This is a genomic window from Clostridium aciditolerans (genome assembly GCF_016316925.1).
Lineage (GTDB): Bacteria > Bacillota > Clostridia > Clostridiales > Clostridiaceae > Clostridium_AM > Clostridium_AM aciditolerans.
The window spans coordinates 173,015-288,357 of record NZ_JAEEGB010000005.1; the positions used below are offsets into that span (position 1 = coordinate 173,015).

At 31.1% G+C, this 115,343-nt stretch carries 94 protein-coding genes, 2 pseudogenes and 1 riboswitch (2 of these 97 running past the window's edge); of the genes and pseudogenes, 29 read left to right on the top strand and 67 right to left on the bottom strand.

Features of this window, described 5'->3' with window-relative positions:
• From carB to I6U51_RS04570, 7 genes are all read right to left on the bottom strand, one after another.
• A protein-coding gene (gene carB, locus I6U51_RS04540; protein WP_211141408.1) for a carbamoyl-phosphate synthase large subunit crosses the window boundary here: on the bottom strand, positions 1-2,670 show its 5' portion. Its footprint begins 537 nt before the window's first position; 2,670 of the gene's 3,207 nt are visible here — the first part of the coding sequence; its start codon is at positions 2,668-2,670; its stop codon lies beyond the left edge, outside the window.
• Positions 2,671-2,953: 283 nt separating this feature from the next.
• Positions 2,954-4,003 carry a carbamoyl phosphate synthase small subunit gene (locus I6U51_RS04545; protein WP_211141409.1) on the bottom strand — a complete coding sequence of 350 codons (1,050 nt, stop codon included), beginning with the start codon at positions 4,001-4,003 and terminating at the stop codon, positions 2,954-2,956.
• 374 nt (positions 4,004-4,377) lie between these two features.
• Positions 4,378-4,545, bottom strand: coding sequence for an aspartyl-phosphate phosphatase Spo0E family protein (locus tag I6U51_RS04550; RefSeq protein ID WP_211141410.1), 168 nt, complete (start codon positions 4,543-4,545; stop codon positions 4,378-4,380).
• A 121-nt stretch (positions 4,546-4,666) separates the two neighbouring features.
• Complete coding sequence (locus tag I6U51_RS04555; protein WP_211141411.1) at positions 4,667-5,161, bottom strand: superoxide dismutase family protein; 495 nt, start codon at positions 5,159-5,161, stop codon at positions 4,667-4,669.
• A gap of 172 nt (positions 5,162-5,333) precedes the next feature.
• Positions 5,334-7,115 (bottom strand): stage V sporulation protein D, encoded by a 1,782-nt coding sequence (locus I6U51_RS04560; RefSeq protein ID WP_211141412.1) that lies wholly within the window; start codon positions 7,113-7,115, stop codon positions 5,334-5,336.
• A gap of 435 nt (positions 7,116-7,550) precedes the next feature.
• Positions 7,551-8,933, bottom strand: a complete 1,383-nt coding sequence (locus I6U51_RS04565; protein WP_211141413.1) for a tryptophanase — start codon at positions 8,931-8,933, stop codon at positions 7,551-7,553.
• A 202-nt stretch (positions 8,934-9,135) separates the two neighbouring features.
• Positions 9,136-10,038: a LysR family transcriptional regulator gene (locus tag I6U51_RS04570; protein WP_211141414.1), complete on the bottom strand. Its 903-nt coding sequence runs from the start codon at positions 10,036-10,038 to the stop codon at positions 9,136-9,138.
• A 314-nt stretch (positions 10,039-10,352) separates the two neighbouring features.
• On the opposite strand from I6U51_RS04570, the gene I6U51_RS04575 reads away from it, so the two are divergent.
• Positions 10,353-10,571 (top strand): hypothetical protein, encoded by a 219-nt coding sequence (locus tag I6U51_RS04575; RefSeq protein ID WP_211141415.1) that lies wholly within the window; start codon positions 10,353-10,355, stop codon positions 10,569-10,571.
• A 166-nt stretch (positions 10,572-10,737) separates the two neighbouring features.
• Here the strand turns inward: I6U51_RS04575 and I6U51_RS04580 are convergent, their stop codons facing one another.
• Together I6U51_RS04580 and I6U51_RS25300 are read right to left on the bottom strand one after the other, a co-directional pair.
• Positions 10,738-11,115, bottom strand: coding sequence for a PH domain-containing protein (locus I6U51_RS04580; protein ID WP_178910204.1), 378 nt, complete (start codon positions 11,113-11,115; stop codon positions 10,738-10,740).
• Positions 11,116-11,322: 207 nt separating this feature from the next.
• Positions 11,323-12,072 (bottom strand): annotated as a pseudogene (locus I6U51_RS25300) (B3/B4 domain-containing protein).
• Positions 12,073-12,451: 379 nt separating this feature from the next.
• On the opposite strand from I6U51_RS25300, the gene I6U51_RS04590 reads away from it, so the two are divergent.
• Together I6U51_RS04590 and I6U51_RS04595 are read left to right on the top strand one after the other, a co-directional pair.
• Positions 12,452-12,865, top strand: coding sequence for a MerR family transcriptional regulator (locus tag I6U51_RS04590; protein WP_211141416.1), 414 nt, complete (start codon positions 12,452-12,454; stop codon positions 12,863-12,865).
• A gap of 38 nt (positions 12,866-12,903) precedes the next feature.
• Entirely contained in the window at positions 12,904-14,355 is a 1,452-nt protein-coding gene (locus I6U51_RS04595) for an MFS transporter (protein ID WP_211141417.1), read from the top strand.
• 144 nt (positions 14,356-14,499) lie between these two features.
• Here I6U51_RS04595 and I6U51_RS04600 read toward each other — a convergent pair whose 3' ends face one another.
• The 8 genes from I6U51_RS04600 to I6U51_RS04635 form a co-directional block, all read right to left on the bottom strand.
• Positions 14,500-15,726 carry a PTS transporter subunit IIC gene (locus I6U51_RS04600; protein ID WP_211141418.1) on the bottom strand — a complete coding sequence of 409 codons (1,227 nt, stop codon included), beginning with the start codon at positions 15,724-15,726 and terminating at the stop codon, positions 14,500-14,502.
• A 2-nt stretch (positions 15,727-15,728) separates the two neighbouring features.
• Positions 15,729-16,007, bottom strand: coding sequence for a PTS sugar transporter subunit IIB (locus I6U51_RS04605; protein ID WP_246517073.1), 279 nt, complete (start codon positions 16,005-16,007; stop codon positions 15,729-15,731).
• Positions 16,007-18,115, bottom strand: a complete 2,109-nt coding sequence (locus tag I6U51_RS04610) for a PRD domain-containing protein (RefSeq protein WP_211141419.1) — start codon at positions 18,113-18,115, stop codon at positions 16,007-16,009. Before I6U51_RS04610 ends, I6U51_RS04605 begins: the two co-directional genes overlap by 1 nt.
• Before the next feature lie 322 nt (positions 18,116-18,437).
• A complete protein-coding gene (locus tag I6U51_RS04615; protein WP_211141420.1) occupies positions 18,438-19,517 on the bottom strand; it encodes an ABC transporter ATP-binding protein in 1,080 nt (359 codons plus the stop codon).
• 10 nt (positions 19,518-19,527) lie between these two features.
• Positions 19,528-21,210 (bottom strand): ABC transporter permease, encoded by a 1,683-nt coding sequence (locus tag I6U51_RS04620; RefSeq protein ID WP_211141421.1) that lies wholly within the window; start codon positions 21,208-21,210, stop codon positions 19,528-19,530.
• Positions 21,211-21,373: 163 nt separating this feature from the next.
• Positions 21,374-22,411, bottom strand: a complete 1,038-nt coding sequence (locus tag I6U51_RS04625) for an ABC transporter substrate-binding protein (RefSeq protein ID WP_211141422.1) — start codon at positions 22,409-22,411, stop codon at positions 21,374-21,376.
• A gap of 219 nt (positions 22,412-22,630) precedes the next feature.
• A complete protein-coding gene (locus tag I6U51_RS04630) occupies positions 22,631-23,335 on the bottom strand; it encodes an MgtC/SapB family protein (RefSeq protein WP_178907991.1) in 705 nt (234 codons plus the stop codon).
• A 172-nt stretch (positions 23,336-23,507) separates the two neighbouring features.
• Positions 23,508-24,962, bottom strand: a complete 1,455-nt coding sequence (locus I6U51_RS04635) for an MDR family MFS transporter (protein ID WP_211141423.1) — start codon at positions 24,960-24,962, stop codon at positions 23,508-23,510.
• Between the two features lie 251 nt (positions 24,963-25,213).
• Between I6U51_RS04635 and I6U51_RS04640 the strand changes: the two genes are divergently transcribed.
• The 4 genes from I6U51_RS04640 (at position 25,214) to I6U51_RS04655 (ending at position 31,145) form a co-directional block, all read left to right on the top strand.
• The gene (locus tag I6U51_RS04640) at positions 25,214-27,244 is read left to right on the top strand and encodes a methyl-accepting chemotaxis protein (RefSeq protein WP_211141424.1); all 2,031 of its coding nucleotides are present in this window, start codon (positions 25,214-25,216) and stop codon (positions 27,242-27,244) included.
• Positions 27,245-27,443: 199 nt separating this feature from the next.
• Positions 27,444-28,166 carry a VCBS repeat-containing protein gene (locus I6U51_RS04645; protein WP_211141425.1) on the top strand — a complete coding sequence of 241 codons (723 nt, stop codon included), beginning with the start codon at positions 27,444-27,446 and terminating at the stop codon, positions 28,164-28,166.
• 253 nt (positions 28,167-28,419) lie between these two features.
• Positions 28,420-30,501, top strand: a complete 2,082-nt coding sequence (locus tag I6U51_RS04650; RefSeq protein WP_211141426.1) for a methyl-accepting chemotaxis protein — start codon at positions 28,420-28,422, stop codon at positions 30,499-30,501.
• A gap of 122 nt (positions 30,502-30,623) precedes the next feature.
• Entirely contained in the window at positions 30,624-31,145 is a 522-nt protein-coding gene (locus I6U51_RS04655; protein WP_211141427.1) for a GNAT family N-acetyltransferase, read from the top strand.
• 285 nt (positions 31,146-31,430) lie between these two features.
• On the opposite strand, the gene I6U51_RS04660 is transcribed toward I6U51_RS04655, so the two are convergent.
• Positions 31,431-31,955: a serpin family protein gene (locus tag I6U51_RS04660; RefSeq protein WP_211141428.1), complete on the bottom strand. Its 525-nt coding sequence runs from the start codon at positions 31,953-31,955 to the stop codon at positions 31,431-31,433.
• 307 nt (positions 31,956-32,262) lie between these two features.
• Between I6U51_RS04660 and I6U51_RS04665 the strand changes: the two genes are divergently transcribed.
• Positions 32,263-32,718, top strand: coding sequence for a DMT family transporter (locus tag I6U51_RS04665; protein WP_211141429.1), 456 nt, complete (start codon positions 32,263-32,265; stop codon positions 32,716-32,718).
• Between the two features lie 61 nt (positions 32,719-32,779).
• On the opposite strand, the gene I6U51_RS04670 is transcribed toward I6U51_RS04665, so the two are convergent.
• Positions 32,780-33,646, bottom strand: coding sequence for a LysR family transcriptional regulator (locus I6U51_RS04670; protein WP_211141430.1), 867 nt, complete (start codon positions 33,644-33,646; stop codon positions 32,780-32,782).
• Positions 33,647-33,803: 157 nt separating this feature from the next.
• Between I6U51_RS04670 and I6U51_RS04675 the strand changes: the two genes are divergently transcribed.
• Entirely contained in the window at positions 33,804-34,562 is a 759-nt protein-coding gene (locus tag I6U51_RS04675) for a sulfite exporter TauE/SafE family protein (RefSeq protein ID WP_211141431.1), read from the top strand.
• 41 nt (positions 34,563-34,603) lie between these two features.
• Here I6U51_RS04675 and I6U51_RS04680 read toward each other — a convergent pair whose 3' ends face one another.
• Positions 34,604-35,377: a hypothetical protein gene (locus I6U51_RS04680; protein WP_211141432.1), complete on the bottom strand. Its 774-nt coding sequence runs from the start codon at positions 35,375-35,377 to the stop codon at positions 34,604-34,606.
• Between the two features lie 419 nt (positions 35,378-35,796).
• Between I6U51_RS04680 and I6U51_RS04685 the strand changes: the two genes are divergently transcribed.
• On the top strand, positions 35,797-37,224 hold the full coding sequence (locus I6U51_RS04685; RefSeq protein ID WP_246517074.1) for a hypothetical protein: 1,428 nt from the start codon (positions 35,797-35,799) through the stop codon (positions 37,222-37,224).
• A 202-nt stretch (positions 37,225-37,426) separates the two neighbouring features.
• On the opposite strand, the gene I6U51_RS04690 is transcribed toward I6U51_RS04685, so the two are convergent.
• From I6U51_RS04690 to I6U51_RS04700, 3 genes are all read right to left on the bottom strand, one after another.
• Complete coding sequence (locus tag I6U51_RS04690) at positions 37,427-38,593, bottom strand: MFS transporter (RefSeq protein ID WP_211141433.1); 1,167 nt, start codon at positions 38,591-38,593, stop codon at positions 37,427-37,429.
• A 209-nt stretch (positions 38,594-38,802) separates the two neighbouring features.
• Positions 38,803-40,248: an amino acid permease gene (locus tag I6U51_RS04695; RefSeq protein WP_211141434.1), complete on the bottom strand. Its 1,446-nt coding sequence runs from the start codon at positions 40,246-40,248 to the stop codon at positions 38,803-38,805.
• 142 nt (positions 40,249-40,390) lie between these two features.
• A riboswitch (Lysine riboswitch) is annotated at positions 40,391-40,567 on the bottom strand.
• A gap of 163 nt (positions 40,568-40,730) precedes the next feature.
• A complete protein-coding gene (locus I6U51_RS04700) occupies positions 40,731-41,267 on the bottom strand; it encodes a TetR/AcrR family transcriptional regulator (protein ID WP_211141435.1) in 537 nt (178 codons plus the stop codon).
• A gap of 254 nt (positions 41,268-41,521) precedes the next feature.
• On the opposite strand from I6U51_RS04700, the gene I6U51_RS04705 reads away from it, so the two are divergent.
• Entirely contained in the window at positions 41,522-42,274 is a 753-nt protein-coding gene (locus tag I6U51_RS04705; protein ID WP_211141720.1) for a TSUP family transporter, read from the top strand.
• A 112-nt stretch (positions 42,275-42,386) separates the two neighbouring features.
• Positions 42,387-42,734 (top strand): CGGC domain-containing protein, encoded by a 348-nt coding sequence (locus I6U51_RS04710; protein WP_211141436.1) that lies wholly within the window; start codon positions 42,387-42,389, stop codon positions 42,732-42,734.
• A gap of 29 nt (positions 42,735-42,763) precedes the next feature.
• On the opposite strand, the gene I6U51_RS04715 is transcribed toward I6U51_RS04710, so the two are convergent.
• The 3 genes from I6U51_RS04715 to I6U51_RS04725 form a co-directional block, all read right to left on the bottom strand.
• Positions 42,764-44,836 carry a methyl-accepting chemotaxis protein gene (locus tag I6U51_RS04715; protein ID WP_211141437.1) on the bottom strand — a complete coding sequence of 691 codons (2,073 nt, stop codon included), beginning with the start codon at positions 44,834-44,836 and terminating at the stop codon, positions 42,764-42,766.
• A gap of 177 nt (positions 44,837-45,013) precedes the next feature.
• Complete coding sequence (locus tag I6U51_RS04720; protein ID WP_211141438.1) at positions 45,014-45,553, bottom strand: histidine phosphatase family protein; 540 nt, start codon at positions 45,551-45,553, stop codon at positions 45,014-45,016.
• A 423-nt stretch (positions 45,554-45,976) separates the two neighbouring features.
• Positions 45,977-46,645: an NAD(P)/FAD-dependent oxidoreductase gene (locus I6U51_RS04725; RefSeq protein ID WP_211141439.1), complete on the bottom strand. Its 669-nt coding sequence runs from the start codon at positions 46,643-46,645 to the stop codon at positions 45,977-45,979.
• Positions 46,646-46,917: 272 nt separating this feature from the next.
• Here I6U51_RS04725 and I6U51_RS04730 point away from each other — a divergent pair, with 272 nt between their 5' ends.
• Positions 46,918-48,192 carry a dicarboxylate/amino acid:cation symporter gene (locus I6U51_RS04730; protein WP_211141440.1) on the top strand — a complete coding sequence of 425 codons (1,275 nt, stop codon included), beginning with the start codon at positions 46,918-46,920 and terminating at the stop codon, positions 48,190-48,192.
• A 109-nt stretch (positions 48,193-48,301) separates the two neighbouring features.
• Here I6U51_RS04730 and I6U51_RS04735 read toward each other — a convergent pair whose 3' ends face one another.
• The 7 genes from I6U51_RS04735 to I6U51_RS25305 all read right to left on the bottom strand — a co-directional run bounded on the left by I6U51_RS04735 (position 48,302) and on the right by I6U51_RS25305 (position 56,966).
• Positions 48,302-49,606 (bottom strand): hypothetical protein, encoded by a 1,305-nt coding sequence (locus I6U51_RS04735; protein WP_211141441.1) that lies wholly within the window; start codon positions 49,604-49,606, stop codon positions 48,302-48,304.
• Positions 49,607-49,739: 133 nt separating this feature from the next.
• Complete coding sequence (locus tag I6U51_RS04740) at positions 49,740-51,173, bottom strand: HAMP domain-containing sensor histidine kinase (RefSeq protein ID WP_211141442.1); 1,434 nt, start codon at positions 51,171-51,173, stop codon at positions 49,740-49,742.
• Positions 51,174-51,177: 4 nt separating this feature from the next.
• Positions 51,178-51,864 (bottom strand): winged helix-turn-helix domain-containing protein, encoded by a 687-nt coding sequence (locus tag I6U51_RS04745; RefSeq protein ID WP_211141443.1) that lies wholly within the window; start codon positions 51,862-51,864, stop codon positions 51,178-51,180.
• Between the two features lie 95 nt (positions 51,865-51,959).
• The gene (locus tag I6U51_RS04750) at positions 51,960-53,390 is read right to left on the bottom strand and encodes a spore germination protein (RefSeq protein ID WP_211141444.1); all 1,431 of its coding nucleotides are present in this window, start codon (positions 53,388-53,390) and stop codon (positions 51,960-51,962) included.
• Positions 53,391-53,402: 12 nt separating this feature from the next.
• Positions 53,403-54,545 carry a Ger(x)C family spore germination protein gene (locus tag I6U51_RS04755; protein WP_211141445.1) on the bottom strand — a complete coding sequence of 381 codons (1,143 nt, stop codon included), beginning with the start codon at positions 54,543-54,545 and terminating at the stop codon, positions 53,403-53,405.
• Positions 54,529-55,620: a GerAB/ArcD/ProY family transporter gene (locus I6U51_RS04760; protein ID WP_211141446.1), complete on the bottom strand. Its 1,092-nt coding sequence runs from the start codon at positions 55,618-55,620 to the stop codon at positions 54,529-54,531. The genes I6U51_RS04755 and I6U51_RS04760 overlap by 17 nt, the downstream gene beginning before the upstream one ends.
• Positions 55,621-55,736: 116 nt before the next feature.
• Positions 55,737-56,966, bottom strand: a complete 1,230-nt coding sequence (locus tag I6U51_RS25305) for a S41 family peptidase (RefSeq protein ID WP_211141447.1) — start codon at positions 56,964-56,966, stop codon at positions 55,737-55,739.
• Positions 56,967-57,190: 224 nt separating this feature from the next.
• Between I6U51_RS25305 and I6U51_RS04770 the strand changes: the two genes are divergently transcribed.
• From I6U51_RS04770 to I6U51_RS04785, 4 genes are all read left to right on the top strand, one after another.
• The gene (locus I6U51_RS04770) at positions 57,191-57,394 is read left to right on the top strand and encodes a cold-shock protein (RefSeq protein WP_178908451.1); all 204 of its coding nucleotides are present in this window, start codon (positions 57,191-57,193) and stop codon (positions 57,392-57,394) included.
• A 133-nt stretch (positions 57,395-57,527) separates the two neighbouring features.
• A complete protein-coding gene (locus tag I6U51_RS04775) occupies positions 57,528-58,022 on the top strand; it encodes a hypothetical protein (protein WP_211141448.1) in 495 nt (164 codons plus the stop codon).
• 652 nt (positions 58,023-58,674) lie between these two features.
• Positions 58,675-59,163 (top strand): ferritin family protein, encoded by a 489-nt coding sequence (locus I6U51_RS04780; RefSeq protein WP_211141449.1) that lies wholly within the window; start codon positions 58,675-58,677, stop codon positions 59,161-59,163.
• Between the two features lie 253 nt (positions 59,164-59,416).
• Complete coding sequence (locus I6U51_RS04785) at positions 59,417-60,610, top strand: DEAD/DEAH box helicase (RefSeq protein ID WP_211141450.1); 1,194 nt, start codon at positions 59,417-59,419, stop codon at positions 60,608-60,610.
• Positions 60,611-60,626: 16 nt separating this feature from the next.
• Here I6U51_RS04785 and I6U51_RS04790 read toward each other — a convergent pair whose 3' ends face one another.
• Positions 60,627-61,583, bottom strand: a complete 957-nt coding sequence (locus tag I6U51_RS04790) for a diguanylate cyclase (RefSeq protein ID WP_211141451.1) — start codon at positions 61,581-61,583, stop codon at positions 60,627-60,629.
• The gene (locus I6U51_RS04795) at positions 61,583-64,687 is read right to left on the bottom strand and encodes a PAS domain S-box protein (protein ID WP_211141452.1); all 3,105 of its coding nucleotides are present in this window, start codon (positions 64,685-64,687) and stop codon (positions 61,583-61,585) included. The genes I6U51_RS04790 and I6U51_RS04795 overlap by 1 nt, the downstream gene beginning before the upstream one ends.
• 271 nt (positions 64,688-64,958) lie before the next feature.
• On the opposite strand from I6U51_RS04795, the gene I6U51_RS04800 reads away from it, so the two are divergent.
• A complete protein-coding gene (locus I6U51_RS04800; protein ID WP_211141453.1) occupies positions 64,959-65,198 on the top strand; it encodes a hypothetical protein in 240 nt (79 codons plus the stop codon).
• A gap of 74 nt (positions 65,199-65,272) precedes the next feature.
• Here the strand turns inward: I6U51_RS04800 and I6U51_RS04805 are convergent, their stop codons facing one another.
• From I6U51_RS04805 to I6U51_RS04845, 9 genes are all read right to left on the bottom strand, one after another.
• Entirely contained in the window at positions 65,273-67,300 is a 2,028-nt protein-coding gene (locus I6U51_RS04805) for a DUF6449 domain-containing protein (RefSeq protein ID WP_211141454.1), read from the bottom strand.
• A complete protein-coding gene (locus tag I6U51_RS04810; protein ID WP_211141455.1) occupies positions 67,275-68,174 on the bottom strand; it encodes an ABC transporter ATP-binding protein in 900 nt (299 codons plus the stop codon). The genes I6U51_RS04805 and I6U51_RS04810 overlap by 26 nt, the downstream gene beginning before the upstream one ends.
• Positions 68,167-68,556: a GntR family transcriptional regulator gene (locus tag I6U51_RS04815; RefSeq protein WP_211141456.1), complete on the bottom strand. Its 390-nt coding sequence runs from the start codon at positions 68,554-68,556 to the stop codon at positions 68,167-68,169. The genes I6U51_RS04810 and I6U51_RS04815 overlap by 8 nt, the downstream gene beginning before the upstream one ends.
• Positions 68,557-68,707: 151 nt before the next feature.
• On the bottom strand, positions 68,708-69,727 hold the full coding sequence (locus I6U51_RS04820; RefSeq protein ID WP_211141457.1) for a Gfo/Idh/MocA family protein: 1,020 nt from the start codon (positions 69,725-69,727) through the stop codon (positions 68,708-68,710).
• A 151-nt stretch (positions 69,728-69,878) separates the two neighbouring features.
• Positions 69,879-70,454 (bottom strand): phosphatase PAP2 family protein, encoded by a 576-nt coding sequence (locus I6U51_RS04825; RefSeq protein WP_211141458.1) that lies wholly within the window; start codon positions 70,452-70,454, stop codon positions 69,879-69,881.
• 119 nt (positions 70,455-70,573) lie between these two features.
• Positions 70,574-71,953 carry a sensor histidine kinase gene (locus I6U51_RS04830; RefSeq protein ID WP_211141459.1) on the bottom strand — a complete coding sequence of 460 codons (1,380 nt, stop codon included), beginning with the start codon at positions 71,951-71,953 and terminating at the stop codon, positions 70,574-70,576.
• Positions 71,943-72,635: a response regulator transcription factor gene (locus I6U51_RS04835; RefSeq protein ID WP_211141460.1), complete on the bottom strand. Its 693-nt coding sequence runs from the start codon at positions 72,633-72,635 to the stop codon at positions 71,943-71,945. The genes I6U51_RS04830 and I6U51_RS04835 overlap by 11 nt, the downstream gene beginning before the upstream one ends.
• 92 nt (positions 72,636-72,727) lie before the next feature.
• Positions 72,728-73,840: a rod shape-determining protein RodA gene (rodA, locus tag I6U51_RS04840; protein ID WP_211141461.1), complete on the bottom strand. Its 1,113-nt coding sequence runs from the start codon at positions 73,838-73,840 to the stop codon at positions 72,728-72,730.
• A 202-nt stretch (positions 73,841-74,042) separates the two neighbouring features.
• A complete protein-coding gene (locus tag I6U51_RS04845; protein WP_211141462.1) occupies positions 74,043-74,816 on the bottom strand; it encodes a DUF2278 family protein in 774 nt (257 codons plus the stop codon).
• Between the two features lie 274 nt (positions 74,817-75,090).
• On the opposite strand from I6U51_RS04845, the gene I6U51_RS04850 reads away from it, so the two are divergent.
• Together I6U51_RS04850 and I6U51_RS04855 are read left to right on the top strand one after the other, a co-directional pair.
• The gene (locus tag I6U51_RS04850; RefSeq protein ID WP_211141463.1) at positions 75,091-76,407 is read left to right on the top strand and encodes an ABC transporter substrate-binding protein; all 1,317 of its coding nucleotides are present in this window, start codon (positions 75,091-75,093) and stop codon (positions 76,405-76,407) included.
• A 27-nt stretch (positions 76,408-76,434) separates the two neighbouring features.
• Positions 76,435-77,412, top strand: coding sequence for an alpha/beta hydrolase (locus tag I6U51_RS04855; protein ID WP_343069507.1), 978 nt, complete (start codon positions 76,435-76,437; stop codon positions 77,410-77,412).
• A 262-nt stretch (positions 77,413-77,674) separates the two neighbouring features.
• Here I6U51_RS04855 and I6U51_RS04860 read toward each other — a convergent pair whose 3' ends face one another.
• Positions 77,675-78,739, bottom strand: coding sequence for an HD-GYP domain-containing protein (locus I6U51_RS04860; protein WP_211141465.1), 1,065 nt, complete (start codon positions 78,737-78,739; stop codon positions 77,675-77,677).
• Between the two features lie 231 nt (positions 78,740-78,970).
• On the opposite strand from I6U51_RS04860, the gene I6U51_RS04865 reads away from it, so the two are divergent.
• Entirely contained in the window at positions 78,971-79,606 is a 636-nt protein-coding gene (locus tag I6U51_RS04865; protein WP_211141466.1) for a hypothetical protein, read from the top strand.
• Positions 79,607-79,703: 97 nt separating this feature from the next.
• Here I6U51_RS04865 and I6U51_RS04870 read toward each other — a convergent pair whose 3' ends face one another.
• The 5 genes from I6U51_RS04870 to I6U51_RS04890 form a co-directional block, all read right to left on the bottom strand.
• Entirely contained in the window at positions 79,704-80,915 is a 1,212-nt protein-coding gene (locus I6U51_RS04870; RefSeq protein ID WP_211141467.1) for an ABC transporter permease, read from the bottom strand.
• Positions 80,912-81,613, bottom strand: a complete 702-nt coding sequence (locus tag I6U51_RS04875) for an ABC transporter ATP-binding protein (RefSeq protein WP_211141468.1) — start codon at positions 81,611-81,613, stop codon at positions 80,912-80,914. Before I6U51_RS04875 ends, I6U51_RS04870 begins: the two co-directional genes overlap by 4 nt.
• Positions 81,614-81,625: 12 nt before the next feature.
• Positions 81,626-82,774 (bottom strand): efflux RND transporter periplasmic adaptor subunit, encoded by a 1,149-nt coding sequence (locus tag I6U51_RS04880; RefSeq protein ID WP_211141469.1) that lies wholly within the window; start codon positions 82,772-82,774, stop codon positions 81,626-81,628.
• A gap of 301 nt (positions 82,775-83,075) precedes the next feature.
• Positions 83,076-84,779, bottom strand: coding sequence for a methyl-accepting chemotaxis protein (locus tag I6U51_RS04885; protein ID WP_211141470.1), 1,704 nt, complete (start codon positions 84,777-84,779; stop codon positions 83,076-83,078).
• A 689-nt stretch (positions 84,780-85,468) separates the two neighbouring features.
• Positions 85,469-87,715, bottom strand: a complete 2,247-nt coding sequence (locus I6U51_RS04890) for an MASE3 domain-containing protein (protein WP_211141471.1) — start codon at positions 87,713-87,715, stop codon at positions 85,469-85,471.
• Between the two features lie 202 nt (positions 87,716-87,917).
• Here I6U51_RS04890 and I6U51_RS04895 point away from each other — a divergent pair, with 202 nt between their 5' ends.
• The gene (locus I6U51_RS04895; RefSeq protein WP_211141472.1) at positions 87,918-88,523 is read left to right on the top strand and encodes a DUF975 family protein; all 606 of its coding nucleotides are present in this window, start codon (positions 87,918-87,920) and stop codon (positions 88,521-88,523) included.
• A gap of 277 nt (positions 88,524-88,800) precedes the next feature.
• Here I6U51_RS04895 and I6U51_RS04900 read toward each other — a convergent pair whose 3' ends face one another.
• The 8 genes from I6U51_RS04900 to I6U51_RS04935 all read right to left on the bottom strand — a co-directional run bounded on the left by I6U51_RS04900 (position 88,801) and on the right by I6U51_RS04935 (position 96,305).
• On the bottom strand, positions 88,801-89,043 hold the full coding sequence (locus I6U51_RS04900) for a hypothetical protein (RefSeq protein ID WP_211141473.1): 243 nt from the start codon (positions 89,041-89,043) through the stop codon (positions 88,801-88,803).
• Between the two features lie 166 nt (positions 89,044-89,209).
• Positions 89,210-89,896, bottom strand: coding sequence for a hypothetical protein (locus I6U51_RS04905; protein ID WP_211141474.1), 687 nt, complete (start codon positions 89,894-89,896; stop codon positions 89,210-89,212).
• Positions 89,897-90,238: 342 nt separating this feature from the next.
• A complete protein-coding gene (locus I6U51_RS04910) occupies positions 90,239-90,985 on the bottom strand; it encodes a glycosyltransferase (RefSeq protein ID WP_211141475.1) in 747 nt (248 codons plus the stop codon).
• Positions 90,978-92,315 carry a TIGR03111 family XrtG-associated glycosyltransferase gene (locus tag I6U51_RS04915; protein ID WP_211141476.1) on the bottom strand — a complete coding sequence of 446 codons (1,338 nt, stop codon included), beginning with the start codon at positions 92,313-92,315 and terminating at the stop codon, positions 90,978-90,980. The genes I6U51_RS04910 and I6U51_RS04915 overlap by 8 nt, the downstream gene beginning before the upstream one ends.
• On the bottom strand, positions 92,312-92,896 hold the full coding sequence (gene xrtG / locus I6U51_RS04920) for an exosortase family protein XrtG (RefSeq protein WP_211141477.1): 585 nt from the start codon (positions 92,894-92,896) through the stop codon (positions 92,312-92,314). Before xrtG ends, I6U51_RS04915 begins: the two co-directional genes overlap by 4 nt.
• A 90-nt stretch (positions 92,897-92,986) precedes the next feature.
• Entirely contained in the window at positions 92,987-95,509 is a 2,523-nt protein-coding gene (locus I6U51_RS04925) for a 6-pyruvoyl-tetrahydropterin synthase-related protein (RefSeq protein ID WP_343069512.1), read from the bottom strand.
• Between the two features lie 37 nt (positions 95,510-95,546).
• The gene (locus tag I6U51_RS04930) at positions 95,547-95,903 is read right to left on the bottom strand and encodes a 6-carboxytetrahydropterin synthase (protein ID WP_211141479.1); all 357 of its coding nucleotides are present in this window, start codon (positions 95,901-95,903) and stop codon (positions 95,547-95,549) included.
• A 3-nt stretch (positions 95,904-95,906) separates the two neighbouring features.
• A complete protein-coding gene (locus I6U51_RS04935) occupies positions 95,907-96,305 on the bottom strand; it encodes a GtrA family protein (RefSeq protein ID WP_211141481.1) in 399 nt (132 codons plus the stop codon).
• A 257-nt stretch (positions 96,306-96,562) separates the two neighbouring features.
• Between I6U51_RS04935 and I6U51_RS04940 the strand changes: the two genes are divergently transcribed.
• From I6U51_RS04940 to I6U51_RS04950, 3 genes are all read left to right on the top strand, one after another.
• Complete coding sequence (locus tag I6U51_RS04940; RefSeq protein WP_211141483.1) at positions 96,563-97,675, top strand: DUF3658 domain-containing protein; 1,113 nt, start codon at positions 96,563-96,565, stop codon at positions 97,673-97,675.
• 396 nt (positions 97,676-98,071) lie between these two features.
• Positions 98,072-100,636, top strand: a complete 2,565-nt coding sequence (locus I6U51_RS04945; protein WP_211141485.1) for an immune inhibitor A domain-containing protein — start codon at positions 98,072-98,074, stop codon at positions 100,634-100,636.
• Between the two features lie 35 nt (positions 100,637-100,671).
• Positions 100,672-103,209, top strand: a complete 2,538-nt coding sequence (locus I6U51_RS04950; protein ID WP_211141487.1) for an immune inhibitor A domain-containing protein — start codon at positions 100,672-100,674, stop codon at positions 103,207-103,209.
• Positions 103,210-103,297: 88 nt separating this feature from the next.
• Here I6U51_RS04950 and I6U51_RS04955 read toward each other — a convergent pair whose 3' ends face one another.
• Together I6U51_RS04955 and I6U51_RS04960 are read right to left on the bottom strand one after the other, a co-directional pair.
• On the bottom strand, positions 103,298-103,726 hold the full coding sequence (locus I6U51_RS04955) for a MarR family winged helix-turn-helix transcriptional regulator (protein ID WP_211141488.1): 429 nt from the start codon (positions 103,724-103,726) through the stop codon (positions 103,298-103,300).
• 14 nt (positions 103,727-103,740) lie between these two features.
• Complete coding sequence (locus I6U51_RS04960; protein ID WP_211141490.1) at positions 103,741-104,286, bottom strand: glutathione peroxidase; 546 nt, start codon at positions 104,284-104,286, stop codon at positions 103,741-103,743.
• 261 nt (positions 104,287-104,547) lie between these two features.
• Here I6U51_RS04960 and I6U51_RS04965 point away from each other — a divergent pair, with 261 nt between their 5' ends.
• A complete protein-coding gene (locus I6U51_RS04965) occupies positions 104,548-105,150 on the top strand; it encodes a putative glycolipid-binding domain-containing protein (RefSeq protein WP_211141491.1) in 603 nt (200 codons plus the stop codon).
• Positions 105,151-105,194: 44 nt separating this feature from the next.
• On the opposite strand, the gene I6U51_RS04970 is transcribed toward I6U51_RS04965, so the two are convergent.
• A complete protein-coding gene (locus I6U51_RS04970; protein WP_211141493.1) occupies positions 105,195-106,064 on the bottom strand; it encodes a methionyl aminopeptidase in 870 nt (289 codons plus the stop codon).
• Positions 106,065-106,408: 344 nt separating this feature from the next.
• On the bottom strand, positions 106,409-107,548 hold the full coding sequence (locus I6U51_RS04975; protein WP_211141495.1) for an aldo/keto reductase: 1,140 nt from the start codon (positions 107,546-107,548) through the stop codon (positions 106,409-106,411).
• 470 nt (positions 107,549-108,018) lie between these two features.
• On the opposite strand from I6U51_RS04975, the gene I6U51_RS04980 reads away from it, so the two are divergent.
• Positions 108,019-108,474: a CBS domain-containing protein gene (locus I6U51_RS04980; protein WP_211141497.1), complete on the top strand. Its 456-nt coding sequence runs from the start codon at positions 108,019-108,021 to the stop codon at positions 108,472-108,474.
• A 209-nt stretch (positions 108,475-108,683) separates the two neighbouring features.
• Here the strand turns inward: I6U51_RS04980 and I6U51_RS04985 are convergent, their stop codons facing one another.
• From I6U51_RS04985 to I6U51_RS04995, 3 genes are read right to left on the bottom strand one after another with little or no spacing between them, the layout of a single operon-like run.
• A complete protein-coding gene (locus I6U51_RS04985) occupies positions 108,684-109,157 on the bottom strand; it encodes a (2Fe-2S)-binding protein (protein ID WP_211141499.1) in 474 nt (157 codons plus the stop codon).
• Positions 109,154-109,993 carry an FAD binding domain-containing protein gene (locus tag I6U51_RS04990; protein WP_211141501.1) on the bottom strand — a complete coding sequence of 280 codons (840 nt, stop codon included), beginning with the start codon at positions 109,991-109,993 and terminating at the stop codon, positions 109,154-109,156. Before I6U51_RS04990 ends, I6U51_RS04985 begins: the two co-directional genes overlap by 4 nt.
• A complete protein-coding gene (locus I6U51_RS04995; protein ID WP_211141503.1) occupies positions 109,993-112,323 on the bottom strand; it encodes a xanthine dehydrogenase family protein molybdopterin-binding subunit in 2,331 nt (776 codons plus the stop codon). Before I6U51_RS04995 ends, I6U51_RS04990 begins: the two co-directional genes overlap by 1 nt.
• A gap of 51 nt (positions 112,324-112,374) precedes the next feature.
• Between I6U51_RS04995 and I6U51_RS05000 the strand changes: the two are divergent.
• Positions 112,375-112,560 (top strand): annotated as a pseudogene (locus I6U51_RS05000) (manganese catalase family protein); the annotation flags it as partial.
• 367 nt (positions 112,561-112,927) lie between these two features.
• Here the strand turns inward: I6U51_RS05000 and I6U51_RS05005 are convergent.
• Positions 112,928-113,125 (bottom strand): hypothetical protein, encoded by a 198-nt coding sequence (locus I6U51_RS05005; RefSeq protein WP_211141507.1) that lies wholly within the window; start codon positions 113,123-113,125, stop codon positions 112,928-112,930.
• Between the two features lie 194 nt (positions 113,126-113,319).
• On the opposite strand from I6U51_RS05005, the gene I6U51_RS05010 reads away from it, so the two are divergent.
• Positions 113,320-114,276, top strand: coding sequence for a hypothetical protein (locus tag I6U51_RS05010; RefSeq protein WP_211141509.1), 957 nt, complete (start codon positions 113,320-113,322; stop codon positions 114,274-114,276).
• Between the two features lie 427 nt (positions 114,277-114,703).
• Here the strand turns inward: I6U51_RS05010 and I6U51_RS05015 are convergent, their stop codons facing one another.
• On the bottom strand, positions 114,704-115,343 hold the 3' portion of the coding sequence (locus tag I6U51_RS05015; protein ID WP_211141511.1) for a DNA adenine methylase. The gene runs 116 nt beyond the window's last position; only the last 640 of its 756 coding nucleotides appear in the window; its start codon lies off the right edge, out of view — the gene reads right to left on this strand; it ends in the stop codon at positions 114,704-114,706.

Here is a 115,343-nt window from a genome sequence, read left to right on the forward strand (position 1 = left end):
TACAGGTACCTTTACAGATACTAATTCTGGTTCTTTGTATATATCTACACCATAACCTAAGTCTCTTAATTTCTCTCCAAGCATAACTCTAGTTGCTATATCTACTATAGGCACCTTACTTACCTTGCTTATATATGGTACAGTTCTTGATGCTCTTGGGTTAACTTCTATAACGTAAAGCTCCCCTTTAAACTCTATGAACTGAATATTTATCATTCCCTTTATTCCTATTCCTAAAGCAAGCTTTTTAGTAAACTCTAGTATTTTTTCTTTTATATTAGAACATATATTTTGACTTGGATACATGGTTATACTGTCCCCTGAGTGTACTCCTGCTCTTTCAAGATGTTCCATTATTCCTGGTATCAATATATCTTCTCCATCGGATATAGCATCTACTTCTATTTCTCTACCCATAAGATACTTGTCTATTAGTATTGGATTCTTCTTATCCTTTTGGAAGGCATTTGATAGATAGTATATAAGCTCCTTTTCATCGTAGGTTATTTCCATACCCTGGCCCCCAATTACGTAAGAAGGTCTTACAAGTACTGGGAATCCTAACTTTCTAGCCTCTTCTAAGCCATCTTCTACACTCCAGATTCCCTTTCCTTTAGGTCTTGATATTCCTAGTTTCTCAAGCAGAGCATCAAACTTTTCTCTATCTTCTGCCATATCTATCTGATCTGCAGTAGTTCCGAGCGTAGGTATATTCTTTTCCTTTAGGAACTCGGCAAGCTTAATAGCTGTTTGTCCCCCGAACTGAAGAATTACACCATTAGGTTTTTCTTTTTCTATTATGTTTAATACATCTTCTTCTGTAAGAGGCTCAAAATATAATTTATCTGATATATTAAAGTCGGTACTTACTGTTTCAGGATTATTATTTACTATTATTGTTTCTATTCCTAATTTTCTAAGAGCTATTACACAGTGTACTGAAGCATAGTCAAACTCTATACCTTGACCTATTCTAATTGGACCTGATCCTATAACTATAACTTTCTTCTTATCTGAAACCTCTACTTCATCGTAAGTTTCATAAGTTGAGTAGTAATATGGCGAAAGTGCTTCAAACTCTCCTCCACAGGTATCAACCATTTTGTATACTGGAGTTATTCCCCATATGTTTCTAAGTCTATATACATCTTCTGGGCAAACTCTTAGCATATCTGCTATTCCTTTATCGGAAAAGCCTTTTCTCTTTAATTTATATAGCCATTCTTTATCTAAATCACCTATTTTGCTAAGTCTTAATCTCTGCTCTTCTTCCACAATCCACTTAAACTTCTCAATAAAGAATTTGTCTATTCCTGTTATTTCTGCAACCTTATCTATTCTATAATCACGTCTTAGCATTTCAGCTAGGGCAAATATTCTTTCATCATCTGGAGTGATTACTCTTTCTTTTAATTCTGCCATACTTAATTCTCTAAACTTTTTATGCTCCAGTGAGTATTTTCCTATTTCTAAGGATCTTATTCCCTTTAGGAAAGCAGCCTCAAAATTGCTTCCTATGGACATTATCTCTCCTGTTGCCATCATTTTAGTTCCCAAAGCTCTGTCTGCTCCATGGAATTTATCAAAAGGCCATTTTGGAATTTTAACTACTACATAATCTAATGATGGTTCAAAACATGCATAGGTCTTTTGCGTAACTGCATTTTTAATTTCATCTAATCCATAACCTAGTGCAATTTTTGCAGCTAATTTAGCTATTGGATATCCTGTAGCCTTTGATGCTAGTGCAGAAGAACGGCTTACTCTTGGATTTATTTCTATTACTGCATACTCGAAGGAATGTGGATTTAGTGCAAACTGTACATTACATCCTCCTTCTATTCCTACAGCATTTATTATATCTATCGATGCACTTCTAAGCATCTGATATTCTTTATCTGATAAGGTTTGGCTTGGTGCTACAACTATACTGTCTCCTGTATGAATACCTACTGGATCTATATTCTCCATATTACATACAGTAATGCAGTTTCCAAAGCTATCTCTCATTACTTCATACTCAATTTCCTTCCATCCCTTGACACTCTTTTCAAGAAGTACTTGACCTATAGTACTTAATTGAAGTCCTAGTGCTAAAGTCTGCTCTAATTCTTCTTCGTCGTTAGCTATTCCACCGCCAGTTCCCCCTAGGGTATAAGCTGGTCTAACTATAACTGGATAGCCTATTTTATTTGCAAAGGCTTTTCCACTTTCCATGTCAGTAATTATTTCGCTTTGTATAACAGGTTGGTTTATTCTATTCATCATATTTCTGAAAAGCTCTCTATCTTCTCCTTCTTTTATGGATTCAATAGATGTGCCTATAACTCTTACATTGTATTTTTCTAGTATACCTTTATCATAAAGCTCTACAGCTAAGTTTAAGCCTGTCTGTCCTCCCATTCCTGCAAGAAGGCTGTCTGGTCTTTCTTTTGCCATAACTTTCTCTACAAATTCTACTGTTAAAGGTTCTAGATAAATCTTATCTGCTACTTCTTTATCCGTCATTATTGTAGCTGGATTGCTGTTTATAAGTACAACCTCTACTCCCTCTTCCTTTAAAGCTTGGCAAGCTTGCGTTCCTGAGTAATCAAACTCCGCTGCTTGACCTATAACTATTGGACCTGATCCTATAACTAAAACTTTCTTTATATCTCTATTTAATGGCATATTGGCTACCTCCTGAATTTTAAATTTATAGCAACTTATAAAAATAATACGACGTATTATTTTTTAGAGGACAGTTGACAGTGGACAATTGACAGTGAAGGTAAGTTTTCTTCCTTGCGTCAGAAAACTATTATATTTCTAAGTTTAAGCTCGTTTCGCTAATGCGAAACATTGCATTATATATATTAAAGATTTTTCGAAGCACAGCGGAGAAAAATCCTCATTCACTGTCCTCTGTCCACTGTCAATTGTCAACTTGTAAAAATTTTGTGACACAAAATTTTTATTCTGCGTATTCCATAAATCTATCAAATATATAGTCGCTGTCCTTTGGGCCTGGGCATGCTTCTGGATGGAACTGCACTGAGAAAATAGGTAAACTATTGTGCTTCATTCCTTCTATAGTTTCATCATTCATACTTACATGGGTTACCTTCATATTATCTGGCAGTATATTTACGTAATATCCATGGTTTTGAGAAGTTATATGAACTCTGTTTGCTTCCAAATCTTTAACAGGGTGATTACATCCTCTATGTCCAAACTTAAGCTTTGTTGTTTTTCCTCCAAGGCTTAAAGCCAAAAGTTGATGTCCTAAGCATATTCCAACAATCGGTTTTTTACCTACTAACTTCTTTATATTTTCTATAACATCCGTTAAATCCTCTGGGTCTCCTGGACCATTAGATAAGAATATCAAATCTGGGTTTACACTTAAAACATCTTCAGCCTTTGTATCTGCTGAGAAAACTGTTACTTTACATTTTCTATTTAGGAAGGATCTAACTATATTCTGCTTTATGCCAAAGTCCATAATAGCAACGTGTTTTCCACTTCCCTCTACTACATACTTTTCTTTAACAGTTACATTTTGCACCGCTTCTCTATTAGAGAAGGCTTCTATTTTATTCTTAACTTCTTCATGAGAAACATCTTCTAAAGTTATTATTCCTTTCATAGTTCCATTGTTTCTCAGTATTTTAGTTAAAGCTCTTGTATCTATTCCTTCTAATCCTATAACCTTATTTTGTTTTAGGTAATCTTCTAATTCTAATTCAGATCTAAAATTACTTGACGCATTGCATTTTTCTCTGACAATGAATCCTTTAACCTTAGGAGATTTTGATTCCATATCTTCTAAATTTATACCATAGTTTCCTATAAGCGGATAAGTCATTGTGACAATCTGACCATAGTAGGATGGGTCTGTAAGAATCTCTTGATACCCTGTCATTCCAGTATTGAATACAACCTCTCCAACACTGTCCTTTAGGTAGCCAAATGCATTTCCTTGAAATGTTATTCCATTTTCTAATATAAGTTTTGCTTTCATAAATAGACCTCCTCAATTTGCTATAGTAAAAATACACTTTTTGTTGAAGGCCTTTCTTTATTCAAAAGAAAAGGGTAATAAGAAGATTAAATTTTAAAAATTAATCTTCCCATTACCCGTTATAGTTATAGTATTCACCTTTTTTTTCACACAACAAAAAAATATCATCATAATTATACCTCTTCCTGGCCTCACAGGACCAAATTAAAGTGTATTTTTTACTTTATTTTCACAGCTAATTTTAATTCATATTTTCAAAACTGTCAAGAGCTGATATTGCACCTTGATTTTAAATATTATTTATTATGGTAGCTTAATTAGACTTACACTTTCTATATTTACTTATTACTTCTCCTATTTTCATTATCCTCACTTTATCTTTTAATATTTAAAAGTTTATTGTACTCATTTAAATACTTGTCCAATTCTTGACTAAGTGAAATTAACTCTCCATCCGTTAAAAATTCTTTTTCCTGAATCATTTGACATATTAAGCCTCTCAATTCTTCTATCTTTGATAATAATTCTTCCATAATTAACATAATGTCCTCACTTTCTAGCAAATATATTAAATGTACGATTATTGTGCTAATTTTAGGGGGGTACTAAAAATAAAAATATAAAAAAGCCGGAAATCTAATTCCAGCTTTTTTATATTTTTAGTTAGAAATACATACGAGGCATTGGTTGGGGAACATTTTGATAGACTCTAATTACTCCGCATGCAATGCGTTTACCAGATGCACCTGCTGGCTGTGTACGATAATCATCTGGACTCTCATGTATTATTACTGTTTTACCTATTATGTCTCTAACTCTAAACTTGTCTGTAAAAAATGTCATTCTAGCATATCCATTATTAGAGAAAAGTACTGGAAAATCTCCAGCATGGTTCCCATGAGGTTGTTTTGTAGGATTCCAGTGTTCTCCAGCAGAAGCAAATGGATTCTTAGGGTCTCCTATATTGCAGCTTCCACCTTCATGTATATGGAATCCATGAGGACCAACCTGTGGCGTTCTAGCTGTACCTGGTCTATATTTAGGAAGTCCTTTTACTTCTACCTGTACTTCCACACCGCCAGGAACATCTCTAAAATATACAACACCATTAAGGCTTGGAGCCAGATTCCCTCCTCGTATTTGAGCTACAGCATTCATGTTTTACCTCCAGTTTTTAATCCATTATCATTATATGCAGTAGCCGCTAATATGGTTCCACCGAACCTTGTTTCTTTATATACGCCTATTTCGTTAATCCATGGAGTAGATTTTGGTGTGCTAATATAGGCAGGCTGATAGTATATCTACCAGCCTGTTGTTGTATGCCTTACTATTTTCCTAAAACATTTTCCTCGCCTTTAATCGCCATATAGTTAAATATCTGCTTAAATAATTCTCTTGCTACAGGAGCAGAAACATCTCCGGCATAGTAATTTGAACTATCTGGTTCATCAACACTTACTAAAATTGTTATTTTAGGATCACTTACTGGAGCCATGCCTGCAAAAGATGACATGTATACTCCTGGAGCATATCTACCAGTGGCAGGATCTGCTACTTGGGCAGTACCTGTTTTTCCTCCAATGTTTAATCCTTCTACAAAAGCGTTTTTACCTACACCTTCAGTAACAACCTTTTCTAAATCTCCTCTCAAATTAGCAGCTAAATTTGTATCAAAAACCTTCTTTTTATTATAATCGCTAAACTCTTTATCAATAGTCATCTTATTACTATCATCAAGATGAGCAATGCTCTTCATAACGTGAGGTTTTACCCATGTGCCTCCATTTGCAATTGCGTTGAAAGCTGCCATATATTGGACCTGAGTAACTCCTAAGCCTTGTCCAAAAGCTATTGATGCTAAATCTACTGCGTTTACTTGGCTTGCTTTTCTCAAAATTCCTGGTGATTCTCCTGGCAAGTCAATACCGGTCTTCTGTCCAAATCCCATTTTTTGTGCAAAAGCTAGAAGCTTGTCCTTACCCAATTTGTTTCCCAACTGAGCAAAGCCTACATTGCAAGAGTTCTTTATTATATCTACAAAACTTTCATTACCATGACCATCTAGATTCCAGCAGTGAATTACTGTAGTTCCTATTTTTATGCTTCCACCGCAGGCATATCCATCATTTATGCCTATATTATTTTCTAAAGCATCAGCAGCAGTTATAACCTTAAAAATAGACCCCGGTTCAAAAGTATCCTGAACGGAAGGGTTTTTCCAGATGTTGCTTTCCCCTTTAGAACCTTCCGAATCCTTTTGTGGCTTACTAGGATCATAACTTGGTTTACTTGTCATTGCTAGTATTTCACCATTTTTAGGATTCATAACCATAATATTTACAGCTTTTGCTTTATTATCAACTACAGCTTTTTCTGCTGCCTTCTCTACATAGTCTTGAATTGTTTCGTCTATGGTTAAAATAACATCTTTGCCATCTACAGGCTTTACATACTGTTGATCTTCATAAGGAAGCTGATTGTTTTTTACATCTTTTTCATAAGTTAGAGTTCCCGGAGTTCCGGAAAGTTCTTTATTGTAACTTAGCTCAACTCCTGAGATACCTTTACCTTCATAATTAATACGACCTAACACATTAGTTAAAAAATTGTTATTTGCATAATATCTTTTTGTATCTGGTGAAATAACAATACCTCTAATATTTAGTGCCTTAATTTTATCTACCTCCGCCTTTTCAACTTGCCTTTTTAATATGGCAGAACTAGCTGGCAAACCACTTGGTAATGTAGTATTAAATATTTTAATTATATCTTCCTTTTTCATGTTGACTATTGGAACAAGCTTATCTGCCAGTTCATCAAAGGTCATGTTTTTATTTTTCAAAGTATCTTTCAATGTTATTAAATCTAAATCTATCTGATAAACATTAACGCTTATAGCTAACTCATTATTGCTTCTATCTAATATTCTTCCTCTTTTGGCATTAATTTGTATTTCACTTTTTTGTTGTTCATAGGCTTTACTTTTATACTTGTCCGCTGTTACTGCCATTACATAAAAAAGTCGTCCTACTAATGAAAAAAATATAAAGAATAAAAATATGAAAATGATCATAAATCTATGTTTTAAATTATTTTTTTTATTTTTCATCTTAAGCTCCTTTGTGCTTTAATATATGTGCTATTATTAATATCGTTTAATTGGTAGCTTCACTTTATTTTAACAAATTCTCTGACTCACTACAACGAAAAAAAATAGAGACATACAACTTAATATATGTCTCCACAAGACTAGGAATGTTTTAATCTATTCTATATTCTTTTACATATTTTATTATACAGACTCTTTGTGACAACTATGTTACAATATTAAAATAATTTATAGGAATTTTATCTACTCTATGCCATGCATTCCTTCTTTTTCTTTAAGTAATACCAATTACAAAAATGTAAAGAATTATTCTAATACAATTCTTTTAGATATACATCGAGGCACAGCTCCAAACAATAAAATAAATAGGTAGCCCCAAAAGAGACTACCTATTTTAAATGCACAATCGGTATTTATGCCTTCATAAGTTTATCTTTATTCAATTGACTCTAAATATGCTTGGAAGTGACGAAGAATCGGTGGCTCCCATGTAATCTTATAGCCTTTAACGGATGCTGCTCTTTCTTTAATTGCAATCAAAGCATCTGCCATAATATCAATATGCGCTTGAGTATATACACGACGTGGAATTGCAAGTCTTGTAAATTCAAAGTCAGCTTTTAATTGCTTCTTCGTATCAGGATCATTACCCAACATGTAAGAACCTATATCACATGTACGTATTCCCGCTTCTCTGTACAACTCAATTGCCAATGCTTGGCCTGGGAATTCGTAATATGGAATATGTGGGAACATTGCCTTTGCATCTATGAATACACCATGACCACCTACAGGTGCTTGATATGCAATACCTGCATCATCTAAACGCCCTGCAAGGTATTCCATTTGGCCAATTCTATATCTTAAATAATTCTCATCTAACCCTTCATACAAACCAATTGCTAAAGCTTCAAGGTCACGTCCGGATAAACCACCATAGGAAATAAATCCTTCAAAAGAAATGGTTCTACCTTTAATTTTTTGGAATAATTCCGTATCTTCTTTGACACCAAGTAAGCCACCCATATTAACAATTGTATCTTTTTTAGCACTCATTGTAAAAGTATCTGCATAACTAAACATTGTCTTAATGATTTCTTTGATAGACATATTCTTGCATTCTTCCTCACGCTGTTTAACAAAGAAAGCATTTTCTGCGTATCTAGCAGCATCAATATTAAAGAGAATACCATATTTTTTACAAATAGCTGCTGTCTCTCTTACATTTGCTAAAGAAACAGGTTGTCCCCCTGCAGAATTATTAGTAATTGTCATAACAACAACGCCAATATTTTCAGGACCATATTGAAGAATAAGTTTTTCTAACTTCTCTGTATCCATATTTCCTTTAAAAGGTACTCTTAAAGATGGGTCTGAAGCTTCCTCTACAGTACAATCAATAGCTCTAGCTCCTGATAGTTCTACATGCGCTCTTGTTGTATCAAAGTGCATATTAGAAATTGAGTATTTTCCCTCGCCTAATAAAATTGGAAAAAGTACTTTTTCAGCAGCACGACCTTGATGTACAGGTTGAATATATTCATATCCAAAAATATCTTTACCTGCGTCAACCAGTTTATAGTAACTGCTTGAACCTGCATAAGCTTCGTCGCCTCTCATTACTCCTGCCCATTGTTCCTGGCTCATAGCATTGGTTCCGCTATCTGTTAAAAGGTCAATATAACATTCTTCTCCTGCTAAATAAAACATATTATACTTTGCTCTTTTAAGTGCTTCTTCCCTTTCTTCTCTTGAAAGAACTTTTATAGTTTCTACCATTTTGATTCTAAATGGTTCTGGAATATATTTTACGCCCATTTACTATTACCTCCTTTAATTTTCCACAATAATATGTCTTCTCAACATTTTATGTTTTTTTGTTTAAACTCTTCTTACTGATAAGGTAATAGTAACACTTTTCTGTCAATTTGAATAAGATATTCTATTTATATTTCAGTTATTACTATTATTTATAACAACTGTATAGAAAACTAACTTTCAACCTGGCCCTCTATATTTACTAAAATAGTTGCTCCAATATTTCAATAAAATCCAACACTTTCACTGGAAGATTTTCTTTTTTTCGCTTAATCCACCCCATGCTTATCTGTATATTACAATTCGCAATTGGTATAGCTCTCACACCAATTTCTTTTTCAAGTTCTTTATCCCATGCAGTTTCTATACAAACCATATCTGTCATGTTCAAAAGTCTTAATCGTGTAAAATAGTCATTGACAAACATTGTTTTTTCAAATTGGGTGAAATGTATTCCATCAACTTCGAATAAATAAGATAAGTTAGAGAAATAATCATCTGGAGAACGCATAATAGTGCAGTCAACAAGCTGAGACATTTCTATGGTTTCCTGATTATACAAAGGACTACTTTTCCCAACATGTGCATACCATGTATTCTTTGCAAGCTCATGGTATTCAAGATTCTTCGACTCCAATAGATGCCGAACCTCTTTTTTTTGAACATCATTAATCTCTATTATGCCAATATCTGATTGAAGGTTTGCCACACTTTCAATGATATTTTGTACTCTTTCTTCCTTTAACGTCACCTCAATATATTGTTCCTTATTTCTATTATGAAATTCTCCCAAAACCTTATATAATATGGGACATGGGTAGGCAGCCACACTTATACTATTAGGTATTTCTTTAAGCGCAATACTCTGAATCATATCCACCTGTTTATGAATTGTTTTTACATATTTATACAACTTATATCCGTCTTCTGTCAATTTCACTCCTTTATTAGTTCGTTCAAATATCTTAATTTTTAATTCACTCTCTAGATTTCGGATAGCCTTACTCAGATTAGGTTGGCTAATGTAAAGCTCTTCAGCAGCCTTATTCATACTATTTTTCTCAGCAATTTTTTCAAAGAATATTAACTGTTGTAATTGAATCATAAACGCCCTCCTTACTGCACCCTTACTATATTTATTGCAATTATAACACATTATATATATCCTTAAAGCAAATCCTTTAATATAATATGAGTAATTCTTAGATTTACAAAGAGCGATAGACTAGTTCTTAATAAACAAGCTTATTTAAACCAAAATAAGCAATAGCTAAATAAAACAAGTATTTATTTTTAACCAATTATATAGTATTATATACTACATAAACAAGTATTAACTATGTATTTTTAAATTATATTAGATTAATACTTATAACTAATAATTCATAGATATAATTATATAAGTTGGAGGTATAAATTATGTTACACCTATTATTTTTAATTTCAATGTTGATATTTGGAGTTGTTGTATTTGCCCTTAGCGTTGCAGCTCTTCCTATAATAGCAGTTGTTATTGCAGTTGGTTTAGTTTTCTCTGTTATTTCTATTATTTTCAAATTTGTATTTGGTGGACCACTATTTGTTATTATGATTATTTGTGCAATAGTTTATTTTTCAAACCGCAAAAGAAGATTTTAGTTTGATACAGAGACTGTCCTTTTAAAGAGGCAGTTCTTTCTTTAAAGTTTGTAAACAGAAAGCTTGAAGATGTGCTAGGTGCTGACGTTGAGAAAAGTAAAATAAAGAAAATGGTTATAAAGTTGTAAGACCGAAAGTTAACTTTCGGTCTTACAACTTTTTGCTTTTATTTCAACACGTATTCAGCTAATACACTTTGAAGTTCGTATATATTTAAACTCTTGTTAAATTGCTTTTGTACTGGAAGTTGAGTTCCTGATATCCATATTTTTAGCTCTGCGTCTAAGTCAAAGTTTCCTGCTGTTTCAATGCTAAAGTGAGTAATACTTTTATATGGAATTGAGTGGTATTCCACTTTCTTTCCTGTTACTCCTTGTCTATCTACTAATATAAGTCTTTTATTTGTAAAAATAAACATGTCACGAATTAGCTTGTATGCCTTTTCAATACTCTCTGTAGAAGATAATATGTTGGAAAATTCTTTTTGCACCTCTTGAATATTAACCTCTGAAGCATTTCCCATAAGTCCATCAAACAATCCCATTTATTCTTCCTCCAAATCATTTAAATTATCCGGTGACTAGTTATCATAATAGAGCCATAAATCTCGTATCTACCTTATACAGCCCTTAAGTGATGCTAACTCTTCGGATTTATACAAGAAAATATCAGATAGACTAAAATTCTATCTGATATAGTTACATACTTACCTAAATATTAAATTCTACATAAAGTAAAAAAATCCTTTAAATTATAATTCTAATTCCATATTGTCTTTATCAATAAATCCTACCTTTACTTCAGCACCTAGAAGTTGTTTTAGTAATTGCGCAAGCTCGTCTCTAGCTCCAATTACTTTATCATAGTTTCTATCTTTAAAACCATCTATAGGAAAAAATATATTTTTACTTTCTTTCGTTATTTTTCCTTCTTCACTCTGTCTCCAAATCCATCTTCTTGTTTTTACCTTATCACCAACAGAGTAAATAAGCTCTCCATCTTCTAATACCTCTGCTTCTGTCTCTCCAAAAGGAACAAACAAGTCTCCTTTATTAGAAAATCTAACTTAAATATCCTTTGAAGCACTATCCATATCATGTGCCCCTAGTGGAACAAGGTACTTTAAAGATATGGCATTCCCTAAATCTACTATAGGATTTATACTTGGAAGGCCTTTTTTCTTTGATATCCTTGTAGTCATCGCTTCAATAGAACTCATATTTTGATTAGGATTAATTCCTATTTTTTTAAAGGCTTCTCTGTATGGCAGAATCTCCTCTGACTCTTTTACTTTCTTATCCTGAAATTTTTGCTCTACAGAACTTATACTTTCTTTGAGAAGTTCATTTATCCATATATTATTATCGTTATTATTTATACCTTTTGCTACTACAACTCCAAAACAAACATCTCCAAGTTCATCAAATACTTTTTCTGAAACTATGAATTTCATATTTTTCACCCCTCGTTTTATATATAAACTTACCACCTTAGCTATCATCACTATATTACTTTACTATTGTGGTTATAATTTGTTTTAAGATACATTATAACCTATTTATGAAACTTTTTACAATAGCAAATTCAATTAGAGACTAACTACTTTAAAGGAAACATGCTATTAGCATTTGCATGGGAACCACTTATTTTGTAAAGGGTGCTGATAAAATTTTTAAAACAGCCTTATCCTCATATTCTTCTAAGTTCATTTGAATATTTTATAGATTGTATTGAAGTTTTTTGATAGAGGTGATATAGTTCATAAAATTTAAGATTTGATACAAATGATGAAAAATGAAATCGATTTTACTATAACTTTCTAACATTGACATTAACGTTAATGTTAATTAATATTGAAATATAACTATGGAGGTGAAGTAATGGACGTAAAGTATTATCAAATTGATGAAGTGGCAAAAATAACTGAACTTACAAAAAGAACTATAAGATATTATGAGGATATGGAGTTATATACTACTATAAGAACTGATTCAGGTTATAGATTATACACTGAAGAAGATATCAATACCATAAAGGAAATAAAAGACCTACGAGTTAAACTAGGATTAACTTTAATTGAAGTTAAAAAGATAATAGGATTAAAAAAAGCTTTAAATTCCATTTTTCAAGGTGAAGATAATGACATTGATGATATAAAAGCTTCTATATCAAAAGTAACCGAACTAGTTAATCTTGTAAGAGAAAGAGAAGAAATATTAAAAAGAGTTGAAAAAAAATGCGAAGATCATTTAGTAAAATTAAATTCAATGCTAAGCAATATTCAAGAAAAATAACTAGCAATTATATTTAGCAAAATACAGGAGGAACAAGAATGAAAAATGATAATTATAAATGGATTGCATTGGCCTGCACTACTTTAGGTGCTTTGCTGTCCGTTATGAGTGGTAGCACCCTAGTTATAGCACTACCGGTTATGATGAAAGATTTAAATCCAGGTATGGGAGTAGTTACATGGATTCTTATGGGTTATCTATTAGTACTTACTATACTTGTACCATCAATAGGCAGAGTTGCAGATATGGTGGGAAGAAAGAAATTGTATGTTAGTGGCTTTGCTATTTTTACTATAACTTCTTTTTTATGTTCTTTATCACATACAGGAATGCAATTATTAATTTATAGATTAATTCAAGGTATTGGTGGTTCATTAATGGTGGCAAACAGTACTGCCATAGTTACAGATGCATTTCCAAAAAAAGAATTAGGAAAAGCTCTTGGTATAAACAGTATGGCTATCAGTGTAGCTAATGTCATCGGACCTATTTTAGGTGGTTTCTTAGTTAACTTTGGTTGGAGAAGCATATTCTATATAAATATTCCATTTGGAATTTTTGGAACCATATGGGCAGCAACTCAACTAAAAGAATTAACTTCATTACCTGAAAAACAAAAATTTGATTGGATGGGTACCTTTGTCTTTACTATTGGTATAATGTCAATGTTAATTTCTCTAACATTAGGTAGCTTATTAGGATGGTTAAATATTATAGTAATAGGTCTATTAATAGCTTCCATAGTCCTTATGGTGATATTCGTTAAAATTGAAAGAAAAGCAGAATACCCAATGATCGATTTAAGACTTTTAAATACCAGAATATTAGCTTTTGCAAATGCAAGTAATTTCTTTAATGGTGTAGCAAGAGGTGCTGTTACCTTCTTACTTGTATTTTATCTTCAGGGAATTAAAGCTATGGATCCAATTATTGCGGGAATGTACTTAACACCACTGGCTATTTCTATGGTAATTATTTCTCCAATAAGTGGAGCACTTTCAGATAAATATGGTTCAAGAACTTTAAGCTCCATAGGATTGATTATTTCTGCTATAGGACTTTTAGGATTTATGACTATAACTACAACTACCTCCATTACAATGCTTGTAATATACATGCTAATTATGGGATTTGGTTCAGGACTTTTCTTTTCACCTAATACTAATGCAATTATGGGATCTGTACCAGCGGATAAAAGAGGTGTTGCTGCAGGCCTTAGAACTATGTTAAATACCGGCGGAAGTGTAATAAGTATAGCACTTTCTATGGCTATAATATCTTCCAGTGTTACTCCCGAAGCAATGCAAGCTTTATTTGTAGGAACCCAAGTTGGTTCTCAAGGAATTGCAATAGGTAAATTTATTGGTGCTCTTAGATTAGCCTTTAGTATCTCCTTTGGTTTTAGTGTACTAGCTGCTATTTTATCTTATTTAAGAGGACCAGAGCCAAAGTGGGATACAGAATCAGAACCAGAATTAAAATTAGCATAGTAATTAAAAAAACTTAAGGCCGCTGCTATTTAAATTAGCGCGGCCTTCTTAAATTTGCTATAGATAGTCCCACACCTACTCCTTGTCCTTTTCTTACTTTATCAGCCAAAATCTATCAAACATATACAATAAAAATTTTAATATCTAAAAAATAGATCTTATAAAATTAAATGTAATTGCTATAATTCCAAAGTCCGAATCCGCATAGCATGTTCTCATAAGTCCCATATGAGGCTTTAATATTGGCAATAAAAAAATAGGTATTATGGTAATAATTATTCCATGAATAAGAGATGATAATATGGCTCCTTTTCTACCTGAAACAGAATATCCAAAAATCCCTGCTGTACCACCTGAAAATAAATGAGCAGTTATTGCAGGTACAACTATAGCTGTTTTAAGTTTCATTTGTATTAAAAATGTAATAATCCCTCCTACTAGGCTGCATATGAAACCGAGCATAACCGCATCTGGCTTGTACGTAAAAAATACAGCAGCATCCATGGCTGGCTTTGCATCAGGTATTAGTTTTTCAGCAATACCTTTAAAGGCGTATAGAATTTCGTCCGTCATCATTCTTACACCAAGAACTATTAAGTAAAAGGATACTGTAAAACTTATGCTGTATTTAAAGGCTATGTAAAGTTTGTTTGTTTCTCCAGTAAAGTCATTTAAAAAACCAGAATCTACATTTAATATTGCAAGAAGGTATATTATAAACATGCTTCCAGCCATAAGTACATTGCTATCTCTCATAAAGGATATTTTCTTTTTATCCTCATCCTTTTGATCTGTTCTTTTAAAAATCCCAGCAGCTAGTCCTCCAATAACACAAGCAAAGCTCCCAAAATGGGCAAGTCCAATATCTTCTCTCTTAGATATTTTCTTAATAAAAGGGGCAGTAATAAAGGGAACAATACTCATAAAAAATCCTAAATAAATTCCTGAAAACAAAATGCTGGTTTTAGTAGTATTTTCATTTATAAGCATGGCCATCATACCAGCCATATAGAATATGTAGTATCCATTTAGAAAAATATATTTTATTCTAGTGAATTTTGAGATTAAAATATTAACACACATGGCTATAAGCATTATAAAAAATATATTCCTTCCACCGGAATTACCTATTATGCTTACCATAGTTTCATTATTAGGAATGATATCAAATACATGTACTGATCTTCTTATAATAAGGCTGAGAACGCTTAATGTCTTAACAGCGGTATCTGAACCTAAAACTATTATACTGTATCCCATGCTTACTTTTACCACAGATACAGCTATGGTTTTAATATTTTTCCTTTGAACTAAAAGCCCCAGAATAACAATAAATACCAAAAGTACATCACTTTTTATAAAAAGACTCATATTTAGAAACCTCTACTCTTCAAAAAACTGTCTAGCTTATTTTTGAATTCTTCTTCATCTAAAATATCTTCAAGCTCTATTTTGTCTATATCTCTTTTATCTACATTAAAATTTATATCTTCTGAGCAAATATATAGATCTGGATTATAAAATTCAGCGGTAGTAATATCACATCTCATCACATTATATTTTATATTCTTATCTTTAAAATATTTTATTACATTAGATTCTATTATAAAGCTGCTTCCAAGTCCAAGACTGCATACTACAAGTATGTCCATTATACGTTACCCTCCCTTGCTTTTAGGCATCTGTTAAAAATCAACTTCATAGCCTGACTGGCATTTTCACATTGAAGCAAGGCTTTTAAATTTTCTTTGTTAATAATTACGGATGTTATTTCTTCTAATGCCTTTAAATGATTTTTATTATCCTTAGATGCAAAAGCTATAATAAGTCTAACAGGATCATGTTTTTTGTGCCCGAAAATTAATGGCTCCTTTAATATAATAATAGAAAATCCTGTACCAATTGCCCCATCTTCTGGCCTTGCATGAGGAAGGGCTATACCATTAGATATAACTATATAAGGTCCATTTTTGCCTTTTTTATCTATGCACTTTACAAGACTATCTACATATCTTTCATTTACAATACCTTTATCTAAAAGTAATTTTCCAGCACAGCTTAATGCTTCTTGCGGTGATTCAAAGTTACCATTTGTTACAATAAGACTTTCTTCAAGCAAATCATATATATGAGGCACTTTTTCCCTTGTGTTTCCTGATAAATATTCACCTAGTTCTTCCATAAGCTTATCCTTATTTTTCACTATAGTATTTCTCTCTACTATCTCTATTATTTTTTCTAGATCCTCTTCTTTTCTTGTAACCTTAGGATTAAATATCTTTGAAAGCTTAAGTTTATCTTCATCATTTAATAAAGGATTTACAACAATAATAGGGACATTTGCTTCTTTCATAGCTATAGTGCTTATAACATAGTCTATATCAAAGGTATTTCGAGAAATAAATTCATTATAGGAAAGTATATCTGTAATCTCTATATCCTCATAACTATTTTTAAGTTTACTGGCCAAAAGCTTTGATGTGCCAATTCCTGTAGAACATACTACTATAATTCTTTTTTTTGCAGCAAAGCTTTTATTCATTTTTTCCACAGCAGCTCCAAAATGCAGGCATATGTATGATATTTCATCTTCTGTAAGCTCTATATTAAATTCTTCTTCCACACATCTACACACATTAACTGTAGAATTAAATATGGATGAATAATGTTTTTTTATATCTTCTTTAAGGCTGTTTTTGATAAATATATTGTATTTCATTCTATTTACAGTAGGCATAAGATGAACAAACAATCCATTAATAATCTCCTCATGATTATTAAACTTAATTAATGTTTCCTTTTCGAACTGCTCTACCATCCTACGAGTACAATTTATAAGCTTGTTTCTTTCATTTGCACTATCAAAAATATCATTTTCAAGGAATTTCATAGGATTTGCACCTAAAAAGTGCATTGTAAGCCAAACAACTTCTGTTTTTGATACTGATAAATTGAAATTCTTAGAAAGCTCCTTGCAATATTTTTTAGCCTCTTCATATTCAAAGGTTTCAGATAGATAATCTATTTTTTCGCATTCCATATCCACTAAGAATCCCTGCTGAATTCTTTTTATCATTATGCAAGTATTTATAACTATATTGTAAAAGGCTACGTCTGAAAATGTTATTTTTCTTCCCAATAAAAAATCCTTTAAAAGCTCCCATATGTGCTTTATATTTATACCATAAAAATAATTTTTTATAATTAAATCATCTATATTTTTAGGAATTAACAATCCCTGTATTTTCGAATAATCATAATTTTCTAGTATAATATCATATATAATTCTTCTCTTTGATATTTCATTACCAACTAGGTAAATACCTTTATTTCTCTTTTTTACAAGCTCAATATTTCTCTCTTTAAGATATTCTTCAGCTTCTCCTAGATATTTAGATATAGTAACCTTACTACTACCTATAAAATCTGAAAGCTCCTGTAGTGTTTTAGAATAATGGCTTTTTAAAAGATATAAGATAAGCCTATTTTTATTGCTAAAACCTAAGTAATTTTTATAAATAGACTCTTTTCGGGCAATCATATCTAGTTGATTTTCCGTTAAATAGATTTTGATGCCTAAACTATACTTCCGTTGAATCTTCGGCATATTGTGCTTTTTGAGAACATACTCAATGTTATCTACTGCATATCTTACCATTCTCTCACTAAAACCTATCTTTTTTGAAATATCCTTAACTGTTAAAAAATCATCTACATGTACCAAATATTTTAGTATTTCATATTCTACATCCTTTATCACACTATCACCTACTATTCTAATTATACAATATTTTTCAAAACTAAACACTAATTTAGCCTGCATATATGTCGAAGTTGAACAAAGTATGTAATATTTAGTAATAGTTTATATCAAGTGATTCTTAGGTTCAGATGGAGTTTGCTTATAAGGATGACTTTCTCCATCTGAACCTTAGAAGAACTTATCCAGGCGCGTAGCGGTGCTTATCCCCCACTTTGATAGAAGATGGGGGTGTTAGCAATGGTAGCGATCGGATAAATAAAAAAACAGATTGCTGCTATATTAAGAATTATAGCAGCAATCTGTTCGTCGAAATATATAGTTATTTTTTATTTGGGATTATATGAAGGCTATTTGGATCTATATCCAAATAAGCATTTTCATCTTCGTTGTAAACTTTTTTATTTGATGGATTGTAATCTAAAACTGTTACCTTTGTACTACCATGTTTAACTACATAATCCTGATATGCTCCCATAAATACAGATGAAAGAACTTGCACCTTTACATTTCCTGTATCTGAAAGCTTGATTGCTTCAGGTCGTATTACAACTTTAACTTTGTCCTTTGCCTTTACCTTTGCCTCTGTCTTTACGTTAAATATAGCATCAAATAATTCTATAACAACTCCATTTGAGTTAACTTCTTTGACTTCAGCATCAAATATGTTTGCAACTCCTATAAAATCTGCAACAAACTCTGATGCAGGTTTTTTATAAATTTCCTGTGGAGTTCCTATCTGTTCTATAATACCTTTATTCATTATAATAACTCTGTCTGACATGCTCATAGCCTCAGCCTGATCATGAGTTACATATACGCTAGTAATTCCTATCTTCTTCTGTATTTTTCTTATCTCTGTTCTCATATATACTCTAAGCTTTGCATCTAAGTTTGAAAGAGGTTCATCAAACAGAAGCACCGCTGGCTGCATAACAAGTGCTCTAGCTAGAGCAACCCTTTGCTGCTGACCACCTGAAAGTTGATTTGGTGCTCTTTTTGCTAATCCTTCAAGTCCTACTAGACTCAAAATATTTTCTACATTTCTTTTAATATCTGCTTCTGGAAGCTTCTTTATTTTAAGCCCATAAGCCACATTATCAAAGATATTTAGATGTGGAAACAGCGCATAAGTTTGGAAAACCATAGCTGTATCTCTTTTGTCTGGTGTCAAGCTGTTTACCCTTTCCTCACCTATGTATATATCTCCACTTGTAGGTACTTCAAAGCCTGCTATCATTCTCAAGGTAGTAGTTTTACCACAGCCTGAAGGTCCTAACAGTGTTACAAATTCACCTGGTTCTATATCTATGGATATATTATCTACAGCTGTGAAAGTTTTTTTATCGTCACCTCTATATATTTTAACTATATTTTTTAATTTAACATATTTTGAACTCATGCTAACCCTCCTATGCTTCTCTTGTTGAAGTAGTTATTCCAATTTTGCTAAGTAAGAACTTCATTACTCCTACAACTACAAGTACTATAACTATAAGTATTGTAGAATATCCTGCTGCAACCCCTAACCTTCCTACATCAACCTGAGACATAATTGTTACAGTTAAAAGGTTATACTGAGCAGACACAAGGAATATAACTGCACTTACAGCAGTCATGCTTCTTACAAAACTGTATACAAGACCACTAAAGAATGCTGATTTTATAAGAGGTATTGTAACTGAAGTAAAGACTTTGAATGAATTAGCTCCTAGGTCTTGTGCTGCTTCTTCAATAGCAGGATCAATTTGCTGAAGTGATGCAACACCGGATCTTATTCCTACTGGCATACTTCTAAATACAAAAGCCAAAATTATTATAATGGAAGTTCCAGTTAAAATAAGAGGCTCTTTATTATATGCAAGTATATACCCCATACCTATAGCTGTACCTGGTACTGCCATAGAAAGCATAGATATAAATTCTACTGCTCTTCTTCCTAAAAATTTCTTTCTTACTATTAAGAAGGCTATTACCATACCTAAAACCCCTGTTATAGGCATTGAAATTAACGAAAGAATAGTTGTGTCTATTATTGGTTTTAATCCTAATCCCATAATGTAATTGTAATGTTTCAAAGTCGGAGTATAGTCTATACCCCAAAGGTTAACAAAGGAACCATAAGGTATTAATATATATAATATCATTATAAATACGCAGATAAGTAGACAAGCTATCTGTACAGGAATGATTATAGATTTTTCTGTTATATAGTCTCTCTGTCTTGAAGGCTTTCCTGTCACAGTTACATAAGATTTATTTCCTACCCAATATTTTTGAAGTACAAACATTACAATAGATATGGTAAGAAGTATAGTAGCTAATGCTGTACCGCCCTTTAGATCGTAATTACCCATAGCTTGAAGGTAGGTTTTAGCTGCTAGTGTAGTAAAATTGCCACCTATAACCATAGCATTTCCAAAGTCTGCTACACTCTGTATAAATACAAGTAAAAATGCATTTGCTATTCCTGGCTTTACTAATGGAAGTACTACTGTTCTAAATATATAACCTCTTGTTGCTCCTAGATTCCTTGCTGCTTCTTCATAGGAAGGATCTATTTGATGCAGTAATCCTGCCAGTACAAGATATGCTACTGGGAAAAAGGTTAATATTTGAACTATAGCAAGTCCCCAAAATCCATATACGTTAGCATCTTTGATATGTAATAAATTATAAGTTACAAATCCCCTTTGTCCAAAAAGCATTATAAAAGACATTGCTAGTGCAAAAGGAGGGGATACTATCGGTAAAATAGTAAGTATATTAAATAATTTCTTAAATTTTATGTTTATATATGCATCAGCATAAGCAAATAAAAAGCCTATAACTGTTGATATCAAACTTACAAAAATTCCAAGTATCAATGTATTTCCAAGTACTTTTCTTGTCTCTGTTTGAGATAACACTTCTTTATAATATTTAAGCGTAATTGAACCGTCCTGAGTTAAGAAACTTTCCTTAAACACGTCATATAATGGCCATACTATAAAAATTAAAAGTGATAAAATAACTAAAATTATGGTTGATAAAAGTATTGGATCTCTAAATATCTTTTTTGCATCGTCTAGTTCTGTTCTAAAGCTATTTTTCATACTATCACCTCTTTATTTAGATGAACTTTTGGTATGGGGGTTGTCTACAATCCGGGGCTTTGCCCGTTAAATGCCATTTAGGCATTTGTCTACGACCCTGGGCTTCGCCCGTTAAATGCCATTTAGGCATTTAACCCATACCAATTTTATAACTGCCTCTTTATTACTTTATTGCATTGTTCCATTTTTCTATTAATTCATTCTTGTGGCTTCCTGCCCATTCAAGCTTATAATCTATAAGTTTTGCATCTTTTAATTCTTCAACTTGTTTTGGTGCAGTTGCTTGTGGATTTGTTAGGAACTGATATGAGCCTACAGTTTGTCCAAGCTCTTGTGCCTTCTTAGTTAAACACCAATCAACGAATTTTTTAGCAGCTTCTTGATTTGGACCACCTTTTATAATACCTACAGCCCCAATTTCATATCCTGTTCCCTCTTTTGGTGCAGATATTACTATATCTTTCATTCCTTCTTCTCTATATTTTATAGCGTCATGAAGGAAAGTGATTCCAATCATTGCTTCTCCTTGACCAACCATTCTTCCAGGAGCTGTTCCTGATTTTTGGTATGATTTAACTTGTCCATTTAATTTTTTCATGTAATCCATAGCTTTTTCTTCGCCCATTATTTGAACCATTGTTGCAAGGAAAGTATATGCTGTTCCTGATGAACCTGGATTTGCAAGTACAATTTGTCCTTTAAATTCAGGTTTTAACAACTCCTCCCAACTTGTTGGCATTTGTACTCCTTTTTCTTTAAGCAACTTTTGATTTCCTACAAGTCCTAAATAACCTTTATAAATTCCTGTCCAATATCCATCTTTATCCTTAAACTGATCTGGTATGTCTTTTGCATTTGGTGATACATACTTTTCAAGAAGTCCCTCTTTTTGTGCTTGTACAAAACCATCTGCCGGTCCTCCAAACCATACAGAAGCCTTTGGATTTTCTTTTTCTGCCTTTATTCTACCCATTATTTCACCAGAACTCATTCTAACTGCTTCCACTTTAATTCCAGTTTCACTTTGGAATTGTTTTGCTGCTGCTACCATATGGTCTTCCATAAGTCCACAGTAAACTGTTACCTTTTCATCTTTTGCTTTATTTGTAGCTTGTGTATTTTTAGATCCACAGCCTGCAAATAAAGTTACAGTTAAAGTTGTAGCTATAATCATAGAAAATGCTTTTTTAAACTTTAGCATAATTTATTCCTCCTCTTAAGCTTTGGCTTTATTGTAACATAGCTTTATGCGACAAAAATTTTAACTTTTGTAAAAGTAAATTTGCAAAATTTATGTTTATTGATATCCTTTTCTAAATCATCATCATATTACACACAATGGAATTTTGTTAAATTAAAAAGCATAGAAGGAAAAACCTCTATGCTTTTACAAACCATATATTTATAAGTATATACAATCTTATATAATCGATACCCCTAAAACCTCATTAAATGATGCTAAATCCTTAATTAACTCTTCTCTTCTCACATATCTTGGAACTAAAATAGTGTATAAACTTTTCATATATGCGAATTCGCCCTCAAGCTCCTCTTCAAGTAAAAACTCAATATTTTTAATCTTTACATTTTTATCTTCAAAGTAGCTATCAACTTTTTGAACCATTTCTTTTTTATCTAAATATTCAATTTGAATTTTTATTACGCTGGCCTTCTCTAAAAATCTAGATTCAAACTTCTTTAATGTTACAAGACATATAGCTACGGCAATAGCTGCTAAAATACTTAGATAGTAATATCCAAGGCCTATGGCAAGCCCAATACAAGCAACCACCCATAAACTTGCAGCTGTAGTAAGTCCTTTTATCGAACCTTTCTCATGAATTATTGTTCCTGCACCCAAGAAGCCTACCCCACTTACAACCTGCGCACCTATTCTTCCTATATCCGCTTTTAATGCACTAGCTAGCTGTGGCTGAGCTAATATTAGTTGTACAGTTTTTTGCACATCATATAATTGTATCATAGATATTACGCAGGCACCTATACACACAAGTATGTGAGTTCTAAAGCCTGCTGGCCTATTTTTAAACTCTCTTTCATATCCTATTAAACCACCAATTAGTATAGCAAGCAGTAACCTTATTACAACTTCGTATATTTCCATTATCCCTGTCCCCTTTAATAGTATTTTCATATATTTTTCCACAGTTCTTCTAAATAATCAATATTATATTGATATTTTATGATTATTTTTGTAAAAGAACATAACAAAAATACTTTTAGAAAGGCTTTTATCTTAAGATTAAAAAATGCCCTATAAAAATATTAATAGGTTATTAAGCTCTTTTCTCCTTAAGGGCATTGGGAAGTATAAAGGATAATGTTAAGCATACTACAGTAAGTATAATTAATAATATAAATACTGAGTATAATCCAGAATGTAAGGATGCCTTTATCTGGTCAATGGAAACTCCATAGTTTACGCTGGCAGCAGAATATAGATTGTTTGGTTCTACTCCTTGAACACCTAGCTTACTAAAATATTTTACTATACTTAAATTAAACATGCTTCCAAAAATACTTACTCCAATGGTCTGACCTAAAGTACGAACTAGCGAATTAGATGCTGTTGCAGCTCCTCTTTTGCTATAATCCACAGAGGACTGTACTACTATTGTTAATGTTGTAAAACTTCCACCAAAACCGAATCCCATTATAGTAATATATATTATAACTAACAGCAATGGCGAACTAACTGTTAGTGTCGGTAAAAGCGCACAACTTATGACTAAAATAGTTGAGGATAATGCAATAACTACCCTTTCTCCATATTTAGGTATAGCTTTTCCCAAAATAACTGCAGAAATAAGCCATGCAACGGACATAGGGGCCATAGAAACTCCTGAAATTGTTGCTCCAAATCCTAAAACATTCTGCATATATATAGGCATGTAAACATCTGCACCTATTAAAACAGCTGATGCTAAAAAGCTGATTATGTTAACTATTATATTAGTTTTAGTAAAAATATCAAAAGGTATAATTGGTTCTTCTGCTTTTTTTTCTATAAAATAAAATGCTATTAAAAATATCATAGTAATTACTAAGCAGACTACCATCGTAAGCGAATAAAAGCTTTGACTTTCTCCGCCTACTAACACACCATATAAAAGAGCTATTATTGATGCGGATAAGGCCGCTGTCCCCGCATAGTCAATCTTATGTTTTTTCCTTTCAAAGTTTTCCTTAAGATTCTTCTGAATTAATATTATAGACATTATTCCAAAAGGTATGTTTATAAAGAATATCCAATGCCATGAAAGATAGTCTATAAGGAACCCTCCTAAAAAGGGACCTGCTAAGCTGGCTATTCCCCATACTGTACTTAACCACCCTTGAACTTTTGCTCTCTCTGAAAGAGAAAATACATCTCCTACTATTGTATAAGTTACTGTAAATATTGATCCAGCTCCCAATCCTTGAACTGCTCGAAAAGCTATGAGTTGATACATAGTTTGAGATATACCACAAAGTGAACTCCCAATTAGAAAAATTATTATTCCTACAGTTAATACATTTTTTCTCCCATATAAATCTGATAGCTTGCCATATATAGGCGTTGAAATAGCTGATGTAAGTAAATATAATGAAAAAACCCAACTTATAAGTTCAAATCCATTTAATTCTTTAACTATAGTAGGTACTGCAGTAGTTACAACTGTTCCCTCAACAGCTCCAAGGAACATGGCAACCATTACCGCAATAACTATACTTCTTTTTTTAGAATCCATTCTAAATATCACTTCCTTATATAATAAAAATTAACACCTCAAAAAACATAGCAAATTTTATTTTATCATTAATATATCAACTTGCCAAGAATTTAAAAATAACCTTTTCTTTAGACAAATATTTTGACAAAATACATTATTTCTACACATTATCCATTAATTATATAAAGTAAGTGTATTAATACAACGATATTATTATTTGAGGGCTTTTGTAATTGAAACTAAACAATATATGTTAAGGAGGAATACTTATGGGGAAGAATACAAATTATAGGGGAATAGGAATTAAATTTTTAATGCCAATACTTATAATTACTTTTCTAGCTACAAGCAGCATTGGTATATTGTCCTATATAGGTGAAAAAAATGCGCTGACTAGAATTATGGAAAATATGACTGCACTTAAAGTAGAGGAAACAAAGGGATTGATTGCAGAAAGAGAAGATAACGTCAAATCCTTAAAACAAGCTCTCGATAAATATCTAATTTCAGTTACAAAAAGCATCGCCGAGATTTTAAAGACAATTCCTGAAGATAAATTAAATGATGAGTCTAAAAGATTGGCTCAGTCTTTAGGAATTACAGAAATACACATCACTGACGGTGATGGAGTGTTAAGATGGGGATCTGTTCCAGACTTTTATGGTTTTGACTTTAGAACCTCTGATCAAACTAAACCTTTTCTTCCAGGTCTCACTGATAAAAGCTTTGCACTAGCTCAAGACCCTCAGCCAAGAGGAAGTAATAAGGAACTCTTTCAGTATATTACCGTATCAAGGCTAGATAAACCTGGTCTTGTGCAAATAGGAGTAATTCCAAAAGAGTTACAGGATTTATTAGACCGAGTTAATGTAAAAAATATTTCTAAATCAACCAAGGTTGGTAAAGGTGGATATGTAGCTATACTTGATAAAGATGGTAAATTTGTTAGCTATCCCGATGATAAGCTTATTGGAAAAAGCTTAAAGGATTTCGATTGGGGGCAAAAGGTAGCATCCTCAAACAAGGGAAGTTTCAAGTATAAAATGAATGGTATTGAAAATTTAATGGCCTTTGAAAAGACAGATAAATATATTATTATGGCTACAATACCTACATCAGAATACTATGGTCAGTTATCAACTTTAAGAAATAATATTATTTTGTCCATAGTACTTAATTTAATTTTAGCTTCATTTATTATTTTTGTAGTAAGTAACAAATATATTATTAAAAGAATTAAAAATATATTAAAGGTAGTAGAAGATGTTGGCAATGGAAATCTTAATGTTTCCATTAAAGATTCTGACAATGATGAACTTGGACAATTAGCATCTGGATTTAATAATACTATAAATCATCTAAAAGGATTAGTTTTAAGTATAAATACTACTGCCTCAAATGTAACACAAACTTCTGATGCAGTAGCACAAGCAACGGAACAAACCTCAGCTGCGGGACAAGAGATTGCAAAAAGTGTTTCTGAAATAGCCGGAGGTACAACTAATCAAGCACAGGAAGCTCAAACAAGTGCTGATCAATTATTTGAGGTATCTAAGAATATTGAGGATATCGTAGCAAATACAAGTATAATTTCTGAAAAGATAGGTGAAATAGACCATCAAAATAAAAATAGCCTTGAATCAATAAATATCTTAAAAAATAAATTTGCTGAAAATAAAGAAGCTACAGAAAGTGTAAGTGATAAAATAACCTTACTTGCTGATAGATCAAACAAAATAGGAGCAATCACAGAATCCATTTCTGCAATAAGCAGCCAGACTAATCTACTAGCATTAAATGCATCTATTGAAGCTGCAAGAGCTGGCGAAGCCGGACGAGGTTTTGCAGTTGTAGCAGAAGAGGTCAGAAAGCTAGCTGAACAGTCTGCAGATGCAGCTTTTAATATTGATTCTCTTATTAATGAAATCAAAAATGATGTATCAGATGCTGTAAGATCCATAAATATAGCAGGAAAATCCGTAGGCGAATCAAATGAAAAGCTTGATAACACCGTCGAAGCTTTTTATCTACTTAAAGATTCAAATGATTCATTAGTTGCCCTTGTAGAAAATTTAAATAGCATTTGTAAGATTTTAAGTGAAAATACAGAGAAAGTGGTTGTATCTGTTAACAATATTGCATCTGTTTCTCAAGAAACCGCTGCTACAACAGAAGAGATATCTGCTGCTACAGAAGAACAAGCAGTGTCATTCGAAGAAATTAATGGAAGTGTCAGCAAATTGAAAGTATTATCCTCTGAATTACTTAATATGATAATGCAATTTAAGGTTAACGAGTAAATTATAATTAATAAAGCAAAGCTTACTTGAGATGGGGTTTTAGATCCCATCTCAAATTTGCTTAAAGGAACCCTTTCACAGAGTGCGATGGAAGTATTAGAGCGGGTACGCCATCGGATAAATTAGATAAAAATCTCTGTAACAGCTTTTACATCAAATTCATAATATATATGTAAAGCTTATATACAGAGGAGTTATTATGTACAATTACTATTTTAGGGCTAACATAGGCTCAAATATTGTTGCTTATGTCAGAGGGGACGTAAATGGTGATAGAATTCCTGATAATATATACTTAGTTGGAGTAAAAAGCCCGTCTAGTCCCTTTATTCAAAACATTACCCTTTTAGTACTGGATGGAAGAACAGGCAGAGTCGTTAGTGTACCACTAAATGAAAACGCTGGGTATAACCCTAGGCTGTTTCTAGGGGATTTTACTGGGGATGGTATAAATGATATATTAATTAGTATTGATTCAGGTGGAAGTGGAGCAATAATGTATCATTATATTTATTCCTTTACTAATAATACCCCTCAACTAATATTTAATTTTAATTCATACAACGCGGAATATAACTATGATGTTATTTATAAGGATAACTACAAGGTTGAAGTTACTAGTAAGGCAAATAATATAAAGTACATTATAGATATATCCCTTAAAGGAGAGGATTATTTAAAGGAAATATACGATGAAAATGGCAAGCTGAAAAGGCCAATTAGTGGATTTGTAAATCCCCTAAGCGGATTGTACCCTGTAGATTTTGATTCAAATGGAGTATATGAATTGTTGGCATACCAAAAAATAGCTGGTAGATATAATGCAGATTCTCTAGGCTATATTTTAAATACTTTAAAATGGAAGGGAAATAGATTTGTTTTGGACAATCAAAATGTAGCTATTTGGGGATCACAGGGATAGATATGCTTTATTATTAAAAAATTTAAATGGACATCCTAAAAATTGTATTTTAGGTTGCCCATTTTTTTGCAATTATTATTTCATTTATATATTTTTAATAATCTACACTTAACCTAAATGTGGTATAAGTTCTATAATTTTGATTCATTTTACATTAATTTTCATATTTTTTAAATAAAAACTACATTTTGAAATATTTATATTGTTATGTTAAAATGTAAACATATTATTAACATTTATAGGGGGACAAATGATGAAATCTATAAAACGTCAATTAATTTCTGTTGCAGTCTTGCTAGTAATAATTCCAGTAGCAATTACTAATTTTATCTGTTCTTATTATTTTTCCAATAGCATTGAATCCACCATAGTAGATAATAATAAACGTCTTTCATCTACAATAGCTGACGAAGTTAAAGGTTTTATTGATAAGGCGTACACCCTTACAGAGGCAATGGCTGAAAATAAGACTATTATTGACTTTAATCCAGAAGATCAAAAAGAGATGCTTACCAAGTCTGTATCTAAAAATCCTTATTTTGATCTGCTGTACATAGTAAAGAATGATGGAAATCAGACCGCTCGCTCTTCTGGCGAACTAGCCAATAGAGCTAATAGATGGTGGTTTACACAAGTTATGAATGAAAAAAAGTCATTCGTTAGCAAATCTTATTACTCTGTAACTGGTAATAGTGCCGTAACTTCAATATTTCATCCTATTTTTGACAAAAACTCCAATATGACAGGAATATTCGGCGCTGACCTTAAATTAAACGAATTGCAAAAACTTGTAGACAAGTACTCTGATGGTAAAAACAGGTACTCATTTATTCTAGACAGCGATGGAGTAGTTATTGCTCATCCTGATAAAAACCAAGTTTCAGAGCTTTACAATTATAAAACCTTTAAGAAAACGGTTTTAGTTAAAGATTCTTCAGGTAATGTAGTTAAAGATACTAATGGAAATCAGCAAACTCAGCTTCAAGATATAAAACTTCACCAAACTCTTAAGAACATTACCGAGAAGGCATTAAAGGGGGAGTCTGGCACTGTTGAGTATACAGATAATGATAAAAAAGAAATATCAAGTTCTTATACTACAATAAAGCTCCCAGGACAGTCTCAAAACTGGGCGGTAATAACAGTACAAGATAAAGCATCTGCTATGGCAGTAATAAAAACTACTCAAATAAAAAACACAGTTATAGCATTATTTCTACTCTTGTTAGTAATTATATTAATATATTTTCTTGCGAAAAAATTTACACAACCAATATCTGATTTAGTTATACTGATGCAAAAAGCATCTGAGGGAGATTTAACAGTTCAATCTCAATATAAAAGCCAAAATGAACTTGGAAGTCTAAGTAATAACTTCAATTTAATGATGTCTCAAATAAAAGAACTTATTACTAATATAAATGAAGCATCTGTACTTGTGACTAATTCATCTAAAACTCTGTCTATTACTACTGAATCTACCTCTAAATCTATAGAACAGATAGCCATTAATATTTCAGATGTTACAGTAGCGGCTGATGGACAGGCATCCAATGCTGAAACCGGACTTAATACAACTAAAGAGTTATCAGATAAAATTACTACTATGACAGATTACATGAATGACGGTAAAACATCTGCAGATAACATATGTAAGGTTAGCACTAAAGGCATCGAGGCTATTCACACATTAGAAAGTGCCGCAAAGGAAAGTAATCAATCTATAAATAATGTAGCATTAGTTATAAATTCACTAAGTGATAAGGCAAATGTAGTTGGAAATATAGCTGATACTATAACCTCGATTTCCGAACAGACTAATCTTCTTGCTCTAAATGCTGCTATAGAAGCTGCAAGAGCAGGCGAGGCAGGCAAAGGTTTTTCCGTAGTTGCTGAGGAAGTTAGAAAGCTATCTGAAGACACCGCCGCTTCAAGTAATAATGTTAAGGAAATTATATTTAATGTTCAAAAAGACATTATTACAGCTAAGGATACTATAAATCAAGCAGAAGTTGTAATTTATAAACAAAGTGATGCTGTAAAACATGCTAGAGAAACCTTTGGTGAAATATCCTCTAGTATACAAGACGTAGTAAATAAAATAAATATAACTGCCTCTAGTCTTAATGGCGTTATTGTTACTAGAGATCAGCTTATTAACGTTATGAATGCTGCATCAAAAGTGTCCGAAACTTTAGCTAAGTCTTCAGAGCAAGTTTCAGCTATAACAGAAGAACAAAGCGCTGCTGTAGAGGAAATATCTAGTCTGGCTGATGAGTTAAATAGTATGTCATCAAAACTTCATGATTCTATAAGGACATTTAAAATAAATTAATAAAAATCCCGGACTTATTTAAAGTTCGGGATTTTTGTTTATTTTATATTGAATTTTTATTATATATTTTGTATAATTATTCATATCAAAAATAAATTAGATTTAGTACTGGGGGTAGATTGATGGAAAAAATGGTCTTTGTGGTTAGAAAAGCTGAAAAAGCAGATATACCAAAAATACATGAAATAACCGAAATAGTTTTTAAAATCTACGCTGAAAATGCAGGTGTTAAAGGTACACTTAGTGCATTGAAGGAAACCTATGAAGATATAGAGAAAGATATAGAAACAAAGGAAGTTTTTGTAGCCCTCTTAAATGAGGAAGTAGTTGGAAGTGTTAGAATTGAAGTGAAGCCTGATAAAACTGCCTACTTGAGCAGGTTTGGAGTTAAATTGGATTATCAAAATAATGGTGTAGGTAAAATATTAATAAATGCAGTAGATAATGCAATGATAGATTTAGGTGTAACTAATATATATCTTCATACTGCTTCTAGGATGCTATCACTTGTTAGATTTTATTATGGCAGAGGTTTTTATATTGAGTCAACCACTAAAGATCAAGGCTATATTAGAGCTTTATTGTGTAAAGATTACAAAGCAGAGCAATCAAATATTCCTTGTGAAAATCGTGAGGTTATATAAAAATTATGCAACGCAATTTTTTTGAGAGGACAGAGGACAGTGAAGGAGTATTTTTCTCCGCTTCACTACGAAAAATCTTTAATTTATATAGAAACTCCTGCCCTTTTGTTTCGCAGGAGTACTCTCTGCTTAAGCGATGTTTTGCATTAGCAAAACAAGCCTAAAAAAATATAATAATTTTCTGACGTAATGAAGAAAACTCACCATCACTGTCCTCTGTCAACTGTCCTCTAAAGAATGTGTCGCATAATTTTTATTTTTTGACGTAAGGAAAAAACTCACTTATCAAGGATTCACTTTCATATTTGTCAAGCCATCTAAGGCTTTATTGATCTTGTCTTTTGCCTCTTCCGCACTTTTTGTTGTTCCATTTATAAAATCTCCGCTTTTAACGACAGTATCAGAAGTGACTACTATGTTTTCTAAATAATTGCAATACTTCTCATGAAAAGAATCTAACTCTTTGCCATGAGGAAGCTTAGTCACTTCATCCAAATATTTGTGAAGATTTTTATTTTCTTCTTTTAATTGCGGCAGTGCTCTATTTTCAATTCCCTTCATTGTATTATCTACCGCGGTTTTTATTTTTCCAGTGTAACTGTATATCTCTTTTGTATAAACAGCATCACTTTTTGTAGAGTTAAATACTGCTTCTGGGCTTTTATTTGAACTTATAGCGTTTATTACAAAAAATACAAGTAATCCTATTAGTGCATAAATGACAATCTTAGCTACTTTTTTTATAAAACTAATTATAATAAGAATGATTACAATAAACCCTAATCCTAGCAGCAATTCATTATGTGACAATTTCATTTTCCTCCTGTTTCCTTTAGTTTAATATAATAATACTATTCTTAAAACATAAATAAAAAAATTGCTATAAATTTTTAATTGCTAATTCTTTACTACATTTTAACACAGGCAATCCTTATTGTTAACTATTGATGACAAACTTTTACTTGTAATTATCTTATACCGCAAAAATCACGCAATAATCTTAAAATTGTAAAACTACTGACATTTTTATCTGATTCACCTAGCAAATATGTTATAATTATCTAAAAGATATAAAAAACACACATAATATGGAAAGTACTTAGAAGGAGAGAAAAAAATGAAGGGAATTTATTATGCACTTTCCTTAATTTCAGGCCTGGCTATAGCAACCCAGGTTGCAGTTAACGGAAAACTACGCTCTAATCTTGGTGATCCCATACTAACCTCTTTTATTAGCTTTGCTGTTGGTGCTATAGGTTTGGCGATTGCCTTCTTTGCTTCTATCTGGTTAGGTGTACAAGCTAGGCCGGATTTAGCAAACTTTAAAAACACTAATTGGTGGATGTGGACAGGAGGTCTCTTTGGTGCCTTTTACATATTCACAACTATTTTTGCATCGCCGAAAATAGGCTTTGCTAATATGTTTAGCTTAGTTATTGCAGGGCAAATAATTCTTGCAGTAATTTTTGATCACTTTGGTGCATTTAATATGCAGGTACATGCAATAAATCCTTTAAGAGCTGTTGGTATTATCTTGCTAATAGCAGGCGTGTATATTATTCAAACGCATTAAAGTTATAGAGAAACTAACTAGAAAGTTAATTTTCTAGTTAGTTTCTCTATATAAGTAAGTTCTAAACTAAGAAGGTTTCTAAAAAGTGTTTTGCTGCTGAGGATAAGTATCTATTTTTTATCCATATTATAGCAGTTTGAGTTTCTAAAGATGATTCATTAATCTCCCTATATTTTAGATTCGTACTTGGTATAAGTCCCATTGCTGCTTTTGGCACAATAGCTACACCAATTCCTGTATCTGCCCATAATAATATTGATCTCGCATCATCACTTTTGCACAGTATTTTAGGTTCAAATCCTGACTTTTCACAGGAATCTACTACCATTTTTTCAAACCTGCGGTCTATTATCAGAGGTTTGTCCTTAAGTTCTTTAAGACATATTGATTTTTGCTCTTCTCCCCAATACATATCTCCTCTTGTCGCTACTACCATTGGCTCATCCGGCAAATATATTATCTCAAAAAACTCTGAGTTTATTGGTGTTCGTACAATTCCTATTTCTATAACTCCATTATTTAATAAATCTAGTATCCTATAAGTATCTCCCTCCCATATCTGAAAAGTTACTCCTGGATAACTCTCATGAAAGTTATATATCCTCTCCGGTAAAAGCGTAGATCCTGAGGACGGTACTGTACCAACGGATAATGTTCCTTGAAGTCCTTCATTAAAATCTTTTAGCTCTTTAACAGTAGAATCAACTAGCTCCACTACCTGCTCTGCTCTATGTCTTAATATTTTGCCTGCATCCGTCAGTTGTATTTTTCTGCTTCCTCTTTCAACTAATTTAACTCCAAGTTCCTCTTCTAAAAGCTTTAGTTGCTGACTAAGAGGCGGCTGCGCTATATGCAGCCTTCTTGCTGCTTTAGTTATATTTCCTTCTTCTGCAATTGTGATAAAATATCTTAATTGTCTAATATCCATAAGAATATCCCCTCTTAATTGTAACCATATGTTTTTCATATATATTTTATAGCTATTAAATATTTTTTGTATATATTTTTCTTTGCTATAATGATACAGTAAAGAATAGATGCTGTCAAAATAAGTCTTATTTCAGTTTAATTTTACGGAGGTATTTATGCTTAATAATTTAATATTCTTATGCACAGCTGGCTTTTGTGCCGCTTTTATAGATTCCATAGCTGGTGGTGGAGGAATTATTAGCGTTCCAGCTTATTTGTTAGCAGGTGTTCCACCTCATCTTGCACTAGGAACCAATAAATTTTCTTCTTCTTGTGCATCTTTTACTAGTTCCCTTAAATTTGCTAAATCTGGCAAGGTGGACTTTGGAATTCTGAAAATCTTAGGTCCGTTTACCCTTATAGGAGCTATTTTAGGTGTCAATACGGTTCTCAGCATAAATGCAAGTTATCTTAATACAATAGTACTTATACTTTTACTATTTGTTGGCACATACAGCCTCTTTTCAAAAACTGCAGGAATTGAGGATAAATTCGAAGGGCTAACAAAGGAGAATAAGCTCTTCGGAATATTGCTTGCATTTTCCTTAGGATTTTATGATGGTTTTTTCGGCCCTGGGACAGGCTCTTTTTTAATCTTTGGCCTTATAAAAATATTGAAATTTGATTTTGTAAGAGCTGGTGGAAATGGAAGAGTTTTAAACTTTATAAGCAACATTGCCGCTCTAGGTATGTTTGCTATGAGAGGACAAATTAATTATAAACTAGGTATACCAGTTGCAATATTTATGGCACTAGGAGCTAAATTTGGTACAAAGGTTGCCTTAGATAAAGGTGCTAAGCTGATGAAGCCTATTTTTGTAACTATGTCTCTAGCAGTGGCAATTAAAATGCTTTATGGAGTGTTAATTAAGTAAGGAGTAAGGAAACCACGATTTCCTTACTCCTTATTTTACCCTTAGAATAATAACCCTATTATTCCAAATAGAACATATATAGAAACTATCACTGAGTTTATAACAGTTCCCCAAATAGAGGCAGTTTTTTTGCTGTTTTTTGAACGGATACCTGATATTCCAATGCTAGTACCTATAATACTGCATATTGCGTTAACAATAACAGTAACACCTATCAATGCACCTGTTGTCGTTAATTCTGACATATTTTCATTGTATAGTTCAATTTTTATCATTATTAGCATTGCTACAAACATAATTATATTAACAAGTGAAATTATAAGTATATTTCTGTCTTGTTTTTTAAATTCAGCAGTTTTCTCAGAACTTTGTTCTTCTCCTTCCTCTTCTTCAAAACTTTGTTTAATCCTTTCACTCTCAACTAAATCATCTTCATAATTTAATGCTTTAAAATACCCTTTGACCTTAGACGTTGAAAAAAAGATTATAGGTAGAACATATATAAATCCTATAAAGAATATAAGAACTACTATCTCTCCTCCACTTAAAGAATTAAAATCAAGCGTTAATACTAGCTCTATTATTGATATTAAACAAAGCAATATTATACCTTTACGAGCAAATCTTTTTCTAAAGGCTAATGCAACACTAATGGTAATAAATAGGCATCCCATCACTTTGACAAATATATTATCATAGTAGTAAAATCTACTTCCCAGGTCTGCCCCCTCAATGAATTGATCTGCTCCAATAAAAAGAAATACAATGGCAAAAATAATAACTGAAATCTTTACCCTACCGCCTTTTTTGTTCAAGAACCTTACCTCCAAAATTAATATTTTTACAAACAAAACCTTTTGCCTTATCCTAATATCTTATTTCCCATAGGTTTTACTTTATCCGGTCTCTAATTGACACTACTGATTCTAACATATCTTATTTTAAAATTTTACTAGTAACTTATGGCATAGTAGAAGTAAAGGAATTTATAGTAAAATTCACAAATTACAAATGCAGTATTTATCTGTTGTTCCTTATTACTCTTATAACTTTTTTACTAATAGTACATCAGCTCTAGTTATTTAGAATCATCGCACAATTTATATTGATTATAAATATTATTAATTATACTTTAATTATCTTTACTTCTTTTAATTCCCATGGAAAATATGTTACAATATTCAAGTATCCTTACTTATATTACATAAATTAATTATATAAAGGACTGAAAACTATGAAAAAATTTAAATTATTATTTTTACTATTATTTATCTTGATGGCCGCCTTTGCAGCATTAAAAATATTTAACCCTAACAAAACGAAAACCACTGCAAAGTTAGCTTCTAATGTAGTTAATCAAGAACAAAAACATGAAAAAGACAAAACCCATGATGGAATACCTGCAGCTATACTGAATTCCAATAATGAGATTTCAGATTCTCAAAATAAGGATTTAAGGAAATTTCCTTACCCCTACAACGCTATGCTTGCTATATGTTCTGATATAGATGATGCAACCTTAGAGGAATTTAAAAACTATCATAGATTTTTAAACACTAAAGAGCAGACTGCTAACGGTGAAGGTATAGGTCTAGATATTAGTGACTCTATGTGGTTATACATGGCTGATAATGCAGGATATAAAGTAGATAAATACGGCAATGGTGTTGATAATATAATGACTTTCTTTAAAGGTATAGATAAATCTTCACGACACAACTCTGATGAAATTATTAATTTCACCAAATGCGGATGGATAGATTCCCTCCACTCTTTTGGAGATTTTTCAACTAAAAATGAAAGAAACTCCTCCTTTAATAGAGGTTTAGCTGTAGCTGGCTGGGAAACACTAAAAACTATTAATTTCAAACCAGTAGTATGGATAAATCACGGCAATAAATCAAACAAACAAAATTTTGGTGCTTATGGTACCTCTAATTTTATGAATTATCAACAAGGAGACAACCCTAATTCTTCATATTATCACACAGATTTAACTATTCCTAATGGTATTAAATATGTTTGGAACTCTATATCGGATTATAACTTTGGACATGATTATCCTCTTTATGAAATTTCTCTAAGGGATGGCAAAAAGGTATGGGGCTTTTATAGATATACCAATAACATGGTAAATGGAAGAATTGAATGGACATGGGTCCCTAAACACCTTCATAAACAACTTACTCAAGTAAATTTAGATAGTATTGTAAGCAATAAGCAATATTCTATAGTTGGACAACACTTTGGTGTAGATGCTGAAGATTTATTTCATGATGAAAATATAAAATCTTTGAGGCTGCTAAAACAGTATGAAACAGATGGAAAAATACTCGTTGCCAGAACCTCACGGCTTCTGGATTACGCCAATATCCATAAATATATAATGTATAATAAAGTAAATGATAACAATAAAACTTATATTAACATAACGAATATAAACGATCCTATTTTCGGTAAACATGTTCCTACTCTTGATAACGTAAGGGGAATTACTTTTTATTGCGATGACCCTCAGAATACTGTATTACTACTAAATAAAACCAAAGTTAGCAGCGAAGAACTGAAAATAAATCCTAAAGATGAAACAGGAAAGTACAGCATATCTGTGAAGTGGTTTGCACCCGACTATACTGACTATAATAAACAAAGTCAACTATAGGGTTTCTAACTCATAAGTTGACTTATGCTGTAATTTAATTTGGTAATTTTTATAGTATGAGAGAGGATGAATAATTGACAATTGACAGTGTACAGAGGACAATGAAGGAAGAAAACTCACCTTCATTGTCAATTGTCCTCTGTACTCTGTCCTCTGTATACTGAAAATATTACCAATAAACTTTAGCGTATAAGTTAACTTTCTAGTTAGTTTCCCTATTTAGTTCTTGTTTAGTTTTGGCTTTATTAAAGTATATTAATGCCAAAGCAAATGCAGCAATGCTAATAAATGTACATGCTTTAAAGGCTGCTTCAATAGATATGTCAGCAAATTTACCTATAGAAATGTTAACTACAGAAGAAAGTATATCGCCAGCCATAGCGTAGATAGAAAGTATTGTTGCTCTATTGCTGGTGTTTATTGATTTATTTTCTATATCTAAAATAATAGGTCTTATAATTGAAAAACATCCTTGAGTGACAGCAATTGCAACTACACTTATAATTGGATTTCTAGTATATATTAATACTGTGCATCCCAATAAAATATTTATTAATAGAACTTTTGAGGTTTTGTTTTGACCGAATCTTTCAGTAAACTTATAGGATTTAGCTGACACTAGACATACTATCTGCATTAGTGCTGTTAAAAATCCAAAATATCTGATACTTATTCCGCTTTTCAAATATTGAGGTTGATTTAAAAAAACACCAATTGAATGAGTTGTTTCACTGATGAGAGCAAAGACTACTACAATTATTATAATTTGTTTATTATTTAATACATCTCTTATACTGTTTTTAATACTTGTCTTTTTTTCTAAATTATGAGACACATCTTTAATAAAAAATGTTAAGATTACAGCTAAACCATAAGGAATTATTGTTCCAAAGGCTGTTAAATCCATTGATCTCTCAACCATTTTTGTAGAAATTAAACATGCCAATAGAAAACCTGCGACACTCATAGCAGTATACATGCCAAATACCTTTTCTGTATTATCTTTGTCTGCTGATGAGTATAATAATGCTATATCACAACCTGAAATTGCAGAAGTGGCTAAAGCTACTAATATTCCTTCTACTAGAAATAACAAAAAGGAATTCGCTTCATAGAAAACAATTTTTGATATAAAAAGTAGAAAGTTTCCTATCAACAAGGTTATTTTATATCCATATTTATCTGCAAACCATCCCCAAGGAATCTCAAAGAGCAGCATTAAAATCATGAATATGGACTCAATTAAAAATATATTATACATAGACAAACCTCTTGATTGTCTATATAAAGTAGCTACAGGCCCATAAAAAACAAGTCCTTGAAGAAATGTAATAATATACATTAAATAAACATTTATTTTTTTATTCAATTTGATACACCTCCAAAATTTTGCACAACAAAAAAGCCTTTTGAAAAGGATTTTTTTAATATATGGTTGTGCAGATGCATCAAATCGTTCTCATTATAGGTCCTCCAATATCATTTAAAATAATCGTTACAACAATATTTTACCACATTTACACTATATTTAAAATATGCTATAAAAAAAGAGCCGCAATCAATACGACTCTTTTTATATTATTTTTCAACAGTGCTAAAATCAACTTCCATTAAATCAACAACTTTTGTATTGTGTTTCTTTTTGTAACCCCACCATAATCCTATAAATAACGGCAATCCAATATATGATGAAATTACTCCATTCCAGTCTATTTTATCAGCTTCAAAGTAGCTAAGACCTTGTCCTAAAGTAACAACTATACATAATACCATTGCTATTACTGGTCCTAATGGAAATAACTTTGCAACATATTTCAATTTTTTCAAGTCAAGTCCTTGAGCAACATAAGCTTTACGGAAACGATAGTGGCATAGTGCTATACCTAACCATGCAACAAAGCCTGCAAGTCCTGATGCTGCTACAAGCCATACATAAACTGTAGTCTCTGCATAAAGTCCTGTTAAGAAACAAAGAGATGCTACTACTGTAGTCAATATTAATGAGTTAACAGGAACTCCTCTTGAGTTAACCTTTCCAAGCCATGCTGGTGCTTTACCATCCTTAGCCATTGCATATAGCATTCTGCTTGAAGCATACATTCCTGAGTTTCCTGCTGATAGTACTGAAGTTAAGATAACTGCATTCATTAATGATGCAGCAGCTGCTATACCAGCCTTTTGGAATACTAATGTAAATGGACTAGTATCAACCCCAGCATCCATATAAGGAATTAATGCACCAACAATAAATATTGTTCCTAAATAGAATATTAAAATTCTCCAGAAGATCGTATTTATTGCTTTAGGTATATTTTTTTCTGGATCTTCACTTTCTCCAGCAGCTATACCAACAAGCTCTGTTCCTTGGAATGAGAAACCAGCAATTAAGAATACCATGAAAATTGATTTAGCTCCACCAACAAATGGTGCTTCACCAACGCTAAAGTTTTTTAATCCCACAGCATGTCCACCTATTATTCCAACTATTGTTGCAACACCTACTAATAAAAATATAATAACGGTAATAACTTTAATACTTGCAAACCAATATTCTGATTCACCATAAGCTCTTGCTGATAAAAGATTAAGTGCAACTATTATTGTAAGGAATAAAACACTCCATACAAGGGCTGGCACGCCAGGGAACCAGTATTTCATAAGTAGGGCACCTGCAACCATTTCAGCTGCAACTGTAATAGCCCAGTTATACCAATAGTTCCATCCCATTGCAAATCCAAAAGCGGGATCAACAAATTTTGATGCATATATTCCAAAGGAACCTGAATCCGGCATGAATGTTGCCATTTCTCCTAAACTAGTCATTAAGAAATAAACCATAACACCTATACAACCATATGCAACTAGTGCGCCTCCTGGTCCAGCTTGTTTAATTGTAGCTCCAAGAGCTAGGAATATTCCTGTCCCAATGGCACCTCCCATTGCAATCATATTAAGATGTCTTGCTGTTAAACTTCTTTTAAGTTCATTAGAAGTCTGAACATTTTGTTCTACTGCATTTTGCATAAATTTTTCCTCCTTACCGGCTTTTATTTATTCCGATAAGTGAAATAACTAAGATCAGAAACGTAAAAAATGCCTTGAGCATACACTCAAGGCATTTAATATGAATTTACATTAATTACTAAAACATACATATTAATATACAACGAATGATAGCTCACCACAAAATCCTCTTTGTGACAGTCTTGCATATATTCTATGCAATCCCAGCTATACAGTACTAAAGCATTTACTGTACGCTTCGGCGAAATTTCCTTTTAAACTGCTTCATTGTGCTTACCTCTGCAGTTTTACTCTTAAATTCCGCGCCTCTACCTCAGTTATTCACTTATGTAAATTATTATACAGTAATATTTATAATTAGTAAACAGTTTTTTAATATTTTAATGTGAGAAGTTCTTTCGCCATTTCTTATAATTATAATAGTATTAAACATAAGGTAGTCAATAGATTAGGTTAACTTTATTCATGTAAGTTTAAAAAAATTATATTTTTAAATGATCATAAAGTTCATCAAAGGACATATATTTATTTTTGCTTAAATATGTAAGATTAGAAATAATAAAATAAGAGAGTTTTTCAGAATCAAGTTTAGATGTTATATTTCCTTTTTTTCTCTCAAGTTCAATTAATTCTCCTATTTTTTTATATAACTTTGTAAAACTATCTTTTTCTCTACAGTGATACCCTTGCTTTTCCTCATTTGCAATTTCATAAAAAATTGAAATATAATCATCTACAAATCCCTGTAAGGATTCATATATTTTTCTTATTTTTTCTTTAAAAGGTTCATCAGTTAGTTCTAAACTTTCTATAATATTCAAGGTTTTGTTCCAATCATCTTGGAAAATTTCTATTACAAGCTCTATTTTATTTCTAAAGTAATTATAAAAGGTTCCTGTTCCTATATCACATTGTTTAGCAATTTCTCTTATATTCAGACCTTTATATCCCTCTTCTAAAAGAGTTTTTCTTCCTTGAATTATTATCTTTTCCTTAGCATTTTCAATTAACTTTGGCATTTTATCCTCCTATTAATGAACTTTGTTCATAATATACCATATTCATACTTTTCTGTCAACAATACTGGTCAAATTTGTTAAATCCATATCTTTCTCATATATATATAATACATATTAAATATTTTTTATATGGTTTCCCCTCTGCTACAATTATAAATAGAGTGAAGTTTCATATATACTAAATTAATCTAGACTTAGATTTGCATTATACGCAAAAATCTTACACATAATAATTTCTTGGGGAGGGGATTTTTATTAATACTTTAATATTTCTATGTATCGCTGGATTTCTTGCTGGTTTTATAGATTGCATATCAGGAGGGGGAGGAATTATTAGCTTGTCAGCTTTTTTACTTTCAGGCCTTCCACCTCATTTGGTACTTGGAACAAATAAATTTTGCTCTTGCTGTTCTACACTTATTAGCTCTATAAAATTTGCTCAATCTGATAAAGTGGATTTTTATCTCTTAAAAATTTTAGCTCCTTTTAGTTTTTTAGGAGCTATCTTAGGAGTAAATACCGTACTTAAAATAAATGGAAATTATCTTAATACCATAGTTCTTATACTTTTACTATTTGTAGGTATATATAGCCTATTTTCAAAAACTGCTGGCATGGAAGATAGATTTACTGGCTTTTCAAGAAAAAATATGGCACTAGGTATTATTCTTGCTCTATGTTTAGGATTCTATGATGGATTTTTAGGCGCTGGCGTAGGCTCTTTTTTAATATTTGGTCTAATAAACATATTTGGATTTGACTTTGTCAGGGCAGGTGGCAACTGCAAAGCTTTAAATTTTATAGGAAACGTTGCTGCAGTGATAATGTTTGCTATGCGAGGACAAATTAATTTAAAATTAGGTATACCAATAGCAATATTTATGATATTAGGTGCAAGACTTGGAACTAAAGTTGCATTAAATAAAGGAGCTAAAGTTATAAAACCTATATTCGTAACAATGTCTCTTGCTGTAGCAGGTAAAATGCTTTATGTAATAATGAGATAGATTTAATTGATACATAAAATCCTATTCCCTTTGTGATGACTGTCACAGGAAAATAGTTATTTCTATGATATTATTCTCATATAGACATATCACTCAACAAAGGAGAAGCTAGATGAAAAAAATAGGTATTATAAATTGTTTTGAAGTATCTAAAAGATGCTCTGGATCGGGGTGTTTTAAAGCTTTTAATAACAGAGCTGCTTCATTTGAGAACTATGACAAGGAGTCTCAAATGTTAAGCTTCGTTCACTGTAACGGATGCAGTGAAAATTCAATAGATCAGGTTATAAGCAGAGCTGAAAGAATGAAAGAAATTGGTGTAGATACAATTCATTTATCATCATGCATAAGATCTAAGTGTCCTTGGTATGACGAATTTTTAAGTACACTTTCTAAAAATTTTGAAGTAATAGGATATACTCACGGTGGTAAAGAGCGAAAAAATAAAAATGCAGAGTAACATTCTCTGCATTTTATCTTTTTCTTCAATTATGTTCTGAACTTACCTACTAATTCTTCTAAGTTTGAAGATATAATGCTCAGCTCATTTGAAGATTGAGCTATATTTTCCATACTGCTTGATTGCTCTTGTGAAGAACTTGAAATTTCTTGGCTAGTTGCAGCTACTTGTTGTGAAATAGCTGATATGCTATCCATTGCTGCTATTACTTCATTTTTATTTTTACCTATAGTATTTATATTCTCTATCAAGTTATCAATTTGATGTGTTACCGTTGAAACTGACTTCTCAATCATCTCGAAAGCCTTTTCTGTATTTTTTGAAACATTAGTCGTCTGATGGATTGCTGCCTTTGCTTCACCTACTTTAACATTAGTGTCACTAATATTAGCTTTAAACTCTTGTATTATATTATCAATTTCTTCTGTAGAAGCTGCAGTCTCGCTTGCAAGCTTTCTAATCTCCTCTGCAACAACTGCAAAACCTTTTCCCTGTTCTCCAGCTCTAGCTGCTTCAATAGCTGCATTTAAAGCAAGAAGATTAACTTGATCTGTAACAGCTTTAATTGTATCTGTTATTCTGCTAATTATTTCAGATTTATTGTATAAATCATTAACTTGATTAGCTAGTTTATCTGATACCTCTACATTACCTTTTACTGCAATTTCTAACTCTTTGACATAATCTAATCCATCTCTACTTACACTGCTAGTTTCATCAACGTGTTTTTTAATTATATTTGAACCTTCAACTACACTATTTATTTCATTTGCTAAAAAATCTAATTTTTCTGCACCTGACTCAATATTCACAGCTAAGTCAGCTGAACCTTTTGCAATCTCATCTGTAGCTTTTACTACTGATTCTATAGAACTTACATTCTCCTCTGATACGCTGGACAAATTCTCAGCACTTAAAGCTACTTCCTTAGATTCTAACTTAATATTCTCTACTATTTCTCTTAGAGATTTTTGCATATTATGCATGGAGTTAACCATGACTCCAATTTCATCTTTATTTTTTAACAGGTGTTCATACCTTTTATCATCAGATAAATCTAAATTAGACATCTTATTTAGCAATTGCACTACCTCCATAAGAGGCTTAGATATTCTACTTGCAATCATCATAGCTATAAACGCTGCTACAATCATACCTATAACTACTATAATAGGTACAAAAATTCTCATTTGATTTAAGCTTTTTAATACCTCATTAAGAGGAACGCTAACAGCTAAAATATATCCATTAGGAATAGTGTAGTATCCAACCATTCTTTTACCACCATAGTTATATTCAACTACTCCTGATTTGTTTTTCTTAATCGTTTCTATTATATTCTTAAAATTTCCGTTTTCTACTGTTGCCATGTTATCTTTTCTAGTGAACTTAGAATGAACTAAAAAGTTATAATCTGCTGATAAAAGATATGCATAGCCTGTATCATAGAGCTTAATTTTATTGATTGCATTGCGGAAAAGGTCAAAGGAAATATCCATTCCTACAACTGCTACTAGTGTACCGTCTATGTATACCGGTTTAGTATAGGAAATCATCTCAATCTTTGAATGCATATCAACATAAATATCACTCCATGCACCTTTTTTAGCTTTTACTGATCCATAGTACCATGCCATATCCTTATTATCTTCTTTAAAATTTTCTAAAACATATGAAGTCTTTCTTTTAAAAGTTCCATCTCTATCCGCATCGTCATAAGATACATAATGCAGTGAGTTTCTAAGTTCTGGATTTAAGTATATATAAGATCCAACAACTCCCGGTGTAGTTTCACCCATCTTTTTTATAATAGGCTCAATTTTATCTTCATATTGCTTTAAATATCCTTCATCACCCTTAGCTTTTGATAAATCAAAGTCTGATAATACTGAATTAGATATAAAGTCTACAGTTCTTTCTATCTCATTAGTTAGAGTAGTAAAATCCTTTGCATTGCTTTCTGTTACAGCTAAAAGCTTATCCCTAGATTCTTTTTCTATTGCATTGCCTGATTGATATCCGGTTACAATACTTATCACCACAGCTATTGCAAAGGTGCAGAATAATATTGCTGCAGTAATTTTACTTTTTATTTTCCCCATATAAACTCCCCCTGTTTAGTTTCATTTAATTTTAGTTTAACTTTAAGCTCCAGCTATGTATTTATTCGCCATATTACTTGAAAATCCTTCTATTTAGATCATTATATGACAACTTTACTAAAAAAAATTGATAAACCATTATGATTTATCAATTTTTGCAACTTATCATTCATTTTATTAATATCTTTTGTTTTCAAAAACATATAATTTGCCATTTCTAGGCTTTAAAAAATAGTTGCCTCTGAATCCTTTTTTTATTAATATCTTTTGTACTTCATAAAGAGTGCCAGCATGGCTTACAATTAATATATTTTTATCTTTTTCCTTTAATATCGTATCTAAAATTTCATTAACTCTTTTTAATGTGGTTTTTCTGCCCTCTGGCTGGGAAACGTGGTTTCTAATCCACGCAAGCCTATTCAACAAGGTCCATACAGTATAAGGTATTTTGAATCTAATGTTTCTCCATGCTGCTGATGGAATTTCTACCAGTTTATCAGTTATAATTAATTCACCATCATATACAGTTTTAGCAGTGGTAACCGCTCTGCTAAGACTACTACAATAACATTTATCCCATTCCTTATCAACAACAATCTCATTAGGTATTACCTCTGATATATCATAATCTGAAATATACTTATTATATTCTTTTGATGACATAAATCTACTCTTTTTTAGATTCACTTTAAAATGTCTTATAAGACCTATTTTCATTCTTATTCTCCATTCCAAATTAAAATGCTTTACTTATTATATAATTTACATATATAAAAATTTTATTCTAATACTCGTTGTTGCATTAGGCTTTAACTTTGAATTAATACGTTATATATGATATACATTGGATGTTTCAGAGCAAATTTAATAAAGGCTAGTTTATCAGATAAAGCTAAAATAACGAAGCAAAATTTGCTCCGTTATCAAGTGATTCTTAGGTTCAGATGGAGCTTGCTTATAAGGATGACTTTCTCCATCTGAACCTTAGAAGAACTTATCCAGGCGTGTAGCAGTGCTTATCCCCCAGTTAAGCAGAGAGCCTAAATCTGTGATTTAGTGCGAATCGCTTACTCCTTCGACAATAGGAGAAGGAGTTTCATGCAAAGATGGGGTGTTAGCAATGGTAGCGATCGGATAAATTTATAAAAGTTCTGCTCTCTTTAAAACTTCTGTTTTAAAATTTTCTATTCCTATTCTATCAATAAAAAATCCTAGTTTCTCTCCATCCTCTGCTGTTTCTTTATAATAGTCAAAAATTCTATCTACTAATCTTAATGCTTTCTCTTCACTTAAATCAACTGCTATGATATCTGCCATTCTAGGATTGTATCCTGCAGACCCCCCTACAACTACCATAAAGCCTGTAATATCTGCTATTACGCCTACATCTTTGCTATATACACTTCCACAGGCATTTCTGCATCCTGCAACACCTATTTTACTTCTACAAGGCATATCCATCCATTGATATTTTCTTGCTAATTTCATACCTGTGCCTATAGTATTGTATTTTGACCTCTTACAGAATCCAGCTGGACACATCTCCACATTTTTAACAGAGTTTTGCTTTCTTACAGCAGGTTCCATACCTAACTCTTCCCATATAGCTGGTAAATCACTTTCTTCTAAATTTGTTATCATAATCCTCTGACCAGAAGTTATTTTTAAAACTCCATTAAACTTTTTAGTTACTTGAGCTATTTTTTCGAGGGCTTCAGGAGTTATGAATCCTCCTGGAATATATGGAGTTATTGAAAACTTTCTTTTACCGTTCCTTATTTTTTGCAAATTACCAAAATGGCTACTCATACTAATCTCTCCTAATCTAAAAGTATAGATATTTTTTAATTAATATTTTATCAAATTAAATTCAAATATTCTATGATTATAATCATTTCTCCAAAATATTGCTTAATTTTAACAAAGCATCTTTTGCAATAGAATAAGCATTTTTAGCAATAGACTATGCAAAAATTTATAGTATAATATAAGCAGACAGGAGAAGGAGTTTCATATATACATAAGAAAATAATATATTTAAACAAAGCTCGTAATAATTTACTTTTAGGGGGAGTTTATCAATGAAATCATTTTTTAATTCTTACAAATCTTCTATTATATTATTATGTTCTATAATCTTAGGTGGAATTATAGGAATATCTATGGGACCAAAGGCATCGCTACTTGAACCTTTTGGTACTTTATTCATAAACTTAATGTTCATGATTATAGTTCCATTAGTATTTTTCAGTGTTTCTTCCGCCATTGCTAATATGAATGGAATGAAAAGACTTGGAAAAATTATGGCTAGTGTAGTTATAGTTTTTACCTGTACAGCATTTGTTGCTGCAATTATTGGATTGATTGGAGCATTAATTGTCAATCCTACTAAGGGAGTAGATCCTGCCGCAATTCAAAGCATTATGGCTAAATCAGCAGATGCTCCTAAATCCTCTGAATACCCTGGAATACTTCAACAGCTTGTAAATACTATTACAGTCTCTGACTTCCCAGCTTTATTTTCAAGAAAAAGTATGCTTCAACTTATAGTATTCTCAGTACTATTTGGTACATCAACAGCGATCATTGGCGAAAAGGGAAAACCTATTGCTATGCTCCTAGAGTCCGGCACAAATGTAATGATGAAATTTGTTAGCATTATAATGTATTATGCACCTATAGGTCTTGGTTGTTATTTTGCATCCATGATCGGTCAGCTTGGTACTCAAATACTTAAAGGCTATCTCAGAGTGTTCATTTTATATTTAACTCTAGCTGCTATTTACTACTTTGGCTTCTTTACTATATATGCCTTTATCTCCGGTAGAAAGAAAGGTGTAACCACTTTCTGGCGAAATGCTATAGCTCCATCAGTAACAGCTCTTGCTACTTGTTCAAGCGCTGCTTGTATACCGATTAATCTTGAATACACAAAAAAAATGGGAGTTCCAAAGGATATAGCTGAAACCGTAGTTCCACTTGGAGCTAATACTCATAAAGATGGTTCTGTGTTTGGTGGTGTTATGAAAATTGTATTTCTACTTGGATTATTCGGAAAGGATATGAGCAGTATATCATCAATATTAGGTATAATAGTCATCTCTTTCTTAGTAGGTGCTGTTATGGGGGCTATTCCAGGTGGCGGCATGATTGGAGAAATGCTTATTATAAGTATTTATGGTTTTTCTCCTGAGGTTTTACCTATAATAGCTGTCATAAGTACAATTATAGATGCTCCAGCTACACTGTTAAATTCTACAGGAAATACAGTATGTGCTATGCTGGTAGCAAGGTTGGTAGAGGGTAAAAATTGGCTAGAAAAAAAGGTCTGCCAATCAACAGAATTATCTTCTTAAGTCACAAATCATATTATGAAAAAATTCTATAGATATTTTATTGATAATTAACATTTATCCTATGGGGATTCTACAGCTAACAGTGTACAATCTCCATAGGATTTAAATTTTACTTTATTTGATAGATATAACTTTTTGTCTTATACAATGTAGTAACATCATCCTTAGAATTGTAATCAAAATAGTGAACAGTGTAAATAAATCCATCTCCTTTTTTATTGAACATAATTGAATTACCATTGTTTTTATTATCTAGCTGCTCTACAGGAAGCATCCTAGCATTTTTTATTTCTTTACCATCAAAATCACCTATAAATGATGTTGTCTGGATTTTAGATATGGTCTTGTTATCTGATTCACATATAGCATTTTGTATACTATAGCCTATAGAATGTTTGCTATTATTAACATTAACATCTTCAAATAAACTGAAATGATTTTTGCCGCCACTGTTCATATTTTCATTTGCTATTACTGTAACCTTATCCTTCTGTATATCGTATTTTACAATACTTCTGTTACCTTTTTTATATATGCTATTTAGATATATTTCATTTCCGTCTTCTGATATATCAAATATTTGTCCTCCTACAGTTTTAATCTTTTTTAAGCCGTTTTGTTCTCCTAACTTACATTCGTATATAACATCATAATAAATTGAGCTTATATAAAAACTATCCTTGTTTTTATTGTATACCCATGAATAATTTCCACGGACATTATCTAAATGTGGAAAATATCCTGAGTTAGCAAATCCTTTAATTACAGCTCCTGTTTTTATATCAATAACCCTCATGCTGCAATCACTGCCACTTATATATGCCATAACATATACATATTTATCACTTCCAAATACAAAACCACAGTGTATTCTTTTTAATAACTCTTTATCCTCTGTAATTTTTAAGCTTTCTTTTTGTTTTGCCATTATATCTGATAAGTCGTATATTGATTTTTGAGTGTTTTCTATTGCATTATACATCCAAAGTTTCTTATCTTTTATATAGAGAAAACTTCCATACATGTCCTTTTCCCCTACTTCTCCACAAAGTGCATCTTTTATTGTATTAATTTTGTCTACTTTTGAAGTTTTAATATTAATATTATAGACATTTATATCATCTATATGGACACTTTTAAAGTCTACTACATTTTTATTTTTTCCGCTGCCTTCTGTAACTACAATATTTTCATCATCTTTCCAACATATAGGCACATACATCATGTTACCTAAATCTAAATCTTTTATTTTCACCAATTTATTGGCATTTTTTTCTTCATCTTTCACTTCTTGTTTAACATCAGAAGCTAACTTAATTTCTTTTTGTTTTTCACCACAAGCTGTAAAAGTTACTAGTATTGAAACTATCAAAGCTAATATTAAGGCTATTCTTTTCATGTTTGTTTTTATCATACTCTCTTCCCCTTCCTAAATCATATATCTGAAATTTAAATTTTCCTTAACTAAATAATATCACTTAATATTTTCCAAATTTGCACAACTTATTTCCAACTTGTTTCCAAAGAAAAAATTTAAACTCCATAATTCAAAGAGAAGGGATTTTTACTGTTACCTTTACTTCATTGCCATTTTCAATAAATATTTGTCCATTATGCTCCTTAACTATTTCACTACATATGTATAACCCCAATCCACTACTTCCAGCTTCAATTGTATTGTTTCCCTTTACAAAAGGCTCAAAAATAGAATTATAAATATCACAGGGTATTGGATTACTTCTATTTAAAATTTGTATTGTATAAGTTTTATCCTCATTAAATGCATTTATATTGATACTTTCTTCTGAGAAAGAATATTTAATAGCATTATCTAATAAATTTATTATGAGTTGCTTTATCTTATTTTCTTGCCCAATTATAAATCCCTCTTCGATATTTACCCGTATATCAATTGAATATTTTTTTGCCTTAATACTCATATCATTACATATATCCTCTAAGAGACTTTTCATTTTAATATTTTTCTTATCTTCTTCTAAAAAACTTAATCCTTTAGAAACATTAATCAAATCCAAAACTAAGCTATGAAGTCTTTCGCTCTCTAAATAAATTCGCTGTACTGCTCTATCCTTAAACTCCTTATCTTCTACATCTTTATCTAAAAGTATTTGAGCATAACCAGAAATAGCTGTCAGTGGAGTTTTTAGTTCATGTGTTACATTATTGAAAAATTCCCTTCTTCCCTTTTCCAGCTTTAGCACCTTATCTTTTTCCATACTTATTGTTTGAATTTGATTTTTTATTTTGTCCTTCATATTCATGAACTCGTTCAGTAGTATTCCTATTTCATCCTTACTTTTAATATCTAAATCTATTTCATAGTCTCCATCTTCAATTTTCTTTATTTGTTTTGTTAAAACTATAATGGGTCTTATTATTTTAGATGTAAATAAATATGATAGTATAAATATAACTATAAAAACTGCAAATTCAATTACTGTAATAACATCTACAATCCTTTTGTTTTCTAAATACATATTATTATAATTTTGGCTTATATTAATTATCCCCAAACACTTGTCTTCATAATATAAAGGATAGGATAAAACTGCCTGAACATTATCACTATTGTATTTTAGATTTATTACAGCTTCTCCCTTAAGTGCTGACTTTGCTCCTTTCTCTGTTAATTCATTAGAATCTAAACTCATATTGCTTTCCATAACCTTTCCACTAGGATTTCTTATTTCAAACTCATAATTGTAGGTAAGCACAGAGTTGTTAAGTAAATTCCTCATGCTAGTATAAAAACTTTTTTCATTCTCATATGAATCCTTAGATTTCATATTATAACGAAGGTACTCTCTTGAATTTTTCATTGTATCCTTCATAGAGTTTTTTATAATATTTTCTAAATTAGTTTCAAAGACTTGTCTAATTAAAAGATTTAAAGCAACAGCAGAAATTATAAATATCATTGATAATCCCAGTATAAATTTGAATCTTACACTATTTCTCATAACATTACCTCATAACATATCCTACGCCAAAAACTGTCTCAATAAATGATTGTCCACTTTCTAGATTTAACTTTGCCCTCAATCTTCTTACATGAATATCAACAGTTCTAATCTCACCATCATAATCCATTCCCCAAACTCTATCTAAAATTTCTTCCCTTGAAAAAACTCTATTTTTATTTTTTATAAAGAATGTCAGTAAATCATATTCTTTAGGCTTGAGCTTGATCTCTTCTTCATTTTTAATTATCATTCTTTTCTCTAAATTAATTTTCACATTTGTATTTAACTGTATGAAATTACCCTCTTCATCATAGTTCTTATATTTATCAACCCTTCTTAAAGCTACTTTCACCCGTGCTAAAACTTCTTTTATATGAAATGGTTTTGTTATATAATCATCTGCTCCAAGTTCTAACCCAAGTATTTTATCTATAACATCATTTCTTGCTGTAAGCATTATTATTGGAATTCTATAATTAGCATTAATAAACTTGCAAAGTTCAAAGCCGCTTTCATCTGGTAAATTAATATCCAACAATACTATATGAGGCTTAAACTCCTCTAGAAGCTTTCGTGCTTCCTTTGAAGAAAAAGCCCCTTTCACTTCGTAACCTTCTCCTTTTAAGGAAAAAGTTAATATATCATTTATAGAAAATTCATCTTCAATAACAAGTACTCTAAAGCTCACAATTCATCCCCCTTAATACTTAATATATAGAGTCTACGTGGATAATTATATCACTTTATCATATAATTCCCATACAATAAAGGTAACCCTATAATTTACTTTCTCTTTTTATTCTTTAGATACAAAAACCTTGGTCTATCATTATCTTTTGTTGGTTCACTCATAACATAATCTTTTAAATCCTTAAAACCGAAAGATGCTACAGGTGCAGTATATGGTATTCCAAAGTTTTCAATTGATGATACCTTTATCACTATAATAGTTAGTCCCATTACGAATCCAAATATTCCAAATATTCCAGAAAGTATAATCATAAGAAATTTTAATATTCTTATAGGATTCATCAGCGTATAATCTGTAACGGCGAAGGATGCCATAGAAGATAATGCCACAATTATTACCATAAGAGGACTCACAAGTCCTGCAAAAACTGCTGCCTGACCAATAACAATGGTTCCTACTATACTTATAGAAGAACCTATTTGTTTTGGAAGCCTTAGATTTGCTTCTCTTAACAGTTCTAATATTGATTCCATCATTATAGATTCTATTAGAGCATTTACAGGTACTCCAACTCTAGAAGCTGCAAGTGTTAAAATATAGTGTGCAGGAAGAATATCAGGATGAAAAGCAACTACAACAACATATATAGATGATAGAGTTAGTGCTACCATTAGAGATGAAAACCTCAAAAATTTAAAAAGTATTCCTGCATAAGAGTTACCATAATGATCATCACCAGCATCTAAAAATTCAATAAAGTTTTTAGGCGCTATTAATGATAAATTACTTCCCTCTACTATGATGCATACTTTCCCCTCTAATATATTAGCACAAGCAGTATCCGATCTTTCACTAATACCTACTTGAGGAAACAATAATCCACTTTTATTGGATATAAACTTTTGTATATATCCTGATTCTAAGACACCGTCGATATCTATTTCTCCCAATACTTTTTTAATTTCAGTAACATAATTTGAATTTGCAACATCCTCTAGATAAATTACAGCAACTGGGGTTTTTGTTCTTCTCCCAACTATATAATAATCTATTTTTAGCGAGGGATCTTTTATCCTGTAACGTATTAGAGACAAATTTGAATCTAAATTCTCATTAAAAGCATCCTTAGGAGACCTAATTCCCGATTCAATTTCTGGTGATTGAATATTTCTCTTTTCTATCTTTAAAGTATTTGCCACTATATATCTGCTGTCTCCAGATATAAAAACAATTGATTTCCCTGATACAATATAATTAATTATTTTGTTTTCATCATTTTCAGAAAAAACATCATCTATATAAATAACCGAATTTATTATTAATTCTGCTGTTAACGTTTGTGCCCCATCATATTGCAATAACGGCTTTATAATATTTTCAGATAAGCCATCTCTGTTTGTTATTTGTGGAATATATAAAATGTAAATTTCTTTCTCTTTAATAACTAATTTTCTTGAAATCAATCCAGTTATATTTCTTGTTAGCTCTTCAACTTTACTGCTGTAGTTATCTTGTTCAACCATATTACCCTTCCTTTAGTCTGGTTTTTTCCCATTTGGATCTAATATACTAGTATCTTTTATAGTAGTTTTTACATTTACATGAAAATTTGCCTTTGGATACTCCTCTTTCCAGTTCATCTTTTTGTATTCTATTGCATGTTCAGCCCTAAAATATTTGGCAAATCCGAATACATCGCACTGCATTTCATTTTGTGAACGATTTATTGCACGCATAACCTCTTCTTTTGTCATATTGGAAACTATGTCTTCTATTTTTTTTGTTTCAGCTTTACTTAAAGGCTCTATGCTATATTCATATTGAATTTGTGCATTTAATTTTAAATCTATGTATATATTAATTTTATTATCTTCATACTTTGTTCTTATAGTTCTTTTTTCTAGAACAGGCTTAACAGAAACTAAATTTTTTTCATTTTTGGGATGTGGAATAACACGTTCTACAGTTGTTTTTTTTGCTACTAGATATAAAAATCCTGTACTTTCTTTATAGTCTATAATGTCAATTAACTTTGAATCTTTCATTACTGCAAAACCTAAATACTTAATATTTTTGTTATCCTCCTTAGTAATATAAGGCAGCAACAACCCTATGTCTCCGAATTGGATATCTGTTTGTATATCTTGTACTGTTTTATGTAACGCTGCTCCAGTTTCATCTAAATATCTAATTGTATCTTCTATTCCATAGCCTATAAATATGTCGTTTTCAATTCTCCCTGTAAACAGTTCCTTTGCTGGCTCTTTACATATTACTACGGGTACAGAATTTCTAAGCCATATAGTAAAGTACGCTCTATTTATATAAGCTTCTATACCCTTTTTTTCAGCATACTTTTTACTAAATGCTATTACTCTTACTGCTCCTGCAAAATCCTGAAAAGGAACTTTAACATTATGGTCAGCGTTTGACTCTTCAAAATGCTTTCCTAGAGATCTATACTTATATACATCTACAACTTGCAACATCCCCCTTCCCTGGGTATTACTTGCGGTAAGCTTTGCTATTTCACCAGTAAACTCCAATTGATTTTCTACATCGTCTACTCCTATAGAAAGGTCAATACTCCTTCTATTAATGTCCCTATAATCCCAACATCCTGTTAAAAATAATGTCAATAGTAACATAATTATTGTTTTATTATATCTTCTTATCATATTTTTTCACCTTTATAATTGTAAGTAGAATAATTAATATTACTATTGTCGCTATGGCTGCAAAATAAGAATTATATTTAATGATTGATTCTATTTGATCTTTTGTTTTTGGAATTTGAGCTGCTATAAACCCTATAATAGTTACACCTGCTACAATATATTTATATTTTATATTTCTGGTTATTTTATTTGCAAAAGTAATTACTCCATACCCCCATAGACATATGGCACAAATTATATTCATCGACCAATATACCATATATATACCATCAAGCCTTCTAAAAAATTCAAGGTAGTATATATCAGTACCTCTTATAACATCAAGTAAGGATACCTGATAATGAACTACCGCTTCTACTCCAACTACTGATATTACTGACTCTACTATGTAAATGTATATAATACCAATAAAACCTACAATAAAAGTTGTGTATTTTAATGCTTTTTTATTATGTTGTCTACTGAGGGGCAGAACAAAAAGTATTTCCGCCCCTAAAAAAGCAATAACAATTTTAAATATTGCACTAAAATAAATTCCTAAATCTTGCACAACAAATAACGGACGTATATGAACAAACCTTCCCTTTGTAAGTAAAAGTGTGTTTATAAACATAAATCCAATAATATTCAAAATCCCATATAGTTCGCATACTCTTGCGATAACATTTATTCCTTTGACTAAGGCATAAAATACAACTATATAAAATAGAGCACATATGGCTATTATAGGGGTTTTGTTAAGAATAATCATTTTTAAAGTTTCAGCGTATATTCTTGTTATCATAGTAAAGTTTAGAAAAAAGTATATTATGTATACAATTAAAAAAATATATGTTATTGTTTTGCCTACTAACTGCTGACCATATTCATAAAGTGTTTTGCCTTCAAAAGTATATTGAAGATATGTAATCATATAAGTAATTACCATAATTATAATTGTTAAAATAAGCAGTGAAAACCAAGAGCCTGCTCCAGCATTCTGTGCTGCCTCACTAGGTAGGTCAATGACTCCGTACCCGACTGTTATACAGTATATCATGAGAGAAATTTGCCTGTTTGTAAGAAATTTACTCATGTATTTCACTCCCTATAAGTTTACATACTAATAGGGTATCCACTTAATTACATTATATTTATACAAAATTTAAGGCAAGGCCAGTGAGACGTATAACATCCACTTTCCTTGCCTTTTTATTTGAACTTTAAAACATAATCTAAAAAAGGGTCTTCATTCTTAATATAATTTTCTATAGTTAAAGCTAAACTCACCTCTGGATAAAAGCTTGGTAAACTATCGTCTTTAATAATTTTATAGTATTTAGTAGAATAGCACACTGTTAAGCCAGAATTTTTTAGTGTAAATCTCTCTACCTCTCCATAGCAATTAGGTTTTCCCCCTGTAGCCTCTCCTAAAAATATCGCATTAGTATCTTCCTTTAGTAATAATACATTTAATAAAGCGGAAGAAAAAGTTTCACGGCCTACTATTACAAAGAGATTACCCTTTTTATTTATTTTATCACAAGCTTTTAGGTCCTCAATAAATGGCTCTAATAAGGTAGAGTTGCCTCCAGAATTGTTACGTAAGTCTATAACAAGCTTATCAACTTGATTTTTATTAATAAATTTTATTAGTTCTTTACCAAAATCAAAAACACTTTTATCTTCCATCTCTTTGCAGGCATTATATTTAAAGTAAAGAACCTTGAACTCTTTCATGTATTCATACCAATAATATTTATCAAAGTTCTTTCTATAAAGAGGCACTATATTATCCTTTAACATAGACTTTTGGCTTTCTTTAAGCTTCTTTCTTACTTCTCTTATTGGTAAGGACTCAATTTCTATGTTTTTTATTTTTTTCTTTCTATCCTCAATAGTCAACTCCAAGCTTTCAATGGTATCAAGAATTTCTAATCCGTATAAAAACTCAATAGCAGGAAAATATTTAGGAAGTTGAGCTTTACACAAAGCCTCATTTTCATAGGAAACAATAGTACTTAAAACTTTAATGACTTCTTTTATATCCATACCATTAACTTTAAGTATCTTACAATTTTCTATGTGCTTATATCTTTCAATTGTTGATATTATATATATTCCATCTTTAAACCAATATAATTCTATAGGGCAAAGAAAATTAACGGGCAGTATAATTCCGGTATGAGCATCCCTTATTGCTGCAACTATTTTAGCTAAATTTACTCTGATTTCGTATTCATCTAAATTTCTAATTTTTCTCTTTAATTCTTTTATTTCTTTAAAAAACTCTTCCTTTGATTTATTGAAAAATAAATTTTTATGCCTATTAGGAAGTTCTAAAGCCAGCAAATCAATATCTTCTATCCATTTGTCATTTCTACTTAAAACCATATACTTTTCCCTCGCTATTATATTTAATATATATTCTAATATTAGCACAAAATAACTCCATGTATAAGATTATTTCATATAGGCTTTCTAGTTGTAAACTATATAGTTTTGAACTAAATATTAATTGTTTTTGAAGCTTAATCAAGGGAATCGTAATAATTTTCTTGATTTTTGGAAAACTTAATGATATAATATAATAATTGTCGATAAAACATAATTATTACATAATGTAATGTGTTAATTTAAAATGTTTTGTCTTAGGAGGATAATTAATGAAAATTGGAACAGTAAAATGGTTTAACTCAGAAAAAGGATTTGGATTTATTGAAATTGAAGGTGAAAGTGATGTTTTTGTTCACTTCTCAGCAATTCAAGGAAACGCTCCTAGAAAAAGTCTTGAAGAAGGCGAAAAAGTTCAGTTCGATGTTGAAAAAGGTCCTAGAGGTCTTCAAGCAACTAACGTTGTAAAACTATAGATTTAGTTTTGTATTATATTAAGCTTTAATATATAAACAGTGATAGTTCTGCCACCTTTCCAAAGGTGGCTTTTTATTCAACGGTAATATTTGTAGTTTTTAAAATATTACATTATAAAGGAGATTATTTATAGTGAAAAAAAATTATAAAATGAAAAAAACAATATCCATGAAGATGTTTATTAATGAATTTGGTGAAAGCTTCTCTAAACATATGAAAAAAAGACTGCTTGAGCTAGAGGTAAGATGTGTTTTAACAAGAAAAGAAGATAGCTATAGACTTGATATTAAGCACGTAGAGCATACGCAATATGCTTTTGATAATGACCATAATAATAGCACTTCCCAAAAAGAATATGTGTATGGACAACTTATAGTTATGGATGGAGCACTATACTACTCAGAAAGTTGTATAGAAAATGATACGGTTATGCAATCTCCAATTGTAGCTGTTATATATGACGACCTAGATAGCGAAGGTATGATTTTAGACAATGATAACAGGGCTAAAAAAATAGATGACAATAATATCGATTACGTTATAGATACTATGCTGACAGTATTTCCTGATGTATCTCAATCATACCTAAATATTATAAAGGAAATGATTTCCCACGAAAGAAATTAATAATTAGCTTGTATTTTTTTTAGGATATGTTATAATTATATATCCGCGGTAAAATTAATTTATGTTATAGAATAGTTGCAAGGTACATTTGCAAAATCAAATTTTTTTCAAATATTAGAGTTATATAAAATTAGAAAAATGAACGAATATCCTGACTGGCAATTCTGATAATCTTCAAAACTCCGTCTTCTAATTTAATCCCTAATTTTAAAAATTTCGTTGGTTTTTGTACTAACAATACTACCATTATAGTATTTGTTGCGGCAATTCTATTAAGTCGTAGTATTAGGAGGTATTAAAATGAACTTTTTAGATGTATTTATAATTACAGAAGATGTTATTGAAGAGTGTCTAATAGAATGTCTAGATTAGTAATAACTAACTAAAAGCTATCAATGTGAAAAACTATTGATAGCTTTTTTATTTATAATGATAACAACATTATAAATACTCAATTTGTTGACTTATATATTTAATTCCTTTGATTGTTGCATATCAAGTATATTTTATTAAATAATAATTAATATTTTAAAATAAATTTTAAATTTATACTTGTATTATCTAAAGTTTGTATGTTATATTATTTACATCATATACTCAATATTTACGATATTCGTAAATATTACATATTTATAATAAGGGGTGGGGTATAATGTCATCAAATACATTTAACGGTTTAGAAATACTAAAAATTGCAATACTAATGGAGGAAGAAGGAAGAAGCTTCTATACCAACGGAGCTAAATACACAACTGGAAAAATAAAAGACTTTCTACTAGCAGCTGCAGGACAAGAATTCCTTCACAAAGAGCAATTTACAAAGCTATATAATGATTTATCAAGTAAAAAAGATGTAGATTATGATTATCTCTTTGATGCTGAAGTAACATCTTATCTAAAGGCTTTAATAGAAGACAAGGTATTTGATAAAAAAGAACCTTCTGAAGATGCTTTCAAAGATTTAAAATCTGCTATAGAGTATGCTGTTAAGTCTGAAAAGCTTACTGTAGAAGTTTATACAAAAATGTATAAGGGCATTGCAGAAGGTGAAGTTAAAGAAGTATTATTTAAATTAATAGATGAAGAAAAAGCTCATATAGATTATTTTACAAAATTACTTAATGAAATAGATAACGATTAATTATATATGGAGATATAAGGTTCTAGTGCTGAGAATTTAGCATTAGAACCTTATTGTTTAATATCTAAAAACCTTTGATAAACTTAATATCCTAGTCGTCATACTAACTTATCAATTGGCATTGATAAGTTTCTCATGAAAAATCATTTAGGCTTTTCACCAAATTAAATTCATTTGACAAATAAGGGTAGTAAGTATAAAATTATAGGAGTTTTTAACAAGGCAAAATTTAAATCTGAAGGAGATAAATAGCATGACCCCTTTTGATAAATTAGGATTAAATGAAAATTTAATAGAAGGACTAGAAAAAGAAGGAATAACTAAACCTACTGATATACAGGAAAAAATAATACCTGTTGCACTTGAAAATATCGATGTAATAGGTCAATCGCAGACTGGAAGCGGAAAAACTCTTGCTTATCTGTTGCCTATATTTGAAAAGATAGATAATACAAAAAGAGAAATGCAAGCTATTATATTAGCTCCAACCCATGAGTTAGCTATGCAGATAAATAACCAAATAAAGTTATTATCTGAGAACTCCAATATTCCAGTAACTTCTGTTGCTATAATAGGAGAAGTTAACATAAAAAGGCAAGTGGAAAAATTAAAAGAAAAACCTCATATAATTGTAGGCTCTACAGGAAGGATACTTGAGCTTATTAAGATGAGAAAAATAAGTGCTCATACCATAAAGACTATTGTTATTGATGAAGGCGACAGACTGCTATCTCAAAACAACCTATCTTCAGTAAAAGATGTTATTAAGACTACAATGAGAGATAGACAGCTTATGATATTTTCAGCAACTATAAATGATGAAACACTTAAAATAGCAAAAGATTTAATGAAAGAACCTAAAATCATAAAAATTGAAGAAGAATCTTTAGTTAACCCCAACATTTACCATGTATATTTTACTGTGGAGCAAAGAGATAAGATTGAGTTATTGAGAAAGCTTATAGCTTCTATAAATCCTGAAAGAGCTATTGTATTTATAAACAAAAATGAAGAAACTCAGCTTGCTGCACTAAAACTTCAACATCACCATATTAAGGCATATGGAATATTTGGTAACGCTTCAAAAGAAGAAAGAAAGAAAGCTTTAGAGGGCTTTAGAAACGGAAAGATTCAAATTCTTGTGGCCTCAGACTTAGCAGCCAGAGGATTAGATGTAAAAGATGTAACTCATATATTTAATTTAGATTTACCTGAAGATCCAAAAGAATACCTTCATAGAGTAGGAAGAACTGGAAGAGCTGGAAAAACTGGAACTGCCATTTCACTAGTTACAATAAAGGAAAAGTCAATAATTAAAAGATATGAAAAGAACTTTGAGATAACAATTGAACCAAAGGAAATACATAGAGGAATAATTATGGACCCAAAAGCAAGTAGACCATCCTTTAGAGCAAATAAGAGTCCTAACTTTAATAGAAAAAGATAGGTATATAATTATATACCTATCCCTTTACTATTTGATTTTTCCCGCTAATTTTTCCTTTATACAATGCCTTATCTGCACGAACTATACAGTTATCTATAGTTTCTTCATTAGAAATCTCTGCAATTCCACAGGTAAAAGTTATATTTAAATTAAAATCATTGTAGCTGTATTTTGTTTTCTCTACCTTTTCCCTAATCTTTTCAAATAAAACTGCTGCACCTTCTAAATCAGTTTTAGGAAGCATAACAATAAATTCTTCCCCTCCCCACCTTGCAAAGCAGTCCATTTTTCTTATAGATTCACTTATTGATTTTGTTAATGACACCAGTATAAAATCGCCGCATTCATGCCCATAAGTATCATTAATCTTCTTAAAATTATCTATATCAAATATCCCTATAGCAAATATCTCTTTATATCTCAAAAATCTAGCATATTCTTCCTTCATTCTCTCAACCATATAACGTCTGTTAAAAATTCCAGTAAGATAATCTCTATTGGCAAGATAGTCTGAGCGCTCCTTTTCTTCTTCTAGTATTGTATTAGTCTCTTCAAGTTTAGCAATATATTTCTTTAATTTATCCTTTGATCGTTTAAGTTCAATATGGGTTCGTATTCTGGATTCCAAAATGATAGAATTAAAGGGCTTTGTTACATAGTCAACTCCTCCTACCTCAAAGCCTTTAACAATTTCATCTATTTCTGTCTTTGCAGTTACAAAAATAACCGGTATATCTTTTGTGTTTTCATCACTCTTTAACTTTTGACATATCTCATATCCATCCATCTCCGGCATCATTATATCTAACAAAATGATATCCGGTTTTTCACTTTTTAAATATTCAAAAGCTTGTTTTCCATTTAAGGACATTACATATTCGTAACCACTCTTTTTAACTATGCTTGCAAGATATTTAAGATTTTCAGGATTATCATCTATAATCATTACAAGTCCATTATCTAAACTTTCCATTACATATCACCTCCTGCATGTATTAATTTATTCAGCCAGTATCCAAGATGTACAACACATTCATTAATTTTTATTATATCAAAGTATCCAACAGCCTTCTTTAATTCTACACCTTTTTCATATAAATACTTTATATTATGCTTTTCTCCCAATGTAATTAGTAACTCAGCAAGCTCTTCTGCAACAGTTCCTTTTACTGCTATTTTAAGCTTTGAAACATATGGATAAATGCTATCCATCAACTGTTTTGCTAATAACGGAGAGAGTGTACTCTCATTTTTAATAACCAATTCTCTATTTTCTGTGCTTTTTTCTTTAATACTTGGAATAAACTTTTTAATTTCCTCTAGCAACCTGGAGATAGTAACCGGTTTATATATAGCACCATCAAATTGCACACTGTCGATACTTCTATCATCCTCAAACTTTAAAGTAGCAGTTAATGCAATAATCGGTATAGACGAAGTATCTTTTGAACTTTTAATTTTTTTTGTGGCTTCTATACCATCCATCTCAGGCATCATAATATCCATAATAATTAAATCTGGTTTTTCTTTAGATAATATATCTAATGCCTCGAATCCATTTTGTGCCATTACAACTTGTAACCCTACTTTTTCAAGTATTTCTTTTAAAAGAATTCTATTTGAATCTACATCATCGGCAATAAGAACCTTTTTATTTTCAAACAATATTTTTGTAATTTGGCTTTCATTGTTATTTTCACTGACAGGCTTTAGATTTGATACATTTACATCCTGAATTATTAATGTAAATACACTTCCTTTACCAACTACACTTTCAACAGTTAACCTTCCATTCATCATCTCTGCTAATCTTTTACTTATTGAAAGGCCAAGGCCTGTGCCTCCATATTTCCTGTTATTCTGTCCATGTTGTTGTTTAAAGGACTCAAATATACTTTCCAAATCACTTTCCTGTATTCCTATACCAGTATCCTCAACAGAAATAGCTAAATTAATCTTATCTTGATAAACAGGACTTGAAAAATGTTTTTTCAGGGATAGTCGAATATATCCCTTATCAGTAAATTTAACAGCATTTCCAACTAAATTTAAAAGTACCTGCCTTATCCTTGCTTCATCAAGAAGAAGTGTGTCCGGAATTTCACTATCAACCTCAATGCAAAACTGCAGCCCCTTTTGAGAGATCTTCATACGAAATATCCTCTCAATTTCCTCAAGCATTCTCCGTGGATTAATAGGAATTACCTGGAGCTTCATCATTCCAGCTTCAATTTTAGATAGATCTAAAATATCATTTATAATATTTAATAGACTATTTCCAGCAATATTTATGGATTCCAAATAGTTTTTGTGCTTTTCATTATTTTCTTCTGAATAAAGTATTTCACTAAAACCGATAATAGCATTTAACGGTGTTCTAATTTCATGACTCATATTTGCTAAAAATTCACTTTTTGCCTTATCCGCTTTTTCCGCCATTTCTTTTGCATTTCTAAGTATCTCTTCTGTATGCTTGCTTTCTGTGATATCCCTTGCTGTTGCTATGATAATTTTTCTTTCTAGATATCCATAAGAGTTCCAAGCAAGCCATCTATAGGTTCCATCTTTACACAGATATCGATTTTCAAATCTTACTACTTGTCCTCCAGCACTTAAACTCTTTAAAACATCAATGGTTTTAGTTCTATCTTCTTCATTAACAAATTCTATAAATGGTTTTGAATATAACTCTTCTTCACTCCATCCTAGAGTTTTGCTCCATGTAGGGCTAATTCTTCTAAAATATCCATCAAAATCATATATACATAGCATATCTAATGCTGTATCGAAAAATAATGCAATTTCATTTTCCATAATCTTTTGATTGCTTATATCATTAGATAAAAATAGTAGATGTGGTTCTTCTTTCATGCTAAATTGAACAAACTTGCATTCAAGCCATACTTTATTTCCAAAGGTAGTGACCATGTTAACAGTTACTCTTTCTTCTTTTCCAGTACTTAAGGCTTTCATAGCAGCATCATAGAGATTATATTCTTTCCAAGTTTCATTATACTTAAAATTTTGTTTAAGCAGTTCTTCTCTGGTACCACCGGATATTCTTACAACTTCATCATTTACTGATACACATTGCCCTTCTGAATTATAAGTCATTATACCTATTGGAGAACATTCGATAACTTTTCTGTTAAATATATACGCCTCTCTGAGATGATCCTCCGCAATCTTTCTTTGTCTATCTCTTTTCTGTAATTTATCAAGAGCATATTGAAGCGCTTTTGTTCTTTCCTCTACCCTCTTTTCCAACTCCTCATTCATCTTTTTTATTGCTTCATCCTGTAATTTTTTTTCTGTAATATCTATAACAGCTGCAATACGATATTGAGGCTTTAAGTTTTCATCAAGGGATAATGATACCGTTAAGCTTGTCCATACTATTGAAGAATCTTTTCTTATATATCTTTTTTCTACAGCATAAGTCTTCAGCTCATTATTTAATGTTTTATAATAAAGTTTTAAGTCCTTTTCTAAATCCTCTGGATGAGTAATTTGTTTAAAGTTCATATCTATGAGTTCTTCTTTTGTATATCCTACTATCTGGCAAAACTTATTGTTGGTTTTGATAAACCTACCTTCTAATGATAAGTAGCAAATACCAACAGCTGCTTGTTCAAATATTCCCCTAAACTCTCTTTCACTTTTTAAAAGCTCTTTTTCAGCAGCATTTTTTTCTGTAATATCTTTGAAAAAATCAAGTATACACTTCATTCCATCTGCCTCAATGATATGTGATACAACTGAATAATTTCTTATCTCACCTGATTTAACTCTAATATTTAGTTCTAAATCTTTTATACTTCCGCTTTCTCTAAGAGCATCAATATATCTTAACCTATCTTCTTTGTTAATCCATATGCCTAATTCCAAGGCTGTTTTTCCTATAATATCTACTTTTTTATATCCAAAGCTATCCAAAAACGCCTCATTGCACTCCAAAATTCTTCCATCTTCATATGCAGAGATAGCTGTTAGATTAGGATTTAACCTAAATATCTTACTAAAAGTACATTCACACTTACGCTTACCTTGTTCATTAAAAATATCGCTTTTTTTCATATTACCACCTCATCGATATCTTCTAAATAGGTTCTTGCAAGTTTAAAATAATTTTAATATTACAAAATTATCTATATATATTAAACAATAACTCCAATATTAATATAAATCAACAATTTTATTATATATATATCAATATTTGTTATTAAAATTTTCTACTATTAAATGAATACTTTATCAAAAATTTCAACATTAAATTTAAAATCTTAAATTTTTTGATAACTTTCTTGTAATTTTCTTGATTCTTTAGTCGTTACAGGATTATAATGATATGTACACAAAATTTAGAGGTGATGAAATGAAAGCTAAGGCACTGAAGATTAATGCAGCAGGAATTGTTTTAACTTTATTAATTACTCGTATAATCTACAAGCTTACTAATTTTAGTTACTCTTTTAAAGGTGGAGTTTTTAATCCAGATGTTATGATGGATTTAGGATTATGCATTATTATATTTGTTGGAGTTACAACTTTGCTTGAGAAAATTTATGATAAAAAAGTTAATAAGTAATATACACAAATACAGCAAAAAAATCAGCTTACACCTTAGGGATAGCAATCTACCCAAGGTGTAAGCTGATTTTCTTATTTATTGAAATAATCTTTTACAAAGTCTGGAGCATCATTTTCATCAAAGCTTCCATTATCTACATTTTTCTTTTCGTTGTTATAAAATCCTATAATATATTTTGCATTACCGTTATTATGAGGATAATCATAATTTCTTAAACAAGCTTCTATTTGATTTTTGTCTTTAATTTCTAGTCTTTTTACATTGTTGTTATTTATATATTGACCAGTTTTACGTTTTTCTTCTAACTGCTGAGTGCTAGTAATCTTTTCTACTACAGCATACTGTATATCCGCTGGCAGAACTCTTGCATTCTCAATATAACCTTTCTTTTTCAACCATTCTTCAAATAACTTATAAGATTTTCTCCATGTAGTGTGAATTTGTTTATCATCACCATGAAGTTCTTTATCTTTTAATTTTCGATACTTATCTAGTTTATCTGATGCAACCATAAAGCTTATATCTGCCCATCCTGTTTTTTTATTATCCATATCTTCATAGGTTTCATTACTAATATCCTGCTTTAGTACATCTAATGCTTCTTTTATATCTTCTGGTTTTACTATTACCGACTGCTTGTTAACACCAAAAGAAGGATGAATAGTGATTTTTTCTATGTCAGAAGCATCAGCCTTTAAAATATCATATCTATTTTTCTTAAATTCTGAGCATTGATATATAGGTTTTAAATACTTTTTATACTCATCATAATCTATTCTATAAGCTCTTTGAATTTTGCTTCCATCCTTTAATTGGTACATAAAAAAAATGCTTCTCAAGTCTTTATCATCTTTATATTTATTTTTGTTTTTATCTTCTATAATCTTTTTGTGAAAATCATAAATATACTTCAAATTGTTTTTATCATAGTATGTATTCATATCGTATTTTTGAAATTTCTCATTATAATAGCCTTCGCTAAAATATATTTTGTTAACATCATTTAAAACTGGAAGCTTTTTTTCATATCCAACAATATCAAGATTGATTCCAGTTATCATGACCACCATAGCGATGGCATAAATAATGTAACCTTTTACACTTCTAAATACCCATATAGATTTTTTCAATATCATTTCTGCTGCAAAATAACCTATTAAGGAACCAATTAAAAACCCGAAGTAAACCCAGCTTAATTTTTTCTGTGTTTGTAAAAAATATAACCCTCCAACCAGCATCATACAGAATGTTGCTCCATATTTAAAAACATATTGCAAAGTTTTAAAAGCAATTGGTTGTGTTGCAGCTTCTAACTTTCTTTTGCTGTATATAAAGATAGCAGAAAAAAATAAAATAATACACAAAGCAATATAAACTGTTATTTCTGTTGTACTCATACCTTTATCAAACTCATTAACCCCATTAAATCCGTAAAGAATCCTTACTATAGGTGACAGTTTATTTATTCCATCATCTAAATTGTAAATAAACCCATACAAGAACACTTCAAGATTAAAGGTCAGTAAAGCCATTAAGCCTGCTGGTAGAAATAGAAAAATATAAGTTAATGCTCCCTGCATTACTGAAAGTCCTACAATCATTCCTGCAAATACACAGCTAAAGAAAAATACCATGTCCATTAAAATTGTGATTCCACACCACTGTATAACATCATAAATTCTATAGTATTGTCCTAAGTCAAGCGTACTTTTCATGATTATGCATATTGCCGCAATAATTAATACAGGTACTATTAATAACATAACTCCAATAATGACATGACTTATATACAAGGCACTTCTTTTTATGGGAAGACTATGAATCATATCTGAGGATATTTTTACTTGAATATATCTGAAAAGAAAAATAGCAATAAAAACTGGAACTGCTACTATAAGCATCCCTTGAATTTCCGAATTTGTAAAATGAAATAAACTTTTAAATAAATCTTTATATAGTTTATCTGCACTATAGGTCATTAATATTTGGAGAGGTACAACGAAAAATAAGACTAGTAAGTATGCAACACCAATCCATCCGAATCTCCTTAAATCATCGAAAAATATTCCCTTATTAAAAAATGATGTTTTTGATTTCATATCCTACATCCCCCATTTCATAGATGAAAATTTCCTCTAATGTTAAAGGCAAAATGTCTAAAATTACAGGGTTATATTTGTTAATCTGATTTAATATGTTTTCTTTTTTACCTCTAACAATAATAAGTCTTATACTGCCTCTTTGTTCCTCATAAAGTACGTTAACATTCTGCAGTATTTCATCTGATATCTCTCCTTTAAAGGCTACCTGAATTTTATGAATATCTGATTTTAGATCGTCTAATTCCTTTTCAAGTATTAAAGAACCTTTATGCAGTATTCCAATATGATCACATAAATCCTCCAGCTCTCTTAGGTTATGAGAGGATATAAGCACCGTCATTTCTCTTTCTGCTACATCTTGTATTATTAAGTTTTTCACCTTTTGTCTCATAACAGGGTCTAGTCCATCTAGAGGCTCATCTAAAATAAGTACATCCGGCATAGCTGATAGTGCAAGCCAAAAAGCAACTTGTCTCTGCATTCCTTTAGAAAGTCTATGTACTTTCTTGTTTTCATCAATATTAAAAGCCTCTTTTAACTTTTCATATCTTTCATTATTCCAGCTTTCATATATCCTTTTATAAAATTTAGCCATATTTTTTATGCTGTATTGTGAAAAAAAATAAAGAGCATCTGGTATGAATATAACTCTTGATTTTAACTCTGTATTTTCAAATACTTCTTCGCCATCAATAAACACTTCACCTTTGTCCTGTTTATATACACCAACTAAGGTTTTTATAAGAGTCGTTTTACCTGCTCCATTTGAGCCCACTAACCCATAAATAGAGCCCTTATTTACATGAATGTCTACATTTTTTAGTGCATCTAAATCCTCAAAATGTTTACTTATATTTTTTGCTTCAATCATGTTTTTTCCCCCCCCTAATCATGTCATCAACCTCAGAAACTATCCTCATAATCTCCTCTTTTTTCATCCCCAAATACATAGCTTCTGATAAAATTTTAATCAATTCTTCTTTTAATTTATTTATTTTTTCAGCATTTTCATTTGGCATCATAGGCGCTACAAAGCTTCCTTTTCCCGGTATAGAATAAATGTAGCCCTGTCTTTCTAGTTCTCTATATGCCTTTTGTATAGTGTTTGGATTTATAGTAATTTCATTTGAAAGAGCCCTCACTGAGGGAAGCTGTTCATCTGTTTTTAATACCTCACTTATTATAAGTTCTTTAAATTTTTCCACCAATTGTTCATATATAGGCAATCTACTTCTAATATCTAATTGAAACATATGCTCCCTCCTTCCGTTATAACTGTATTAATAATATTAATACAGTTATAGTATATACTAAGCTTTAAATTTTGTAAATAATGTAACATAAGCACAATAATGAAAATAGAGCGAAATTTTTTCGCTCTTATAAATTACAACTAAAAATATATTAATAATTAGAATTGACTTTGTCCGCTGGAAAAACTAACCCTATCTGTCTTCTTGCTTCATCCATTATTTCCATCACCGCTTGTGAAGCTTGAAGATAATTAGCAGTGGATTCTAAGCTTCCTCGATTTATTAAATTTATAAACTCTTGTGTTTCATAGTACATATCATCCTTAATATGAAATTCTGTTAAATCCTCTTCTTCTCCATTCCTAAATACTCTTTTTATCCTTTGAAAGCTATTGATACCTTCAATTATTATGCTGCCATCTTCACCTTGAATTTCTGATGGTAAATATGAATTATTAATTTTCGAATAAAAGACTACAGAATCCATATCATCATATTTAAACAGTATACTACCTTCTCCATCAACACCAGACTCTAACATTACAGCATTTGCTTTTATTTCCTTTGGTTTGCCAAATAGATTTATCATAGGATGTATGCAATAAACTCCTATGTCCATTAAAGCTCCATTAGATAACTCAGGCTTAAAAGCATTTAGGACTATCCCCTCTTTATATTTATCATACCTTGATGAGTATTGACAAAAATTCGCAAAGTATCTTCTTACCTTTCCTATTCTATGCAAGTTGTCTTTGACTATCTTAAAGTTAGGAAGATATATTGTCTTTATAGCTTCCATCAAAACCACATTGTTCTTTCTAGCTGCCTCTATCATCTCAAAAGTTTCCCTTGAATTTGATGCAAAGGCTTTTTCACATAATACATGCTTTTTGTGCTTTAAAAATAATATAGTATACTCCCCATGGAAAGCATTAGGTGATGCAATATAAACCGCATCAATTAAATCACTTTCTGCCATTTCTTTTAAACTTGTAAAGATATGCTTTACACCATACTTTTCAGCAAAAGCTTTTGCTTTTTCCTCAGTTCTCGAATAAACTGCATTTAAGACGAAATCCTTAGCATTTGCTGCACCTTTTAAAAATAAATCTGTAATACTATTTGTGCCTATAACCCCAAATCTTATTGCTTTTTTTCCATCTATGCCCATTACCTCTTTCTCTTCACAATATTTCTATTATTTTACCACCACATCTAATTTACTGCAATGTAACAGTTATTTTTCTGGTCAAATAAGACTTTAAGGCAATATAAAAAGGTATCTCACCTATATATGAGATACCTCTTTAATCTTGTGTTTCTTAAGCCATATTAGGATATAAAATCTTAAGAAGTTTTCCTTCTATTGTTTCATAGAACATAGCAATTTTATCTTTAACAAGTATTTTGTAAAGATAATTTACAAAGGCAGCAATTACAATACCTCCAATTACATCTATAGGGAAATGATGTCCTACATAAACCCTAGAAAAACTTACTATGCATGATAAAGCAATTAAAATACGACCACATACTTTAAACCAATTGTTTATACCTAGTGCTATACTCATAGTACCTATTGCATGATCACTTGGAAAAGATGCGTCTGCCACATGTGAATATAATAAGTTTACCTTATTATGAACAAAGGGTCTATTTACATAGTATACGAGCCCTATAGAAAAGCTTATAAGAAGATTTATTGCTGTTAGTGCAAAGATATCCACTGCAATACATCTAATTCTTATATCTTTTTTTATTATTCCCAGTATATAGACTCCTGCTAATACCGCCATAAAAGCTATAGGAACATATTTTGAAAATATAATCATAATTTTATCTAAGATCATATTTTTGTGAGCTAATCCATTTATAAGATTAAATATATACATGTTCATTCTGTATTCCACCTCTTATTATCTTAAGTAATTTTCTAATCTAATTCATTTATTTAACAGATATATTCTCTCAATATAACATTAAAACTAGATTAAACGTAAATTAAACTTAGATTAGATTATTTTAGAGGCAGACTAATAGTTATTTTTGTTCCCTTTCCCAATTTACTGTTAATAGATATAGTTCCGTTATGTATATCTATTATCTGTTTCACAATAGCTAAACCTAAACCACTTCCACCGGTTTTTTTGGAACGAGCTTTATCTACTCTATAAAATCTATTAAATAGATTGGGTATTTCCTCTTCCGGTATACCTATTCCAGTATCTTCAATAGTGATCTTAACACTATCTGCTTTTACACTAGAATTTATTATTATTTTTCCATCTTCCTGTGTGTACTTTATACTATTATCAATTACTGCTCTCAACGCTTGTTTTATTAGCCTAAAATCAGCACAAATTGTTACTGAATCATTTTTCTCACTTAATATATTGTAATTTTGAGCAATAATATTACTTTCTCTAACTATTTCATCAATTAAGTTTTCCAAGTCAAACTTCTCTTTTTCAAGCTTTACAGAGTTATTATCTCCTCTAGCAAGAAAAAGCAATTTCTCAATCAGATTCGTCATGTTCGCTGTTTCATTTTTTATAATATCAATCGCTTTTTGAAGGACTTCCCTATCTTCTTTTCCCCATCTATCTAGCAAATTAATATAACCCTGTATTACTGAAATAGGCGTCCTAAGTTCATGAGAAGCATCAGATACAAACTTATTTTGACTTTCAAAAGACTTCTCAAGCCTTTCAATCATTTCGTTAAAGGTTTTTGCAAGTCTTGCTAACTCATCTTCAGCAGTGTTAACCTCAATTCTTTTATTTAATCCCTGTATGCTTATACTCTGAGCTGTTTTTGTAATTTTATCTATAGGCCTTAGGATTCTTTTACTTACAAACATTCCTGAAAACAATGCTACAACTATACCAATGGCATCTGATATAGCCATCATAATAAAAAGAAGTTTCAAGAAATGGTATTCATGCTCCATATCTTTGACAACTAGTAGTTGAGCTGTTCCCTTATTTTTTATATCTATAGAATTATTTTTATAAACCAAATGTCTTTCGCCTTTTTCTAATCTTAATGCCTTTCCTGAGGAATTTTGTTTTGGCATACTTATATTCCATCCAGGAGATACATTAACTGTATTCCCTTTATCATCAATTATCTTTACGTATATGTTTTCTTTAGGGCTTATCCCCTGTAACAAATCTTTACCTTGTAAGTCTAGGTTATTCTTTTCTAATTCTTCAATTTTATCACTAACACCCTTGCTGGTATCGTTAACTTGTCTAATAGACTGTTTAACAAGAAAATACTTGACTCCATATAAAACAGACCCATTAAGTGCTATAAGCACTATAGAAAATACTACTGCATACACCAAAGTTATTTTTAATGATATTTTTTTTAATCTTAAAATTTTATTTTTCATTACCATGCTCCCTTATTGTATAACCAACTCCTCTTACAGTTTGAATCAGCTTATCCTCAAAAGGGTCATCAACTTTACTTCGTAAATATCTAATGTTTACATCAACAACATTTGTATCGCCAAAATACTCATATCCCCATACCTTTTCCAATATTTGATCTCTGTTTATTACAATTTCTTTGTTTATTAGAAGATACTCCAGCAAGTCATATTCTTTTTTCCTAAGTTCTATATGTCTACCGCTTCTTGTAACTTGATGCTTATCTAAATCCATAATTAAATCTTTTGCTTTTAATATAGATTTACTATTCTCATCATTTTTTCTTCTTAAATTTGCTCTAATTCTGGCAAATAGTTCATCTATTATAAAAGGTTTAGTCATATAATCATCTGCACCCATATCAAGTCCTGTTATTTTATCTGATACATCGTCTTTTGCAGTAAGCATAATGATTGGAATATCTGAAAACTGTCTAACTTTCCTGCAAACTTCGATGCCATTTATTCCTGGAAGCATAATATCTAGTATTATTAAATCATAGGTATTTTTCTTAACTTTATTCAAACCTTCTATACCATCAAAGGCAACATCAGCTATATAGCCCTCATGATTTAATTCTAATTGAATAAAGCTAGCAATACTTTCCTCATCCTCAATTACTAAAATTTTATAGTTATTCATAATGCTCTCCCTTCAAGTGTCCTATAGATATATTACTAAATTTGAAAATTTAATTCTTTATCTAGTATCTACTACCTATAAGGTAACCTTGTCTAGAAATTAATTTTATTTTTTCTCATAGATACATTCAGCACCAATCCTAGTGCCATAAAATTAGCTAGTATAGAGCTACCTCCATAACTCATGAAAGGCAATGTAATACCAGCTACTGGCATAATACCAATTGTCATTCCTATATTCTGTAATATTGAAAACAAAAACGAAGATGCTGTACCTACACATATAAGTCGTCCCATAAGGTCTTTGGATTCTTTAGCTAGTTTAATCATTCTATAAATTAATATACCATATAAAGTCAATAGAAGAATTGCACCTATCAGTCCCCATTCTTCTCCTACTGCAGCAAAGATAAAATCCGTATGAGCTTCTGGAATAAACCCTCCAGCTATCTGAGTTCCTTTTAAAAAACCAGCTCCAAGTACCCCACCAGCTCCAATACCTATCATAGACTGCATTAATTGAAATCCTGAATCTAGTTGATATGCTTCTGGATTTAAGAAAACAAGTATTCTATCTTTTTGATATGTCTTTAAAAATCCTCCAAACCATATAAGCAAGCTAAATGGAATTAAGCTTATAAATCCCCATATAATAACCTTTAAATTTAGACCAGAAATAAAAAATATACCCAGGGTAATAAAAAAACAAATTAATGTCATTCCTATATTAGGTTGAATAATTATTAATATCATTGGAACTAACGCATAGATGGATAACTTAAAAAAATTCTTAGGATTGTTAATATCTCCATCCATTTCATCTAGGGTTTTTGCAAGCAATAAAATTAGTCCAAATTTTACAAACTCTCCTGGTTCAATGGCTCTGTTCCCTATCCTTATCCAGGATGCAGCCCCTTTTACTGCTCTACTTGTTACATCGTTAAATAACAGAAATATTTCACCAGCCCAATAGATGGGTTTTGAGTATACTCCTATAAGATTATAATCAAGAATTAATAGCAAGTACACAGCAATTATTCCAAGAAGCAACCACATAATTTGAAGTTTACCATAATAAAAACCTTGTTTTGAATGGGTTACACTATATATATTTACAATTCCAAATATAGTAATTAAAATACCCGTGATAAGCATAGTAAAATCTAATTGTTTTAAAAGCTTCTTACTAATCAAAAATTTATTCATGTAAAAATCCTCCGTAAAAAGTCGAAGACTTAATTTAAAATAATTATGCATTACTATATCTATCTAATCAATCATTCTTAGAATTTTTAATCTAAATTTAATCTGCTTGTTTTTACTTAAATAAAAAAACACAAACCAGTGCTAAGGCTACAATAAATCTAGCCTTAGCACTGGTAGTGCTTGAATTTTTTTGATAATAATTCTATTTATACTGCCCTTCAAATCTCAAGAAAATACCTACCCATCTATCTTCTTCTTTTGATTTAAAATGAATAAGAATTCCTCCGTCTTGATATTCACCATTATTAGATATCCATTCTTTTTTATGAGAACTTCCTTGATTCATATGCACATCATGGATGCCTCTTGGCCCACTTTTCTTTAAATTCATAAATCGTTCTTCTCTTGTTTCTCCTTCTTTTGTTTCGAAGGAATATAAATCTCCAAATATATAAATATCTGCATCCTTCTTTTTAGCTTGGATAATATGCTCATGCAGTTCGTGATTCAAATCACTAGTTGTAGGAACAGTTTTAAATTCATTCATATCAAATAAGTTGCTTCTTATATAATCTAAGGCTATTCTATTTTCCTTATTTTCTTCCTGATCATAATTAAATATCTTTATTCCATAGTCCAGTCTTGATAGTTCCTTTAATGAGAACTTTTTCTCATCCTTCACCCTTATATCTTCTTTAAACAGGTATTCCAATTTTGGGGTTTTTCTTCCTTCATGAGATCTAACATTAACTTGAACCTCAATATTGCCATTATTAAAAGGAAATTTACTCTCTTCCATATATAATGTTTCAGCATGTATCCTAAAATAATAATGAAATACTCCTCCTAATTTCTCATATCGGCATTGGACATCTCCTTCTAATTTCAATCTCCCCTCTTTTCTCGGAACCTCACAGCCAATATTCGTAATAGTTTTTGCTTTTGCTTTGCACACAACGTATATAGGAATAGCCACACATACACCCCCATATTATTTTATATGTTATCTTATTAATTTTCTCTCCAGTTATGTATATTATTATACGATATTCTTTAATATTTTTGCATTTTTTAGAACTAAAAGCATAGATTTACATTTCCATAAATTAGATTTATAATTTTATTTATGAGCTAAGGTATCTTGAAAAAATAACCAGTCAGTATTATATTGGGCTTATTTTTTTATTTCAGATGCCTAAATCCAGATTATAGAGTTTAAACTCTATAATAACTTGGAGGTGTTAACGTTAATGAGATTGGTAAATTTTAAATATTTTATGCTAATTGTCATACTTCTATTTCTTTCTGCGCTCACAGCCTGTTCTAAATCCTCACCACAGGTAATCTCCCCCAAGAGCGAAAGAAAAGTAAAACTTAGATGTGTTATGTCCTCGGAAGATAACATCAAGTTAGAGGCATTCAAAACTTTTGCGGCAGATATAAAAACTCAATTTCCAGACTATGATATAAGCTTCAGCTTCATAAAGGGTGATATACAGAACTATCAAACAAAAATAAAGGTACTTTTATCCTCAAATGATAAACCTGATATTTTTTTCTCAAATGGAGATGGTTTTTCTGATGAGCTTTTATCTGCGAATGTAGTACAACCTGTAGATAAATATTTAAATGAATTAAAATTCTGGGATATGGTTATTCCTTCAGCAAAAGTCGATGGCTCCGATAGTCATATATATGCAGTGCCTTTCGAGGAAGTATATTATCAAATGATTGAAATAAACACTGCTTTATTTGAACAAAACAATATTAAACCTCCTACTAATTTTGAGGAACTTAAAATTGCTGTTTCTACATTTAAGTCCAAAGGACTTGTGCCTATAGCCCTCGCTGGGAAAGATGGAAGAGCTGTATATAATATGGTTGAAGGATTTGCATGCACCATTGATCCACAAGTTACCAAAAAAATTATGAATGGCAAAGAAAAGTTTTCTGATGAATCTTTTAAAGAGGCTGCATCCAGCGTAAAAGATTTAATAGACATGGGTGCCTTTGGAGATAATCCTAAGTCCCTTACAGATGCAGATGCTGCTAACCTTTTTTATTCAGGTAAAGCCGCTATGTATTGTGCAAGTTCCTCAGATTTTAAGATATCTAATCAAAAACTTAATGGAAAGTGCAGATTACTTTATTACCCTTATATAGGAAAATCAAAGTCAATTGTCTCGAATAATCTTGTAGGCGGCTTACGAAAAAATTCAGGCTTGCTTATTTCATCAACCTCGGAGCATCCAAAAGAAGCAGTGAAGCTAGCTATAGAAATGTCCAAGTATTATAATAAGTATTTATATGAAAAACAAGGTAATCCTTCAATCATTTATATTCCTAGTAAGCAAAGCTGGAAATTAGCTAGTAGTGCTCCTGTATCCCTGCAGCAATTTACGAAAGATTTATCTGTTAATAAAAATATTACCGCCGCCTTACTACAAGGTAACATAAATGTTAATGCATCAAAGGCAGTAATTGAGGATTCTTCGGCATTTATGACCGGTCTTCTCTCTGTAGATAGCTATACCAGAGAAATGGATAATGGATTAAAGTTAAAATAACATAGTTACTTTCTGGAGATGGTTTTAATGAACAACTTAGAAGTAAAAGTACCTAAGCCCAAAAAGAAATATAAATTAATATTATCAGTAGCAATAGTATTATTATCTATTGTAAATCTAATAGGCTTATATTTTGGTAATATGTACTATCAAAATATATGTAAGATATCTATTAATAGAGCCAACACAGATATTGGATACTACAAAAACAGCTTTAATTTTAAACGTTTTGAAACTCTTGAATCCTATGATATATCTATAGAGTCCAGCTTTGGATACAAACTTGCTGGTACATATATATTCAATCCTAAGCCTACAAATAATACTGTTATTATAGTTCATGGTATTACCGCAAGCCGTTGGGAATCGATGAAATATGCTGACATGTATCTTGACATGGGCTTCAATGTAGTTGTATATGATTCAAGATATCATGGCAAAAGTGGAGGTAATGATATATCTTTAGGTTTCTTTGAAAAAACTGACCTTGATAACATAGTCAAATGGGTGAGGTGGGTGAACCCTAATGCTATACTGGGTGTACATGGTGAGTCCCTTGGTGCAGTCACTGCTTTGCTGCAGGCAAACTTAGACCAGACGAAAAAAAATGTAAGCTTCTACGTAGTAGATTGTCCCTATTCTGATATTTCGGAACTATTAAGTATGAAACTGGCCGGAGATGAAAAACCTCATTTAGGACTTGCTTCTGGATTTATTCTTTTCTATGCAAACATGATAGCACTTAATAAATCTGGATTTTCATTATACGCAGTGTCTCCTATAAAAGCAATAAAAAATATTAAAACTCCCATAATGTTTATTCATGGCAGTAATGATACCTTTATACCGGCATCAATGTCTTTAGAATTGTATCTAGAAAAGCCAGGTCCTAAAACCATATATATTTCGCCAGATGCTGAACATGCCATGTCCTACTTCATCAATAAAGCTGAATATACTGCAAAAGTAAAGCAGTTTCTTATTCAAAATAAAATTATTTCTTAGTTTTTTATAAAGGTACTAGTCCGAAAGTTAACTTATACGCCGGTATATGTTTCCAAGCTTCAGCACGTTAAAAACTTTTAGCCAGTCTAAAGCTTGTGTTCCAAGATAACCTAAGAACTTTCGAGAACTCGCTGTGCTCAAACAACTCTAAAGTTCTAAGGTTCTTTTAAAACCCTTCACTAAGACTGGCACAAAGTTTTTAAATCTACTTCAGCTTTGGAAACATATCCCTCTGTATAAGTCAACTTTCTAGTTAATTTCTCTATAAAACCAAATTTTTTATTTGCAGGTCTCTTTCTTTTCTCAGGTCTATAAATTCTCCTTCATCTAATAGTAGCGGTCTTGACAAATCGTTTATATGTATTTGTATTATTTTACATACTTTATCTGTATCTAATAATATATTTTCCCCTACATAATAGTTTATTATATGTTCTATGAATATCTTACAATATTCATAATCCAATCTTCCTAAGCTCTCTTTTTGAATTGTCTCTAAAGCTGCAAAAGGATCTTCTCTCTTTTTATATGTCCTGTTTGAGTTAACTGCATCAAAGGTGTCTGCAATAGCGATTATTTTAGCAAAAGGATGTATTTTATCTCCTTTTACCCCTAAAGGATAGCCAGAGCCATCTAATCTTTCATGGTGCATAAGTATGCCATAAGTCACTGAATTGTGTAAGTATGGTATTTCCTTTACAAAATTATAACTAATAACAGGGTGTTCTCTTATAATTTCTTTTTCTTTTGTTGTTAAAAACCCTGGCTTATACAATATGTTCTTATCAATTTTTGTCTTACCAAAATCATGTAAAATTGCTGCATAGGTTAAAAATTTGATTTCTTTTTCGTCAAAGCCTATCCACTTGCCAAGTATAGAACTTAGCGCTGCTACATTAACAGAATGTTTAAATATACAATCATTATCGCTTCCATAAAGCACTATATTCTTTATAACAGCACTAGGTGAGTTTAATTCTTTCTCAACCCTGTTTGCGAAATTCCTAATTTCAGTTATACCAACTTTTATTCTTCCATCCATACTTTCAAATATTTCTTCTACATTATTTGAGAATTCGTCAAAACTTCTTTTAACTTCTTCTACGGTTTTTATTCTATTTATTATAATATTCTCATCTTCATAATCATCTTCACTATAAACCATTATCTTATATTCAAAATATCTATCTTTTAATCTCTTTATTAAATCATCAGTGAGCTCCACCCCTTCAGAAACTAACACTATATTTCCAGACTTTATTTCTTCCGCTACTATCATTCCAGATTTCAGCTCATGAATTCTCATAGAAACTTTTTTTAATTTCATATTCTATATACCTCTCATCCAGTGAAGTTAATTTATTATGCATTTTAATAAATGTTAAAAATCATTAACATAAGTTTATAAAAAATTCATCTTTAATCATTAATTCTACAAAATACAATAATTTCCTTTAAAGTTTTAAAAACATTACATAATCTTTTTATATTTTTTATGGAACAATTTTCTTTATTTATCGTCTAATATAATGAAAAGACAATAAAGGAGGCAATAAAAATGCTAAAAGATTTAATATTGGCAGGGGTCATAGCAACTTCTGTAATGACATCCAGTACAGCATATTCTGGGACAAACACTGAAATTAAAAAAAGTACAGGAGGTGATTTAAGCTATATTACAGTGGCGGATGCATCCATGTATGATGGTAAAATAACTGATGTAAAGAAAACAAAGGATGGATTGGATGTAATGGTGTCAAAGCTTGGAGAAAGTGATTCTCCCCTTAACTCATTAATTTTTCATGTAAATAATGATACAAAACTTAATGTAGCTAAGGAAACTTTAAAAATAGGAGACAGAGTAAACGTATTTTTCTCTGGTGCTGTCACAAGAAGTATACCTGGGCAAGCTACTGCAATTGCTATAAACCAGTTAAAAGAAGATTGTGTGTATGAAGGACAAATAGAGGAAGTAATAGACAATAAATATGGTAAATCAATATCTGTAGTATCTGATAGTAAAAACTCTAATTTTGATAAAATAATATTTAATATAAGCGATAAAACATCTTTCAACAATGGTAGTCTTTTAGATTTGAAGAAAGGCGCTAAAGTCAAGGTAGTTTATGGACCTGTAATGACAATGAGCCTTCCACCTCACACTACCGCTTTAAATATAGAATTTGTAAAATAAAGTCTAAGTTCCTCTGAAGCTAAGAATTTCTTTATGTACTAAAACATAATTTTAGAAATGTAGATAAGGTGCAAGCAAAAAATTGCCTGCACCTTATCTATTCGTATCTTAAGGCATCTATAGGATCAAGGTCTGCTGCTTTTTTGGCAGGGTATATTCCGAAAAATATGCCTACTGCTGATGAAAACATTATAACTCCTACTATTACCAGCGGTGAGACCACTGGAGTTATGCCTGCAAAGATCCCTATTAAGTAAGCTCCTACAATACCTAAAATCATTCCGATTATTCCGCCAATAACAGATATAATAACGGATTCCGTTAAAAATTGAAGAAGTATATTTCGTGTAGTAGCACCTATCGCCTTCCTTATACCTATTTCCCTTGTTCTTTCTGTTACAGAAACAAGCATAATATTCATAACTCCAATCCCGCCTACAAGCAGTGATATAGCTGCAACTGCTCCTATAAATGCTGTGAAAATTCCTAGTACCTTATTGACTTGACTGAGCTGTTTCATCATACTCTCTGCTTTATAAACCTCTCTGCCAGCATTGTTATGTCTGCTTTCTAATACACTTATAGCACCATTACCTGCATTTTCACTTTCCTCCTTAGAAGTTGCCACTACAATCATTGAGTCAATAAGTTTGTCATTTGGGTATAATTCCTGAACTAAAGTTGCCGGTGCTGATACCATTGCAGGAATGTTCTCATCGGAGCCTCCTCCGAATATCCCCATTTGGCTTTTCGCTATCCCAACAATAACAGCTTTTTTAGGTGAAATTTTTGGACCAACATTTACACTTTGCCCTACTGCATCATCGTATCCAAATAAAGCTTTAGCAGAGGTTTCATCTATTACGATTACAGGCTTTCCTTCTAGATATTCTTCTGTATTAAAATATCTTCCAAACAACATTTCCGTATTATCTATATTTGCATAATCATCGTTAACTCCATTTATAAATGCTCTTTTAGACTTAATATCCGAACCTATTATGCCCTGCTTTTGCATAACAGGTGATGAATATTTTACTGATGGAATTCTTTCCTTAACCTGCCTTACATCATTTAAATCTATATAATCACTTTGAGAAGCTTTTTGAGGATTTACCTTTATATTTACTGATGCTGCTCCTATTTTTTCAAATTCCCCTGTGATGGCACTTTGCCCACCTTGGCCTAGAGAAACTATTGTGATAACAGAACTTATTCCTATAATAATTCCAAGCATAGTTAGAAAAGATCTCATTTTATTTGCCTTTACACTTTCTATAGCTATTTTAAAGTTTTCTTTAATATTCATATACTCACCACTTCAATCCTATCCTTTACTGCTTCATCACTTACTATTTCACCATCTTTAAATCTTACAATTCTCTTTGTATATTTTGCTACATCTGGCTCATGAGTTACCATTATTATAGTTGCACCTTCACTATTTAAATCCTGAAATATTTTTAATATTTCCATTGTAGATTTGCTGTCTAAGTTTCCAGTGGGCTCATCTGCCATAATTACCGCTGGGTTATTTACTATCGCCCGAGCTATAGCTACTCTTTGCTTTTGACCTCCAGAAATTTCATTTGGTCTGTGCTTTACTCTTTCCTTAAGGCCAACCTTTTCAAGAGCAATCATAGCCTTTTCTTTTCTTTCCTTTTCTGAAAGCCCGGCATATATCATAGGCAGCTCCACATTTTCTAAAACTGTCATACGTGGCAGTAGGTTAAAAGCTTGGAAAACAAAACCTAGTTCCTTGTTTCTTATTGCAGCAAGTTCTTCCTCTTTTAAGTTGGATACGTCATTATTATTTAACATATATCTTCCTTCATCCATTCTATCCAAGCAACCTAAAATATTCATAAATGTTGATTTTCCAGAGCCAGAAGGTCCCATTATAGATGTAAATTCTCCTCTTTCTACTTTGAGACTTACTCCTTTTAATGCTTTAAAACTTAGCTCTCCAGTTCTATATATTTTCACTATATCTTCTACCTCAAGCATAGCTCTTCCCTCCTATGCCACTTCTCTTACTTTAGTTCCATCAGTAATGTTACTGCTTGGATTTAAAATAACTTTATCTCCTTGTGCCAAACCCTCAGTAACCTCCGCCTCTACATCTGACTTAATTCCTGTTTTTATATCCTTCTTTTGTGCTATTCCGTTATTATTTATAAAAATATAACTTTTTCCATACTTATCTGTTTTTATAGCTTCAGCAGGTACCTTTAGTACGTTTGCTTTAAATGCCGTCAGAATATCTATATCTGTATCAAAATCTACCTTTAAGTTTTCAGAACCATTTAATATATCTATATCTGCTAAAAGAGTAGTTTCTCCCCCTGTTGGAGATTGTGTTTTAGTAGGAGCTGGATTTATAAAAGCAACTTTTCCTTTGTAAGATTTACCTGGCGCTTTTATTACTGCCTCCTGTCCTATTTTTACCTTATCCGCATCATATTTCCCAAGGGATACCTGCGCCTTTAAATTGTTTAAGTCCTGAACAACAGCTAAGGGCTGAGCAGGATTTGCAGTAGTTCCCTCTACTGCATTTAGTGCTGTCACTACACCATCTATCTGTGATACAACACCATTTTTTACACTACTCAGTCTTGAATTCGCAGCATCTAAAGAGGTCTTTGCAAGCTCAATAGCATTATTTGCCTCTTCTACTTTTACATTCGAAATTGGTTGTATTGCATCTCTTTGCTGTTTTAAACCTGGAAGTAAAGCTTTCACTGATGGGTCTTTACTATTTTCCGCTTCCCGTATTTTTTCATCTAAATCACTAATTTTTGAATTTATATTTCCAACTTGATTCTCTAGTTCTTGCTTCTGCAAAACAGCATTGTTATACTGAAGCTCAGCCTGCCTAAGTTGAGTACTTAAGTCCGAAATATCATAGCTTATTAAGCTTTGACCACTTTTTACCTTGTCTCCCACTGCTACATTTATTTTTTGTATTTTTAACTGTGCTCCATAGTATTCCTTAGAGTTCTTCGATTTTATTGTAGCTGTGGTAGACAAATACGATTGTATGTCGCCTTTCTTTGCAACAGCTGTCTTAACTTGTTTTATCTCCGCTTTATTTTTGGTGTATATTCCAAGAGCTGCAATTGCACCTATAATTACTATTGACGTTATTATCACTACCTTTTTTTTCATGGCACTACTCCTCTCTAGTATAAATAGCCTAAAAGTTTAATTTATATATATATTTTTATAATCCAAATTCCTAGATTGTCTATCTATGATATTCCTTATATTTTTAGTATTTAATAAATTTATATTCATTATCTATTGCGTATTTTGTAGTACTTATAAATAACCTTTTATTATTTATACTTTTTTTCTTAAGAAATTAGCAATTTTTTCAAATTGTTTTATACACGCAAAAAAGGAACTTGTTACATTATCACAAGTTCCTTATAATTAATCATCTGATACTAGATAGCATATAAAAATATTATATTTTAAATTTTTTAACTAGATTGTTTAGCTTTTCTGCCAGCTCAGCTTGGCTTTGAGCAGTCTTTGCTACTCCTTCTAAAGATGCTGTTGAATCATTTATACTTCCTAATATTTCTTCTGAGCTTGCTGCTGACTGCTGTGCAGTTGCTGACACACTTTGAGAAGACTGACTTACTTGTTCTACAGAGTCTGATATGGTTTGAGATGAAGCAGATACTTCCTTCCAGCTTTTAACCATATTTAAGGCATCTTGTTCATATTTTGCCGCAGTATCTACTAAAAACTGATAATCAGGATTTACAGTATCTTCTATATATCTTAGTAATTCTTGGGCATTTGTGGAAAGATTAAAAAATGAATTTCTAACTTGAATTACAATGTTATCTATACTCGAGACGCTATGAGCAGATTGTTCCGCAAGTTTTCTTACCTCATCTGCTACTACAGCAAATCCTTTTCCATGTTCTCCCGCTCTTGCAGCTTCGATTGCAGCATTTAAAGCTAACAAGTTTGTTTGCGAAGCAATATCACCTATTTCTTCTGCCATTACCTTGATTTCTTCAACTATCTTGCCTTCTTCAATTGCTTTAAGTATACTATCCTGCTGTTTTTCATAAATCTGTCTTGAATTTCCAATCGATTCCATACCTTTATTTTTTACAGTAATAGCTCTTTTTTCTACATCTATAGAATATAAATTAGATTGTTTTGCATTGTTTGCAAGTAGTTCTGTGTTTGAGCTTACTTCTTCTATAGCTGTACTGCTTTCCTCGATAGATGAACTCAATTCTTCAATACCAGCAGAAATTTGTCGAGTAGATTCAGTTATATTTTCCATCTTTGATGTAATTTCTTCTATTGTACTAGATAATTCTTCGCTTGAAGCTGCAATACTGTTTGAACTGTTATTTAATTCAGCTATTAGTTCTCTTGTATTCTCTCCCGCTTTATTTAAAGCTAATGCCAAACTTCCTATTTCATCATGAACACTTATATTTATTTCCTGTGTTAAGTCTCCACTGCCAAGTGCTTCTGCAAAAATTAAGATTTTATTCAATCTTTTCGTAATCATTTGAGATATTCCATATCCTAATATAACTGAAATAAGCAATCCTATAAATGTAATACTTAAACTTGTTCTACGTGCTGCACTATACTCTAGTATATTTTCCTCGTTTGAAGCTTTAGCTAAATTTACATTAATATCAACAAGTTCTTGAATTGCACTTTCAGTATTTTCTCTTAGCTTTTCGATATTTTGCAAGTCCGCTGCTACCTCGTCATATTTATTATCAACTACATCTTGAATTAACTTGCTTCGGCCAGTTCTATATTCTGTAAAGACCTGCTTAAATTGAGAGTACTGCTGTTTTTCTTTATCTGACATATCTGTTTGCTCATACTCTTTTAATATTTTATCATTTTCTTCTGTTAATTTATTAATTTTATTCACATATTCGTTAACCTTATTCCTGTCCTTCTCATATACAAGAAGCAAAATATTTGAACGTATTTCTTGTAAATTTTTTTGAATACTTTTAATATCACTTACTGGTATCAGATTGTTTTTATACATAGAGATAGCATTATTATTAATTTTTTTCATGCTCAAATCTCCAGCGAACCCAACTATACCAATAAATAGCGCCACTACAATAAAGCTTAATATCAGTTTGTGTTGAATCTTTAGTTTTTTCATTTTACTCCCCCCATAAATAAAAAATTAAACCGATTAAATATATGATATTTAGTTTATTTTTAAATTATATTTTACACACTCAACTACATATTGTACCATATATAATATTTTTTTCAACAAAACCTCTAATTTCCCGCTTCATATTCTTTGATATAAACCGCCATATACGAAATAACAAAAAGTAAAAACCACCAATTAGTTAAATGACACTAATTGGTGGTTAAGTAGATCCTAACTCATCGGAAAAACTATTTGGTTCTATTTGAATTTTCATCACCCTTTCTCTTTAGATTTCCCGACTAATAACTATATGTCGAGGGTATTACAACCTTTAAATATTAACTGATTTTTAACAAATTATTATAAAGCTAATTCTTATTTGTACTAAACATATTCTATATCGATACCTTTAGATGCATGTACAACAAACTCATTATACAACGCTATCGCATGAGTATCATCGTATAGATTACATTAGCCAAATACTTTCTATTTGTACTACGTACGCCCTATAGTCTGATACTACTAGACGCTTTGTACAATTTACATAAAGACTACTAACTACCTGAGTTATTACTTCTTGATGAGTTAGAATCTACTAGAAGTAGGTTTATCCTTCTTCTTGATTATATTATATCACTTGTTTTTCTAAAATTCAATATATATTCAGAATATTTAATTTATTTATTTTATATTACCTTATCGCACTCCTCATCATCCTCTATACAAGGCAGTACCACTGTAAATTTTGTTCCTTTTTCTAATTCACTTTCTACTTCTATTCTACCTTCATGCTCCTTAATAACTTTATAACAAAAATTTAATCCTAAACCTGTGCCATTGCTTTTGGTTGTGTAGAAAGGTGTACCTATTTTCTCTAAGGTCTCTTTAGACATACCATGTCCATTATCGGTTATTTTAATAAACATTTCATTTGCCTTTTCATTATATCCAGCTTCAATTTTTAGCTCAGCATTTTTAACTTCAGTCATTGCTTCAACTGCATTTTTGCAAATATTTAGTACAACCTGCTTTACTTGTGCTTCATCACAACGAAGATATCTTTCTTCTTTGGATAATTTAAAGTCTATATTTATACCCCTTATAAGGGAGGATGTAATAATTAAGCTTTTTATAGAATAAACTATATCATACATTGACACCTCTTCCAATTCGGTCTCTTTTGGCTTTGATAGGGATAAAAACTCACCAATTATTCTATTTACTTCATCAATTCCTTTATTCATTTTCTTAGTATATTTTTTTATCTTATCTTCTTCTGTTAATGTATCTATTAATTGACAACTTCCCTTTATAGTTGTTAAATAGTTCCTTGTTTCATGTACAATTCCTGCTCCCATTTGACCTAAAAGCGCGAGTTTTTCCTGCTGCATCATCTTTTCCTGTTGTTCTTTTAATTCCGTTATGTCAGAAGCAACTATTATTAAACCTATTAATTCACCATCTATATTATATATTTTAGATGAGTTGCAAAGTAATCGTTTTTTTACTTTATTAATAGTAGTAATTTCTATTTCATAATTTTTATATTTTATATTTTTAATATCTTCTTGCCTGTATTCCTTATCTATATGTATTTGAAGCGTTGATATATGATCATTAATATCCATACCGACTATATTCTTTGCAGGTAATCCAACTATATTTTCATATTCTTTATTACACATAATTATTTTATTATCTCTATCTACCATTATTATTAACTTTTCTATGGAGTTTAATATTGTTTGGGTTTGAAATTGTAAGTTTTCAAGCTCCTGTTCTTTTTTTATATCACTAAGCAGTATTAAAACTCCATTATGTATCTTATGTGAAGTAACCGCAAGCTTAATATAATCACCATTTGAGATTTTGTAGGTTTTTATAATTCTATTTATACCCTTTTGATTTTCTAATGTCTTTTCATAAACTGTCTTTCCATAATGTTTTTTATTTAAAAACATCCTTTGAATTTCTTTTGAAAAACAGCCATATAATTTATCTCTGTTACAAAGAAAAATCTCTTCAAATTTTTTATTTACATACTCAAGCCTACCGGTATCATCATACATTAATATGGCTATAGGCGATGCATCAAGCAAATCACTTAAATTTTCACTTAAATGTTTCAACTTATTCTTATTGTCTTCTAATCTCTCATAAGGATATGTTATAGTGCTTACAAAAACTGCCTTATAAAAATAGTAATAGAATAATATTTTTAAAACATGACCATAGGCGCTGTAGAATGGTGTTAATACTTTAAATGATGCAAAAATTAATTCAGAAGGAATGATTATAAGAAGTGCCATGAATATATTCCTATATGAAATGATATTCTTATTGCTTAAGTTATCTTTTAAATTGTAAACGCTAACAATCGTTAAAATAATTATAACGTATTCTAGTGCAATCTTGCTAGGAGTTGCCCCCTCTTTTGACATCATAACAGGCAAAACATCTGGAAAATACATTATGATTATAGATGTGCCAAAAGAAAGAAAAATAGTAAATATAAATCCAATCCATTTATCAATCTTAGTTATTTTAATTTTCAATGATACTATTGCTAGAACAATTGCTTCAATTAGCCTTCCTATCATCCAATATCTTGCAGTTAAATCAGAACAAACTTGATTAGATGTTTGAGCATTCAAGAAATAGTAGGTATGAAACAGATTAAAAATTGCAACTGAAAGAAATCCAAATCCTATAAAATGATTTAAGTTTAGAGTCTTTTCATAAGTATTCCAAATAAGCATAAATGTTGCTAGAGATATAAATATGCATGTCAATTCAAGTATAGTGTGGAATAAATACATATCTCTTTTCCATAGTGTCTGCGAAGCTATAAACGATACAGCTAAGCTCGAAAGCAATATAAAAATGTACTTAGAAATCATTTGGCGGTTATCTTTAGTATTTGTACTAATCATCTTACCCTATTCCCCTCCTTAATGCACTAAGTCTTGTAAAGTTACAAATTATTCCTATAAAAATCATAGCATACTTTTCTTATTAAAGAAATACAATCCAAAACTAATTGAATGTCTTTCAAAATCTATATAATAAAACATTCATCAATCAGCGACGTGATTAATATAATATTCTGTAACGTTAAAAATGGAGGTTGGCACAATGGAACAACTAGGTATAATTAAAAGCAACGCTGAAATAAGAGAATCAGCCCGAAAGCAATTAGTAGGAAGATGGGGCCCTGCAATTTTAGCTTATTTTATAATTACTATAATTGTAGGTTTACCTGGAACAATACCTGATGTAGGCTTTATAATCAGTCTACTAATAGCAGGCCCTTTTGCACTTGGTCAAACTATTTATTCAATAAAATTTAAACGGGGAGAACAGGTTTTTATAGAAAATATATTTGACGGTTTTAAGCGCTTTAGCACAGCATTTGTACTACAGTTTCTCATATCACTATTTGTATTTTTATGGTCATTACTATTAATTATTCCAGGAGTTATAGCATATCTAGGGTATTCCCAGGCTTTTTATATACTAAACGATAATCCTGGACTCACCGCAACAGAAGCACTAAATCGCAGCAAGGAAATGATGAAAGGATATAGAGGAAAGTTTTTTATGCTTCAATTGAGTTTTTTAGGCTGGGGAATATTGTGTATCTTGACTTTAGGAATAGGTTTTTTATGGCTAGTTCCTTATATGAATATATCCTTTGCTAATTTTTACGATAATCTTAAAAATGCACATGGTTCATTTTAAGTATAGGGTTTCTAGGCCGAAAGGTAACTTATACACTAAAACTTATTGGTAATATTTTTAGTTGAGAGTTGACAATTGACAGTTGACAGTGAAGGTGAGTTTTCTTCCTTACGTCAGAAAACTAATTTATTCTTAGGACTTGTTTCTCTAAAGAGAAACATCCACTTAAACTGTCCATTGTCCACTGTCAATTTTTAACTATTTATGGTTATTTTTTCTATAAAAATTACCAAATTAGTTTATAGTATAAATTAACTTTATAGCTGTTTTTCCTATATTATCTGTCTAGATGATTTACATATTTCCATATAATAAAGTCCTTTAGGGACTTCTTTTTACTTCTAATCTCTTCAAGTTCCTCATCAGTGGTGTTATTTAATACATATTGTTCAAATTTGGCAGCATCTTCTTCAGTAAAGTTGTCTGCTACAATCCATTTGTAGCCCTTATTTGCTATCACTAGTAATAATGGGTCTATTGATTTTTCACTAAGTATTTTTTTAGCTTCATTAATATCCATTTTATCACTCTCTTCTCTATATTAAGCAAACTTAAATGTTATTTTTCATTTAATAAATTTTCTCTATGAAATTATAACATTAATATATGTTTATTGTCATCATTGCCGTTAAATCTAACAATTAAAAAATAAGTTAAAAGAATATCCACCTTGTAGACATTCTCTCTTATACAGAAGCTTTATTTTTATAAACTCTATAAGCAGCAGCAGAAACTATTATAAAGAAGAATACAGATGATATCTGCCATAAAGTTGGACCTGTTGTGATAATTATAGGACGTTCCGGAGCCCAGTCAACTACATCCTTTACATCAGACTTAAGAACAAACTTCACTTCCTTATTTACTCCATCAAGTCCTACAGAAGCTAGGGGAACTCTAAATTCTATTTCCTTGGCATTATTATTTGAAGAAAAAGTGCTTTCTAATTGTTGTCCATTAAAACTTACCTTTACCACAATGCCGTTGTGGCTGCTATTACTTGCATAGTAGGTAGTTACATCAAATTGAGGTGCATATACAGGTTTCGTTGAACCAAAAAGATACTGTGGCAGTGTTGGTCCTTTTGTTCCATTCAACATAACTACATTAAAATGCCAAGGTTCTGATTTATTTGCTGCCTGCCTTATAACATGCAAATATAGATATTTGTCATCTGCATAATATCCTACCCCTAGAAAATCTAACCAGGGACTTTTTATATCATGTTTAGGATCTTCTACATAAGGCTTACCGATCCAATCCTGAAAGTTACCGTCAATTACAATATTAGTAGAATCAGCCGCTAGCACCCTCGCAGATGGTACAACCATAACTAACAGCAGTACAAATACAATTCTAAATACATTTTTCAATAAAACCGCACCTCCCAAAGCCTTATACTTACTATAGGGTTTCTAAATCCAAGGTTAACTTATACACTAAAATTTATTAGTAATATTTTTAGTTGAGAGTTGACAATTGAGAATTGAGAGTTAAGGTGAGTTTTCTTCCTTGCGTCGGAAAACTAATTTATTTTTTAGACTTGTTTCACTAATGTGAAACGTCGATTTATAAATTAAAGATTTTTCGTAGTGTAACGGCGAAAAATCATCCTGCACTCTCAACTTTCCACTCTCAACTCTCAACTATTTATCTTCTCCTATAAAAATTACCAAATTAGATTACAGCATAAGTCAACTTATGAGTTAGAAACCCTATAGCCTTGCAAGCAGAATTAAACTTCTGCTTACAGTTCTCCAAACATTCATTTTGCTTGCCCCACCTTTTAGCTGATATTTCAGTACAAAAGGTACTTCTGCTATTTTAAACCCTTCATTGTTAATCCTTACAAGAAGTTCCATCATACATGCAAAGCCTTTTTCAGCCACAAGTTTTCCTCCATGCTTCTCTGACAAAGTCCTAAGTGACTCTAAAGTATACAGCCTATATCCGCAGGTATAGTCTCTAACATTAGGTATTCTCAGCGTTAATGTATAAACTATCCTCGCCCCATAGGATAAAAGCTTTCTATAAAGTGATAATCCTTCAATTTTTGAACCCTTTCTATATCTTGAGGCTATTACACAATGAAGTTTTTCCTTTTTTAGCTTGTTTACCATAGAAAAAATATAATAGGGTTCATGAGTCATATCACTATCCATAATACAAAGATATCCTTTTTCTTCTTGCGATACAGCATAGCTTATTCCAGTATTTATTGCTTCTCCTAGTCCTTTATTTTCTTTATGTTTCAATATAGTAATATTACTATAGGACTTCTTTAATCTTTCAGCGATATTTAAAGTGTTATCACCGCTCCCATCGTCGACAATCACAAATTTTAATAAAAGTCCCTTTTCAAACAGTTTTCTTTCTTCCATATTCCATGCTTTAATTAAATTTTCTATATTATCTTCTTCATTATAACAAGGCAAAACTACATACAGCGTATCTTTATTCATTATTTATCCAATCCTTTATTTTATAATATAGTTTTAATCTTTTGCCTAGTTTTTCTGTCACAACTTTCTTCTCCTCTGTAAATGTTCTACTATTCCATGCAGCGTATTTTTCAACAGAGTTAATTATTCCAGCTACTCTCATAAAGAACACTATAAACCTATACATAGGCAATAGGAGTATAGTATACCAATGTTTATTCATGTAATTTATGACTTGCTTTAGTTCATTTAAATATAGCTTAGTAATTAGAAAATATATAAAGGAGTTAAAAACATAAACCATATACATTATTATATTTGCGCCTACAATAAGCTTTAGCGGATAATCAAGGAATATTAGATATATCATGGCAAATATCCATATGAATCTTGGAAATACAAAGGTATGATCCTTAATCATTGTGTATTTCAAAACATTTCTAAAACCTCTATTACTACCAATATCCTTAAAAAGAGAAGAAACCTCCACCTGCCCCCTCTGCCATCTTTGTCTTTGTATATACAGCTTGTCTAAGTTATCAATTGGGTCAACATAAAAGAAAGCATCCTCACATAATGCAACCTTCCCCTTCAAGAATTCTCTTATTTGAGATGTCATGTGAGTGTCTTCTCCAAGGGTTTCATTGTTATAAAGCTGAGTTTTTAAAACAACATCCTTTCTATAGCAAGAAAAAGCACCTGCTAACGTAAACATGGTATTACTGTAGGATTGAAATCCTCTTCCCACTAAAAAAGCTTCCGTATATTCAAAAAGCTCACAACGTTGAACAAGTCTAAGTGAAAGTTTTTTTGTTTTTTCAATCAAATTATTGTCTATTAGCACAACTCCTGTCATTGCATATATATCAGTATTACTTTCAAACTTTTCTACAACTCTTCTTACAGCATTTTTGTCTAAGATTCCATCGGAATCTATATTTATAATATACTTACCTTCTGCCATATAAAGTCCTTTATTTAATGCCTTTGCCTTTCCCTGTGATGAGTCTATCCACCATAATCTTAATCCTGGATTTTGTTCTTGAAAGGAACAAAAGACTTCATATGCCTTATCCTTTTGTCCATTATTTATGAGCAAAACCATTATATTTTTAAGCGGATAATTCTGCTCTACAATTGATTTAAGGCAGCTTGCTAGAGTTTTTTCTGAATTATACAAAGGTATTAATAAAGTTACATGAGGAAGATATTCTATATCCTCTTTTTTTCTTTTAAAATAACCGACAAGAACAACAAAACCACTTATAAGACCGGATATTATATCTACAACTAAAGGAATTACAAGCCATATTCCCCAAAATACAAATTCTCTTATTAAATTATTTTTCACCTTATATCCCCAACCTTTTGATACTTAAGCTGTGTAGATGTAAATACAAAATAGTAAAGTATAATCATAAGCCCAAAGAATAGGAGCCTTGCAAACAACGTATGAGCCATGTAAAATGCTGAAGCTCCAAAGACTTTTGTTATCAAAACAATAAATAATACTCTTATTATATTTGCAATAAATATATACGCATTACCTACAATAGTTAATAAAAGCTTTCTAATATTCCCCCCAAAAGGAAAAAACAATGCTAAAGAAGTGAATACAAGCATCTCAATTACACCTGAACATTCATAATTTATTAACATAGATACTATTCCACTTTTTGTATCCATAGAAACTATTGAATTTTCTTTAAAAACTTGAAAATACTTTGTACTGCTTCCTATGATGTTCAATGTATTTGATATTAAAATGTTTAAGTTCTTTTCTAGGTATGGAAGAAAAAATATCATACTTATTGTAAATGCTCCTATGCTTCCAGCTAAAAACTTAAAAAAATTCATTTTTGTATTTTTAAATAAAATTAAAGCTAAAATCCATAGTAAAACTACTATCAACAATAAACTAATTTTCTGCATAATCTCTCTCCATATTTATCTTTATAATCCTTTTTGTGTTAATATTTACAAACCATGGGTTTTCAATTACTCTAAGACCTTTAAATATAATCATGCTGTACTTTTCACTGCTACTTGTCTTTTTTCTCTTCTACGCATTCTTCTTTTTATATTTCTATCCCTATCAACCTTAATAAGTGTTGATAAGGCTGCTATTAAAACTAAAAATACTATAGATAAGGTTATACCAGTATTTAAATAAGGATATATTATCTTAATTTCAAGTTTTGGTGTCTTTAAGTAAATTAGATTGTCCAAAACTTCATAGCTCCCATTTAATTTCACAAAGCTGTCTAGAGCTGCTATCGGAACAATCACATTAGGAATATCACTTACTATACTTAGTACATTATTTTCTCTTTTAACATCTATTTTGTGAACTTCTCTTTTAGGAAGTTCATCTGCTTTTAAATTCAATGCATCTTCTAAAATTTTCACTGTGCCTCCATCTTTAGTTAAAAAACTGTAATAAGGTATATTAAGTCCCATAAAAGTTAAATTATCATTATCTTTTTTCCCAACATAGTTGAACAACCTTGAATTTAAAACCTCATAACTTTCACTATTTTCTATTCCTTTTAGAAAATAAGTTTTCCACTCGCTATATTCCTCAGGAAAGTTTTTCGTTTTAAGGCTTTCTTTTTTATAATAAATTTCACCATAGTTATTCTTAAGCGTAATTGGTTCTCCATTTACCCCTAAAAAACTTTCTTCAAGTCCTGCAGTATCAATTACTACCTTTATTCCACTTCTCGATAGTTTTAAAACTAAATTCTCTGCTGTTTTTTTATCCTTATACTTAAAGCCTGATAAAAATATAGCCTTTTTACTTTTTAGCTCATCGAAGCTGTAGTCATCTAAAAATTCTTTATCTCCTATCTGAAACTTTGGAAAAATGTACGCTATGTTAGAGGCGTATGAACCAATTGCTATTCCTTCATAGTTTACAGTTGTACCAAACCTGCTCATCACAGGATATTTATAAATAATATTTCCGCTATCTTCTTTATACTTTTTATACCCTACAGCCTCTGCATCATTTTGAAGCTTATTAAAATCGATTATTAAGCTTTTCTTTACAACAAGAGTATCAGCTCCAAGTTCTAATGATCTGTCAAACATTAATCCATAGTAGCCATTTTCAAGGGCAGTGTTTAACATAACAATATTGTTAGAAGTTGTTGCTCCTTGCCATGCCCATCCATACACCTGGTCTCTTACCCCTTGAACACTGTTATATCCAATATAGTAGCTTGGAAAAGAACCATAAGTTGAGTTGTCTAAGACCCCTACTCTTTGAGAAGCTATTTTTGATGCATCATCCATAGTTTTTGCTATATCTAATGGAAACTGTCTATTAAAGCCTAATGTGTAAAAGGAGCAGGCGGAATCTATTACTAATATAGAAATAAGCATTACTAAAACACTTTTCCTTAAGCTTTTCCATATTATAATCCCCATAATGATCATTGCCATGGAAATAGCGGTAAACCTCCTCATCCATAAGAGCTGATTCATAGGGAGCTTTTCCAAAATCGGTAGTACAGCTTTTGTAGTTCCAATAAGTATAATCAGTGATGCAATGAAGGATGGCCTTTCATTTTTCGTAGACATTAGAAGTCCAAAAACTGCTACAATAGCAAATGCTAATCCGAAATAATAGGTTTCAATATCAGAAAATCTCAAAAATGGATTAAGAGAAATAGTAAGTGGATAACTAAGTGACCTCATCACTTCTGAATTAGCTCCTTTATCTATTGCCATTATTCCTCCCTTTAAAGCTGGATACAGCCAAAAGGAAGATAACATTATTCCTAAGAAAGCATAGGTAAGCACTACTATATTTGTAAATATTCTTTTATTTATAACTGAATCCACTGCTGCAAGTATAAACAAAGATATTCCCGTCATTGCCGCTAACATCGCATGTGCTAAAGTTATTGTGCTCATTAAAAATGCCAATGCTAGATAGTCTTTGATTTTATTCTCTTTCAATGCTTTATAATAGAAAAAAAATACGAAGGGAATTAACGAATTAACAATAACATAAGGTATGTTCCCTTCAGAAAAAATAATTCTTAAATTATAAGGCACAAAGAACCAAAGGATAGCAAGTACCAATGCAAGGTTCTGCCTCTTCGTGTAATATCCAAAGCACAGCCATCCAAGTCCTCCCAGTATAAATACAAAAGCTACAAAAACATTAAAGGTAGTAATAATATTATTAGTAAGTAAATTAATAATTGCTAAAATGTAATAAGGTAGAGGTGCCCAATACCTGTAAGGTTGTACCCCGTTATACCAACTCTCATTATAGTTCAAAAAAAAGTTGCCCTTTTTAAAACTATCATATAAAATATTCCCCTTAAACAGATGTCCATAGGTATCTGATCCCCAGGGATAATGTCCTGTTCTATTTATTAAAACCAATACAAATAGAGAAGCGATGCTTAATATCATAAGATTCCTTAAGAACACTAATTTATCAAACTTTTTATTAAGTTTATTAAACTGTCTTCTCATCTCTACTAACTGCTCTGTAAGCTCCGAATTGCTGAGCTTTTCTTTATCCACCTGCACTGCATCCTCACCTCATTTCTACATAAAGCTCTTATTCTTCGATTATATATGTTCTTGTTGGATTTTCACTAATCTCCATTTTTTTAAAATACAGATTTTTATCATTTATAAGGCTCTTTATATCTACATAAAGCACCTTTCCTATATTCTCCATAGTAGGGTTAATCTCTTTAAAAGACTGATGTTCATTTAAATACTTATTTTCATAATTTAAGAAATAATTTTCAAGCTCATTTTCAAAATTAGTGAAGTTTACTGTATCACTCTCCTGAGATCCAAATAAAACTACAATCTCCCAGGTATGTGGATGAATATTTGAAGATTTTTCATTAAAAATTACAGAATGCTTTGCATTAAGGTAAAACTTAAATTTATAGTAAGTTTTCATGACTTATTTCTCCTTATTATTTTTTACTCCAAGAAGTTTTCTTCTTATAAAATATGTTACAAAAAATGGAATTGCCATAGAAAAAAACTTTGATATAAGAAAAGATAAATGAGATATATCAAAGCTTAACCACATAGTCGCATCTGCCACTGCAATACCTAAAGCAAATGTAGCCACATAAATCAATAATGAACTTGACAGATTCTTACTATCGAAAATATACTTCATACAGGTTACACACTGAAATATAAAACCTGATACTATTCCCACATTACAAGCAAGAAGATAGTTCAGGTTAGTCACATCATACAGCAAATAAGATATAGCAAAATCTATAACACTTGCCAAACAGGAAATAATAAAATACTTTCCTATATTTAATTTTAATAGCTCTTTTATCAATATATCATCCCCATCACCAACTACATTTTATGACAATAAATACTCTTTATAAACAACAAAATTCTGCAAATATCTTTTATTTTATTATAATATCATACTGTATATTTAGTGTCACTAAAATTTCACATTAAAAATATACCAATTTTTGTTACGCGCTTGGTTAATCCTTTTCTTTTAGTTATGGCAAGATATACAGGCTATTGATATACTTATAACTAGTATTGCTAAAGTTTTACTTTATACAAGGGGGAACACCAATGAATAAAATAATACATATATGTTTTTCGGAAAGTACAAGGGGATCTATTAGGCATGCCTTATCAGAAAATTTACTTGAAGGAAGTATGGTTATAAGCTTTTGTGATGATTTATCACATGGACCTATAGCTAATGTAGAAATGCACAACAGAGCTATATGGTGGAATAAGGTACTACCCAAAGATGAATTTGATTATATCGAAGATGTAAAACAAAACTATAAGGATTTTTTTCAAAAGATTTGTGAGATAAAAAATGAAACTGTTTATATGTGGTATGGTGAAAACGCCTATGAACTTTGTGGATTAATGTATGCCATTTTATCTGTAGAATGTAACATTAAAAATTTATACATTATTAATGTATCAAATATTACATATAATAAAGGTCTTAAAAATGAATATAAACCAAGATACTCGGGGGAAATTGTACCTGAAAAATTTATAGATTTTATAAAATCTAAGACTAAAATTGATGAAGAAACTTTTAATAACATAAAAGAGCTTTGGAGTAAATTACAAGAGGAAAATACACTTTTTAGAATTTGTGAAAATGGGAAAGTTATCAGTGTTTCTGAAGATTATCTTGATGAATTTATATTAGGATACACCAATGAAAAGTTTAGAAAAGCAGCTAGAATTGTCGGGGAAGCTCTTGGATACAGTAAAATTCATGTAAGTGATACCTTTATATTCTGGCGAATACTTGAAATGATTCAACTTGGTAAAATAGAATACAAAGGAACCTTTGGAATCATGAGAGAGATGGAACTAAAACAAGCAGAGGGAATATATATTAGAAATTATAACAAGCTTGTAAGAGATAACATACCAAAAATAATTGAAGCTGATGGTAAAGAACTTAAATTTAGAAGGTTAGAAGATGAGGAATATTTAGAGGCATTAGATGAAAAACTTCATGAAGAAATGATGGAGTACTCCTTAAATAATGGCAGCACAGAGGAATTAGCTGATATAGTAGAAGTCATTTATGCTATTTTAGAACATAAAAATATAGATATAACAGAATTCGAAAAAATAAGATTACAAAAAAAGAATATTAATGGCGGCTTTAAAGAAAAACTATTTTTAGAGACTGTAAGAAAGCCATAGAAATGCACCCCTAAGGTATTGTGTGAAGCCTAGGGGTGCATTTTTAATAAACTGTACTTACAAAATAAATTTTTCTCAAAAAATAATTATATTGAGAAAAATTTAAATATTTTAAATTTTTTACTAAAATCCATTTACACTATTTTACTATTATACTATAATTAATCTAAAGAATTATAGTATAAGAATATTTTTTATAGTATAACTATAAAAAAATATAGAATAAATATAAATTTTATAGTTATACTATAAAATTTTATTCAAAACAAAAAAAGCACTATAATACTTTATACACATGTGTAAAAACCCTCGCAAAACATTTTATATTCAACAACCAAATTTAACCTATTTTTCAAATAAATCTCTATAATATTCTTTTGAAAGGTGGTTCATATTATGTTAAGCAAAAAAACTATGTGCAAACTTTTGTCACTAGCTTTTATTGCAACACTTATTGCGCCTTCAGCAAAGGTTAGCGCTAAAGAATCAAGTAGTGTCTTTAAAAATACTATGCCTAAAGTAGAAAGACAAGCTTGGAAAGGGAATGTTCATAAAGCTAAACCATTAGTAGTATTAATGGACTACAAAGATTACAACCACACTCAGCTTGTGGACAAAGACAAAGCAATCCTAGATCAAAGATTTTATGCTAAATACAAAGCTGAAGACTTTACTCCAGAACACTACAAGAATATATTCTTTGCACCAAGCACCTACAAAAGTGCTGATGGAAAAGATTATGTTTCCATGAGAGGATATTTTGCTGAAGAGTCTGGCGGAAGCTTTGACTTTAATGGTGGTGTTGCTGGTTGGTATCAAGCAGATCATGAAGCAAAATATTATGGTGCATCAGATCCTCTTTATACTAATGGAGGAACAGATCAAAATAATGCAGCAAAATTAGCTTTAGAAGCTTTCCAAAAGGTAGCAAACGATCCTAGCATTAATCTATCTGATTATGACGTAGAAGATCCAATGGATGTGGACAATGATGGAAATTATTTTGAACCAGATGGAGTTATCGATACTTTAATTGTTATTCATCCTGGTATTGGAGAAAATTTTACCGGTGGAAGTCTAGGTGAAGATGCTATTTGGCCTTTCCAGGGAAAGTTCTACGAATATGCTGCTGCTAATAACAGTATGCCTGAAGTGAAAGATAGTAAAGGCAATAAGATAAAAGCTTGTAAATTTATATGTATGGAACAGAATCTTCCACCTGATTTAATGCTTCACGAATATGGACATTATTTAGGTTTACCGGATTTATATGCTTACCGTGGAAGTACACCTCCTGTACAATATTGGTCTGAACATGGTGGTAGCTATCTTGGTCCTTTCCTTGGAGCATCTCCAATAAGCTATGGTGCTTATGGCCGTAATCGCCTAGAGCAAATTGGCAAAGACAAAGGGGTAGACTTAAATTGGACTAATAATAAGACTATTTCCTTAAATGAATTAAAGCAGAAGGGACAAACTGTAACTTTAGATCAAGAGGCTCTAAATGGTACAAACCCAAATCTAATTAAAATAACATTACCTAATAACGAAACAAAATTTGTTAATCCTCCAAGTGGAAAGAATGTATTCTTTAGTGGAAAAGCTGTTTACGATATGCGTAATTCCATGGATCTAAAAAAACCTTTAGATTTAACTACGGCTAAGGGTGCATCCATTAGCTTTAAGACTTTATATGATTTAGCACCTAATGATGATTTTGCATCTGTACAAGTTAGAGAAAAAGGCAGTAATGGCAAATGGACTTCTGTAAAAGGTAATATAACTACTACTGCAAACCCTAATGATACAACACCAGATGACCCAATGGATAGAAATCCTGGTAATGGTATCACCGGTTCTTCTAATGGTAAATGGGTAGATGCTAATTTTGACTTAAAAGACTTTTTAGGAAAAGAAATAGAGCTTAGAATATTCAACTGGACTTTTGATATGTCAAAATATCCTGGTATCTACATTGATGATGTAAACATAACTGTAGACAATAAAATTGTTATTTCTGATGGTGCAGAAGATAAAGCAACAACTGCTTTTAACTTAAATGATTTTGTAGTTACTGATGGAACCAACACTGGTACTCACACTTATATGTTAGAATTAAGAAATCATCACAATTCCCATATAGATAATGCCCTTGGTGGTGGACTATTTAGATATTTACCAGCTGCTAAAGCACCGGTTTATGATTTGGTTCATGATCCTGGTCTATTAGTATGGTATGAAAATGGTGAATACAAAGAACAGGAAACTAAAGATCATCTTGGTTATGCAATGACTGGCATTGTAGATGCTGACCAAAATCCAATTGCGGCTACTAAAACTGATGGCACTAAATCTTCAGATGTTGCAACATACCAAATGAGAGATGCTGCTTTTGGCTTAAGAGAGCAGACTCCATTCAAATTTACAAATCCAAATAATGGTGATGTTACAGAAGATACTTCCTTAATGATGAATCCAATATTTGATGATTCTAAGGATTACTCAAGTAAAGACGCTAAGCTTGAAGCTGGATTAATATTACCAAACAATGGAGTAATGGTCTTTGTAACAGAAGAGAATTCAAATATCAGCAGCAACAAAGTTCACATAACTACTAAAAATGTAAAAAATCCAACTTATCAAGATGCTAAGGAAATTAAACATATAAAGGTAAAAGATAACAAAGTTTATATTACTACTGATAGAAAATATTCAGATACTGCTTATGTAAGCTATCTATCTCCAGATGGACAAACAGAAAATAAGCTTAAGTTAAGTTACAACGAAGATAAAAAGGCTTATGAAGGAGATATAAGCTTTGCAGCAGGAAAAGGTACTTGGAAAATTAATTATATAATTATTTCCGACTCCGATAAAAACACAAAAGCTTTCTATAACATAAAAGCTAACAAAGTATTTGGTGACGACTTTGGTAAAGGTGATTTAACTTTTAAAAACTAGCTATTGTATTAATATTTTGAAAGGTGGTTTATATTATGTTAAGCAAAAAAACTATGTGCAAACTTTTGTCACTAGCCTTTGTTGCAACACTTATCGTACCTTCATTTAAAGTTAGTGCAAAAGAAGCAAATACTGTTTTTAAAGACTCTATGCCTAAATATGAAAGGCAACCTTGGAAAGGAACTGTTTATAAGGCAAAGCCATTAGTAGTATTAATGGATTATAAAGATTATAATCATACTGAAATTAATGAAAAAGATGCAAAAAGCATAAAGGATTTTAATTTCGCTAACTACAAAGCTGAAGACTATACTCCAGAACATTATCAAAATATGTTCTTTGGAGAAAACAGTTATAAAGGTGCTGATGGAAAAGATTATGTTTCCATGAGAAGACATCTTTTTGAAGAATCTGGCGGAAGCTTCGACTTTAATGGTGGAGTTGCTGGTTGGTACCAAGCAGATCATGAGGCAAAATATTATGGTGCATTGGACCCTCTTTATACTAATGGAGGATCAGATCAGAATAATGCAGCAAAACTAGCTTTAGAAGCTCTTGAAAAAGCGTCAAAAGATCCTAAAATTGATTTATCTCAATATGATGTTGAAGATCCAATGGATAAAGATGGTGACGGAAACTACTTTGAGCCAGATGGCGTTATCGATACTTTAATTGTTATTCATCCTGGTATTGGGGAAGAGTACGGTGGCGGTTCTCTAGGTGCAGATGCTATTTGGCCTTTCCAAGGAAAGTTCTATGAATATGGTGCCGCTGGTAATACTATGCCTGAGGTAACAGACAGTAAAGGTCGTAAAATAAGGGCTAACAAGTTTATTTGTATGGAACAAAATCTTCCGCCTGATTTAATGGTTCATGAATATGGACATTACCTAGGTTTACCAGACTTATATGGTTACGATGGAAGTGAACCTCCTGTGCAATATTGGTCTCAAATGGGAGGAAGCTATACTGGTCCTATTTGTGGAGTATATCCATTAAGCTATGGTGGTTATGGCCGTAATATGTTGCAGCAAATTGGAAAAAACAAAAATGTAGCGCTAAATTGGGCTAAAGATAAAACTGTCACTTTAGACGAGTTAAAGCAAAAAGGCCAAACCTTCACCTTAGATGAAGAATCAGTAAATGGTAAAAACTTAAATTTAATTAATATAAAATTACCTGCTAATGAAACTAGACTTGTTACTCCTCCAAGCGGAAAGAATGTTTTCTTTAGTGGAAAACCTGTTTATGATATGCGTAACTCTATGGAACTTAAAAAGCCTTTAGATTTAACTAACACTACAAGTGCATCAATAAACTTTAAAACTTTATATGATTTAGCGCCTAATGATGACTTTGCATCTGTACAAGTTAGAGTAAAAGGTACTAACAATTGGGTTGCAGTAAAAGGTAATATAACTACTACAGAAAATCCTAATGACACTACTCCAAATGATCCACTAGATAGAAACCCAGGTCACGGTATAACTGGTTCTTCTAATGGTAAATGGGTAGATGCCAGCTTTAACCTAAAAGATTTTATAGGAAAAGAAATAGAACTTAGAATATTCAACTGGACCTTTGATATGTCAACACATCCTGGCATTTATATAGATGATGTAAACATAACTGTAGACAATAAAACTGTTGTTTTTGATGATGCAGAAGATAAGGCGAACTCAGCATTTAACTTTAATGATTTTGTAATTACTGATGGAACTAATAGTGGAACTCACTCTTATATTTTAGAATTAAGAAATCATACTAATTCAAATGTAGACAAGTCTCTTGGTGGACCACTTAGAAAATCTATACCTGGAGATGTGGTATATGATGCTGGTTTATTAATGTGGTATGCAAATGGAGAATATAACGAACAGAATGTTAGCAAACATCCTGGTTATGCAATGGCTGGTGTTATAGACGCTGATCAAAATACAGTTATGGCTACTAAAGTTGATAATTCTAAAATTAAAGATAAAATAATGTATCAACTTAGAGATGCTGCCTTTGGCTTAAGGAAACAAACTCCATTAAAACTCAATTGGTCAAATGGAACTGTTACAGAAGATACTTCTTTAATGATGAATCCGATATTTGATGATTCTAAAGATTACTCAAATAAAGCTACTCCTCAAGGTGGATTAATATTACCAAACAATGGAGTAATGGTCTTTGTAACAGAAGAGAATTCAAATATCAGCAGCAACAAAGTTCACATAACTACTAAAAATGTAAAAAATCCAACTTACCAAGATGCTAAAGAAATTAAGCATATAAAGGTAAAAGATAACAAAGTTTATATCACTACTGATAAAAAATATTCCGATACTGCCTATGTAAGCTATCTATCTTCAGATGGACAAACAGAAAATAAGATTAAGCTAAGCTACAACGAAGATAAAAAAGCTTATGAAGGAGATATAAGCTTTGCAGCAGGAAAAGGTACTTGGAAAATTAATTATATAATTATTTCCGACTCCGATAAAAACACAAAAGCTTTCTATAACATAAAAGCTAACAAAGTATTTGGTGACGACTTTAGTAAAGGTGATTCAACTTCTAAAAACTAGGTTAAAAAAACGGTAAGTAATTCCTTTTTAAAAATCAAGTAAATAGAAGAGACTCTCTCAAAATAAAATTTTGAGAGAGTCTTTTCTACTATTGTAAATTATTCAATAAGAGTTTAAGTTTTTCCCTTAAATCTAAAGCTTCTTCCATAGACATTCCAGTGCTACAAAATACTTTACCTGGTATTTCTAGAGCCTCATCCTTCATCTTCATTCCCTTTTCAGACAGCTTTACATACACATTTCTTTCATCTTCTGTATCTCTTATTCTCTTAAGTATCTCCATGTTTTCAAGTTTTTTTAGCAAAGGAGTAAGAGTGCCAGAATCTAAATGAAGTTTTTTACCAAGTTCTTTTACAGTTATATTATCCTCTTCCCAAAGTGCTAAGAGAGTAATATATTGAGTATAGGTTATGCCAAACTTATCTAAAAAAGGCTTATAGATTCTAGTCACTTCTTTAGCACAAGCATACAAGGCAAAACATAATTGATTATCTAGTTTTAGTGATTCATAATTCATATTTTAAAATTACCTTATAATAATTTTTCTATTTCAGGAATCATATCTAATGGTTCTGTTGTAGGCTCAAATCTACCAACTATATTACCTTCTCTGTCAATTAAGAACTTAGTAAAATTCCATTTTATAGAGTTGCCTATTAAGTATTCAGGAAATTTTTCTTCTAAGAAGCTATTTAATATTTTCCCACTTGGATGATTTAAATCCAGTCCTTTAAAAGGAACTGCTTCGCTTAAATATTTAAATAGTGGATGTGCTGAAGCACCTCTTACATCTATTTTTTCAAATAGAGGGAATGTTACTCCATAATTTATTTCACAGAACTTCTTAACTTCATTATTATTTCCAGGCTCTTGTTCTGCAAATTGGTTGCAAGGGAATCCTAATATTTCAAGGCCTTTACTGTTATACTTTTCATATATCTTTTCTAAATCTGCATATTGAGGTGTAAAACCACATTTACTTGCAGTGTTTGCAATTATTAATACTTTTCCTTTATAGTTCTCAAGAGATATTTCTTCACCATCTATTCCTTTTAATTTAAAATCATAAATTGACATATTATATTCCTCCCTTAAATTTAATTATATAAAATTAAATTGTATAAAACTAATTTATATCTTAAATCTATCATTAATCCAAGACTTTGTCAATGATTATTTTCTTTAAATAACTATTACAAATTAAACTTCAGATAATAAAATAAGATCACATTAAATAATACGAATAACATGGAAATGTTTGCTATGTTCTTATATTGACATTCAAACTCATATTTGGTATTCTTTAATAGAACAAATGTTCGTATAAGGAGTGATAGCATGGAAAGAATAACAACGGGAAACAAAACTAAGATTGATTTGATGTGGGAGAACTGTAATGAAACAGGATTAGAACACCTATTTTTACTAAAAGATAATCATTGTATTACAGCAAATTCAATTATTCTAACAATGAGAGGAAATGCTCCAATTCGTGTTTGGTATAAAGTATATTGTGATTTAGACTGGAATGTTAACAAATTTGACATTCATATGTTTGATGATAATTATAAAAATATTATGTTAGTATCCGATGTCAAAGGAAATTGGGCAACTAGTACAGGTGAACCTGTAAAAGATTTAAGAGGCTGTACAGATATTGATATCTCAGCTACGCCTTTTACAAATACAATTCCTATTAAACGTTTATCCTTAAAACCAGGAGAATCAAAAGAAATAAAAGTAGTTTATGTTGATGTTTATAATTTCAACTTAAGGCCTGTGAAACAGCGTTATACTTGTTTGGAATCAAAAATAGATGGCTATAAATATAGATATGAAAATATAGATAGCGGTTTTATGGCAGAATTTTGGGTAGATATAGAAGGATTTGTTATAGATTATCCTGATTTGTTTAAAAGAATATATAATTTTGAAAGTTAAGTTATTTAGGGCTGCAAGCCAGTTACCGAACTTGCAGCCCTATGTTACCTTGATATTATTTCTATACCATCTTCAGTTACTAAAATTGTATGTTCCCATTGCGCTGAAAGTGACCCATCTTCTGTAAGTACTGTCCAGTCATCATCAGCATCTACAAATACTTTATGACTGCCTGCATTTATCATAGGTTCGATAGTAATCACCATACCTGGTACTAATATCATTCCCTCTCCCCTATTTCCATAGTGATAAACAAAAGGCTCCTCCTGAAACTTGAGTCCTGTTCCATGCCCTCCAAGGTCCCTGACTACTGAGTACCCATTAGTTTCTGCATGTTCTTGTATAGCTGCTCCTATATCACCTAAAAATCCCCAAGGTCTAACTGCTTCTACTCCCTTATATAGACATTCTTTAGTTACATCTACTAATTTTCTAGCGTCTTCACTTACATTGCCAATTGTAAACATTCTAGATGCATCTGAGTAGTATCCATTAAATATAGTAGATGCATCAACATTTATGATATCCCCACTCTTAAGAATTACATTCTCACTTGGTATACCATGGCACACCTCATCATTAATTGATGTACAAATGCTCTTTGGAAAACCATTATAATTAAGAGTAGCTGGTACTCCTCCTCTAGCCACTGTATAATCGTGAGCTAACTTATTAATTTTCTCTGTACTCATACCCTCTCTAATATTGTTACTAATTAAATCCAGAACACCATTATTGATTTCAGCGCTTTTTCTTATTCCTTCGATTTGCTTTTTATTTTTAATAATATTTCTTGATGGTACTTTATATCCTTGTTGTTTTAATTTCTCTAGCTTTTCGTCAAAACCTAAATGGCACTTCTTATATTTTAATCCACTTCCACACCAACATTCATCATTTCTATTTAAACTCATTTAATACTCTCCTTAATCTAATTTATTTATACAAATCTACAAGCTCAACAATTGATAAGCTTCTTTTGATAAAGTGTTCTTTAATATCAATATCCAAGCTATTCATTTTTGCTTCCCATCCCGTTACAATTGACTAATAAACATCTTTTACAACTTAGGTTTTAACAAGTAATACCTTTTGTCTTTAACTTACATTTTATCATCATACTTATAAAAAGTAAAAGTGATACCATTACTAGTACCACTTTGCCTTTTATATTAATTACTAGCTTTTTCTTATTCATAAGAAATTATTCTTGATACGACGTTGAAAACAATGTTTAATAATGACTATGCTTCGTATTCTATTCAAACAATTCTTTAACATTTTTTAATTCTTTTCGAATTGAAATACCTTGAGGGCAATGACTTTCACATTTGCCACACTCTACGCAGCTTGATGCTTTTTCTTTAGGTTCAAGCCAGTTGTAAAGTTCTTTTTCACCAAACATATGGTAATTATTATAAATTTCGAAGCACATAGGAATATTTACACCTGATGAACATGGCATACAATATTTACAAGCTGTACAATTAACTTTTATTTTTCTTTTAATAATATTTTTAACTTGATCAATCATATCTAATTCCTTCTTTGTCAAGGAATTTGCTTTCGTTTCACTTGCTGTTTTTATATTTTCTATAACTTGTTCCATTGTATTCATACCGCTTAGAAGCACAGATACTTCCGGGTGGTTCCACACCCATTTTAAAGCCCACTCTGCTGCTGATCTTTTTGAATTTTCCTGCTTGAAAGCCGCTTTAGCTTCCTCTGGAAGATTATTAACAAGCTTTCCTCCTCTAAGAGGTTCCATAATTGCAATCCCTAAACCTTTTGCTGCAGCATACTTTAACCCTTCACTTCCAGCTTGATAATTATCATCTAAATAATTATATTGTATTTGACAAAATGACCAGTCGTAATAATCTACTATTTCTTTAAACACTTCTAGATTATCATGGAAGGAAAAACCTGCATGTTTTATCCTTCCGTCCTTTATAGCTTCATCTAAAAACTTGTCAACGCCAGCTTCTTTTAATGTAGCCCACACTTTACTATCAAGAGCATGAACTAAGTAAAAATCTATCGAATCTATTTCAAGTCTCTTTAGTTGCTCATTTAAGTATTTATTCATATCTTCCTTTGACTTTATCAGCCAACTAGGAAGTTTTGTAGCTATTTTCACTTTTTCTCTATAGCCATTTTTTAATACTTTCGCTACAAAAGGTTCACTTTCCCCAGCCTTATCCATACCTGTTCCATGATAAGGATAGGCAGTATCTATATAGTTTACCCCTTTATTAATTGCGCTGCGTACTAACTTTATCGCTTTTTCCTCATCAATTTTAGATGGATCCCCTCCTGGAAGAATGGGTAGTCTCATGCATCCAAATCCCAAGATTGAAACCATCTCATTAGTTTTTCCAAATTTTCTATATAACATAATAACCCCTCCATTAGATGAATAGTAAAATTTGTTTATAGTTCATAGTATTAATATTGTCTTATTTTCCAATATATTCATAATATTACACCTTTGAGTATATACAAAGTCAAGAGCTTTTTTAATAAGTCTCAAAAGAATAAAAAAGACATAGGGCTAATAATTAGGTTACTAATCTAATACACCAATAAGAGAGTGCTTATATTTCTTTAAAAGTTTCGCAAATATTTTACATTCTTCATCAGACCAATTTCTTAGAAGTTCTGCCACCTTTTCCAATCGCAACTGCTTATTGTAGAAGCATCCAATATCAATAGTTTGATAATTCGGAATATTATTGACATTGTTATAGTAAGTTGTATAATTAAATTATATAGTTGTATTATACAACTTGTTCAAAATAATCAAAAACTAATTGATATCTTATAACACTAGTTTATTTTTTAATTATATTTGATAGGAGAGTAATTATGAAAGCTCATGAAATTATGATCACTCAAGTCTATACGGTGAGAGAAAGTGACACAGTGCGAGCTGTCATTAAAAACTTTATTGATCATCGCATTAGCGGACTTCCTGTGGTAAATGAAAAAAATGAAATCATCGCCTATGTAAGCGATGGAGATATTATGCGATATATTGGCAAACATGAAAATTTGGTAGCTGATTTTTTCTATTATGTTGCCGTTATAAAAGGTGACGATGAAGAATTTGAGGATAGGGTACAAAAAATTTTGGATTTAAATATTCTTAGCATCGCACAAAAGAAGGTTATTAAAGTTTCTGAAGATGAGGAGATTGAAAATATTGCTGCTATTTTAGCTAAAAGACATATAAAAAAGCTACCAGTTGAACATAACGGAGTATTAATTGGAATAATCAGCCGTGGAGATGTCATTAGAAATTGCTTTAAATCTATACTTTAATAAATAATAGACAATTCATATTGGGTTGTCTATCTTGCCTTCTCATATGATACTTATTCATAAATTTAATACTCATCCTTCAAAATTAGTCATCAAATTATTGTAATATAATATTATTATTTAATGCTTATAATACAAAAAATAAATGCCCTATTATAAAGGGCATTAACCACAGTCTGCTTTTTATAAATTAAAATCATGCATAGCTCTCATTTTTTCTTTAATAACAGTACTGATTTTACAGCTTCTCTAATTTCTTCATAACTAGTACATCTGCAAATATTAGATTGAAGCCATTCCTCAATAGTTTCATCATCTGCATTGGGATGATTAGTTGCAAGCCCATAACAGTTCATTATGAAACCTGGAGTACAATATCCACATTGAAATCCCCATTTATTTATAAAAGCTTTTTGAATAGGATCTTCCTTTAAACCTTCAATGGTGATTATTTTATGTCCAACAGCTTCAACAGCTAGCATGATACATGATTTAACAGGTAATCCATCTAACAGCACAGTACATGTACCACAATCACCATTTTCACATCCAGCTTTTGCTCCAGTTAGACCCAATTGTTCTCTAAGCACTCTAAGTAAAGTATCTGCCGGCCTTACAATCACGCTTTTCTTTTCGCCATTAATATCAAGTTCTATTCTTGCTGCTTCAACATATGATATCATCTTCCTTCACCTTCCAATTCCTCCAGAGTATAATTTAGTAAATTTCTGAGTACGAACTTTTTATATTCAGAAGACCCCTGAATATTGCCAAATATAGGTGCAGGTACATGGCTTATTGCCTGTTCTATTCTTTTCTCCCTTGAGACATTTTTGTTATTTATATCCTCCTCCATTTTAATAGATCTAAATGGAAAAGCACAAACTCCGCTAAATGCCATTTGTATATTATTATTTTTTTTAAGTGCAGCCATACTAATTAAAGGATAATCTATTTTTTCCATTTTAGTCTTCTTTACAGATATATAAGGCAATTTGGCATAGCTCATGTTTGTTACTAATTGAAAAAGAAATTCTCCTTTTTCCAGTTGAAGCCTCTGGTTAAAAGCTTTATTTATTGGAACTATTCTTTTACCTTTTTCTCCGTAAATAATTACATTGCTATCTGCGATTAAATGACCTAAAATTGCCTCCTTGTATATAATTCTTCCACAAATATTTCCGCCTACAGTTATCGTATTACGTGCTGTATGATCTGCTGGAAAATTTGCTGTCTTGCTTAGAACTGGAACTGACTTATTCTCAGAAATACGAGTAAGTGTAACTGCAGCTCCAATTATCATCTGGTTATTTTTTGTTTCAAATACATTACATTCAGGAATTCCTTTAATGTCTATCACTGCATTTGTAGATATATCATTTCTTCTTGCCATAGTGATTATTTCCGTACCACCTGAATAATATAAAGGGTTCTTATTACTCTCACTGAGCTTTCCATATAGCTTCACAGCCTCATCTAATGAATCAGGTTTATAATATTCAAAATTAATTGGAATCATTATTTGCCTCCCCCTTTTGCTTTCCATATAAGCTCAGGAATCAACGGTAATTGGTTAAGAGATACCTGCGCCGCATTGGATAAACTATTTGCAAGTGCTGCTGGCATTCCAATTACACCATATTCTCCAATTCCTCTTGCACCATAGGGTGCATCTATTTGTGGAGTTTCTATAAAAGCTACAAGATACTCTGGATTTTCTCCAAACCTCAGTATTTTATATGTTCTTAACTGCTTATTTTGAATAATGCCTTTATCTGTAAATAAAAATGATTCTCTACTAGCAAAACTCAACCCTAGATTCATACCACCAGAAATTTGTCCTTTTGCGGCTTCAGCATTAATAACTTTACCTGCATCTACGACGCAAGCTGCCTTTATAATTTTGTAGGTATATTCTTTTTTATCGAACTCTACTTCTACAGCCGCTGCACCAACAGTCCATTCTGGACCAGGATTACCTTTGCCAGTTTCGGGATCTAAAATTGTTAAATGCTTTAAAACGTAGCTTCCTCTTCCAATAACCTGTCCTCCAACTGAATTCCCGTTAGGATAGGTATAACCAAATGCAATTTTACTTATTTCTATTCCCATTTCGGGATTATCGCTTAAAAATACTCTTCCTCCACCAACATCTAATTCATCTGGCGAACATCTTAAAGCAATAGCTCCAATTCTAGATAGTTGATTAATGGCATCCTCAGCTGCTCTCAAAATAGCTCTGCCAACCAGCAAAATACTCCTGCTTGCAGCTGTCTTCCAGTGGTCTGGGGCTGTCTGAGTATTAACTTCCATCACTACATGAATTTGATCTACATTCATTTTCATTTTTTCTGCTAATATCTGTGCTAAAGCTGTTTTAGTTCCCTGTCCTAGTTCAACTGCACCACAAATAAGATTAATGCTTCCATCCGGATTAAATGTAAGAATAGCCCCTCCTCCTGCATTTAAAGCTGTATTTGAGTTTTTCCAGAAGCAGCTTATACCTTTAGCTCTTACTTTACCATCCTGGGTTTCAACTAGTTTTCCTTCTTCCCAATGTATTAGTTCAGCCAGCCTTTGTATACACTTTGGTAGATTCCCTAGATTACTCTTATTCAATAAAGTTTGAGTAGGGCTAGTATCCCCTGGTATAATCGCATTTCTCAACCTTAATTCTAAAGGATCCATTCCAAGCTTATTAGCTAGTATATCCATTGTTCTTTCTATTGGAAAGGTGAGCTCTGGATGTCCAAATCCTCTAAAGGCTGAAGCATAAGGATGATTTGTATATAAGCACAAGGAATCGCACCATATATTTTCGATATTGTAAGGTCCTGTACAGTCTACACCTGCTGCCCTGCTTATAATTACTGCTCTGTCCGAGTATGCACCTCCATCAAATAAATAGGTTATTTCTGCTGCAGTGAGTTTACCAGCTTTTGTACATCCCAGCTTAATTTTTGCATCAAGACCTATATGAACTGGAGATGTAATCAGATCTTCTTCTCTCGTATTGGTAAGCTTAACTTGTCTTCCTCCTACAGCCTTTGAACATAAATAAGCAATAAACTCCAGCTGTATAGCTGTTTTGCCTCCATAAGCTCCACCTACTAAAGGCACATTAACAATAACCTTGCCAGGGTCAACTTTAAAGAAGTAACTTATGAGCTTTTTTATAACAAAGGGTGCTTGAGAAGCAGAATAGATGATAACTTTCCCATCCGGTAATATTTCCGCTCTTACAGACCTTGTTTCCATAGCAGCATGATCAGAAGGTGGAAAAGAAAAGCTTGCCTCAACTGTTACTTCACTTTTAGACCAGCCCTTTTTAATATCACCTTTTCTTATCTTAGTTCGATTGGCAATGTTTGTATTGGCCTCTGGAAAGGCTTCATCTATAATCTTATATTCGCCAAGTTTTTCATGAACCAAGGGTGCATCTTTTCTGATCGCCTCACGAGGAGAGTTCACCACTGGTAAAGCTTCGTATTCTACTTTTATCAATTGAGCTGCTTTTTCAGCTTCTGCTTCGCTATCAGCTACCACTACCGCCACAGGTTCACCATTATATCTCACTTTATCTATTGCAATTGGAGGTCTATCAACAATAGTAGATCCTATAAGCTGAGGAAAATATTGACCCGTTAACACTGCCCTAACCCCAGAAGCTTTTAGTGCATTTGCATATTCAATAGACTTTATTTTTGCATGAGCATAAGGACTTGTTACCATCCTAGCATGTAAAAGTCCTGGAATATCATAATCATCAGTATATCTTGCAGCACCTGTTACTTTATCTAAGGACTCTTTCCTTGGCACACTTTTTCCAATCACATTTAAATTATGCATGGACTACTCCTTGGAATAATATTTATTTACTTTTATAATATATTTATTATTATGAATTATTATGAGTTTAACCTTGTTCTTACAAAAAACCCTAATTCCAAAATGGCAACCATAATCATTACACAATATGGTGGTCCTGATGGAGAACTAGGTGCATCATTAAGATATTTGAGCCAAAGATTCTCTATGATTACACCTCAAGCTATAGCAACATTAAATGATGTAGGTACTGAAGAATATGTACCATAATGTTATAAGTTATTTAATTATATATAATATATGCTTTAATAAGATAATTCTTTTTAGTTTATTTCTTAGTTGAATATAAATTAAAACATTTTCATACTGACTTTTTACTTAAAATAATATTTATATATAAGTTTGTCCAAATCTTCACTAAGCTTTGATACACTATTAGTAGATTGAATTGTAATACTTCTAATATTCCAATACACAAAACTATTTATTTAAAAATTTTTTTAATAATTATTTTAGTACTATTTTATAAGGTCACAAATAGCAACGGATAAGAAATTAGCTTAATAAATACCAATTTTTTATCCGTTTTTTAATTCTTTGGAAAAAGAATCTATTTCATTGAAATTCATTTCTTTGTTACAAGAAGTGCTGTACAACAACAAATTGTAGTACAGATTGTAATAGTAGAAATTAAAATAAATCCTTGAATATCAGTAGCTTTACAAATATTTTGCATAATAACAAATAACCAATATGATGTAAAGGCTCCAATAGCCCCAAATAACATAATAGATTTTATAGTATTTAATAATTTATGTATCATAAAAACCCCTCTTTCATTTTATTAAACCCAATATTTTACTATAAATATATCATTATCTTTAAAGTTTATAAATAAAATTCAAATAAATATAAAATATTATTAAATTTTATTTTTATATAATACTTTACAATAATGGAATTAATATGTATAATTTCATAATATAAGGAAATACAATAAAGGGGGATGTATTTAGAATGAAAAAAGTATTTATTAGTGTACTAGCTGCAACTATGTTGCTTGGTGGAAGCTCACTAAAAGTATCCGCTTATGAGAATAGTAATGCATATGATATTCTTGTCGGTACTGTTGATAGTGATAAGCCTATCCAACAAGTAAATTTTGTTAAAGGAGAAAAGCAATATAATTTGGATTTTTCTTGTCTAAAAGTAAGCATGAAAAATAATAAATTAGTAACAGAAGTTGATAAAGAAAAAATAGGCAAGGTATCAAAATCTAAAAAGCTTACAGCTATACAAGAAAGTAATCTATCAGAAAATGCTACGAATGTTCAAACAATATTAGATACTGACTTAAGTGATCCAAAAACCCATAAAGAAATTAGTGAAATAATTCAACAGCATCAAAATAAAACTGGACAAAATCCTGTAATAGGCTTAAAAGAAACAGTTAATACTTCAAGTACAACAGAAACTGTAAAAGCATTAGGCGTAGACGGACCAACAGAATCTGATAATTATGTCAGGTTATATACTTCAGCTTCTGGAGATGGAACAACAGCTTGGGGACAAAGTAATGCATATGTTAAAGTACCGACAACTGCAGGTTTGGCAATAAACTATAAATCTGCTGTAAGTTTGGGTTGGGACTCACCTTGGAAGTTAACCAATAGTTATTCATTGACACTTAAGGATCCAGCAGGACTTAACTTGAATTATAATGACCAAACCAGAACAGGAGGTACTAATACTTCTTTAGCTTATTCATTTAGACGATACAATGTAGCTGGAGCATACCTTGGTGCCTCATTAGCAAATGGATCAAGTGGAGGAAATAATTTTTACTCTAGTTATGTTACAACTAACGCAGCATTAAGCTATTCATTCTCATGTTCTGATGGTAAAATTGGATTAAGTGTAACACCAACAACATCAACATCATCAGTACAAAGTAGTGTTTATTTTAAAAGGTAATATAATGCTTTAAAATTTGATTGATTGTATGATTAAAAAATGAAAACCCTATGTTTTATAGCACATAGGGTTTTTTGTTACCCCACATATCATAAAAATTTGTTTTTATCTTTTTTAAAAAAATTCCAAGCATCAACTTCTTAATGCTAAAATTTTGGTTCTAATCCTCATAACTATAGTATAACAATTTTCTTGTTTTATAATATCTTCAACTCTATGTATGGATATTAATAACACCCTTGTGAATTACTTCATTATTAAGAAAAAGTTTATTTGAATTTATATAAAAACTATAACATGATATCCATACATTTCATACTCCTAAAGAAACATAAGAGTTTTCAACACTGTATTATTCAATTTTCAATGAGAGTCGTTTGTATTTTCACTTTCAAAAGTTAATACATCATTTATTTCATTTGGTAAACTAATAATTAGTTATAATTAATTCTTTAAACTTTCTTCTTCCTTTATTGTCCTTACAAACAGAATATCCGACCTCTGCTTCTATTATATTGAAACCTTTATACCACTCTCTTACTTGCTTATGATCATTTATTGTTAAAATAAACTTTCCTTCTACATTTCTTAGCAAGTCCCTTAATTTTATATGATATTCCTCAGTAAATTTATCCTTATAACCTTTTGTTTCAAAGTATGGAGGATCACAAAAGAAAAAAGTATGTGGCCTATCATACTTTTTAATTATTTCTTCAAAATTTAAATTTTCTATATAAGTATTTCTAAGCCTTTCTTTAATCTTTAATAAATTCTCTGTATTAAAAATTTGTGGACCAGGCATTCCAGTAGTTCCATATCCAAAGTTGTCTCCTTTACTAGCAAAACTTTGAGAGAGTAGATATATAAATCTTATGGCTCTTTGAATATCAGTAAGAGAATTTATATCTATATTTTTATATTCAGAAAATATGTCTCTGCTGCATATTTCATATGTCATTAATCGTCTTACTTCTTCAGCATGATATTTTAACATTTTAAATAAATTTACAAGTTCTCTGTCTATATCATTTATTACTTCAACCTTGCTTTTTTCTTTCCCAAAGTAA

Coding starts and splice junctions, on each gene's coding strand:
- I6U51_RS04630 (WP_178907991.1), bottom strand. CDS start 23,335: ATGGAAATATACGAAGTTGTAATAAGGTTACTGCTTGCTATACTAATT.
- I6U51_RS05005 (WP_211141507.1), bottom strand. CDS start 113,125: ATGATACATAAATTATTAAATACTATAAAATCTATTATGTTATTTGGG.
- I6U51_RS05010 (WP_211141509.1), top strand. CDS start 113,320: ATGAAAAAAGTATTTATTAGTGTACTAGCTGCAACTATGTTGCTTGGT.
- I6U51_RS04950 (WP_211141487.1), top strand. CDS start 100,672: ATGTTAAGCAAAAAAACTATGTGCAAACTTTTGTCACTAGCCTTTGTT.
- I6U51_RS04780 (WP_211141449.1), top strand. CDS start 58,675: ATGTCATCAAATACATTTAACGGTTTAGAAATACTAAAAATTGCAATA.
- I6U51_RS04975 (WP_211141495.1), bottom strand. CDS start 107,548: ATGTTATATAGAAAATTTGGAAAAACTAATGAGATGGTTTCAATCTTG.
- I6U51_RS04640 (WP_211141424.1), top strand. CDS start 25,214: ATGGGGAAGAATACAAATTATAGGGGAATAGGAATTAAATTTTTAATG.
- I6U51_RS04770 (WP_178908451.1), top strand. CDS start 57,191: ATGAAAATTGGAACAGTAAAATGGTTTAACTCAGAAAAAGGATTTGGA.
- I6U51_RS04875 (WP_211141468.1), bottom strand. CDS start 81,613: ATGCTTGAGGTAGAAGATATAGTGAAAATATATAGAACTGGAGAGCTA.
- I6U51_RS04990 (WP_211141501.1), bottom strand. CDS start 109,993: ATGATTCCAATTAATTTTGAATATTATAAACCTGATTCATTAGATGAG.
- I6U51_RS04670 (WP_211141430.1), bottom strand. CDS start 33,646: ATGGATATTAGACAATTAAGATATTTTATCACAATTGCAGAAGAAGGA.
- I6U51_RS04815 (WP_211141456.1), bottom strand. CDS start 68,556: ATGTTTCAATTAGATATTAGAAGTAGATTGCCTATATATGAACAATTG.
- I6U51_RS04965 (WP_211141491.1), top strand. CDS start 104,548: ATGGAAAGAATAACAACGGGAAACAAAACTAAGATTGATTTGATGTGG.
- I6U51_RS04980 (WP_211141497.1), top strand. CDS start 108,019: ATGAAAGCTCATGAAATTATGATCACTCAAGTCTATACGGTGAGAGAA.
- I6U51_RS04650 (WP_211141426.1), top strand. CDS start 28,420: ATGAAATCTATAAAACGTCAATTAATTTCTGTTGCAGTCTTGCTAGTA.
- I6U51_RS04605 (WP_246517073.1), bottom strand. CDS start 16,007: ATGGACATACTTGTAGTATGCAGTCTTGGACTTGGAAGCAGCTTTATA.
- I6U51_RS04805 (WP_211141454.1), bottom strand. CDS start 67,300: ATGAAATCAAAAACATCATTTTTTAATAAGGGAATATTTTTCGATGAT.
- I6U51_RS04600 (WP_211141418.1), bottom strand. CDS start 15,726: ATGAGTCTTTTTATAAAAAGTGATGTACTTTTGGTATTTATTGTTATT.
- I6U51_RS04970 (WP_211141493.1), bottom strand. CDS start 106,064: ATGAGTTTAAATAGAAATGATGAATGTTGGTGTGGAAGTGGATTAAAA.
- I6U51_RS04760 (WP_211141446.1), bottom strand. CDS start 55,620: ATGAGTAAATTTCTTACAAACAGGCAAATTTCTCTCATGATATACTGT.
- I6U51_RS04750 (WP_211141444.1), bottom strand. CDS start 53,390: ATGGTTGAACAAGATAACTACAGCAGTAAAGTTGAAGAGCTAACAAGA.
- I6U51_RS04900 (WP_211141473.1), bottom strand. CDS start 89,043: ATGGATATTAATGAAGCTAAAAAAATACTTAGTGAAAAATCAATAGAC.
- I6U51_RS04870 (WP_211141467.1), bottom strand. CDS start 80,915: ATGAATATTAAAGAAAACTTTAAAATAGCTATAGAAAGTGTAAAGGCA.
- I6U51_RS04800 (WP_211141453.1), top strand. CDS start 64,959: ATGTACACAAAATTTAGAGGTGATGAAATGAAAGCTAAGGCACTGAAG.
- I6U51_RS04810 (WP_211141455.1), bottom strand. CDS start 68,174: ATGATTGAAGCAAAAAATATAAGTAAACATTTTGAGGATTTAGATGCA.
- I6U51_RS04575 (WP_211141415.1), top strand. CDS start 10,353: ATGTTACACCTATTATTTTTAATTTCAATGTTGATATTTGGAGTTGTT.
- I6U51_RS04695 (WP_211141434.1), bottom strand. CDS start 40,248: ATGCAAAATGCAGTAGAACAAAATGTTCAGACTTCTAATGAACTTAAA.
- I6U51_RS04730 (WP_211141440.1), top strand. CDS start 46,918: ATGAAATCATTTTTTAATTCTTACAAATCTTCTATTATATTATTATGT.
- I6U51_RS04850 (WP_211141463.1), top strand. CDS start 75,091: ATGAGATTGGTAAATTTTAAATATTTTATGCTAATTGTCATACTTCTA.
- I6U51_RS04795 (WP_211141452.1), bottom strand. CDS start 64,687: ATGAAAAAAAGCGATATTTTTAATGAACAAGGTAAGCGTAAGTGTGAA.
- rodA (WP_211141461.1), bottom strand. CDS start 73,840: ATGAATAAATTTTTGATTAGTAAGAAGCTTTTAAAACAATTAGATTTT.
- I6U51_RS04985 (WP_211141499.1), bottom strand. CDS start 109,157: ATGATATCATATGTTGAAGCAGCAAGAATAGAACTTGATATTAATGGC.
- I6U51_RS04755 (WP_211141445.1), bottom strand. CDS start 54,545: ATGATAAGAAGATATAATAAAACAATAATTATGTTACTATTGACATTA.
- I6U51_RS04825 (WP_211141458.1), bottom strand. CDS start 70,454: ATGAACATGTATATATTTAATCTTATAAATGGATTAGCTCACAAAAAT.
- I6U51_RS04930 (WP_211141479.1), bottom strand. CDS start 95,903: ATGAAAACTTACTATAAATTTAAGTTTTACCTTAATGCAAAGCATTCT.
- I6U51_RS04860 (WP_211141465.1), bottom strand. CDS start 78,739: ATGAAATTAAAAAAAGTTTCTATGAGAATTCATGAGCTGAAATCTGGA.
- I6U51_RS04615 (WP_211141420.1), bottom strand. CDS start 19,517: ATGAGTTCAAAATATGTTAAATTAAAAAATATAGTTAAAATATATAGA.
- xrtG (WP_211141477.1), bottom strand. CDS start 92,896: ATGCAGAAAATTAGTTTATTGTTGATAGTAGTTTTACTATGGATTTTA.
- I6U51_RS04565 (WP_211141413.1), bottom strand. CDS start 8,933: ATGGGCGTAAAATATATTCCAGAACCATTTAGAATCAAAATGGTAGAA.
- I6U51_RS04820 (WP_211141457.1), bottom strand. CDS start 69,727: ATGGGCATAGATGGAAAAAAAGCAATAAGATTTGGGGTTATAGGCACA.
- I6U51_RS04960 (WP_211141490.1), bottom strand. CDS start 104,286: ATGTCAATTTATGATTTTAAATTAAAAGGAATAGATGGTGAAGAAATA.
- I6U51_RS04955 (WP_211141488.1), bottom strand. CDS start 103,726: ATGAATTATGAATCACTAAAACTAGATAATCAATTATGTTTTGCCTTG.
- I6U51_RS04595 (WP_211141417.1), top strand. CDS start 12,904: ATGAAAAATGATAATTATAAATGGATTGCATTGGCCTGCACTACTTTA.
- I6U51_RS04580 (WP_178910204.1), bottom strand. CDS start 11,115: ATGGGATTGTTTGATGGACTTATGGGAAATGCTTCAGAGGTTAATATT.
- I6U51_RS04550 (WP_211141410.1), bottom strand. CDS start 4,545: ATGTTAATTATGGAAGAATTATTATCAAAGATAGAAGAATTGAGAGGC.
- I6U51_RS04835 (WP_211141460.1), bottom strand. CDS start 72,635: ATGAATAACTATAAAATTTTAGTAATTGAGGATGAGGAAAGTATTGCT.
- I6U51_RS04880 (WP_211141469.1), bottom strand. CDS start 82,774: ATGAAAAAAAAGGTAGTGATAATAACGTCAATAGTAATTATAGGTGCA.
- I6U51_RS04895 (WP_211141472.1), top strand. CDS start 87,918: ATGGAACAACTAGGTATAATTAAAAGCAACGCTGAAATAAGAGAATCA.
- I6U51_RS04890 (WP_211141471.1), bottom strand. CDS start 87,715: ATGATTAGTACAAATACTAAAGATAACCGCCAAATGATTTCTAAGTAC.
- I6U51_RS04995 (WP_211141503.1), bottom strand. CDS start 112,323: ATGCATAATTTAAATGTGATTGGAAAAAGTGTGCCAAGGAAAGAGTCC.
- I6U51_RS04725 (WP_211141439.1), bottom strand. CDS start 46,645: ATGAGTAGCCATTTTGGTAATTTGCAAAAAATAAGGAACGGTAAAAGA.
- I6U51_RS04785 (WP_211141450.1), top strand. CDS start 59,417: ATGACCCCTTTTGATAAATTAGGATTAAATGAAAATTTAATAGAAGGA.
- I6U51_RS04710 (WP_211141436.1), top strand. CDS start 42,387: ATGAAAAAAATAGGTATTATAAATTGTTTTGAAGTATCTAAAAGATGC.
- I6U51_RS04910 (WP_211141475.1), bottom strand. CDS start 90,985: ATGAATAAAGATACGCTGTATGTAGTTTTGCCTTGTTATAATGAAGAA.
- I6U51_RS04740 (WP_211141442.1), bottom strand. CDS start 51,173: ATGAGAAATAGTGTAAGATTCAAATTTATACTGGGATTATCAATGATA.
- I6U51_RS04665 (WP_211141429.1), top strand. CDS start 32,263: ATGAAGGGAATTTATTATGCACTTTCCTTAATTTCAGGCCTGGCTATA.
- I6U51_RS04555 (WP_211141411.1), bottom strand. CDS start 5,161: ATGAATGCTGTAGCTCAAATACGAGGAGGGAATCTGGCTCCAAGCCTT.
- I6U51_RS04790 (WP_211141451.1), bottom strand. CDS start 61,583: ATGGAAAGTTTAGATAATGGACTTGTAATGATTATAGATGATAATCCT.
- I6U51_RS04885 (WP_211141470.1), bottom strand. CDS start 84,779: ATGAAAAAACTAAAGATTCAACACAAACTGATATTAAGCTTTATTGTA.
- I6U51_RS04675 (WP_211141431.1), top strand. CDS start 33,804: ATGCTTAATAATTTAATATTCTTATGCACAGCTGGCTTTTGTGCCGCT.
- I6U51_RS04545 (WP_211141409.1), bottom strand. CDS start 4,003: ATGAAAGCAAAACTTATATTAGAAAATGGAATAACATTTCAAGGAAAT.
- I6U51_RS04700 (WP_211141435.1), bottom strand. CDS start 41,267: ATGCCAAAGTTAATTGAAAATGCTAAGGAAAAGATAATAATTCAAGGA.
- I6U51_RS04645 (WP_211141425.1), top strand. CDS start 27,444: ATGTACAATTACTATTTTAGGGCTAACATAGGCTCAAATATTGTTGCT.
- I6U51_RS04590 (WP_211141416.1), top strand. CDS start 12,452: ATGGACGTAAAGTATTATCAAATTGATGAAGTGGCAAAAATAACTGAA.
- I6U51_RS04940 (WP_211141483.1), top strand. CDS start 96,563: ATGAATAAAATAATACATATATGTTTTTCGGAAAGTACAAGGGGATCT.
- I6U51_RS04715 (WP_211141437.1), bottom strand. CDS start 44,836: ATGGGGAAAATAAAAAGTAAAATTACTGCAGCAATATTATTCTGCACC.
- I6U51_RS04945 (WP_211141485.1), top strand. CDS start 98,072: ATGTTAAGCAAAAAAACTATGTGCAAACTTTTGTCACTAGCTTTTATT.
- I6U51_RS04620 (WP_211141421.1), bottom strand. CDS start 21,210: ATGAAAAATAGCTTTAGAACAGAACTAGACGATGCAAAAAAGATATTT.
- I6U51_RS04560 (WP_211141412.1), bottom strand. CDS start 7,115: ATGAAAAATAAAAAAAATAATTTAAAACATAGATTTATGATCATTTTC.
- I6U51_RS04735 (WP_211141441.1), bottom strand. CDS start 49,606: ATGATAAAAACAAACATGAAAAGAATAGCCTTAATATTAGCTTTGATA.
- I6U51_RS04865 (WP_211141466.1), top strand. CDS start 78,971: ATGCTAAAAGATTTAATATTGGCAGGGGTCATAGCAACTTCTGTAATG.
- I6U51_RS04830 (WP_211141459.1), bottom strand. CDS start 71,953: ATGAAAAATAAAATTTTAAGATTAAAAAAAATATCATTAAAAATAACT.
- I6U51_RS04685 (WP_246517074.1), top strand. CDS start 35,797: ATGAAAAAATTTAAATTATTATTTTTACTATTATTTATCTTGATGGCC.
- I6U51_RS04635 (WP_211141423.1), bottom strand. CDS start 24,962: ATGGATTCTAAAAAAAGAAGTATAGTTATTGCGGTAATGGTTGCCATG.
- I6U51_RS04720 (WP_211141438.1), bottom strand. CDS start 45,553: ATGAAAATAGGTCTTATAAGACATTTTAAAGTGAATCTAAAAAAGAGT.
- I6U51_RS04655 (WP_211141427.1), top strand. CDS start 30,624: ATGGAAAAAATGGTCTTTGTGGTTAGAAAAGCTGAAAAAGCAGATATA.
- I6U51_RS04625 (WP_211141422.1), bottom strand. CDS start 22,411: ATGCTAAAGTTTAAAAAAGCATTTTCTATGATTATAGCTACAACTTTA.
- I6U51_RS04855 (WP_343069507.1), top strand. CDS start 76,435: ATGAACAACTTAGAAGTAAAAGTACCTAAGCCCAAAAAGAAATATAAA.
- I6U51_RS04570 (WP_211141414.1), bottom strand. CDS start 10,038: ATGATTCAATTACAACAGTTAATATTCTTTGAAAAAATTGCTGAGAAA.